This window comes from Pyrococcus yayanosii CH1, assembly GCF_000215995.1.
Classification (GTDB): domain Archaea; phylum Methanobacteriota_B; class Thermococci; order Thermococcales; family Thermococcaceae; genus Pyrococcus; species Pyrococcus yayanosii.
This window is the reverse complement of record NC_015680.1, coordinates 652615-767957: the sequence shown is the minus strand read 5'-3', so window position 1 is coordinate 767957 and position 115343 is coordinate 652615. Positions and strand designations below refer to the sequence as shown.

General features: G+C 49.2%; 111 protein-coding genes, 1 tRNA gene, 2 pseudogenes and 1 CRISPR repeat array (2 of these 115 only partly in view). Of the genes and pseudogenes, 65 read left to right on the top strand and 49 right to left on the bottom strand.

What is annotated here, in order from left to right:
• The 4 genes and pseudogenes from PYCH_RS04255 to PYCH_RS10155 all read left to right on the top strand — a co-directional run.
• Positions 1 to 120 (top strand): annotated as a pseudogene (locus tag PYCH_RS04255) (class I SAM-dependent methyltransferase); it begins 494 nt to the left of the window's first position.
• Positions 121 to 258: 138 nt separating this feature from the next.
• Positions 259 to 1428 (top strand): PLP-dependent cysteine synthase family protein, encoded by a 1170-nt coding sequence (locus tag PYCH_RS04250; RefSeq protein WP_013905611.1) that lies wholly within the window; start codon positions 259 to 261, stop codon positions 1426 to 1428.
• Complete coding sequence (locus PYCH_RS04245; RefSeq protein WP_013905610.1) at positions 1425 to 2588, top strand: cystathionine gamma-synthase; 1164 nt, start codon at positions 1425 to 1427, stop codon at positions 2586 to 2588. Before PYCH_RS04250 ends, PYCH_RS04245 begins: the two co-directional genes overlap by 4 nt.
• Entirely contained in the window at positions 2579 to 3235 is a 657-nt protein-coding gene (locus PYCH_RS10155) for a class I SAM-dependent methyltransferase (protein WP_308700750.1), read from the top strand. Before PYCH_RS04245 ends, PYCH_RS10155 begins: the two co-directional genes overlap by 10 nt.
• A gap of 70 nt (positions 3236 to 3305) precedes the next feature.
• Here the strand turns inward: PYCH_RS10155 and PYCH_RS04235 are convergent, their stop codons facing one another.
• Positions 3306 to 3527 carry an SHOCT domain-containing protein gene (locus tag PYCH_RS04235; RefSeq protein ID WP_237698692.1) on the bottom strand — a complete coding sequence of 74 codons (222 nt, stop codon included), beginning with the start codon at positions 3525 to 3527 and terminating at the stop codon, positions 3306 to 3308.
• A gap of 249 nt (positions 3528 to 3776) precedes the next feature.
• Between PYCH_RS04235 and PYCH_RS04230 the strand changes: the two genes are divergently transcribed.
• The 5 genes from PYCH_RS04230 to PYCH_RS10020 all read left to right on the top strand — a co-directional run bounded on the left by PYCH_RS04230 (position 3777) and on the right by PYCH_RS10020 (position 7526).
• Positions 3777 to 4568 (top strand): sulfide-dependent adenosine diphosphate thiazole synthase, encoded by a 792-nt coding sequence (locus tag PYCH_RS04230; RefSeq protein ID WP_013905607.1) that lies wholly within the window; start codon positions 3777 to 3779, stop codon positions 4566 to 4568.
• Positions 4568 to 5221: a DUF6775 family putative metallopeptidase gene (locus PYCH_RS04225; protein WP_013905606.1), complete on the top strand. Its 654-nt coding sequence runs from the start codon at positions 4568 to 4570 to the stop codon at positions 5219 to 5221. The genes PYCH_RS04230 and PYCH_RS04225 overlap by 1 nt, the downstream gene beginning before the upstream one ends.
• A gap of 480 nt (positions 5222 to 5701) precedes the next feature.
• Entirely contained in the window at positions 5702 to 5851 is a 150-nt protein-coding gene (locus PYCH_RS09780; RefSeq protein WP_013905605.1) for an N-acetyltransferase, read from the top strand.
• Positions 5852 to 5991: 140 nt separating this feature from the next.
• A complete protein-coding gene (locus PYCH_RS10025) occupies positions 5992 to 6837 on the top strand; it encodes a hypothetical protein (protein ID WP_013905604.1) in 846 nt (281 codons plus the stop codon).
• Positions 6834 to 7526: a hypothetical protein gene (locus PYCH_RS10020; RefSeq protein WP_193383891.1), complete on the top strand. Its 693-nt coding sequence runs from the start codon at positions 6834 to 6836 to the stop codon at positions 7524 to 7526. The genes PYCH_RS10025 and PYCH_RS10020 overlap by 4 nt, the downstream gene beginning before the upstream one ends.
• 77 nt (positions 7527 to 7603) lie before the next feature.
• Here the strand turns inward: PYCH_RS10020 and PYCH_RS04210 are convergent, their stop codons facing one another.
• From PYCH_RS04210 to PYCH_RS04185, 6 genes are all read right to left on the bottom strand, one after another.
• On the bottom strand, positions 7604 to 7846 hold the full coding sequence (locus PYCH_RS04210; RefSeq protein WP_013905603.1) for a hypothetical protein: 243 nt from the start codon (positions 7844 to 7846) through the stop codon (positions 7604 to 7606).
• Positions 7847 to 7893: 47 nt separating this feature from the next.
• On the bottom strand, positions 7894 to 8676 hold the full coding sequence (locus PYCH_RS04205) for a hypothetical protein (protein ID WP_148236192.1): 783 nt from the start codon (positions 8674 to 8676) through the stop codon (positions 7894 to 7896).
• Positions 8616 to 10571: a heavy metal translocating P-type ATPase gene (locus tag PYCH_RS04200; RefSeq protein WP_013905601.1), complete on the bottom strand. Its 1956-nt coding sequence runs from the start codon at positions 10569 to 10571 to the stop codon at positions 8616 to 8618. Before PYCH_RS04200 ends, PYCH_RS04205 begins: the two co-directional genes overlap by 61 nt.
• A gap of 2 nt (positions 10572 to 10573) precedes the next feature.
• On the bottom strand, positions 10574 to 10921 hold the full coding sequence (locus tag PYCH_RS04195) for an ArsR/SmtB family transcription factor (RefSeq protein WP_013905600.1): 348 nt from the start codon (positions 10919 to 10921) through the stop codon (positions 10574 to 10576).
• Positions 10922 to 11231: 310 nt separating this feature from the next.
• On the bottom strand, positions 11232 to 12437 hold the full coding sequence (locus PYCH_RS04190; RefSeq protein WP_013905599.1) for an RNA-guided endonuclease InsQ/TnpB family protein: 1206 nt from the start codon (positions 12435 to 12437) through the stop codon (positions 11232 to 11234).
• Positions 12438 to 12509: 72 nt separating this feature from the next.
• Positions 12510 to 13118 (bottom strand): IS607 family transposase, encoded by a 609-nt coding sequence (locus tag PYCH_RS04185; RefSeq protein ID WP_048058365.1) that lies wholly within the window; start codon positions 13116 to 13118, stop codon positions 12510 to 12512.
• 789 nt (positions 13119 to 13907) lie between these two features.
• On the opposite strand from PYCH_RS04185, the gene PYCH_RS04180 reads away from it, so the two are divergent.
• Genes PYCH_RS04180 through snatA form a run of 5 tightly spaced genes read left to right on the top strand, consistent with a single transcriptional unit; the run spans position 13908 to position 20411 of the window.
• Positions 13908 to 14864 (top strand): MBL fold metallo-hydrolase, encoded by a 957-nt coding sequence (locus PYCH_RS04180; protein ID WP_013905597.1) that lies wholly within the window; start codon positions 13908 to 13910, stop codon positions 14862 to 14864.
• Positions 14839 to 17448: a DEAD/DEAH box helicase gene (locus PYCH_RS04175; RefSeq protein ID WP_048058198.1), complete on the top strand. Its 2610-nt coding sequence runs from the start codon at positions 14839 to 14841 to the stop codon at positions 17446 to 17448. Before PYCH_RS04180 ends, PYCH_RS04175 begins: the two co-directional genes overlap by 26 nt.
• Positions 17449 to 17493: 45 nt before the next feature.
• Positions 17494 to 18942 (top strand): ATP-binding protein, encoded by a 1449-nt coding sequence (locus tag PYCH_RS04170; RefSeq protein WP_013905595.1) that lies wholly within the window; start codon positions 17494 to 17496, stop codon positions 18940 to 18942.
• A complete protein-coding gene (locus tag PYCH_RS04165; protein ID WP_013905594.1) occupies positions 18939 to 19739 on the top strand; it encodes an SPL family radical SAM protein in 801 nt (266 codons plus the stop codon). Before PYCH_RS04170 ends, PYCH_RS04165 begins: the two co-directional genes overlap by 4 nt.
• 57 nt (positions 19740 to 19796) lie before the next feature.
• Positions 19797 to 20411 (top strand): neutral amino acid NAAT transporter SnatA, encoded by a 615-nt coding sequence (gene snatA, locus PYCH_RS04160; RefSeq protein ID WP_013905593.1) that lies wholly within the window; start codon positions 19797 to 19799, stop codon positions 20409 to 20411.
• On the opposite strand, the gene PYCH_RS04155 is transcribed toward snatA, so the two are convergent.
• Positions 20408 to 20611: a transcriptional regulator gene (locus PYCH_RS04155; RefSeq protein ID WP_013905591.1), complete on the bottom strand. Its 204-nt coding sequence runs from the start codon at positions 20609 to 20611 to the stop codon at positions 20408 to 20410. The two genes, snatA and PYCH_RS04155, sit on opposite strands and share 4 nt — an antisense overlap.
• A gap of 66 nt (positions 20612 to 20677) precedes the next feature.
• Here PYCH_RS04155 and rlmD point away from each other — a divergent pair, with 66 nt between their 5' ends.
• Entirely contained in the window at positions 20678 to 21934 is a 1257-nt protein-coding gene (gene rlmD, locus PYCH_RS04150) for a 23S rRNA (uracil(1939)-C(5))-methyltransferase RlmD (RefSeq protein ID WP_013905592.1), read from the top strand.
• Here rlmD and PYCH_RS04145 read toward each other — a convergent pair.
• Both PYCH_RS04145 and PYCH_RS04140 read right to left on the bottom strand, forming a co-directional pair.
• Positions 21897 to 22394, bottom strand: coding sequence for a thioredoxin family protein (locus tag PYCH_RS04145; RefSeq protein WP_013905590.1), 498 nt, complete (start codon positions 22392 to 22394; stop codon positions 21897 to 21899). The genes rlmD and PYCH_RS04145 overlap by 38 nt on opposite strands.
• Positions 22395 to 22517: 123 nt before the next feature.
• On the bottom strand, positions 22518 to 23996 hold the full coding sequence (locus PYCH_RS04140) for a sodium/proline symporter (protein ID WP_013905589.1): 1479 nt from the start codon (positions 23994 to 23996) through the stop codon (positions 22518 to 22520).
• 276 nt (positions 23997 to 24272) lie between these two features.
• Between PYCH_RS04140 and PYCH_RS04135 the strand changes: the two genes are divergently transcribed.
• Positions 24273 to 24755, top strand: coding sequence for an SWIM zinc finger family protein (locus PYCH_RS04135; protein ID WP_013905587.1), 483 nt, complete (start codon positions 24273 to 24275; stop codon positions 24753 to 24755).
• Here PYCH_RS04135 and PYCH_RS04130 read toward each other — a convergent pair.
• Positions 24709 to 25092 (bottom strand): hypothetical protein, encoded by a 384-nt coding sequence (locus PYCH_RS04130; protein ID WP_013905586.1) that lies wholly within the window; start codon positions 25090 to 25092, stop codon positions 24709 to 24711. The two genes, PYCH_RS04135 and PYCH_RS04130, sit on opposite strands and share 47 nt — an antisense overlap.
• A 57-nt stretch (positions 25093 to 25149) precedes the next feature.
• Between PYCH_RS04130 and PYCH_RS04125 the strand changes: the two genes are divergently transcribed.
• Together PYCH_RS04125 and PYCH_RS04120 are read left to right on the top strand one after the other, a co-directional pair.
• Complete coding sequence (locus PYCH_RS04125; RefSeq protein ID WP_013905585.1) at positions 25150 to 26202, top strand: M20/M25/M40 family metallo-hydrolase; 1053 nt, start codon at positions 25150 to 25152, stop codon at positions 26200 to 26202.
• A gap of 2 nt (positions 26203 to 26204) precedes the next feature.
• Positions 26205 to 27344 (top strand): DUF763 domain-containing protein, encoded by a 1140-nt coding sequence (locus PYCH_RS04120; RefSeq protein ID WP_013905584.1) that lies wholly within the window; start codon positions 26205 to 26207, stop codon positions 27342 to 27344.
• Here the strand turns inward: PYCH_RS04120 and PYCH_RS04115 are convergent.
• Positions 27334 to 28122: a DODA-type extradiol aromatic ring-opening family dioxygenase gene (locus tag PYCH_RS04115; protein ID WP_013905583.1), complete on the bottom strand. Its 789-nt coding sequence runs from the start codon at positions 28120 to 28122 to the stop codon at positions 27334 to 27336. The two genes, PYCH_RS04120 and PYCH_RS04115, sit on opposite strands and share 11 nt — an antisense overlap.
• A gap of 513 nt (positions 28123 to 28635) precedes the next feature.
• Between PYCH_RS04115 and hydB the strand changes: the two genes are divergently transcribed.
• From hydB to hydA, 4 genes are read left to right on the top strand one after another with little or no spacing between them, the layout of a single operon-like run.
• Positions 28636 to 29739, top strand: coding sequence for an NADPH-dependent hydrogenase/sulfhydrogenase 1 subunit beta (gene hydB / locus PYCH_RS04110; RefSeq protein WP_013905582.1), 1104 nt, complete (start codon positions 28636 to 28638; stop codon positions 29737 to 29739).
• Positions 29736 to 30614 carry an NADPH-dependent hydrogenase/sulfhydrogenase 1 subunit gamma gene (gene hydG, locus PYCH_RS04105; protein WP_013905581.1) on the top strand — a complete coding sequence of 293 codons (879 nt, stop codon included), beginning with the start codon at positions 29736 to 29738 and terminating at the stop codon, positions 30612 to 30614. Before hydB ends, hydG begins: the two co-directional genes overlap by 4 nt.
• Before the next feature lie 10 nt (positions 30615 to 30624).
• A complete protein-coding gene (hydD, locus tag PYCH_RS04100; protein WP_013905580.1) occupies positions 30625 to 31416 on the top strand; it encodes an NADPH-dependent hydrogenase/sulfhydrogenase 1 subunit delta in 792 nt (263 codons plus the stop codon).
• Complete coding sequence (hydA, locus tag PYCH_RS04095) at positions 31413 to 32702, top strand: NADPH-dependent hydrogenase/sulfhydrogenase 1 subunit alpha (protein WP_013905579.1); 1290 nt, start codon at positions 31413 to 31415, stop codon at positions 32700 to 32702. The genes hydD and hydA overlap by 4 nt, the downstream gene beginning before the upstream one ends.
• A 180-nt stretch (positions 32703 to 32882) precedes the next feature.
• Here hydA and PYCH_RS04090 read toward each other — a convergent pair whose 3' ends face one another.
• From PYCH_RS04090 to PYCH_RS04065, 5 genes are all read right to left on the bottom strand, one after another.
• Positions 32883 to 33332, bottom strand: a complete 450-nt coding sequence (locus PYCH_RS04090) for an ABC transporter ATP-binding protein (protein WP_013905578.1) — start codon at positions 33330 to 33332, stop codon at positions 32883 to 32885.
• On the bottom strand, positions 33329 to 33730 hold the full coding sequence (locus PYCH_RS04085; protein ID WP_237698691.1) for a hypothetical protein: 402 nt from the start codon (positions 33728 to 33730) through the stop codon (positions 33329 to 33331). Before PYCH_RS04085 ends, PYCH_RS04090 begins: the two co-directional genes overlap by 4 nt.
• A gap of 22 nt (positions 33731 to 33752) precedes the next feature.
• The gene (locus tag PYCH_RS04080) at positions 33753 to 34898 is read right to left on the bottom strand and encodes a hypothetical protein (protein WP_013905576.1); all 1146 of its coding nucleotides are present in this window, start codon (positions 34896 to 34898) and stop codon (positions 33753 to 33755) included.
• Positions 34899 to 35611: 713 nt separating this feature from the next.
• The gene (gltA, locus tag PYCH_RS04070) at positions 35612 to 37030 is read right to left on the bottom strand and encodes an NADPH-dependent glutamate synthase (RefSeq protein WP_013905575.1); all 1419 of its coding nucleotides are present in this window, start codon (positions 37028 to 37030) and stop codon (positions 35612 to 35614) included.
• On the bottom strand, positions 37031 to 37900 hold the full coding sequence (locus PYCH_RS04065; protein WP_013905574.1) for a sulfide/dihydroorotate dehydrogenase-like FAD/NAD-binding protein: 870 nt from the start codon (positions 37898 to 37900) through the stop codon (positions 37031 to 37033).
• 138 nt (positions 37901 to 38038) lie between these two features.
• Between PYCH_RS04065 and PYCH_RS04060 the strand changes: the two genes are divergently transcribed.
• Genes PYCH_RS04060 through PYCH_RS04045 form a run of 4 tightly spaced genes read left to right on the top strand, consistent with a single transcriptional unit; the run spans position 38039 to position 41683 of the window.
• Positions 38039 to 39325 carry a tRNA (N(6)-L-threonylcarbamoyladenosine(37)-C(2))-methylthiotransferase gene (locus PYCH_RS04060; protein ID WP_013905573.1) on the top strand — a complete coding sequence of 429 codons (1287 nt, stop codon included), beginning with the start codon at positions 38039 to 38041 and terminating at the stop codon, positions 39323 to 39325.
• Between the two features lie 33 nt (positions 39326 to 39358).
• A complete protein-coding gene (locus PYCH_RS04055) occupies positions 39359 to 39826 on the top strand; it encodes an RNA-binding protein (protein ID WP_013905572.1) in 468 nt (155 codons plus the stop codon).
• The gene (locus PYCH_RS04050; protein WP_013905571.1) at positions 39813 to 40448 is read left to right on the top strand and encodes a Ribonuclease P protein component 3; all 636 of its coding nucleotides are present in this window, start codon (positions 39813 to 39815) and stop codon (positions 40446 to 40448) included. The genes PYCH_RS04055 and PYCH_RS04050 overlap by 14 nt, the downstream gene beginning before the upstream one ends.
• Before the next feature lie 38 nt (positions 40449 to 40486).
• The gene (locus PYCH_RS04045; protein WP_237698690.1) at positions 40487 to 41683 is read left to right on the top strand and encodes a soluble NSF attachment family protein; all 1197 of its coding nucleotides are present in this window, start codon (positions 40487 to 40489) and stop codon (positions 41681 to 41683) included.
• Here PYCH_RS04045 and PYCH_RS04040 read toward each other — a convergent pair.
• The 4 genes from PYCH_RS04040 to PYCH_RS04025 form a co-directional block, all read right to left on the bottom strand.
• Positions 41653 to 41886: a helix-turn-helix domain-containing protein gene (locus PYCH_RS04040; RefSeq protein WP_013905569.1), complete on the bottom strand. Its 234-nt coding sequence runs from the start codon at positions 41884 to 41886 to the stop codon at positions 41653 to 41655. The two genes, PYCH_RS04045 and PYCH_RS04040, sit on opposite strands and share 31 nt — an antisense overlap.
• A 67-nt stretch (positions 41887 to 41953) precedes the next feature.
• Positions 41954 to 42031, bottom strand: a tRNA-Val gene (locus tag PYCH_RS04035).
• A gap of 107 nt (positions 42032 to 42138) precedes the next feature.
• Entirely contained in the window at positions 42139 to 42900 is a 762-nt protein-coding gene (locus PYCH_RS04030) for a tRNA (adenine-N1)-methyltransferase (RefSeq protein WP_013905568.1), read from the bottom strand.
• 3 nt (positions 42901 to 42903) lie between these two features.
• Positions 42904 to 43518, bottom strand: a complete 615-nt coding sequence (locus PYCH_RS04025; protein ID WP_048058196.1) for a DUF257 family protein — start codon at positions 43516 to 43518, stop codon at positions 42904 to 42906.
• A gap of 56 nt (positions 43519 to 43574) precedes the next feature.
• On the opposite strand from PYCH_RS04025, the gene PYCH_RS04020 reads away from it, so the two are divergent.
• Positions 43575 to 43898, top strand: coding sequence for a signal recognition particle protein Srp19 (locus PYCH_RS04020; protein ID WP_013905566.1), 324 nt, complete (start codon positions 43575 to 43577; stop codon positions 43896 to 43898).
• On the opposite strand, the gene PYCH_RS04015 is transcribed toward PYCH_RS04020, so the two are convergent.
• Positions 43899 to 44138: an Lrp/AsnC family transcriptional regulator gene (locus tag PYCH_RS04015; protein ID WP_013905565.1), complete on the bottom strand. Its 240-nt coding sequence runs from the start codon at positions 44136 to 44138 to the stop codon at positions 43899 to 43901.
• A gap of 105 nt (positions 44139 to 44243) precedes the next feature.
• Between PYCH_RS04015 and PYCH_RS04010 the strand changes: the two genes are divergently transcribed.
• The 12 genes from PYCH_RS04010 (at position 44244) to PYCH_RS03965 (ending at position 52803) form a co-directional block, all read left to right on the top strand.
• Positions 44244 to 45476 carry an Nre family DNA repair protein gene (locus PYCH_RS04010; RefSeq protein ID WP_013905564.1) on the top strand — a complete coding sequence of 411 codons (1233 nt, stop codon included), beginning with the start codon at positions 44244 to 44246 and terminating at the stop codon, positions 45474 to 45476.
• Positions 45473 to 46000 (top strand): CBS domain-containing protein, encoded by a 528-nt coding sequence (locus PYCH_RS04005; protein WP_013905563.1) that lies wholly within the window; start codon positions 45473 to 45475, stop codon positions 45998 to 46000. Before PYCH_RS04010 ends, PYCH_RS04005 begins: the two co-directional genes overlap by 4 nt.
• An 11-nt stretch (positions 46001 to 46011) precedes the next feature.
• A complete protein-coding gene (locus PYCH_RS04000; RefSeq protein WP_013905562.1) occupies positions 46012 to 47154 on the top strand; it encodes a cation:proton antiporter in 1143 nt (380 codons plus the stop codon).
• Positions 47155 to 47186: 32 nt separating this feature from the next.
• Entirely contained in the window at positions 47187 to 47459 is a 273-nt protein-coding gene (locus PYCH_RS03995) for a cation:proton antiporter (RefSeq protein ID WP_013905561.1), read from the top strand.
• 73 nt (positions 47460 to 47532) lie between these two features.
• On the top strand, positions 47533 to 47778 hold the full coding sequence (locus tag PYCH_RS09940; protein WP_158306786.1) for a hypothetical protein: 246 nt from the start codon (positions 47533 to 47535) through the stop codon (positions 47776 to 47778).
• The gene (locus PYCH_RS10360; protein WP_449417948.1) at positions 47661 to 47945 is read left to right on the top strand and encodes an IS1/IS1595 family N-terminal zinc-binding domain-containing protein; all 285 of its coding nucleotides are present in this window, start codon (positions 47661 to 47663) and stop codon (positions 47943 to 47945) included. The genes PYCH_RS09940 and PYCH_RS10360 overlap by 118 nt, the downstream gene beginning before the upstream one ends.
• 280 nt (positions 47946 to 48225) lie before the next feature.
• Entirely contained in the window at positions 48226 to 48876 is a 651-nt protein-coding gene (locus PYCH_RS03985; RefSeq protein WP_013905560.1) for a DUF257 family protein, read from the top strand.
• Between the two features lies 1 nt (position 48877).
• Positions 48878 to 50080, top strand: a complete 1203-nt coding sequence (locus PYCH_RS03980) for a methyl-accepting chemotaxis protein (RefSeq protein WP_013905559.1) — start codon at positions 48878 to 48880, stop codon at positions 50078 to 50080.
• 59 nt (positions 50081 to 50139) lie between these two features.
• Positions 50140 to 50295 carry a hypothetical protein gene (locus PYCH_RS10015; protein WP_013905558.1) on the top strand — a complete coding sequence of 52 codons (156 nt, stop codon included), beginning with the start codon at positions 50140 to 50142 and terminating at the stop codon, positions 50293 to 50295.
• A complete protein-coding gene (locus PYCH_RS03975) occupies positions 50292 to 51590 on the top strand; it encodes an RNA-guided endonuclease InsQ/TnpB family protein (RefSeq protein ID WP_013905557.1) in 1299 nt (432 codons plus the stop codon). Before PYCH_RS10015 ends, PYCH_RS03975 begins: the two co-directional genes overlap by 4 nt.
• Before the next feature lie 53 nt (positions 51591 to 51643).
• Positions 51644 to 52009 (top strand): methyl-accepting chemotaxis protein, encoded by a 366-nt coding sequence (locus tag PYCH_RS03970; RefSeq protein WP_013905556.1) that lies wholly within the window; start codon positions 51644 to 51646, stop codon positions 52007 to 52009.
• Positions 52010 to 52020: 11 nt separating this feature from the next.
• Positions 52021 to 52803, top strand: a complete 783-nt coding sequence (locus tag PYCH_RS03965) for an RAD55 family ATPase (protein ID WP_013905555.1) — start codon at positions 52021 to 52023, stop codon at positions 52801 to 52803.
• Here PYCH_RS03965 and PYCH_RS03960 read toward each other — a convergent pair.
• The 14 genes and pseudogenes from PYCH_RS03960 to cmr1 form a co-directional block, all read right to left on the bottom strand.
• Positions 52797 to 53381 carry a ferritin-like domain-containing protein gene (locus PYCH_RS03960; protein WP_013905554.1) on the bottom strand — a complete coding sequence of 195 codons (585 nt, stop codon included), beginning with the start codon at positions 53379 to 53381 and terminating at the stop codon, positions 52797 to 52799. The two genes, PYCH_RS03965 and PYCH_RS03960, sit on opposite strands and share 7 nt — an antisense overlap.
• A 169-nt stretch (positions 53382 to 53550) precedes the next feature.
• A complete protein-coding gene (locus PYCH_RS03955; RefSeq protein ID WP_013905553.1) occupies positions 53551 to 56205 on the bottom strand; it encodes a valine--tRNA ligase in 2655 nt (884 codons plus the stop codon).
• Between the two features lie 258 nt (positions 56206 to 56463).
• On the bottom strand, positions 56464 to 57573 hold the full coding sequence (locus tag PYCH_RS03950; protein WP_013905552.1) for an MFS transporter: 1110 nt from the start codon (positions 57571 to 57573) through the stop codon (positions 56464 to 56466).
• A 53-nt stretch (positions 57574 to 57626) separates the two neighbouring features.
• Positions 57627 to 58362, bottom strand: a pseudogene (locus PYCH_RS03945) (class I SAM-dependent methyltransferase).
• Between the two features lie 21 nt (positions 58363 to 58383).
• Positions 58384 to 59355, bottom strand: a complete 972-nt coding sequence (locus PYCH_RS03940; RefSeq protein ID WP_013905550.1) for an aminotransferase class I/II-fold pyridoxal phosphate-dependent enzyme — start codon at positions 59353 to 59355, stop codon at positions 58384 to 58386.
• 2 nt (positions 59356 to 59357) lie between these two features.
• The gene (gene cbiB / locus PYCH_RS03935) at positions 59358 to 60224 is read right to left on the bottom strand and encodes an adenosylcobinamide-phosphate synthase CbiB (RefSeq protein WP_013905549.1); all 867 of its coding nucleotides are present in this window, start codon (positions 60222 to 60224) and stop codon (positions 59358 to 59360) included.
• A 73-nt stretch (positions 60225 to 60297) separates the two neighbouring features.
• Positions 60298 to 61311: a nicotinate mononucleotide-dependent phosphoribosyltransferase CobT gene (gene cobT, locus PYCH_RS03930; RefSeq protein ID WP_013905548.1), complete on the bottom strand. Its 1014-nt coding sequence runs from the start codon at positions 61309 to 61311 to the stop codon at positions 60298 to 60300.
• Positions 61312 to 61421: 110 nt separating this feature from the next.
• The gene (gene cmr6 / locus PYCH_RS03925) at positions 61422 to 62456 is read right to left on the bottom strand and encodes a type III-B CRISPR module RAMP protein Cmr6 (protein WP_013905547.1); all 1035 of its coding nucleotides are present in this window, start codon (positions 62454 to 62456) and stop codon (positions 61422 to 61424) included.
• Between the two features lie 2 nt (positions 62457 to 62458).
• Positions 62459 to 62929 (bottom strand): type III-B CRISPR module-associated protein Cmr5, encoded by a 471-nt coding sequence (gene cmr5 / locus PYCH_RS03920; protein WP_013905546.1) that lies wholly within the window; start codon positions 62927 to 62929, stop codon positions 62459 to 62461.
• Complete coding sequence (gene cmr4, locus PYCH_RS03915) at positions 62910 to 63815, bottom strand: type III-B CRISPR module RAMP protein Cmr4 (protein WP_013905545.1); 906 nt, start codon at positions 63813 to 63815, stop codon at positions 62910 to 62912. Before cmr4 ends, cmr5 begins: the two co-directional genes overlap by 20 nt.
• On the bottom strand, positions 63808 to 64119 hold the full coding sequence (gene crn3, locus PYCH_RS03910; protein ID WP_013905544.1) for a CRISPR-associated ring nuclease Crn3/Csx3: 312 nt from the start codon (positions 64117 to 64119) through the stop codon (positions 63808 to 63810). The genes cmr4 and crn3 overlap by 8 nt, the downstream gene beginning before the upstream one ends.
• A gap of 59 nt (positions 64120 to 64178) precedes the next feature.
• Positions 64179 to 65243, bottom strand: a complete 1065-nt coding sequence (gene cmr3, locus PYCH_RS03905; RefSeq protein ID WP_237698703.1) for a type III-B CRISPR module-associated protein Cmr3 — start codon at positions 65241 to 65243, stop codon at positions 64179 to 64181.
• A gap of 2 nt (positions 65244 to 65245) precedes the next feature.
• Entirely contained in the window at positions 65246 to 68128 is a 2883-nt protein-coding gene (cas10, locus tag PYCH_RS03900) for a type III-B CRISPR-associated protein Cas10/Cmr2 (protein ID WP_013905542.1), read from the bottom strand.
• The gene (cmr1, locus tag PYCH_RS03895; RefSeq protein WP_013905541.1) at positions 68125 to 69204 is read right to left on the bottom strand and encodes a type III-B CRISPR module RAMP protein Cmr1; all 1080 of its coding nucleotides are present in this window, start codon (positions 69202 to 69204) and stop codon (positions 68125 to 68127) included. Before cmr1 ends, cas10 begins: the two co-directional genes overlap by 4 nt.
• A 365-nt stretch (positions 69205 to 69569) precedes the next feature.
• Between cmr1 and csx2 the strand changes: the two genes are divergently transcribed.
• The 5 genes from csx2 to arcC all read left to right on the top strand — a co-directional run bounded on the left by csx2 (position 69570) and on the right by arcC (position 79747).
• Positions 69570 to 70763, top strand: a complete 1194-nt coding sequence (csx2, locus tag PYCH_RS09470; RefSeq protein WP_013905540.1) for a TIGR02221 family CRISPR-associated protein — start codon at positions 69570 to 69572, stop codon at positions 70761 to 70763.
• Positions 70760 to 72244, top strand: a complete 1485-nt coding sequence (locus PYCH_RS03885) for a hypothetical protein (RefSeq protein ID WP_013905539.1) — start codon at positions 70760 to 70762, stop codon at positions 72242 to 72244. The genes csx2 and PYCH_RS03885 overlap by 4 nt, the downstream gene beginning before the upstream one ends.
• Before the next feature lie 618 nt (positions 72245 to 72862).
• Positions 72863 to 74849: a CRISPR direct-repeat array (repeat unit 30 nt; unit sequence CTTTCAATTCTCTTTGAGTCTTATTGGAAC).
• Between the two features lie 527 nt (positions 74850 to 75376).
• Positions 75377 to 76501, top strand: coding sequence for a tRNA (guanine(9)-/adenine(9)-N1)-methyltransferase (gene trm10 / locus PYCH_RS03880; protein WP_048058193.1), 1125 nt, complete (start codon positions 75377 to 75379; stop codon positions 76499 to 76501).
• A 9-nt stretch (positions 76502 to 76510) separates the two neighbouring features.
• Positions 76511 to 78649, top strand: a complete 2139-nt coding sequence (locus tag PYCH_RS03875) for an ATP-dependent DNA helicase (protein ID WP_013905535.1) — start codon at positions 76511 to 76513, stop codon at positions 78647 to 78649.
• 153 nt (positions 78650 to 78802) lie between these two features.
• On the top strand, positions 78803 to 79747 hold the full coding sequence (gene arcC / locus PYCH_RS03870) for a carbamate kinase (RefSeq protein WP_013905534.1): 945 nt from the start codon (positions 78803 to 78805) through the stop codon (positions 79745 to 79747).
• A gap of 21 nt (positions 79748 to 79768) precedes the next feature.
• Here arcC and PYCH_RS03865 read toward each other — a convergent pair whose 3' ends face one another.
• From PYCH_RS03865 to PYCH_RS03850, 4 genes are all read right to left on the bottom strand, one after another.
• Positions 79769 to 80020, bottom strand: a complete 252-nt coding sequence (locus PYCH_RS03865) for a hypothetical protein (RefSeq protein ID WP_013905533.1) — start codon at positions 80018 to 80020, stop codon at positions 79769 to 79771.
• 48 nt (positions 80021 to 80068) lie between these two features.
• Positions 80069 to 82510: a tRNA(Met) cytidine acetyltransferase TmcA gene (locus tag PYCH_RS03860; protein WP_013905532.1), complete on the bottom strand. Its 2442-nt coding sequence runs from the start codon at positions 82508 to 82510 to the stop codon at positions 80069 to 80071.
• 94 nt (positions 82511 to 82604) lie between these two features.
• Positions 82605 to 83933, bottom strand: a complete 1329-nt coding sequence (cdr, locus tag PYCH_RS03855; RefSeq protein ID WP_013905531.1) for a CoA-disulfide reductase — start codon at positions 83931 to 83933, stop codon at positions 82605 to 82607.
• Between the two features lie 64 nt (positions 83934 to 83997).
• Complete coding sequence (locus tag PYCH_RS03850; protein ID WP_013905530.1) at positions 83998 to 85065, bottom strand: DUF1464 family protein; 1068 nt, start codon at positions 85063 to 85065, stop codon at positions 83998 to 84000.
• Positions 85066 to 85161: 96 nt separating this feature from the next.
• Between PYCH_RS03850 and pyk the strand changes: the two genes are divergently transcribed.
• Positions 85162 to 86592, top strand: coding sequence for a pyruvate kinase (pyk, locus tag PYCH_RS03845; RefSeq protein WP_013905529.1), 1431 nt, complete (start codon positions 85162 to 85164; stop codon positions 86590 to 86592).
• Positions 86593 to 87076: 484 nt separating this feature from the next.
• Here the strand turns inward: pyk and PYCH_RS03840 are convergent, their stop codons facing one another.
• Positions 87077 to 87526, bottom strand: a complete 450-nt coding sequence (locus PYCH_RS03840; RefSeq protein ID WP_013905528.1) for a DUF365 domain-containing protein — start codon at positions 87524 to 87526, stop codon at positions 87077 to 87079.
• 97 nt (positions 87527 to 87623) lie between these two features.
• Here PYCH_RS03840 and PYCH_RS03835 point away from each other — a divergent pair, with 97 nt between their 5' ends.
• The 10 genes from PYCH_RS03835 to PYCH_RS10145 all read left to right on the top strand — a co-directional run bounded on the left by PYCH_RS03835 (position 87624) and on the right by PYCH_RS10145 (position 100907).
• Complete coding sequence (locus PYCH_RS03835; protein WP_013905527.1) at positions 87624 to 91481, top strand: Eco57I restriction-modification methylase domain-containing protein; 3858 nt, start codon at positions 87624 to 87626, stop codon at positions 91479 to 91481.
• 5 nt (positions 91482 to 91486) lie between these two features.
• Complete coding sequence (locus PYCH_RS03830) at positions 91487 to 92020, top strand: hypothetical protein (RefSeq protein WP_013905526.1); 534 nt, start codon at positions 91487 to 91489, stop codon at positions 92018 to 92020.
• The gene (locus PYCH_RS03825; protein WP_013905525.1) at positions 92017 to 93048 is read left to right on the top strand and encodes a hypothetical protein; all 1032 of its coding nucleotides are present in this window, start codon (positions 92017 to 92019) and stop codon (positions 93046 to 93048) included. Before PYCH_RS03830 ends, PYCH_RS03825 begins: the two co-directional genes overlap by 4 nt.
• A gap of 5 nt (positions 93049 to 93053) precedes the next feature.
• Positions 93054 to 93773 (top strand): BAR domain-containing protein, encoded by a 720-nt coding sequence (locus tag PYCH_RS03820; RefSeq protein WP_013905524.1) that lies wholly within the window; start codon positions 93054 to 93056, stop codon positions 93771 to 93773.
• A gap of 198 nt (positions 93774 to 93971) precedes the next feature.
• Positions 93972 to 94214 carry a hypothetical protein gene (locus PYCH_RS03815; RefSeq protein ID WP_013905522.1) on the top strand — a complete coding sequence of 81 codons (243 nt, stop codon included), beginning with the start codon at positions 93972 to 93974 and terminating at the stop codon, positions 94212 to 94214.
• Positions 94214 to 94417 (top strand): hypothetical protein, encoded by a 204-nt coding sequence (locus PYCH_RS03810; protein ID WP_013905521.1) that lies wholly within the window; start codon positions 94214 to 94216, stop codon positions 94415 to 94417. The genes PYCH_RS03815 and PYCH_RS03810 overlap by 1 nt, the downstream gene beginning before the upstream one ends.
• A 761-nt stretch (positions 94418 to 95178) precedes the next feature.
• Complete coding sequence (locus PYCH_RS03805; protein WP_013905518.1) at positions 95179 to 98598, top strand: helicase-related protein; 3420 nt, start codon at positions 95179 to 95181, stop codon at positions 98596 to 98598.
• A 5-nt stretch (positions 98599 to 98603) separates the two neighbouring features.
• Complete coding sequence (locus tag PYCH_RS03800) at positions 98604 to 99806, top strand: molybdenum cofactor synthesis domain-containing protein (protein WP_013905517.1); 1203 nt, start codon at positions 98604 to 98606, stop codon at positions 99804 to 99806.
• 235 nt (positions 99807 to 100041) lie between these two features.
• Positions 100042 to 100470: a GNAT family N-acetyltransferase gene (locus PYCH_RS10150; RefSeq protein WP_237698689.1), complete on the top strand. Its 429-nt coding sequence runs from the start codon at positions 100042 to 100044 to the stop codon at positions 100468 to 100470.
• A 104-nt stretch (positions 100471 to 100574) separates the two neighbouring features.
• On the top strand, positions 100575 to 100907 hold the full coding sequence (locus PYCH_RS10145) for a hypothetical protein (protein WP_052296526.1): 333 nt from the start codon (positions 100575 to 100577) through the stop codon (positions 100905 to 100907).
• A 42-nt stretch (positions 100908 to 100949) separates the two neighbouring features.
• Here PYCH_RS10145 and gcvT read toward each other — a convergent pair whose 3' ends face one another.
• On the bottom strand, positions 100950 to 102146 hold the full coding sequence (gene gcvT, locus PYCH_RS03790) for a glycine cleavage system aminomethyltransferase GcvT (RefSeq protein ID WP_048058192.1): 1197 nt from the start codon (positions 102144 to 102146) through the stop codon (positions 100950 to 100952).
• 87 nt (positions 102147 to 102233) lie between these two features.
• Here gcvT and PYCH_RS03785 point away from each other — a divergent pair, with 87 nt between their 5' ends.
• A complete protein-coding gene (locus PYCH_RS03785; protein ID WP_013905515.1) occupies positions 102234 to 102794 on the top strand; it encodes a hypothetical protein in 561 nt (186 codons plus the stop codon).
• On the opposite strand, the gene pepQ is transcribed toward PYCH_RS03785, so the two are convergent.
• Complete coding sequence (pepQ, locus tag PYCH_RS03780) at positions 102766 to 103812, bottom strand: Xaa-Pro dipeptidase PepQ (protein ID WP_013905514.1); 1047 nt, start codon at positions 103810 to 103812, stop codon at positions 102766 to 102768. The two genes, PYCH_RS03785 and pepQ, sit on opposite strands and share 29 nt — an antisense overlap.
• Before the next feature lie 94 nt (positions 103813 to 103906).
• Here pepQ and PYCH_RS03775 point away from each other — a divergent pair, with 94 nt between their 5' ends.
• The 3 genes from PYCH_RS03775 to PYCH_RS03765 are packed head-to-tail and all read left to right on the top strand — an operon-like array spanning position 103907 to position 106194.
• Positions 103907 to 104617 carry a maleate cis-trans isomerase family protein gene (locus tag PYCH_RS03775; protein WP_013905513.1) on the top strand — a complete coding sequence of 237 codons (711 nt, stop codon included), beginning with the start codon at positions 103907 to 103909 and terminating at the stop codon, positions 104615 to 104617.
• A gap of 1 nt (position 104618) precedes the next feature.
• Positions 104619 to 105518: a ribonuclease Z gene (gene rnz / locus PYCH_RS03770; RefSeq protein WP_013905512.1), complete on the top strand. Its 900-nt coding sequence runs from the start codon at positions 104619 to 104621 to the stop codon at positions 105516 to 105518.
• Between the two features lies 1 nt (position 105519).
• Positions 105520 to 106194, top strand: a complete 675-nt coding sequence (locus PYCH_RS03765; protein WP_013905511.1) for a TraB domain-containing protein — start codon at positions 105520 to 105522, stop codon at positions 106192 to 106194.
• On the opposite strand, the gene PYCH_RS03760 is transcribed toward PYCH_RS03765, so the two are convergent.
• From PYCH_RS03760 to PYCH_RS03745, 4 genes are all read right to left on the bottom strand, one after another.
• Positions 106158 to 106427: a hypothetical protein gene (locus tag PYCH_RS03760; RefSeq protein ID WP_013905510.1), complete on the bottom strand. Its 270-nt coding sequence runs from the start codon at positions 106425 to 106427 to the stop codon at positions 106158 to 106160. The two genes, PYCH_RS03765 and PYCH_RS03760, sit on opposite strands and share 37 nt — an antisense overlap.
• Positions 106428 to 106592: 165 nt before the next feature.
• Positions 106593 to 106802, bottom strand: a complete 210-nt coding sequence (locus PYCH_RS03755) for a hypothetical protein (RefSeq protein ID WP_013905509.1) — start codon at positions 106800 to 106802, stop codon at positions 106593 to 106595.
• A 135-nt stretch (positions 106803 to 106937) separates the two neighbouring features.
• Entirely contained in the window at positions 106938 to 108788 is a 1851-nt protein-coding gene (locus PYCH_RS03750; protein ID WP_013905508.1) for a prolyl oligopeptidase family serine peptidase, read from the bottom strand.
• Positions 108789 to 108895: 107 nt separating this feature from the next.
• On the bottom strand, positions 108896 to 109351 hold the full coding sequence (locus PYCH_RS03745) for an Lrp/AsnC family transcriptional regulator (RefSeq protein WP_013905507.1): 456 nt from the start codon (positions 109349 to 109351) through the stop codon (positions 108896 to 108898).
• Between the two features lie 124 nt (positions 109352 to 109475).
• Between PYCH_RS03745 and PYCH_RS03740 the strand changes: the two genes are divergently transcribed.
• Both PYCH_RS03740 and PYCH_RS03735 read left to right on the top strand, forming a co-directional pair.
• Positions 109476 to 109700, top strand: coding sequence for an LSm family protein (locus PYCH_RS03740; protein ID WP_048058191.1), 225 nt, complete (start codon positions 109476 to 109478; stop codon positions 109698 to 109700).
• Between the two features lie 11 nt (positions 109701 to 109711).
• Positions 109712 to 109900: a 50S ribosomal protein L37e gene (locus tag PYCH_RS03735; protein WP_013905505.1), complete on the top strand. Its 189-nt coding sequence runs from the start codon at positions 109712 to 109714 to the stop codon at positions 109898 to 109900.
• Between the two features lie 6 nt (positions 109901 to 109906).
• On the opposite strand, the gene acdAI is transcribed toward PYCH_RS03735, so the two are convergent.
• Both acdAI and PYCH_RS03725 read right to left on the bottom strand, forming a co-directional pair.
• Positions 109907 to 111289: an acetate--CoA ligase II subunit alpha gene (gene acdAI, locus PYCH_RS03730; protein WP_013905504.1), complete on the bottom strand. Its 1383-nt coding sequence runs from the start codon at positions 111287 to 111289 to the stop codon at positions 109907 to 109909.
• Positions 111290 to 111389: 100 nt separating this feature from the next.
• The gene (locus PYCH_RS03725; protein ID WP_013905503.1) at positions 111390 to 112286 is read right to left on the bottom strand and encodes a dihydroorotate dehydrogenase; all 897 of its coding nucleotides are present in this window, start codon (positions 112284 to 112286) and stop codon (positions 111390 to 111392) included.
• A gap of 113 nt (positions 112287 to 112399) precedes the next feature.
• Here PYCH_RS03725 and PYCH_RS03720 point away from each other — a divergent pair, with 113 nt between their 5' ends.
• The 4 genes in view from PYCH_RS03720 to malP are tightly spaced (at most 52 nt apart) and all read left to right on the top strand, a layout consistent with a single transcriptional unit that may run on beyond the window.
• Complete coding sequence (locus PYCH_RS03720) at positions 112400 to 113665, top strand: amidohydrolase family protein (protein ID WP_048058359.1); 1266 nt, start codon at positions 112400 to 112402, stop codon at positions 113663 to 113665.
• The gene (locus tag PYCH_RS03715; protein WP_013905501.1) at positions 113665 to 114621 is read left to right on the top strand and encodes a DUF835 domain-containing protein; all 957 of its coding nucleotides are present in this window, start codon (positions 113665 to 113667) and stop codon (positions 114619 to 114621) included. The genes PYCH_RS03720 and PYCH_RS03715 overlap by 1 nt, the downstream gene beginning before the upstream one ends.
• A complete protein-coding gene (locus PYCH_RS03710) occupies positions 114618 to 115154 on the top strand; it encodes a [protein ADP-ribosylglutamate] hydrolase (protein WP_013905500.1) in 537 nt (178 codons plus the stop codon). Before PYCH_RS03715 ends, PYCH_RS03710 begins: the two co-directional genes overlap by 4 nt.
• A 52-nt stretch (positions 115155 to 115206) precedes the next feature.
• Positions 115207 to 115343, top strand: partial view of a maltodextrin phosphorylase gene (gene malP / locus PYCH_RS03705; protein ID WP_013905499.1) — the 5' portion only. The gene runs 2374 nt beyond the window's last position; the window shows 137 of its 2511 coding nt (coding positions 1–137); it begins with the start codon at positions 115207 to 115209; its stop codon lies off the right edge, out of view.

The following is a 115343-nucleotide window of genomic DNA, read 5'->3' as shown; positions in this document are numbered from 1 at the left end:
CACTTCAATGGTAGGGAAACTCAAAAGAACATTGAAAAGGCGGGTTTCAAGATAGAGAGGGTTGAAAATATATTCTTTGACATTGTGAGGCTAATAATTGCCACGAAAGAAACTACGTGATAGTGTGGAGTGAGCAAAAAAGTACAGTTATACGGCATTCAAACTTATTCTGATCGGCTACATTTTCGGAGGGATTTTGCCGTAATCGAAAGATATATATGCACATTTTTACTCACTTTTGAGTAGGTGAGGCGCCAGATGGCAGGAAATTACACAAAAATGGGTATCTACGATAATATAACACAAACTATCGGAAGGACACCATTGGTAAGGCTCAAGAGAATAGAGAGCTACTTTAATGTCAAAAATGAGCTCTACGCCAAAGTAGAGTTCTTTAACCCCGGCGGCAGCATAAAGGACAGGATAGCCAAGTACATGATCGAAGGTGCTAAAAAAGAGGGAAAGATAGCTGAAGGAGCCGTTATAATTGAACCTACCTCCGGGAACACGGGAGTCGGTTTGGCGTTAGTTGCGGCGGTCGAGGGGTACAAAACAGTGTTCACGATGCCGACTAAAATGAGCCCGGAGAAGGAGCTCCTCCTCAAAGCCCTAGGCGCCTTTGTAATCAGAACCCCAACAGCCGTTGCTCCAAGTGACCCCAATTCGTACTACAAAGTCGCTGAGGTCGTGAGGAACTTAATCTGGAAAAAGAAAAAGCCAGTGAGCAGGGGGGAACTTAAGGAGATAGTCGACTATGTGCAGAGGCTCGTTGATGAGGGAAGGCTTGAGGAGTTAAAGGCCATTCTTGAAGAGGAAGTTGAGGAAACACCCTATGCTTACATCCCCAACCAGTATTTCAACAGATACAACCCAATAGCCCACTATGAAACAACAGCTAAAGAAATCTGGGAGCAGACTGGGGGAGATTTGGACTACCTTTTTGCCGGAATAGGTACTGGAGGGACGATAACGGGAATTGGACGCTATCTAAAGAAGAAGAGAGACGTTAAGATAGTAGGCGTTGATCCGGTTGGCTCGATATACCACCTTATAAAGAAAGGAATGAGACTGGAAGAGGCCCTTAAAAAAGCCCATCCCTACTTAGTTGAAGGAATTGGGGAGGATTTGCTCCCGGAGATCGTTGACTTGAGCTTGATTGATGACATAGTTGTCGTCAACGACCAGGAGGCTTTTGCAATGACGCGTCTTCTGGCAAAAAGGGAAGGAATACTTGCGGGAGGCTCTTCGGGGGCGGCCCTTTATGGGGCAATAAAGTACCTCAAGGAGAATGGGATAGAAGGAAAGAAAGTCGTCATAATATTCCCGGACACTGGGAGGAACTATCTGACGAAAATTTTCAACGATAACTGGCTTCTTGAGAACGGCTTTGAAATATATGATGAAAAAATTCTGGAGGGATTGAGATGAGGTTCTCAACTAAAGCTATTCACGTTGGCGAAAATCCAAGAGAAATGCAGTACGGAGATGTTGTCTCTCCGATTCACCTCTCGACAACTTTTGCAAAGAAGAGCGTGAGGGAAGTTGAGAAGGGCTACGTTTACTCAAGGACCGGCAATCCCACAAGGGACAGCCTTGAGAAAAAGCTGGCGGCACTTGAAAACGCCAAGTATGGGTTAGCATTTTCCTCGGGGTTGGCGGCTGAGTCAACAATACTCTTGGCTCTGCTCAAAAAAGGAGACCACGTGGTTGCTTTTGACGATCTCTATGGCGGAACCAAGAGGCTGTTCAATCAAGTTATGGAGCGCTTTGGGATTGATTTCACCTACGTGGACGCAAGAGATCCTGAGAACGTTAGAAAGGCGATAAAAGAGAACACAAAGATGATCTGGCTCGAAACTCCCACAAATCCCCTCTTAAAGCTGGCTGACATTAAGGCAATATCCGAGATTGCACATGAGAGGAATATAATCGTGGTAGTGGATAATACATTTGCGAGTCCATACTTCCAGAATCCCCTTGACTTAGGTGCAGATATAGTCCTCCATAGTGTTACCAAGTATCTCAGCGGGCACTCCGACGTTGTGGGTGGAGCGGTTATGCTAAACGACGATGAGCTTTATGAAAAGCTAAAGTTCCACCAGAACGCAGTGGGTGCAATTTTGTCACCCTTTGACTCTTGGCTCGTTATGAGGGGGATTAAGACACTCGCCGTCAGGATGGAGAGGCACGAGAAAAACGCTATGAGAATTGCAGAGTATCTAGAAGAGCATCCGCTGGTTGAGAAAGTTTACTATCCTGGTTTACCGTCGCATCCACAGCATGAACTCGCAAAGAGGCAGATGCGTGGCTTTGGTGGAATGCTCTCATTCGAACTCAAAGGGGGGCTGAAGGAGGCAGTGAAATTCGTGGAGAGCCTCGAAATCTTTGCGCTGGCTGAAAGCCTCGGTGGGGTGGAATCCCTAATCGAGCTCCCGGCTTTGATGACCCATGCATCACTTCCAAAAGAGGAGAGGGAGAAAGTTGGCATAAAGGACTCCCTTATCAGGGTCTCAGTTGGAATAGAAGATGTTGAGGATCTAATTGAGGACCTGGAGAGAGGCTTTGAGGCGGTGAGAAGATTATACTGAGCGTTGATGATGTCAGAGACTTCTTAAAAAAGCTTGGGTTCGATGAGGGCTCAGCTAATGAGCTTATAAAACAGATAGAGTACTTTGAAAGAGAAGCACCACGAAGAGATGACATCGTAAGAGACTACCTCAGTGAGGAGTGCATAGAGACGATAGTTGAGGAGATAGTCGAGGAAATCCTAAAGCTGAACAAGGAAAGCATCAGGCTCCTGGACGTCGCCGCCGGGTCTGGATTTTTCACAGAAAGGATTAAGAGAAAGCTTGTGGAGAGAGGAGTCAAAGCGGACGTGTATGCTCTGGACATAACCCCAGGCATGCTCAAGAGGCTTGATGAGAAGGGAATAACCCCAATCTGGGGAGTTGCCGAGAAAATCAGGGAATCCATCGAGATTGCCAATGAGCACTGCGGCATAAATGCTCCAAGAGAGTTTGACGTTGTTTTATCGACTTTAGCCTTCCATCACTTTTTAAATCCTGAGGAAGTCTTAAAGAGCATGAAAAGCGTTTTAACAGAAAATGGCAGGGTAATAATAATCGATGTCCTCAAACATGAGCATGAGGAGTTTAAAGAAACCTTAAAGGACACCCATCTTGGATTTTCACTGGAAGACATAAAAGAAATAGGCTCAAAGATCTTCAAAAATTAGAAGCCCACTATATGGATGTGTACTGTGAGGTAGGTGACATAATAATCGGGCTGTACAAAGCGGTGTTTGCTTAACTCTCTAAGAGCTTTCTCTTTCTTCTCTCATATTCTTCGTCGTTTATTTCTCCCCTCGCATACTTCTCGTCGAGTATCTCAAGTGCTCGATTTCTTGATGTGCCGCTCGAGCCCTGTTCGATTATCCACTTAATGAGCAACGCCACGGCAACTATTATTGCGATCCAAAAGAGAAGCATGAATATCGCTCCTAGGATTCCAAAGTAGCCAAATCCCATCACGTCGTGTCACACCCATTCTGCTTCTCCGGCGTGGGCAAAAACCTCCAAGCGTCAATACTTTTGAACATCATTTACTTGCCTCCTTAGATTGTTTATTTGTAAAGGGTTATCTGATTTATCGTTGCCAAAATTGAAAAGTAAGTTAAATTGGTTTTTCAAAATGTGTGGCAACTGCCGAAAAAGACTCTCAATCTGCATGAGCAACGTTTAAAATCAAGTTATTGAAATCAATAACTTGGTGATACCATGACGGCAAAAATACTGGCAAAGGTTAGTGAAAAGGATGTGACCTCAGCAATAGTGGACACCTTCTACCATATGCTGAAGGAATACACGGAGTCGGACGTTATAGTTGTGGGCGCTGGACCAAGTGGTCTAATGGCGGCAAAAGAGCTTGCAAAGGTAGGCAAAAAGGTCTTGGTTATAGAGAGAAACAACTACCTTGGCGGTGGCTTCTGGATAGGTGGTTTCCTAATGAACAAGATTACTGTGAGAGCACCCGCCCAGGAAATACTCGACGAGCTCGGCGTCCCCTATGAGAAGTACAGGGAGGGTCTCTACGTTGCCGATGGTCCGCATGCATGCTCCAAACTCATCGCGGCTGCCTGTGATGCTGGGGTGAAGTTCCTCAACATGACGAGCTTCGATGATGTTGTTATAAGAGACAGGAGAGTCGCAGGTGTTGTAGTTAACTGGACCCCTGTCTCAGCTTTACCAAGACAGATAACATGTGTTGACCCAATAGCTCTCGAATCAAAGATAGTTATAGACGCCACCGGACACGATGCTGTTGTTGCTAAGAAGCTTGAGGAAAAAGGACTAATAAAGACCAGAGGACATGGTTCAATGTGGGTAGAGGAGAGCGAAGACGCCGTGATAAACCACACGAGCGAAGTCTATCCTGGGCTTATAGTCACGGGAATGGCCGTCTCCACGGTCTTCGGTCTCCCAAGGATGGGACCAACCTTCGGAGGGATGCTCCTCAGCGGGAAGAGAGCAGCGGAGGTTGCCCTGGAAAAGCTCAAGGAACTTGAGTGATGGGCATGAAGGTTTACATCGAAGACCGCATCTGGGATTCGTTCCAATTTTTTGATGAGATAAGAAGCCTTTTCAAGTTCCCAGTAGAGTTTAAGCCCTACATGTTTAAAGACCCACGCTTTTTGGCCTACATAAGGGTCAGAAGCCCAGATAAGAGGGAGTTCTACGAGCCCTTTCCAGTAGAGGTTGACAACGAGAGGAAGGGTCTCATAAAGGGAGTCATCTACGACGGCGTTGAGCTGCTCAAGCACTTCTGCCTCGATGTTGACGTCTCCAAACCGACAGTTCTCATTACGGACAGACTTATTGCCACGTTTGACGAGGATGGAAGATACCACCTCAGAATGATTGTTATGGGGCCGGCGGCGATAATCTCACTCAAGGGTATACTCTACGCCCCTGCGAAGCCGCCTCAATATTATATAAAGCTCTCCTTTGGTTTTGAAGATGTCATTGACATCGATGTCGGCAAAGTTCTCAAGATGCTTCTCCTCCAGTTCTACGCGTATTTCAAGCATGAAGAAGTCTTCTGCGAAGACAATAAGTGCATGCTCCACAATTGCCACACGACGGAGGAGATAAAAAGGGTAAAGGGGCTCTGCGAGAGACATGGGAAGATGCTTGAAGACTGTCTGACTTCCTCCCCGCCCTGAAGGGCGAAGCTTTCGGAAGGTACCCTGGTTTCCATCATATCATGGCTTGTGGGTGAATGTACTCTTACGAGCATTTCTTAAAGGAGGAACACTATCAAAAAAGCCAGATCTCAAGCTGGTGAGAACTAGAGTGGAAGGTAAATCTGAACGCTCCAGCGCAAAGGATTAATACCTCTCAGCCATAGTAAACAACAGGAATGGTGGGATAATAATGACAGCCGGTTCGCTGGTGCCCATTTTAATAGTGTTGACACCTATCCTTGGGACAGTAACGTTTGTGCCAATAATGATAAAGCGCTATCTGGATAACTACATTCCCTTAAAGGTCATAGTAAGACACAAAGGGGATAGAACTGAGTTAATCATACGGACGAAAAGAAAAACCACGCATATTATCATTGGGAACTTCAGAATCAAGGAGGCTCGAGAAGTACTTAGACGGAGAGTCAATGGACTTGGATTTGGGCCATAGCCGAAAGAATGGCACTCGACGTGGAAAAGGACAACGAGATAGCGATAGCGGTCTACAAAAAGCTCGGATACTCCATTGAGAGGGAGCACGGCGTTGAGCTCGAAGGGAAAACTTACAGGTTCTACAGGATGGTGAAGAGTATTATCCACAACAAATGACTCCCGATGAACATAATATTCCACAGAATTACGCCCAGACTGTATGGATTAAAGACGGCCGTTTATTATCTACTTTCGATAGTAAATTTTATATATAATAATTCCTAAACTAAATTGACGAACTTTGTGAGGTGTAAGACATGAAAACAAAAGTTGTGTTTGTATTGTTACTTACTATAATAGCAACCACAACTCTTGGAACGGCCGCTTCTGAGTTTCTGAGTGTGGAGAGAGTGTACATTCAAGGAAGTGGTAAGGCGTTTATATTCCAACCATCATCGGACGGAGAAATTAAACTCCTGAAACAGGGGGTTGTTGGGGGAATTGTTACATTCAAAAGCAAGAGCAGGAAATGGAAGAGTCTGAAAACCGAGAATCTACATTCAGCTCCAACTCCAGTGATGGTGTACTTCACAAAGGACGGCAAAATCGGTGTTAAGAGCCTCGTTCCAGGTAGGAAAATTGCTCTCAGAGGAATGTTCCCAATTGAGGATGTTACCCGACCATCAAAGCGTCCCTCCCTTAATATTCCCATAACGTCCAAGATAAGATATAAAGTTCGTTCGTTGTTTGGGACTTCAACATGTCCATGGGGTTATGAAGAGCTAAATGCCAGATATTGCATTATTGAAAACTGGGAATATCTGAAAGACTCATATTATTCAGAGTCCCGAACATTTGTTGAATGGGTTCCCTTTGTGGGACTTAAAGTTCGAACCCATGGAATCAAGAAGATTAACAAAGTAGGAGCATCATGGGGATTGCAATTAACAACTTCAACGAGGGCCATGTGGAGCTTCAGCGTCGATGGAATTCCAGTTATTGATTTTGGTTCCTCATACTCTGGTTCGATGCTAAAGGTCAGCTACTCACCCGAGCCCGATGTCCAGACAGATAACGGTTATCTTGACAGATATCTCAACCTCCCGTTGAAGTACATTGTTGTGATATATATGTATATGACAAATGGAAAAAGCAGTATGTGAGCATTCCGATATCAGGGGTATACCCAATTGAAGTCATGATGAGCGGCTTCTATGAAGTAAAGGAGGGAGATCTAAACAGAGGCAAGCTCCTTACAGATCACCTTGTAAGCTCACATTTCCCCACACAAAATACTGGATCAAAGGTAAAAGTCTTCAGGACAACAGGCTATGGAACGTATGATAATATAGTCTTCCAGTTCCAAGGAAGTTCGAGCTATAGATTTTATTCAGTGCCACTTGGAGGTTCTGCCGCCAGCTGGCTATGGAGTAAGTTACCGGGCATTGGTTCGCTTTCCATATCCTTCAGCTATTCAAAAACCTCTCAGTCAGTTGTGACCTATGGGATAAGAGTTATGAATGCCCCACCGAATCAACTGTGCTATGCTACCATATTAAAATTAAAAAGGGATATTAAAGCAACTGGCGACAACATCGAGCTTGCGATGTACTTTACAACCATAGATGACGGAACAGGCTCAATGCCACCATGTTTTGGGAACGTGTGTCCCACCTCTACAAACGGAGGGAGTAAAAAAATAAAAATTAGCTCCTCTTTTTTATTCTCAAGAAGGCAAGTACTGCCACCAGCACAGCTCCAAACAAGAGGATCCCATAGGACTCCATCGAATCCCCTTTGGGAGCGGACTGGCAGGCCGGCAGTTTATCGAGACGTGGGTGCAGGGGCATAGCTCATCTCTGATTTCCTCGGGAGGGATGATGTTCTTCAATATGCACGGCCCTTTCGAGTCTACGGCCCTCCCGTCGCTCAGATACCATAGGCCTTCGTGGAAAGTATAAAAAGCTCCTCCGCCCCCTGCATCCCCGGGCCAAGGGCATCCCATGAGAGCATTATTATCGCGTCGTCTTCCTCGGCTTTGATGAAGGGATAAAATGTGCAGTATTCTGTGGGGGCAAGAACTGGATTGGGGCCGCAGAGGGATCTGGTGGCCGAGACGAAGGATAGCAACGAAAGCGACAATAGAAAAAGAACAAGCTCTACCTTCCACATGCATTTACACATATAGGGCTCTCCTTTTCAATTCTGCTTAAATTGATCTAGACATGCCTCCTAATCCCCCAGTAAACCAGTATAAACATTAGGATGGCTCCAGTAAGAACAACTAAAGACTTGGGGAGGGTTAATCTTCGGGAAAAATTGCTCCTATCTCCACATTCTGGAGGCTCCTGTACGCTACCCACATGCATTTTTAGGTGAATTAGCTTTTTCCCGTCATAAAAGAACAGAAGCGGTAACTCTGAAGCGGAGCTCCCATCATTAACTTTAACATCTCCTGGGTAATAGATGAGAATTCCCTCACTGACAGGTAGTGCATGAAGGGTTGAGAGTACATTGAGCGTTTTGTTTCCAAAGAAGCCCGATACATATTCCTCAAATTCAGTCACTAGAATCCCATAAGTTAAATTTGCAAGTCTAAAGACTATGAAACCGTTCTCAATGACTCCCTTGACACCTGATGGACTTTTCTGTGGGGTGTTGGCGAAGTAGCTCAGAATCTCGGTTCTATTACATTTTGTGCGCTCTGTCCCGTTCTGAAATTCAAGTATTGTGCAGTTCCATATGAGAGATGCACAACCATCGAAGCGATAAACTCTCATTTCGGTTTTTTTAGCGGTGAATGTAAAGTTCTTTGCCTCCCCGTTGACTGCCATGGTGACGGTTTTGTAGGGAACTACCCTCTGCTTGCGCTGGAGAATGTAGAAGGTTCCGTTAATCTCAGTCACTACTGATGGTTCGCCGAGTAGAGGATTACTTCTCCCTAAAAACAGCAAGTCGCTTCCATTGAAAAGATAGTAAAGGTTGTACTCTCCATTGGGCATGTTACGCCTAAGTGTTTCTTCCCCCGCAATCTCGCCAGCTTATCATCCATTATCACCACATCGGCGGTCTCTATCGCCGCGTCGCTTCCCAAGGCGCCCATGGCCACGCCGATGTCGGCCACCGCTAGCACAGGTGCGTCGTTTATGCCGTCCCCAACGAAGACTATCTTCTCGTTAGGTGCTTTACCTTTCTCCAGTTCCTTTATGACTTTAACTTTGTCCTCGGGCAGGAGCTCGGCATAGAAGCCATCTAAGTTGAGATGCCTCGCTATCTCGGCCGCAACATCTTTGTTGTCTCCTGTAACCATTATAATCTTCTTAACTCCCAGTTTCTTGAGCTCCTTGATAGTCTCGAGTGCATCTTCCTTTATCTCGTCCGAGATCACTATGTAGCCCGCGTACTTTCCGTTGACGACGACGTGGGCGACCGTTCCTTTAACGTGGCAGGTGTCGTGCTCCACGCTGAACTTGTGCAGTAACCTGTCGTTGCCCACCATCACCTCAATACCGTCTATCTTCGCCCTTACGCCATGTCCAGCTATCTCTTCATGCTCTTTTACCTGAGTTTCGTTGATTTCCTTCCCATAAGCCTCTCTTATCGCCTTTGCTATAGGATGGTTTGAGTGGACCTCCGCCAAGGCGGCGAACTTGAGGATTTCCTCCTCGGTAAAGCCATTCCTCGTTTCTATCCTCGTGACCTTGAAGACTCCCTTTGTCAGCGTTTCAGTCTTGTCAAAGGCAACTATTGAAGCACTGCTCAAGGCATCGAGGAAGTTGGAGCCCTTGATGAGTATTCCATCCCTCGCTGCTCTTCCAATACCCCCGAAGTAGCCGAGGGGTATTGAGAGCACAAGCGCACATGGACATGATATGACGAGGAGTACCAAAGCTCTATAAACCCACTTCGAGAAGGGCTCGCCGAAGACAAGCGGTGGAATTAAAGCTATAAGCATCGCAAGTCCGACGACAGCTGGCGTATAGTAGTGGGCGAAGCGTGTTATGAACTTCTCCGTCTTAGCTTTTCTCGCGCTTGCGTTCTCCACAAGCTCAAGAATCCTCGAAATAGTTGATTCCTTAAGCTCTTTCGTAACCTTAACCGTCAAAAGACCGCTCAGGTTCACCATTCCCGAGAGGATTTCCTCCCCTTCCTTTACAGTCCTGGGAACGCTTTCCCCGGTTAAGGCGGAGGTATCAACGCTTGAGCTTCCCTCGAGGATAACTCCATCAACGGGAACCCTCTCACCGGGCTTTATGACAATTATGTCTCCCACTTTAAGTTCTTCGGGCTTGACTCTTACTATCTTATCGCCCACCTTGAGGTTTGCGTACTCCGCCTTTAATGCCAGTAACGCCTTAATAGAGCGCCTCGACCTGTTGACGGCTAAGTCCTGGAAGAACTCACCCACGATGTAGAAGAGCATAACTGCAACCGCTTCGGGATATTCATGAATGGCAAAGGCCCCCAGCGTAGCTATGGTTATGAGGAAGTTCTCGTCGAAGACGTTTCCACGAATGGAGTTTATGATGGCGTTCCTCAAAACCTTCCAGCCAACGAGGAGGTAGCTCACCACAAATATCCCGAACACAAAGGGGTTGTCGTAGTTGTAGTAGTACCTGAGGACGATTCCGATGGCGAACAGCAGGAGCGAGGGGATTATGAAGTAGAGCATCCTCTTCGGGTCGTCGTGTTCATGTTCCTCCTTTTCGATAATCTTAACCCCCGGCTCAACCTTCTTTATTATCTCCTTTGCCTTCTCGATGTCCCCCTCTATTATGGCTTCTTTGGTGGTGAAGTTGACCAGAGCAAACTCGAAGCCCTCCTTCTTTAAAGCCTCCTCTATTTCATAAGCACAGCTTGCGCAGTCGAGCCCTTCCAGTTTAAGCTTCTTCGGCATGATTATTCCTCCATATGCTTTAACACGACCTTCAAAATCTCCCTTATATGCTCGTCATCCAGCCTATAAAAGACGCTCTTCCCGTCCTTCCTGTATTTGACGATTTTTCTATCCTTCAGAATCCTGAGCTGGTGAGATATAGCTGAGACTGAAAGGCCTGTGATGTTGGAAAGATCGCATGTGCAGAGCTCCCCCTCCAGCAGAGCAAAGAGAATCTTAAGCCTTGTGGGATTACCTAAAGCGTCAAAGAAGTCGGAAGCCTCAAGTATTGTTTCGTCATCTGGTAGATTCCTCTTGGCTTTTTCAATCTTGTCTAGATGCTCCTCGTGAACCTTGCACACCTCTACCATCCAGCATCACCTTTACATTTGAGCAATTGTGCAAATGTTTTATAAAGGTTATTGAACACCCTAAAACGGCTCCCTTGGTATTTAAGGGGCCCATTAAGGAGGAAGTTTGGGGAAATTGGGGCCTCAATTCATCTTAATGCATTCTGTGCGCGTGATTAGTTCCCTCGTCATTGACGTACTTCTCGGGACTTGCCTCAAACTGGGCTTTGCAGTGTGGAGAGCGAAAGTAGTTTTCAATTGTACTCTACTTTGAATTCAGTTTCTTCACTAACTTCCATTCCGCAAACCGGATCTAAGGCATTTTGAAGTCTTAACATCCCTCGTCGCCAATCTCGACTTCATAGCCATACTTCTCAATTGTCTCAATGACCTCGTTGAGGGAAACCTCCTCCGGGTCAAAATCCTCTCGCCGATGAGCAGGAACCGTTCTGGTTAGCCGTAACTTGTGTGAAGTGTGTAAAACGTCGTTACGGCTAACCTTCCAGCCTCGGCTCATTGGGTGGCTTTTGGGGGGAACGGTGACTCCCCACATCTTCAAGGCTCTTAAGCGAATATTCCAACTCCCAACAACATCTCTATCAGCCTCAAACCCACACTTGCAACTCAAAACCCTGTGCCCATTCGGGCTTAACTTACCCCCACATACCGGGCACAGGGAGGAAGTATGAGCAGGATCCACAAAAACAACTTTAATCCCTCTCAGCTTGGCCTTGTATTCGATAATGCTCTGAAGCTTCCTAAAACTCCAGCGGTGAAGTCTTCCATTCATCTCGGCAGAATACCTGATTGACTCCCTGATTTCTGTTAAATCCTCCAAGGCGAGGCCACCGTATTTTTCCGCCAGCTCGACGATTTTATTGGCCAATTTGTGGTAAAGGTCGTTAAGCCTGTTCCTCTCCCTCCGCCCATACTTTTCGAGGAGTTCTTTCCTTTTCTTTCCGCCCCGGATTTTCCTCTGGATTCTTCTCCTCTTCACGAAGTAGCCAGTTCTAATCTCCCGCTCGTGGGTGATGATTTGAACGAACTCCCCATTTGGGAGGGAAAGCGTTACGTTATTCTCGTTCAAGTCCACGCCGACAAAAGTTGTTGGTTCTCTAATCTCAACCTCCTTTGAGAAGACAACGTTTAGAAAAGCTCCCTTCGGTGTTCTCACTAACCAAGCCTGCCCAACCTTCCAGCCCTTAAACTTCTCGTGGTACCTTGCAGGATAAAACTCTAACTGGATTCTCCCCTTCAGAGTGGAGAGTTTTACGGTTTTGTTTTCTAAATCGAGTTTGAACAAGTGATCATCCAACATTATGACTTCTTTTTTGAAAACAGGCTTCCCCTTAGCTTTCCCCTTCTTTCTCCGCTTTCTGAAACTTTTGAATATTGCCGTCGCCATCTGGCAGGCCGTGTAAAGGTAATGGCTTGGAAGCTCTGGATACTCCTTGCGTAAGCCTTTGTAAGTCTCCTTCTTCAACCGGTAAAAGCTCGTAACGTTGTTCTCAAAAGCATGAGTGATGAGAAAGTTCACGATTTCCCGATAAGTTTGGAAAAGCTCATCTAACTCTTCAGGTGTTCCTTCAACTTGAATTTTGCCGTGAGTTTAATTGTCTCTGAGGGCATTCTTTACCGCCTCGACGAGGCGTTTTTTCCTGTGAGAACGCATTCCATAAAGCTTTCCAGCGAAGGAAGTTACTATTGCCAGCAAGTCCTCAACAAGTTCCTTTTCTGGCGTTTTCCCCTCATCGTCGAAGATTACTTCAATCTCAACGCCGTGGGAGTTAAAGTATTGTTCGAGGTACTTGAAGCCAAAGCGAGTGAGCCTATCCCGGTAAGTTATGACGACTTTGGTAACTTCTCCGCTCTCAACTAATGTGAAGAGCTGTTTTAAGCCCCTCCTATTCTCGTTCAGGCCGGAGGAAATGTCGGTGAGGATTTTAGCCACTTGGTAACCTTTTGAGGAGCAGTAGTTTTTTAGGTATTCAACCTGTCTCTCCAAGTCCTCTTTTTGGTCTCGGCTTGAAACTCTGGCGTAAATAACAACTTTGTCAGGAAGTTTGCCCTCAAGAATTCTCTTGATTTCGCTTTCTGGAATGCGGTATTCTCTTCCAACACGATACGCTCTAATCTCACCAGATTTAATCTTTCTAATTAGTGTTGGTTTACTGATACCCAAGAGCTGTGAGGCTTTCCCCGTCCGATAGAGCCTCATACAGCACTCCGAGAAGGTAGTGGTTAAAGGCCTCCTTTCTGAGGCATGCGAGGCAGTATTCATTCCGAAATCTGCCGAGAGAAGTACGATCTTCGAGTTATTGAGAGCATCTGGACAGCAAAGGTAGAATAGCAGCCTTATCGTCTCATTGGGAAAGATGTAGGCGTAGCCAGTGTAATTTGGTAGAAGGCAGGAGATGTTAGTTCTGATTGTTATCGTTGGGGCCTTTGGAGTTTCGGTTGTGGTCTTTGTCAAGAGGAAGCTCGAGTTCACGTCCTCCTAGTTATGAGAAGTCATGGTATGAAAGGTCATCGCCACCAGCGCTAAGGATAGTGCAAGAACTAGCACAGCGACAGCGCCCTTCCAGTTTTCAAGAGCCCTCACCCCTCGGTGTGGTGCACCTCACATCTACATCGGGGGACATCAGAAAACCAGATAATGCAAATATAAAGAATTCAACTTTCTCCAGCTTTCAAACTTCATCGAATACTGCATACTGCGGCAGTATTGGCTGGTCGTGACTAGAGGAGTTGTTCCGAGTATCAACTCAACTTTATAAATTCTTCTTCTTGCTTTATGCAATTTTATTTTTTCTTTCCTGTTTAGTTAGTAAATTTTTCAAATTTTAGTTTTGCCACCCAATTTAGTAAAAAGAAAGCATGGTGAAGCAGTGAGTAGAAAAGTTCAGACCTTATCCTCGTCGACGACGGTCATACCTACGCGAGAGCAAGGTCTTTCGGGCGGTATGCTTAAATTTATCTCCCATGACACTCATGCAGGGGGAGCGAGATGAAAATAGTTCCACTGGCTTCTGAAAGTCTCGGGGTAAGGAGCTTGGTTACCTACGTTAAGGCTGGGGGCCTTGGAATCCTAATAGACCCGGGCGCCGCTCTGGGCCCCAAAAGGTACTCACTCCCGCCGGCAAAGGCGGAGTTCGATGCCCTGAGGAGGGCAAGGGAGCTCATTCAGGCCTACGCCAGGGAGGCGACTATCATAACTATATCCCACTATCACTATGACCACCACACCCCATTCTTCGAAGGAATTTACGAGAGCTCATCGGCCAAAATTGCTAAAGAGCTCTACGCCGGAAAGCTTGTCTTCACGAAACATCCGACCGAGAACATAAACAACAGTCAGAGGAAGAGGGCTCGAGAGTTCCTTAGGAACGTCGAACCGATAGCCAGAAAAGTTGAGTTCTCGGACGGGAAGAGCTTCGACCTTGAAGGCGTGACCTTAGAGTTCTCACAGCCCGTCCCCCACGGGAGGGAGGGCTCGAAGCTTGGCTTTATTGTCATGGTGATGGTGGACGACGGGAAGAGGAGAATCGTTCACGCCAGCGATAGCCAGCTCATAAACGAGGCGGCCGTGAAATGGATAATCGAGAAGAACCCTGACCTACTGATAGCGGGCGGACCTCCTACCTACCTGAGCTACAGGGTGGGCAACGTCAGAGAGCTTGCCCTCCGGAACATAAACAGGATAATAAAGGAGACGAACGCCGAGCTAGTCATAGACCACCACGTCGTGAGGGACAAAAACCATCAGGCCTTCTTTGAGGCTCTGGACAAAAAGCCCAAAACTTTTGCGGAGTTCCTCGGGAGGGAGGAGGCTCCCTTGGAGGCCTATAGGAGGGAGCTCCACAAGATGGAGAGAGGGGAGGAGCAGGAGATTCCTGAGGGTATCCTGAAGTTTATCAAAGAGCTCCGCGGGGAAGGGCATGCTGGACGTGTTCAGGGGACTTGAAAGCGAAATCGTGAGGTACGCGGAGCTGCCGCCAAGGGAGGGAGAATACGGGAAGTTCTCCTTCAGAAACCGCGAAGTTAATGAGCTCGTTCAGAGGCTTGGCTTCAGACTCTATAGCCACCAAGTGAGGGCTCTCGAGAAGCTCTACGCGGGCAAGAATGTTGTCGTGGCCACGCCGACGGCGAGCGGTAAGAGCGAGATCTTCAGGCTGGCGATATTCGATGGCATCCTCTCGGACCCAGAGGGTCGCTATCTACTCATCTATCCCACACGGGCTCTGATAAATAACCAGTGGGAGAAGTTCCAAAGGGAGAACGAGCTATTCAGGGAGATATCGGGGAGACTCGTCAAGGCTAGGATACTCACGGGGGACGTTGGTTGGACCGAAAGGAGGGCCCTCCTAAGGGAGAAGCCTCACGTCATCTTCACGACTCCAGATATGCTCCACCACAACATATTGCCAAGGTGGCGAGACTATGGCTGGCTCCTTCGCAACCTCAGGCTTATCGTCGTTGACGAGCTCCACGTTTATAGGGGCGTCTTCGGGACGAACGTCGCCTACGTTTTCAGAAGGCTCTTTCTGAGGCTGGCTCGACTCTCTGCAAGACCCCAAATACTTGCTCTCTCCGCCACGCTGAGGAACCCGAAGGAGTTCGCCGAGAGGTTTTTCGGCCTTGAATTTGAGGAGATAACGGAGGGTGGCAATCCCTTTCCTCGCAGGCACATAATTCTCTTCGAGCCCCGCCGCCTCACGGGAGAACAACTGCTCAGGGTAATCGTGGAGAGGCTCACCGAGAGGGGAATAAAGACGCTCGTCTTTTTCGACTCGAGGAAGGGGACCGAAAGGGTAATGAGGCTTCTCCTGGCCTCTCCGGCTTTTGACGTGACGACCACCTATAAGGGGACTCTGCCCAAGCCCATTCGCTGGGAAATCGAGAGGGCCTTCAGGGAGGGGAGGCTTCTCGCCCTTCTCACGACCAACGCCTTGGAGCTCGGGATAGATATAGGGGACCTCGACGCCGTGGTTAATTACGGCATACCACCTGATGGGCTCTTCTCCCTTATCCAGCGATTTGGAAGGGCCGGGAGAGACCCTAAGAGGGAGGCCATAAACGCCATAGTTCTGAGGAGGAACGGCCTCGACTACTACTATAGAGAGCACTTCGAGGAGCTTGTCGAAGGAATCGAGAAGGGCCTCGTGGAGCATACACCCGTAAACCTTGACAACGAGCGGATAGCGGAGAAGCACCTCCACTATGCTCTTAACGAGCTAGGCGTCCTTGATTTGGAAGGACTCCCAGGAGCTTGGAGAAAGGCGGCGGAGAAGCTGGCGGCCCGAGGTCTAGCCATCCTTCGGCGCAACCCCCTCACGGGAATGGAAGAGCTGAGGCTGAGAGTTCCCCCAACGAGCTATTCCTCCATAAGGTCGGCGGGGGAGGACTCCTACATCATCGTCCTCGATGAACCCTGGGTGAGGGCAGCCCTGAAGGGCAGAGAGGGTGGAGAGCTGCTTCGCTTCTTGAACTGGCTCAAAATAAAAGGACTGGTCGTGGAGGAGGCTGACAAGCTGGAGTTCTACAGAAGCCTGCTCCCCGGCATGGTTTACCCATCAAGGGGACATCTCTATATGGTCCTTGACGAGGTGAGGGTTGGCAGGTTCCATTTCATCTTCGCAAAGCCCATAGAGGCCAAGGATCTGGAAACCTCAGTGAGCAAGGTCGAGTCCATAGAAATCCTTGACGTAGCGGGGGAAAAGAAGCATGGGCGGGTTAAGGTCTATTGGGGCAAGCTGAGGGTGAGACACGAGTACACGGGCTACGCCGTTAGGGGTAAGGACACGCCCACCCACGTTGAGAGGCTCACGAAGCTTAGGGAGGAGGGCGTGCTGAAGGGAGATGTTGTTGCCATAGCAGGCTGGGGAGACTGGGATGTCTTTGCCCGCGTTACCTTTCACGAACCCTACGTTTACGAGTTCGAGACGGAGGGTCTGTGGCTCGTCTTTCCCGAGGACGTGAGAGAAGTTCCCGAGGAAGAGTTCAGGCACTTCTTTGGAATGGCCGCCGAAAAGGACTCGGAGCTCGCTCTCTTTCTCTTCAACAGGCTCGACAGGAGGAAGCTGTTCCCAACGCTGCTCGGGGCCACGACCCACTACATCAGGAGGGCCATCCAGGAGACCTTGAGGGAGGCGGGGCTTGACGACCCGGAGCTCGCCTTCGCGATTAAGAAGATGGTTGACAGTAGGGATGGCGTGGGTTCCGCACTGCACGCCATAGAGCACAACTTAATAAAGATTGCCCCGGCCTTTACCCACATAGATTCCAGGGAGCTCGGAGGATACAGCTACGACAATTTTCTGGGCCTTGGACCGACAGTCTTCATATACGACGCTAACGAGGGCGGGACTGGTATCATCAGGACCCTCTTCGAGAGGATAGGAGAGCTGATGGAAAGGAGCTATGAGCACCTGAGGTCATGCGAATGTCCAGATGGATGCCCAATCTGCGTCCTTTCCCCGAGATGCGGAACATTCAACGAATTCTTGGACAAGTGGGCCGCGATAAAGGTCTGGGAGAGGGTGCTTTAGCCGCGCCAGAAAGCCTTAAATAGTTGAAGCACGAGTATTATACTCATGAGTAGACAAATATTCGTGGACAGAGAGAGGGAGCTCGAGTTCTTAGAAAGGAGGTACTCCAGCGAAAAGGCCGAGCTGATAATAATTTATGGCAGAAGGCGAATAGGAAAGACTGAACTGCTTCTTCACTTCGCAAAAGATAAGCCTTATGTTTATTTCCTTGCAACGGAAAAGCCCTATCACGAGAATATTAGGGACCTCCAAAGGCTCATGGCCGAATTTTTGGGTGACCCACTGTTCTCGAGAATTAGCTTTGGGAACATCGACGAGCTCCTCATGGCATTCGCTGAGAAGATTGGAGATGAAAGAGTTGTTCTTATCATCGACGAGTTTCCAGTCCTCATAGAAAATTATCGACCCGTTCTCTCCCTCCTCCAGCGGGCGTGGGACTTAAAGCTGTCAAAGACAAAGCTTATGTTAATTCTCTGCGGTTCAAGTGTCTCCACGATGGAAACCGAGGTTCTTGGCTATAAAAGTCCCCTCTACGGCAGGAGAACAGGTCAGTGGAAGGTTGACGAGATTCCCTTCTTTAATATCAGTGAATTCCTTCCAAGTTACAGCGTTGAGAACCTCATAAAGGTTTACGGCGTCGTTGGTGGAATTCCCGCATACTTGCTCCAGTTCGACCCGGAGAAAAGCTTTAAGGAAAACGTTGTTGAGAATGTCCTGTCAAAGGGGAGTTACCTGTACGAAGAGGCTGAAATACTCCTGAGGGAAGAGCTCCGGGAGCCGGCCAACTACTTCGCGATACTTGAAGCCATAGCAAGCGGCAGGACAAGATTCGGGGAGATAGTGAGCGCAACGGGTCTTGATAAGAGTCTCGTCTCCAAGTATCTCACAGTCCTTCAAAGGCTCGGAATAGTAGAGAGAGAAGTCCCCATAACGGCCACGCACAAGGAGGCGAGCAAAAGGGGCCTCTACTCTATATCAGACAACTACTTTGCCTTCTGGTTCCGGTATGTCCTGCCCAACAGGAGCCACCTTGAGGCCGGCCTTGCGGAAGAGGTCTGGGAACGCTCGCGGGAAGACTTCGATGCATATATGGGGACCGTTTTCGAGAGTTTGGTGAGAAAGCCCGGAGTTTTTCTTAGGCTGACGGGTTTCCGCTTTACGAAGCTCGGAAGATGGTGGCATAAAAACGAAGAGATAGACGTCGTCGCCTTAGATGGGGAAGAGGAAAGAGCCCTGCTTGTTGAGGTTAAGTGGAAGGACCTAACGGCAAGGGAGGCGCGCGGAATCTTAAAGGACTTAGAGAGAAAAGCGGAGCTCCTCAGACTCGACAGCTGGGAAAAGCGTTATGGGCTCGTGGCAAAGAGCTTAAAGGGAAAGGAAAGACTCAGGGTAAAGGGCTGGCTGGTGTGGGATTTAAGTGATTTCGAAAGCCTCCTCAGCCGCTCGATATCAAAGAACAGCCTTTTAAGCTCTGGCACGAACTTGGGCCTATGAAGCTTGGGGTCATGGAGAAGAAGGTAAGAAGCCTATACATCCGCTCGAGGATTCCGGGTGTTGAGTGGGCCGTGAACCAGTACGTAGGCTGTGCTTTCGCCTGCAAATACTGCTACGCCAAGTTCCTCTGTCGCTGGCGGGATTACGGACCTTGGGGAACCTGGGTAGAGGTGAAGATAAATGCGGCTGAGCTCGCGAGAAGGCGTGTGAAGGGGAGCATCGTCATGTCCACCGTGAGCGACCCTTATCAACCCATCGAAGCAAGGCTCAAGCTCACGAGGCGGGTTCTACGTTACATGGACAAGAGGAACGAGCTCTCAATACTAACGAAGTCTCCCCTCGTTGTCCGGGACGTGGATCTCTTCAAGGAGTTCCGCTCTATTGAGGTCGGTCTGACGATTAACAGCTTCGAGGGGAGGGAGAAGAGACTCTTCGAACCACTAGCACCTGTCCAAGGGACCAGAATAACGGCGCTTCAGAGGCTCTATGAGGAAGGCATAAGAACCTACGTCTTTGTAAGCCCGATAATACCCGGGATTACGGACGTGGGGGCAATCGTGGAGGAGACTCGGGATTTCACCGATTACTACTTCTTCGAGGTGCTTAATCTCTGGGCCGCGGGAAGGGAGTTTCGGGAGCTGCTCCGGGAGAGCTATCCGGGGAGTTACTCTGTGCTGAAGGATGATGAGAAGTTTGAGACCTTCTTAAAGGGCCTTAGGGAGGAAATAAGGAGGCTTGGGATTAGAGTGGAGGGAATAGAGACTCACAAGCACGGATGGGAGCTCGTTTCTCCCTGAGCCGTCACCATGAACAACTTTAATAACCCCCTCCTTCTCAGATCATTGGGTGGTGGTATGATAGAGGCCCTTAGGACCTTTATCCTCCTTTACGGAGGCCTATTCGCGATAACAAATCCCATAGGCGCCGTCCCCGTCTTTATGAGTGTCACGAGGGACTTATCGGCCAAAGGTAGAAGGGAGATAGCGAAGAAGACTGCACTAACGGCTACCATTACTCTTATAGTCTTCGCTCTCGTCGGCCAGTGGATATTCAAGTTCTTTGGCTCTAGCGTGGATGCCTTCGCGATAGCCGGAGGAATACTGCTCTTCAGAATGGGTATGGAGATGCTCTCCGGAAAGCTGTCTTCTGTGAAGATAGACGAAGAGAGCGAAGAAGCCGTCACCCTCGAGGAGGTCGCCGTGATACCCTTGGCGATACCCCTGATATCGGGGCCGGGTGCAATAACGACCGTGATGCTCTACATGGCGAGGGAACCAGCCCCTCTCGTAGTGGTTGTAATATTGAGCATTGGCCTGACCATCTGGGCAATCCTCAGCTCCGACAACAGGGTGAGCCAAAAATTGGGGAGAGTGGGGATAAAGGTCATGATAAGGATGATGGGTCTGATACTGACATCGATGGCTGTTCAGATGGTAATAAATGGGATAAAGGGAGCGTTCGAGATTTAGTCGGCGTAATCTCCAAGGGTCTTCGCCCTTACCTTTATTTCACTTCCAAAGGATATTTCAACGAGCCCTTCGCTCTCGAGCTTCTTAAGGGTCTGGAGAAGCGCCGGCATGGGAGTGTCAAGCTCGGAGCTCAGCTTTTTGAGAGAAGTTGCCCTCTTCTTCGTCGCCAAAACCTTATAAACGATCTCCCGAGGATGCATAGAAGACACCAATATACTCTTCACGAGAATCCTATTAAGCTTTTGTGGACAGATGTGGTGATGCTCATGGAGATCAGGATAGAGGAGCTGAGCGAGGACGGCATGGGCGTTGCGAGGATCGGGAGGAAAACCGTTTACGTCCCCTTCACGGCCCCGGGTGACGTGGTTCTGCTTAGGAGCTGGCACAGGGAGAGGAAGAGGTTGGTGGCCCACGATTACGAAGTTCTTAAGGCATCTGAGATAAGGGTGGAGCCAGGATGCAAGCATTTCGGATTCTGCGGCGGCTGTGCCTTCCAGCACATTGAGTATAAGGCTCAGTTGGAGTTCAAGGAGGAGAAGCTGAGGAAATTCCTCGGCCTCGACGTAGAAGTTCTTCCTTCGCCGGCTATATATGGCCACAGGAACAGGATAGACATCGCCGTCACCACGAGTGGTATTGGCTTCAGGAGGAGGGGCAGGTGGTGGGACATCGTAGATATCGAGGCCTGCGAGGTCTTCGGTCCCTCATCGAAGAAGGCCCTTGAGGCCTTGAGGGCACTAATCGACGAGCTCAGGCTTGAGCCCTGGAACCTGAAAGAGGGCAGAGGTTTCTTAAGGTATATGGTGCTCAGGGAGGGAAAATTCACGGGAGAGCTAATGATTAACCTCGTCACGGCCGAAGGCCATCTGGGTGACGTTTCTGGCTATTTTCCCTTCGCCACCTCCCTCTATTGGAGCGTGAACAGGACGCCCAGTGATGTATCCTACGGTGAGCCGATGCGTTACTGGGGAAGGGAGTTCATCAGAGAGGAGCTTGATGGGATAACGTATCTCATTCATCCGAACAGCTTCTTCCAGACGAACAGCTATCAGGCTGTGAACCTCGTGAGAAAGGTTGCCGAGTTCGTTGATGGGAGTAAGGTTCTTGATTTGTATTCCGGCGTCGGAACCTTCGGCGTTTATTTAGCTAAGAAGGGCTTTGAGGTGGAAGGAGTGGAGATAAACCCCTTCGCCGTTGAGATGGCCAACAGAAACGCCAAAATAAACGATGCCCAAGCGAAGTTCAGGGTGGGAGATGCGGCGGAGGCGTTTGCGATGAGCTATGACACAGTAATAGTTGACCCGCCGAGGGCCGGCCTCCATCCAAAGCTCGTGAAGAGATTGATAAGCGACGGACCCCCCACAATAGTCTACGTCTCCTGCAACCCGAAGACCTTCGCCCAGAACCTTCGCGGGCTGAAGAAGGTATATAAATTAGAGGAGATAGTGGGACTCGACATGTTTCCTCACACGCCCCACGTCGAGCTCATTGGGAAGCTTGTCCGCTTAGGAACAGCTCCGTGAGCTTCTGGACAATGTCCGTCTCGTTGAAAGGTATCAGATACGCTCGGCTGGATAGAACTATGATGCCTTCCCTGTCCATGGCCTCTTTTACTATCTCTGGAATCTTAGAGGGGTCTATTTCGCCCTCGATGATGGCGTAGAGCTTTCCATCATAGAACACCCCTATGAGGGGCACTCCCCTAACGCCCAGCTCCTTGGAGAACTCCATAAATATTTTGGTGTTGTGCTCGTTGTTGATGAGCTCATAATATGTCAGACTATCTTCACCGAAGAACTTGGGAAGTTCCCTTTTCATGTTCTGGCAGTGGGGGCATGTGGCCATGCCGTATAGATAGAAGTGGAACTTCGACTTATCGAGTTGTAGTTTAGGAGGAGAGGTGGTGGGAGTTGAAGTTTCCCCAAGGCATCCAAGGGCCGCCACGGCGAGGATGATGATAAGTAAGATGCTTAACTCCTTCATTCAATCACCCCTCTTGGGCATTCTTTTTCTTACAAATCAAATAAAGGTTTCCGTTAGGTTATCAGTTTCCTTACAGAGCTGTAAAAAGAAGAGGGGCAAAAGTTCCACGCACAATTTACCAGCTTATTCCATAGCTTTCATGAGCTCCTCCACGTTCTCTGGAGGCTTGGTGGCGAGGCTCACAACTATAGTGGCTATGAGGGCAAATATGAACGCTGGCACCAGTTCATAAAGCCCCGTAATCTGCTTTAAATAAAGCTTCCAAACGATAGTTGTTACAGTTCCCACGACCATCCCTGCTATTACTCCCCATTTTGTTGTTCTCTTCCAGTACAGGGAAAGTATTAACGTTGGCCCTATAGACGCCCCCAGTCCACCCCATGCAAATAGCACGAACCAGAATATTATGTCTTTCGCATAGTAGGCCATTATGGCCGCTAGGAATCCTATTACAAATACCGTGATCCTACTCAATCTCAATGCCGTTTTATCATCTATTGGGTGGCCCTTTTTGATGACTTCCTGATAGAAGTCTTTGACAACGGTTGAAGACACAACGAGCAGCTGAGAGTCCGCCGTTGATAATATTGCCGCAAATATTCCACCCATGAGAATACCATAGAGCACTGGGCCGAAGAATTCTGCACTCAACAGTGGATACACCATTTCTGCACTCTCATTCGGTAGCATTTTTACATCAGGAAACAGCGCCCTGCCTGCTAATCCTACGAAAATGGCACCCCACGCAAGGACAACATTCCAAAAAGTTCCTATAACAGTTGATTGCCTGAGTCTATTGGGGTTGTCTATAGACATGTAACGAACTATTATGTGAGGCTGTCCGGGAGATCCAAGCCCAATTCCTATGAAACCAATCACAACCCCCGCTCCAAATGCCCAGGGATCAATGTACTTGGGGTTTAGCTGGTGGAGGATCTCCAACAGTGCCCCAATACCCCCGACTTTAGCTATGGCAACGGCTGGAAGAACCGTCAGGCCTATAATCATTATTACGGCCCTTATGACATCGTTGTACGCTACTGCTATGAAGCCTCCCAGAATCATATATATTACGATCATGAGCACGGCAACTAGGAGTGCCTCTAGCATTCCCATGCCAAGGGCAGCACTGAGTGTTTTTGCGCCGGCATTAAACTGGGCCCCAACATATGACGTCAGAAATATGACTATTATTATCGAAACCACAAGCCTAACGATTTTTGTATTGTCCCTAAACCTGGCTTCAAAATAGTCCGGAACCGTTATGGCTTTGAATTTCTCAGAGAACTTTCTTAGCCTTATGCCCATGTACACGAACTGTAGCATTTCCGCCGTTATATATCCAACCGCCGCCCAGACCGCCGTAACACCCATTTTATAAGCCATTCCGCTAAGACCCAGCACGAGCCAGCTAGACCTTCCTGAAGATACGGCGGAAAGTGCCACCGTTATTTTGTCCATAGCTCTTCCGCCAAGGAAAAAGTCTTCTTCTGTCTTGGTTCTTTTCATAACGAAGAATCCTACAAGAATTGGAAGTAGCAGTGTAAATAAAAACGCCGCAAATGCGGCCGGATTCTTGAGCATTTCATACGCTGTTTCCATTTCCCTCACCTCCTATTGCCCGAGATGTAATAAATTGCTATGGATACTAAAACTATAAGTGTTGGCAATACAAACAACACAAATTTTGCCCATCCATACATTATGGCACCTCCTTGGCCGTTTATCAGCACTGTAGTATATTAGAATCCATATATAAGCCTTATGGGTCAGAATAAGTAATGTCCCTGTTTCTGGAAATAATTACCCCCAACCTTAGACAGAGGAAAGGGACCAAAAGCCTTATATACTGATTGTCCACAATTATCTGTGGTAAAAATGGCCCGAGTTTCTTGGGTAGTTAAATCGGGGAAGAGGCTCTACGGCAGGGTGCTTGGCACCTACGCATACCTCGTCGTCATTGATTTAGGGACAGGCCAAGGGATGTGCACGTGTCCGAGGGGTGGAAACTGTAAGCACGTAATGGCCGTCCTCTGGGAATACGAGAGAGGAAACTACATAGAGGCAGACGCCAATCTTATCACCGCCGAAGCTGAAGTCTGGAGGTTTGCCGCTGAGAACAGAGAGTTTGGCAAAGAGATTATACTAAGGGAAATAGGCCACGCTCTGAAGACAGACGAAAGTGGAAGTAGAGTTGGAGAGCTTTTCCTCAAGGCCCTTGAGATGCTCGATGGCGATGAAACATTCAGACTTCGACTTTCAATGCTCTTCGAGGAGTTTGAGAGAATTTTCTATGACCACGCCATCACTGGGATCATCGCTTCGAGGCTAAGAGGAAGTCCAGAAGGTTCTTCGCCCTGAGCTTTCTCTTCAGCCCCAGATAGGCATCGGAGCCGTCACACTCCTGTTTGAACTCGACACAGGCCTCTTCGAGGAGAAACCTCATTATGCCAAACGCGTAAACCGCCTTCTTTCCCTCCATCTCAACTGCAACGAAGGGCCTCTCCCTGACGCCCACTATGATGTCGAAGTTTATGCCACCGCATACATCGATGTCGATAAAGCTCACCTTCTCCCCCGTCTTCGTCTTCCTCACGAGGACGTTTGGAAAACGCTCCTTGAGCATCTCCAAAGTTTTTAGAACTCTCTCGTAAGCCTCTTCGTCCAATTCTTCCCTGAGCCTTATCCTCTCTATCATCCGGGCACCTCCCAACCTTTATAAATAATTAGGATGAGCTAATTCGAGGTGGGAAAAGTGAAGGCCGAACGCGCAAAGGAGATACTCATCCAGCTCTTAAAGATTCCCTCACCCTCAGGCCACGAGGACAGGCTTGCCCTGCACATAATGGAGTTCCTCCACAGGCTTGATTACGATGTTCACATAGAGAGTGACGGCGAGATAATCGACCTAATCGTCAACCCGAAGGCGGAGCTCTTCTTCGAGGTTCATATGGACACGATAGACGTGAGAGTAGAACCCTTCGTCAGGGGCAACATAGTTTACGGAACAGGTGCGAGCGACATAAAGGGAGGTATAGCGGCCATCCTTCTCATGCTGGAGCAACTGAGGAAGGAAGGAAAAGACCTAAACGTCGGAATAGTCTTCGTCAGCGACGAGGAGAAGGGTGGCCGTGGCAGTGCCCTCTTCATGGAGAGATACAGGCCCAAGATGGCCATCGTCCTTGAGCCGACAGATCTTGAGATTCACATAGCCCACGCCGGAAACATTGAAGCTTATTTTGAGGTGGATGGAAAGGAAGCCCATGGTGCATGCCCCGAGAGCGGTTTGAACGCCATAGAGCAGGCCTTTAGGATGCTAGAGGAGCTGAAGAAGCTAGAGCCCTTTAGGGCCAAGGGGAAGTACTTTGACCCCCATATCGGCATTCAAGAGCTCGTCTGCGAGAACCCCCACTACTTAATCCCCGCCCTCTGCCGTGGTCGCCTTGAGGCGAGGCTCTTGCCGGAGCAGGAGGTTGAGGACGTTCTCGATTTGATGGACCCGATACTTGATGAATACACCCTTCGCTACGAGTACACGGAGATATGGGACGGATATGAGTTGGGCGAGGAGGAAGAGATAGTCCAGATAGCCAAGAAGGCCATGGAGATTACGGGCCTAAGCGAGTTCGGCGGCATGAGAAGCTGGACCGATGCAATAAACTTCATGTACAATGGCACGAAAACGATAGTGTTCGGGCCCGGCAACCTCGATATATCCCACACCCGGCATGAGAGGATTGACGTCAGGGACGTTGTCAAAGCGAGCGAGTTCCTAATGGCGGTAAACGACGTCTACGGGAAGGGATAGCCATGAGAGGAGTTGCCGAGCTCCCTCTTCACACGGGCCACGTCCCTCCATGGCTCGCCAGCAGGATGAGGAAGCTCGCCGCCCTCGTCCTGAAACTTCTCGTGGATGAGTATGGAACGAAGGGCACGCTAGAGCGCCTTTCGGATCCAGTATGGTTTCAGGCCTTCAACAACCTCATAGGCATGGACTGGGACTCTTCGGGGAGTACGACTGTGACGACCGGGATAATAAAGGAGGTCCTCGCGAGGGAAGAGCTTGGTCTTAAGGTGGCCGGTGGGAAGGGGAAGAGGAGCAGGGAAACGCCAAAGGAGCTTATGGAGATAGCAGATAAGTTCGGTCTTGAAGGGGAGAAGTACGTCAGGATATCGAGGCTCGTAGCTAAGGTCGACACCGTGGCCCTACAGACCGGCTACCAGCTCTATCACCATACCTTTTTCCTGGACGAGGAGGGGAACTGGGCCGTCGTCCAGCAGGGGATGAACCCAGAGAAGAAACTGGCCCGCAGGTACCACTGGTTCAATGCCGAGGCCTTCACGATAGACCCCCACAAGGCCGTGGCGGGCTTCAAGTGCCTGTATGCCCTCAACACCGTCGCCCTTGAGTCTAAGACCTTTCAGAGAACCCTTCTTGAAATCGCGGCCGAGGGGCCAGGGGGGCTGAAGAGAGACTTAGAGACCATAAAGGCTATGGTAAGGGGTTATGCGGTCTTCTACAAGCCAAGGGACGTGGACGTCCGAGCCGTGATGAGGAGGTACGAGAGCTTGGGGAGATTGGAACTAAACGAAAGGGTTCTGGAGTTCCTAAAGGAAGGAGGTATCAAAAACTACGAGGAGTTCCTTCTGATAAGGGGGCTCGGGCCGGGAACACTCAGGGCCTTAGCGCTCGTGGCAGAGCTCGTCTACGATGTCCATCCTTCCTGGAAGGACCCAGTAACGCATCCGATAGACCCCTTCAAGTTCGCCTATGCCGTCGGCGGCAAGGACAGGGTTCCCTTCCGAATCGAGCGAGGAACCTACGATGAGCTCATAAGATTCCTAGAGGATGTCGTGGCCCGGAAAGGAGACAGGGAGCTCCTGAAGAACATGGCAAAGATAACAAAGGGATGGAGGCCACCCGAAGATGACAAGATCCCTACTCCCTGAGGTAGAGGGCGGCACCCATCCCGAAGTACGTTGGGCAGGCGTAGGCAGTGGCCCGGAGGGTCATCGGGACATTCCTCAGAGCTCCAAGCATTATGAGGAGCTGCCAGTAGCTGTCGGGCTTGGCTCTCTCTATGAAGCCTTCGTCGAGATTTAGAAGCTCCCCGAGGCGGTTCTCCCTTATGAGCTGCATTATCAGGGCGTCGTACTCCTTCGACTCAGGGGCGTAGCCGTATGGACCGTTGGGATCATGGGCATGTCCATGGTCGGCGCTTATTATCAATCCAACTTTCTTTGGGTAACTCTCCACGACCTCCGCTATGACCTCACCGAAGCGGACAAGCGTGTCTCTTGACACCTTCCTCGCTGGCGTAACGACGACGAGAGGCCTCTTTTCGAGGAAGTGGAGGGGGATGAGCTCGCCCCAGCTGAGGGGAAAGCGGGAGTACTCGCCGCTCAGGGAGGCGAAATTTATGTCAACGACTGGCAGCCCTGCCTTCCTAGCCTCCTCGTAAATCAGCCGGGCGAGCTCTCTATCGGTCTCATACTCGCCGGGAAGCTCGACGCCGGCGAAGCCAAGCCATGAAACGAGGTGCTTAGCGAAGATGACGCCGAGGTGGTCGCTCATCCTCACGTTGTGGGGCGTTGCGAGGACGTAGGCGTCAAAGGTTCTGAAGACTTCCCCAATACTCCTAAGTACCTCGGCCAGATACCTCGTCTCATCATCCTTCGGGGCCAGGACGTCGTTTCCGTGAGGCATCATGGCGATTCCAGCCAGCATGGGACATCACCTCGGCTAAAGGTTCTCCAACAATTCCTTTATAACATAACTCCTGTTTCTCAACGACCGCTACAGACAGGGCCTTTCAGGTAGAATGGTAGCTTAGACTTGACTAGCCCCGCTCCCGCGGAGTCTAGTTCCCCTGGGTGAGGCAGTATGTAGAGTGCTAAATCTGCTAGGATCCCTAACCTTGTTGATCTATAGCGAGGCTCTCTAACTCTAATTAAATCATGCTGCATGGCATAGATTATGGACATCATAGTACAATCTAGAGCTTTGATAGGATTAAAAGTCCAATATAGTCATGTTTCTATCCTTCAACGTCTCGGGAGCGGACAGCATTGAAACAATAATTTTTGTTATTCTTAGCCTTTTTAGGTAAACAAAGCTACTTTAACCTTTGGTTGCCAACTAGGGGCTTTAAAAACGCTTTTTTTGGGATTGGAGTAGGATTGCCGAGGCTGAACAAAAACGTGCACATGCATAAATTGTGCTCATTAGGGGTGATGGAGGATGAGATACGTTAAGCTCCCCAAGGAGAACACCTATGAATTCCTTGAGCGATTGAAGGAGCTGGGTAAACTTTACGCCCCAGTCAAGATTTCCGACAAGTTCTACGACTTTAGGGAGATTGACGACGTCAGGAAGGTTGAGTTCCACTATACAAGGACGATAATGCCGCCCAAGAAGTTCTTCTTCCTGCCAAGAGAGAAGCTATTCGAGTTCAGCATCTCGAAGGCGGAGTACAGGGAGGTAATCGAGAACGTCGAACCATTCGTTCTCTTCGGTGTCCACGCCTGTGACATCTATGGCCTTAAGATACTCGACACGATTTATCTGGACGAGTTCCCGGACAAGTACTACAAGGCTCGCAGGGAGAAGGGAATAATCATCGGCATAAGTTGCATGCCGGACGAGTACTGCTTCTGCAACCTTCGTGAGACGGACTTTGCCGACGACGGCTTCGACCTCTTCCTCCACGAGCTTCCTGACGGCTGGCTCGTCCGCGTGGGAACTCCAAGGGGCCACAGGATAGTGGACAAGAACATCAAGCTCTTCGAGGCCGTCACGGCGGAGGATATCTGCGCCTTCAGGGAGTTCGAGAGGAGGAGGCACGAGGCCTTTAAGTACCACGAGGACTGGGGCAACCTCCGCTACCTCCTCGAGCTCGAGATGGAGCACCCAATGTGGGACGAGCAGAGCGATCTCTGCCTCGCCTGTGGCATCTGCAACACGACCTGCCCGACCTGCCGCTGCTATGAAGTTCAAGACATCGTTAACTTCGACGGCGACACGGGATACAGGGAGAGGCGGTGGGACTCCTGCCAGTTCAGGAGCCATGGGCTTGTGGCGGGCGGTCACAACTTCAGACCCACAAAGAAGGCCCGTTTCATGAACAGGTACATGTGCAAGAATGCCTATAACGAAAAGCTCGGCATAAGCTACTGCGTCGGCTGCGGCCGCTGTACGGCCTTCTGCCCGGCCGGCATAAACTTCGTGAGAAATCTGCGCACGATTCTCGGTCTTGAGGAGAAGTCCTGTCCTCCCGAGGTTACAGAGGAGATTCCGAAGAGGGGATTCGCTTACTCTACCTCGATAAGAGGTGATGGGCTATGATGCTCCCCAAGGATGTTATGACGCCGAACGACAACCCCTACGCTCTCCACAGGGCAAAGGTGCTAAAGGTCTACCCGCTTACGGAGAGGGAGAAGCTCTTCCTCTTCCGCTTCGAGGATCCGAAGCTTGCCGAGACGTGGACCTTCAAGCCCGGTCAGTTCGTTCAGCTCACGATTCCGGGTGTCGGCGAGGTTCCCATAAGCATATGCTCGTCGCCAATGAGGCGCGGCTTCTTTGAGCTCTGCATAAGGAGAGCCGGAAGGGTCACGACGGTCATCCACAGGCTCAAGCCCGGCGATACAGTCCTCGTCCGCGGTCCCTACGGAAACGGATTCCCGGTTGATGAATGGGAAGGCATGGACTTACTTCTAATCGCCGCGGGCCTTGGAGCAGCTCCGCTGAGAAGTGCCTTCCTCTATGCCATGGACAACCGCTGGAGGTATGGCAACATAACTTTCATCAACACGGCCCGCTATGGAAAGGACTTGCTCTTCTACAAGGAGCTGGAGGCCATGAAGGACCTGGCCGAGGCCGAGAACGTCAAGATAATCCAGAGCGTGACGAGGGACCCAGACTGGCCAGGCCTTCACGGGAGACCTCAGCAGTTCATAGTCGAGGCCAACACCAACCCGAAGAACACGGCCGTCGCTATCTGTGGGCCTCCTAGAATGTACAAGGCCGTCTTTGAATCCTTGATAAACTACGGCTACAGGCCTGAAAACATCTACGTGACGCTAGAGAGGAGAATGAAGTGTGGAATAGGCAAATGTGGCCACTGCAACGTTGGAACGAGCACGAGCTGGAAGTACATCTGCAAGGATGGACCCGTGTTCACGTACTTCGACATAGTATCCACGCCCGGTTTGCTGGACTGAGGTGATGGGAATGGAGGAGAAGATACGCATAGGGTTTTACGCTCTAACATCATGCTACGGCTGTCAGCTCCAGTTCGCGATGATGGACGAGATACTCCATCTCCTTCTGAACGCTGAAATCGTGTGCTGGTACATGCTCGACAGAGACAGCGCCGAGGACGAGCCCGTTGACATAGCCTTCATAGAAGGGAGCGTCTCGACGGAGGAAGAGGTCGAGCTCGTGAAGAAGATACGCGAGAACGCTAAGATAGTGGTGGCCGTTGGGGCCTGCGCCATTCAGGGCGGTGTTCAGAGCTGGGCCAACGACAAGAGCCTTGAGGAGCTCTGGAAGACGGTTTACGGCGATGCAAAGGTAAAGTTCAAACCGAAGATGGCTGAGCCTGTGGAGAAGTACATAAAGGTCGACTACAAGCTCTATGGGTGCCCACCGGAGAAGAAGGACTTCCTCTACGCCCTCGGCACGTTCCTCATCGGCTCGTGGCCGGAGGACATAGACTACCCGGTCTGCCTCGAGTGCCGCCTCAGGGGCAACCCCTGCGTGCTCCTCGAGAGGGGCGAGCCTTGCCTCGGCCCGATAACAAGGGCAGGCTGTAACGCAAGGTGCCCGGCTTATAGTATTGCCTGCGTTGGCTGTAGAGGTGCCATTGGCTACGACGTTGCCTGGTTCGACTCGCTCGCGAGGGTATTCAAGGAGAAGGGACTTACCAAGGAAGAAATACTTAGGCGCATGAAGATATTCAACGCCCACAACCCGAAGCTGGAGGAGATTGTTAACAAGGTCTTTGAGGGGGTGAAAGAATGAAGAACCTCTATCTCCCGATTACCGTCGATCACATCGCACGCGTGGAAGGTAAGGGTGGCGTCGAGATAGTGATAGGAGACGAGGGTGTCAAGGAAGTCAAGCTTAACATCATCGAGGGGCCGCGCTTCTTTGAGGCGATAACGATAGGTAAGAAGCTCGAAGAGGCTTTGGCTGTCTATCCTAGGATATGCTCCTTCTGCTCCGCCGCTCACAAACTCACTGCCCTTGAAGCGGCCGAGAAAGCAGTGGGATTCAAGCCGAGGGAGGAGATTCAGGCCCTTAGGGAGATTCTCTACATTGGCGACATGATAGAGAGCCATGCCCTTCACCTCTACCTTCTCGTCCTGCCAGATTACCTCGGCTACTCAAGCCCGCTCAATATGGTGGAGAAGTACAAGAAAGAAATCGAAATAGCACTCAAGCTCAAGAACCTTGGCTCTTGGATAATGGACGTCCTGGGGAGCAGAGCCATCCACCAGGAGAACGCCATCCTGGGTGGCTTCGGCAAGCTCCCGGACAAGAGCACGCTTGAGAATATGAAGAGGAAGCTGAAGGAGGCCCTGCCTCTGGCGGAATACACCTTCGAGCTGTTCGCCAAGCTGGAGCAGTATAGCGAGGTCGAAGGCCCGATAACTCACATGGCCGTCAAGCCGAGAAACGGGGTTTACGGAATTTACGGCGACACCATAAGCGTCAGCGACGGCTTCGAGTTCCCGGTAGAAGAGTACAAGAAGCACATTGTTGAGCGCGTTGTGGAGCACAGCTTCGCTAAGCACAGCTTATACAACGGCGAGAGCCCCTTCATGGTGGGCGCAATATCGAGGATTGTCAACAACGTCGACCTGCTCTATGGAAGGGCCAAGGAGCTCTACGAGGCCCACAGAGAGCTGCTCAGATCAACCAACCCCTTCGCCAACAACCTCGCCCAGGCCCTTGAGCTTGTGTACTTCACGGAGAGGGCCATTGACCTCGTTGACGAGGTCCTCGTCAAGTGGCCGGTAAGACCGAGGGACGAGGTGGAAATAAGGAACGGCTTCGGCGTCAGCATAACCGAGGCTCCGAGGGGCCTCCTCGTCTACGCCCTGAAGGTGGAAGACGGCAGGATTGCCTACGCGGACATAATAACGCCAACAGCTATGAACCTGGCGATGATGGAGGTCCACGTCAGGATGATGGCGGAGAAACATTACAGAGATGACCCAGAGAGGCTGAAATTCCTGGCGGAGATGGTCGTGAGAGCTTACGATCCATGCATCTCTTGTTCAGTTCATGTGGTCAGGCTTTAGTCTTCTCTTGATTTTTTAAGAAAAAATAATGTAAGGCTGATGGGAAGGATTGTTAGGTTCTTCTAAGTGCTGAATATTTACGAAGATCCTCATTTATATCACAGTAGCGGAGTTTTTCTCTTAAGGATGTATTTTAGCACATTATGTTTTGAATCTTCATCAACAGCAACAACCGGGTCGTCAAGAACGTATTATCTCAGCATTAACTAGCAGAGTCGAAGCCAGTTGAACCCTTCTTATAGTTCCCTGGGAGAGTTCTCCAAGCTTTCTTTTTGGGTTTAGGACTCCAACAGATTCAAGTGCTCTTGTTATTCCATCTTTATCAACATTCGCTCCATAAAGACTTGTGATGGCTTTCAAGTACTCCTCCGCTCTTACCTTGATGGGAACATGGATTTCTTCAGGAAGGAAAAATATTTTGCCTTTAACTTTCTCTATGGGAATTCCATCATATAATATTTCCCCCCTAAGAGGTTTTAGATACGTCGAGATAGTTTTTAAGAGCGTAGTCTTTCCTATCCCATTTGGACCATAGAAATTTATACCCTCTCCTCTTTCTACAACAATTGTTATTCCTTTAAGAATCGGGTCAGTATAGCCGACGCTTAAATTTTTTATTTCAAGCCTCATTTTAATCCCTCCAAAATTCCTACGATTCCAGAAATAGATACCAAAAGGAACGGAATTGCTACGATACCATTTCCCATGCCAAGCAATAATATTCCTATAACAAATGGGGATACAAACCCAAGAATCCAGCCGCATAAACCTCTAATTGAAGAAACTTCTACTGTTGGTTCCCATACAAACATAAACCTTTTGAAGTCCATCTTCACTGTTATGGGGGACATTATGGGGAGATATTGAAAAATTTCATGAACATATATTGCTCCCGCGAGAGGTAGCATTACATTTTTTATTACAAATTTAATGTAGCAATGGGCGTATTTCCCCTTTACTATTGCAACAATAAGGAGACTAATTCCAAATACAAAAGTCATAAGAAATGCCACGTATATACTCACCATCTTTATGAAGTTCAAAAATTGTTTAAGCATTTTTTCTCACCCCTTCTAGTTTGATCCTTACAATGTATGCGAGCGGAGAAAGGGCAATTACTAGGGGAATTGTCCATATACTAATCTGGGTTATGGGCCAAAAGAATGGCATGCTTATTAAAAGAAGATAAATCCACAAGAATCCATTCCTTTCAAAATTCGGCAACGTTAGGGACAATATAAGTCTACTCAAGGCTAATATGAAAACTAGCCGATACAAGCTTTTTAGAAACAACTTTTCGAAAATAGCCAAAGAGTAAAACACTAATGGCACTATCAATGATGTCAAAAAGAGTGTCGTTTCTTTAATTAATCTCCTACGATAATTTTCGGGCCTTAGATAATGAAGGTAAGTTATGTGAGAATCTATGTAGCTATCACCAACAAGGAATAAGGGCCAAATCAACGAAACTCCTATACATAAACCGCCCATTGAACTTGCAAGTTTAGTTATGCTCTCATACCTCTGTGGATCTGACAGTAGAGCTAAGGTTGCTGGAGCCTTAAACGCCCAAAATCCACAAGCAAATGACACCCCTTGCATTTTTAAGTACTCAGCTATGATTATGTAAACTATAGAGAGGACAATAGCGACTCCTCTGACTTCAAAAGAAATCGTGGAAATATAGTTGCCTTTAATTAAATAAACTCCTACCAGCTTATCTTTTAAAATATGGGCGAGTAAGAATGCGATTGCCAGGAGGATGTATCCTATCAAAGTAGCCTTCCGTCCTGCTGTCGCTAAGAGACCGAGGACGAAAGCTGTTCCTTTAATTCTAGGTGATATAGATAAGGGAAGAGATGACAATGCAATGAATGTAGTTAGGTTAGATATCAAGAAACCCGGATAGGCATAGGAAAAACTCAGGATGACTGGTAGGTTTATGGCTATAGATGTGAGTAATGCAACGGCATCTGTATTGGGTTTATAGTTAAATATCATTCCAATTCGCTTTGGATCAAAAGAACGGGAGAAAAGGAATACTAAGATTCCCATAAGGACAAAAATTGTTGGATCTTCAATTATTTTATTTTTGAGGTACACCGCAAAGAACATGCACGGGATAATTCCCGCTAGGTATCTCATATCTCTTAAAACTATCAGCATATGGTACTTTATCATCTCAAGAATTCTCATCCTTATATCCCCCTAAATCTCCTAAGAAGATATACTGAACTCACAAACCCTAAAAGGAAACATAGTGCTACTGAAATAGGCGTCATTTTTACTGAGACGTAATATGGAGCTGTTCTCGCCTCAAATAAGATGCCCTGGCCAGGAGGTACTTTCTCTGTTATCCAAATGAATGTCGCTAGTAGGTAGGGGATTAGAATAATAAATGCCAGGCCAAGAGGTACCGTCGATACCAAAGCTAGAACAATGAAAAGTACTTTCCTAGACGTTACCATACAGACTCACCTCTTATCGCCGTTGGAAGAGAAGGGTCTGTGGGATTATCCGGCATGCACTCGCAGAGGCATCGAATGGTAGCTTCAGGAGGATCTACTCTCGTTAACGGTCCACAGTCAGACATTATACCTCCACCTTCCCTACACATTATTGGGCAATCCTCACGATACTCGTAACATCTATTTGACCAGTATGTGGCTGTTATTAAGGTTGCAAATACTATGAATATAACAATCCACACAACTCCATAATATTTTTGTCTTCCACTCACAAGTTACCACCACATAATTATTGTAGTTATTAATTATAAAATTTTCGGCATGTTTAAAAGGAAATAATGGAATTATCTTTTTAGTACGTGAAGTGTTAAAAATTGTGAGAGCCGATATAGAAGGCAAAAGTAGTTGCCGGAGCCTTGAACGGCGAGATTTGAGAAGAAATCAGGAAGAAAGATATTTGTGGATGGTTTTTGCGGCTTTTTTACCATCGCCCATTGCCAGAATTACTGTCGCTTCTCCTCTAATAGCGTCGCCACCCGCAAAAACGCCCGGAATACTCGTCATGAGATTATCATCCACCACTATCCTGCCCTTTTCATCAACCTTCAGGTTCGGAACCGTCTCGAGGAACGTCCTGTTGGGCGTTTGGCCGATTGCTATTATGGCTGTGTCGAACTCCGCGATGAAGGTCTCGCCCGTCGGGACCGGCTTCCTCCTCCCCGTTTCGTCCGGTTCACCAAGCTCCATCTTTTCCAGCTCTATTGCCTTGAGATTCCCATTCTCGTCCCCTATGAAGCGCTTGGGCGAGACGAGGAACATGAACTTAACGCCCTCCTCCTCGGCGTGCTTTATCTCTTCCTCGCGAGCCGTCATCTCCTTCCTCGTCCTGCGGTAGAGTACCCAGACTTCAGCTCCAGGCCTGAGGGCGGAGCGGGCGGCATCCATGGCTGTATTGCCACCACCTATGACGGCCACCCTCCTCCCAACCTTTATGGGCGTGTCATACTCGGGGAACTTGTAAGCCTTCATAAGATTAATCCTAGTTAAAAACTCGTTGGCCGAATAGATGCCGTTGAGGTTGACGCCCGGCCAGGGGTAAATGCGCGGTGTTCCGGCACCCGTCCCTATGAATATTGCATCGAACTCCTCGCGGAGCTCCTCGAAGGTTATCGTCTTGCCCACGAGGACGTTCGTCTCTATCTTCACCCCAAGCTTCTTTACCTTCTCGAGTTCTTTTTTTACGATCTCTTTTGGTAGTCTGAATTCTGGTATGCCGTAAGTTAGGACGCCTCCGGGTTCGTGGAGGGCTTCGAAGATTGTAACTTCGTAGCCCATTTTGGCGAGTTCAGCGGCGCAAGTTAAGCCTGCAGGCCCAGCACCAACAACCGCAACTTTCTTCCCATTCCCCCTTATATTCGGGACGACCTCCATGAGCAGTTCATCCTCTATTCCATGCTCCCTCGCGTAGTCCGCAACGAAACGCTCCAGCTTTCCAATGTTTATTGGATCCCCAACCTTACCCACTACACACACGCCCTCACACTGCTCCTCTTGCGGACAAACCCTCCCAGTAATTGCGGGCAAAGCGTTGTTAGCCCGGATTATCCCCAAAGCTTCCTTCACAGCCTTGCGCGGGTTCTCCTTGTTCACCCTCAACGCCCTAATAAAGCCAGGTATGTCTATTTGAACTGGGCATCCTTTTATGCACGGCGCATATTCTTTTGGGCATTGTAAGCATCTCTCAGCCTCTTTGAGAGCAAGCTCGAAGGTATAACCAAGATTAACCTCATTAAAATCCCTAACCCTCTCCTCAACAGACCTCTCAGGAGTAGGAACCCTCCCCCTAATGAGCTTCGGCAATTAGACCACCCCCCTAGACATAAGCCCCGCCATGTAAAGCTCCATTGCCTTCCTCTCCATATCGGCGTAGAACCCTACCCTGTGGATGAGTTCATCCCAATCAACCTGATAGGCATCGAATTCTGGTCCGTCCACGCAGGCGAACTTGATCTGACCCCCCACGGTAACACGACAAGCACCACACATACCACTACCATCAACCATTATCGGATGGAGATCAACACGCATGGGAATTCCAAACTCCTTCACGATTCCAAAGACAGCCTTCTGGTCCCCAACGGGACCGACCATGAAGACAAGGTCGTAGTCCTCCTTCTCCAGCATCTCCCTGACCTTCTCGGTGAGCCTTTTCGTGACGTTCCTCATGTTTTCCTTAAGGTCAAGGTTCGGGTCGAGAGGGACGGGCTCCACTATGTGCCTCGAGACGGCCCTCTCCAGGTGGTCCTTGAGGATGATCATTGGCTCGAAGGTTACGTGGAGCGTCGTAACGTCGTTGCCTATCTTTTGCCAAGCACGGGCTATGGGATAGACCTCGACTATCCCGGTGTAGGCCCCTATGGCGAGAACCTTCCCAAACCTCTCCATCGGCGCTGGATTTCCTAGGGGTCCGACGACATCGGGAAGGTAGTCCCCTTCTTTCATTTCCATAGCCATCCTCATCGTTGTCTTGCCCCTGGTGAAAACTATCAAGACTATCCATCCCTCATCCCTGTCCCACATGACTGGAGTTAACGGGATTCTTTCCCCATTCTCGAAAGCCCTTACAATGACGAACTGGCCGGCTTGAACTTTTTTGGCCACGTGAGGTGCATGGATCTTGTACCATGTGTTCCTCATAGCGATTTCCCGTTTCTCGAGGATCTTGTACACGATGAACACCTCCGTCCATACGCCCATTTTTGAACGTGACCATTGGAAATGAACGTTAGGTGTTTATAAACTTATTGTAAACCTTTGGTTTAAGCAAGGGGCAAGACCTTTAAAATGGGTTGAGAACTCCGGTCAGCTATGGCCAAGGTACACATAGAGAACTATGGATGTGCCAGGAACAGGGCAGATGGGGAATTCATGGCTGGAATACTAATGCTCGCAGGACACGAGATAGTGGATACTATCGAGGAGGCTGAGTACGTCGTCGTGAACACTTGCGCCGTCAAGGATCCAACGGAAGTAAAGATGGCCCGCAGGATTAGGGAGCTCCTCGACGCCGGAAAGAAGGTAATAGTGACCGGGTGCCTGCCCCATGTAAACCCCTCCGTCATAGACGAAAGGGCATCTGCCGTTCTCGGAGTCAAAAGCATAGACAGGATAGCCTATGCAATTGAGACGGCAGAGAGGGGGGAGAAGATCATAAGCGTGCCTGACTGGAGGAAGAGAAACCTAGACAAGCTTACCCTTCCCCGGCTCCCTACCTCCGGCATCAGCTTCGTGGTGCCCATAGCCGAAGGATGCCTAAACGCCTGCACCTACTGTGCCACACGTCTCGCCCGCGGCGTTCTCAAGAGCTACAGGCCGGAGCTCATCGTGAATTGGGTCAAGTGGGCCATCGAGAGGGGCTACAGGGAGATATGGTTGTCTGCGGAGGACACCGGGTGCTACGGCTTCGACATAGGCACGAACCTCGCGGAGCTCCTAGACGAGATAACGGCCATAGATGGGGAGTTCAGAATTAGAGTTGGCATGATGAACCCCAACCACGTCATCAAGTTTCTCGATGAGCTCATCGAGGCATATCAGGACGAGAAAATCTACAAATTCCTGCATCTCCCCGTCCAGAGCGGCGACAACGAGATACTCAGACGCATGGGCCGAACCTACACCGTCGAGGAGTTCGAGGAGATAGTTGCTGAGTTCAGGAGGGCCTTCCCTGACCTCAACCTCCACACGGACGTCATAGTGGGATTCCCTGGCGAGGACGAGGAGGCGTTCCAGCGAACCGTGGCCCTAATAGAGAGGATTAGGCCTGACAAGGTTAACGTCTCCCGCTACTCGCCGAGACCCGGGACCGTGGCCGCCAAGTGGAAACAACTACCAGGCTGGATCATTAAAGAGCGCTCCCGCCTTCTCCACCACCTCCGCCTGAGGATAAGCTACGAGATCAACATGGAGTACATCGGGAAAAGACTCAAAGTGCTCGTTCACGGGCCAGGGAAGAAGGGCAACATAGACGCCGTTACGATGAACTACAAGCACATAATCCTGCCGTCAGGGGACGCAGGCGAATTTGCAGACGTAGAGGTCAAGGGGGCAACGGCGACGTATCTCCTTGGCGAACGACTTCACGAAGATTTTTAATCTCCGGTGCGAAGTTTTCTCTGGTGGGTGAGGATGGTTAAGAGGCTCCAAGCTCATAGTGTGAAGATCAGGACGTTCATCCACGCCACCGAGGATCCGGAAAAAGTGCTCGAGGCACTTGAGACGCTGTTTCCCGATGATGTATCACCAAAGGATGTAGAGTTCGAAGTAATAGAGACGGAGGGTTACTTTGGGAACCCCATCCTTGTTGTGGACGCGGAGCTCAGGAGGAGCAAGAACGTTAGAAAGTTCCTCGAGAATCTCAAGAAGCTTCTGAGCGAAGAGGACAAGGCCTATCTGGTAGAGCACGCTGAGGAGAAGGTCGATGAGACAGGCACCTTCTACATCCGCTTCGACAAGCAAAAGGCCTACCTGGGCGAGGTGAAGGTCACGGAAGGAGAAGACGTTATTCACGTGAGGATAAAGGTGAAGGCGTTCCCTATGAAGAAGGAAAGTGTTGTCAAGGCCGTTCGGGAGTGGCTCTCTGATGAAGATGGTTGAAATGGACGTGAGAAGCGAGGATGCCTACGAGCTCGCGAGGAAGTGGTTCGACGAGGTAGTCTTCACGATGGAGCTCTCCCTGAAGGAAGAGCCAGACATTGGCGAGCTGAAAGAAAGGGTTAGAGAGCTCAGGGGGGAATACGGGAAGATTGCTCTTCTTGTAATCACCGAAAGGCCATCCCTGATAAAAACGCTCAGACAACGGATAGGAAAGGTTCTCCTTTACGTTCAAGGGGGCAACCTCCGGGTGGTCAGATATGCCATCGAGACTGGGGTGGACGCCATCATAGGACCCTGGCTGGGGAGAAGAGATCCGGGCTTCGACCACGTCCTCGCGCGGCTGGCGGCCAAGAAAGGTGTTGCGGTGGGCTTTCCCATGGGGCCCCTCCTGAGGGCTTCCCCATACGAGAGAGCCACGATGCTCAAATTTATGGCCCGAGTCTGGAGACTCGTGGACAAGTACGGTGTCCCACGCTTCCTCACGAGCTCCGCCGGGAACAGATGGGAGGTGAGAGGACCCCGGGAGCTTATGAGCCTTGGCATCGCCCTTGGCATGGATCCGGCGCAGGCAAAGGCCTCCCTATCATTTTACCCCCTCAGCCTCCTGGAAAGGCTTAAATAATATTACCTCCCGATAATAACAGGCTAACAACCAGCGGGGTGGAGGGGTTGGACGTAAATCTCCTCATGGCAGACCCGGAGGAACTTGAGAAGGTTGGATACAAGAAGCTTAGCGAGGGTAAAATCAAAGAGGCTGTGAAGCTTTTGCTGAGAGCTGCGAAGGGTTATGAGGACAGAGGATATGTGATAAAGGCGGCGACCATATATAAGGACCTTGGCCTCATACTCAAGGAGAGGCTCGGGCTTGAGGAGAGGGCAAGACCCCTCATGCTGAAGGCGGCATACCTGTATCTTCGCCTGATTGAGGAGGAAATTGACAGGCCAGAAGTCAATTTGGAAAGGCTGGGGGACTTCTGCCTGAACGTCATAGAGGCCTTCACATTTCTTAAGGAAGAGGAGAGCCTGAAAAAGTACACATTTGAATTCGCCCAGATGTACGAAGACCTCGGAGCGAGCTACGTGGAGGCCGGCGACTTTGACTCAGCGATAGCCGCATACGAGTCCGCCTACCGGTATTACGAGCTGATAAACGACCAAGATCACATGAAGGAGGTCGCTAGCAAACTCGTTGATATATACGGAAGGATAGCCGAGGATGCCCTTTCGGAAGGAAATCACGAGGCGGCCGCAGAGGCCTTCCAAAAGGTTGCTAACTACATAAAGAGCATATTTGGCTACGACGAGAGATTCAGGGAGCTCGTGGAGACGGCAGGCCAGCACTACGAAAAGGCTAGCAAGCTCGCCTACGCGGAGGGAGACCTAGATGGGATGACGACCCTCCTCCTGAAGGCCCAGTATGCCTACCTACTAGCCGGAAACTTGAATAGGGCAAACCTCATAGGGATAAACCTCATAAAGATGCTTAATCAAATCATTGGAGACTACAGAAGCCAGGGCAAGTTTGAGCTCGTGGGGGAGAAGTTAATGCAGCTCGCTGAAGCCTTAGTAGCCCTGGGCAAGCTTGAGGATGGTTTGAGGATCTACAGACAGGCTCTAGAGGAGAGCGGCGGAAGGGTTGACTTCAGGGCCAGGATAAGAATGAGCATAATCCGATACTTCGCAGCAAAGAACTATGATCTCCGCCTTTTGAAGGCCCTTGACGCCATAGACTTTCTAGTAAGGCATGCGAAGTTCATTGAAGCCATCGAGACCGCCGAAAAAGTTATCAAAAGCAAAGAAGAGGGAGATAAAATTCTCCAGGCAATCTATGAGGCAGAGGGCATATCTGCGGAATGAAGAGCTCTCACGTAAACCCTTCTCCTCGTGTCTCCGAGCAGAAAGACCTCCCTGACGAGCCCAGAGCCTTTCAGAATCTTTAGAGCATGTCTGACGGTTCTCTCGGAGAGGTTTGTCAGCTGAGCTATCTCTCTAGAAGACCTGGGCCTATCAAGGACCTGAAGAACCTCTCTGGCTGACCGTGGGAGCTTGGCAAACTCCATCCCCCCTCATGAGAAACACCCGGGGAGGGTACATAGGGGGCACTAAAAAATCTTTCCATAGCGGCAATGGTGGGCCCGCGGGGATTCGAACCCCGGACCTCCGCCTTGTAAGGGCGGCGTCATAACCAGTCTAGACCACGGGCCCCCTTTCGTTGGGAGGGGGTGAAAATTATAAATCTTTCGGGAAACTCCGGTTGGGATGATGAGCTTCACGGTACCCTGAGATGTGATGAGCCCCCTCTCGCCTGACCGCTACAGCTTCCTCACGAAGGTTATGTAGCCCGTATGGGCCAACATCGTAGTCTTCGGCCTCATACACTCCCTCTTGACCTCCTGCTCCCTCACGAGAACCTCTATCGTCCTGGCCCTAGAGAATCTATCCTTGAACTCTTCCAACTTTTCGTAGAGCCTCATGACTTGATTCATACACGGTGTATAGGCCACGAAGAACCCACCGGGCTTCAGGGCCTCAAGGGCGTGCTCCAGCACCCTCTCAGGCTGGGGTAGGTCCAAAACGAGATGGTCCACATCTCTCTCATCTATTCCCTTGTAGATGTCCTTTAGCTTAATCGTGACGCGGTCGTCAAAACCTGCCCATCGGACGTTCTCCCAGGCCAGCTTCGCGAAGTCCTCCCGTATCTCATAGCTCACTATTCTGCCCTCCGGACCAACGACGTTGGCCAAGAAGAGCGTCAGGGCCCCGCTACCTACCCCCGCCTCCACTATGAAGTCCCCGGGGGATATTCCGGCATAAGCAACTATGAGGGCGGCATCCTTTGGATGAACTATCTGGGGCCCACGTCTCATTTTCTCTATAAAGTCATTTATCCTTGGCCTCAGAACCCTGAACTCGGCTCCCTTATGGCTCCTAATCACGTCCCCGAACTCCTTGCCGATTAGCTCGTTAAGCTTGAGAACGCCGAGGTCGGTGTGGAACTCGCGAGGCCTAACTGTAATCAGGTACTTCTTTCCCCTCGGATCAACGAGAAGAACCTTGTCCCCTTCTTTTATCATGGCTCACCCCTTCTTGATAACCACCTTGCCGGAGGGCTCGGAAGATATTATAAGGGGGCTTATCTCCTCGAGGGCCGCTAAGGCCTGGGCCGGGACCAGGGACGTGTTAAGCAGATAGATTGACGTCCAGTCCTCTATGGGAAGGCTGCTACGGCTGAAGAGAATCGTCTGGAGGGCTTTATCACCCCCAAAGTATAGGTACTCGGAAAGGCCCACAGTTATGAAGACAACTTTCTTCGAGGCCTTCGAGATGACCTTCCTTATACTCGGGTAGTAGAGCTTTATGAACTCGGAGACATCGTAGGTAAGGGGAATTTCCTCGACCAGCCGACCATAGCTGACCTTTCCGGGCCCTATCTTGACAACCTTAACGCTCCCAACGATGTCCATTATCTTCTTGTACTCTTCGGCCGTTATCCTCCTGATATAAGCCCTGAACAGTAAGTCTCCGACTCCGAAGAAATCGTCTATGACGATGTCAAATCCTTCGGCGAGCTCGGGAATAAGGGTCTCCCATAAGAGCCTATGGCTTGGAAACGTACTCGGGTACTCGATTAGGACAACGTCCCCGTTCCTAATTTTATCCATGATTATTTTACCAACCTGTCCAGGGAGCATCACACCCACCAAAGGATTTTTAATTTTTATTCTTTTAAGCTTTGTCAGGTGGGACCGTGGCAAGGTTCATCGTGTGGGCTAGCGAGATCGATGCTCGGCTTTCGAAAAAGTACGGTAGGGTTGTGCCAAAGTCAGTGGCCGTTGAATCACCTCAGATATCCGAGATCGTTGAGGCTGCGGAGGCGTTAGGCTTCAAGGTGCTGAAGGTAGAGGAGGACAAGCTGAACCCAAGACTCTCGGGACTTGATGAGGACCTCAGGGCTCCGGGCAGGGCGATCATTGAAAGCCCCCACGGAAAGGGCAAGACCTTAAAACTAATAGCCCAGAAGGTTCGAGAGTTCAGGAAGAGGAGCTACAGGGGCGGGAAGAGAAGGAGGTAGTCACTCTTCGAGCTCCACCACTATGGCAGTTGTCGTGTCGATAACGCCATCGATGTTGTGGATGTCGTGAAGTATTTTCCTCGTGAGCTCTCCGAGGTCAGTAGCCTCTATGTGGACTATGGCGTCGTAGGGACCCGTCACGGCGTCGGCCTTTATAACGCCGGGTATCTTCTTTATCTCCCCTATGACTTTCTCAACTTTTCCTATCTCAACCGTCAGTAAAACGTAGGCCCTAACCATTTTCCATCACCAGCTGGGAGCTTTCCCTTTAGAGCTACCCTTTGGATGATTTAAGCTTTTCGTAACAACCGAAAGGCTGATAACGAGGGGTTGGAAGATTTTAGGATGATGAGGTTCAACTCGAAGCTCTGTGCCCTCTGCAAGGGGAGAAAGCTACTCTGCGGCAGGCCTACATGCCCAATACTCGAAAGGTTCATGGCTGCTCAGAAGGTTGCTAAATTCGTGGACAGAACCGACATCTTCGGTTCGTCACCACCAAGTGTCTTCGTCGGCGAATTCGGCTATCCTAGGGTTAAAATAGGCCCTCTCGTTCCGCCGGTAGAGGGAAACACGAGGCACCTTGACGACCCCCTTCGATGGGAGGGCAGGAGCGTAAGGGATATCCTCTACTATCGTTCCCTCCTCGTTATGGGAGAGATGCGAGCCGATGTGGACGTGAGGAAGAGCGGCAGAGTGCTGGGGGAAATTCAAGAGCTCGCAATGTCTATCAAACCAGTTGACAGCGAAGTGTTGCTGAAGAGAAGGCCCATCTTGAAGGTGCTCCCGAGTGAATTCGCGCCTCCCCTTGGCCCCCGGGCCGAGATGCTAAGATTCGAGCTCGCTGAAAATCCCAAAATACCTAGGAAGACCGACAGGGTGGTTGAAGACGAGCTGAAGGCCTCGGATGCAATCCTGCGCCTCTACGAATGGGGTTTTGATGAGTACTACATAGTCCGCCTCCTTTCGGTCGGCCTCCTCGGACTCAGGCCAAGGCTTGTACCAACGAGATGGAGCATAACGGCCGTTCAGGACACCATAGGGAACTTCCTAAGGAGGAAAGTTCTCGATTATCCTGAAATCTCCCATTATGAGCTCTATTTCGCCGAGTTTCTGGGCAACAGGTACGCTGTCCTTCTGATACCCGGTCGGTACTCCTTTGAGCTACTCGAGGTGTGGCTTAAGGGGTCCCTCTTCGGGAGCGCTGAACCGGAGGTACTCCACGACTACGAGAACTTCCGCGGGATTAAGGGCTACGCTGAGGAGACTACCGGTGCCTACTATGCGGCCCGTCTAAGCGTTCTCGAGGCCCTTGATAAAAGGAAGAGGCAGGCAAAAATCCTCGTGTTCAGGGAGATTACCCCCGCCTACTACGCCCCCGTCGGAGTATGGCAGATTAGGGTCGGGATAAGAAAGGCCCTCGAGAATCCGGTTGGAAGGTTTGAGACCCTTAATGAAGCCCTGAGGGAGGTTGGGAGGTTCTTAGAGCACCCTCTCGAGCGTTATCTCGCCAAGAGCTGGCTCCTGAAGCAGAGGGCCCAGAGGAGGCTTGATGAGTTCTTCGGGGGAGCCCGGTCATGAGGGGAAAGGGGGTTAAGGCAAAGATTATTATGGGAAAGAGGAAGCTTGTCCTACTAGCAAGAAAGGAAGACCTCAGCCATAATATCCGCTACATATCCAAGGTGCCTGTCAGGATAGTCATGGATAAGGAATTCCTAAAGGTAAGGCCCGAAACACCCCTATTCGAGCTCATAGGGAAGTTCACCAGTGAGGAGACATCGGCGGTCGTTGTGGACGATAGGGGACGGCTGGTGGGATTCATAACGATGAAAGACCTCCTCCACTACTTCACTCCACCGAGAAGATACTCGATCGTAGGGCTCGGCTTCCTCAAGAAGTATTCCCTAACAAGAGCCTCGCGTGTCGAGGATATAATGGTTAAGAAGCCCATAACAGTCCACGTGGACGATAACTTAGGTTACGCCATAAAGGTTATGATAGAGACCGGGAAACATCATTTGCCCGTAGTAGATGATAGGGGACTCGTCCATGGGCTTCTCGAGGTCAAGGACATTATCAGGCTGATACGCATAGTGGCCCTCTGAGGGTGTCAGGTATGGATGTATTCCTAGAGCTCGCCCTGATCCTTATAGTCGCCAAAGTGTTCGGCTACATCTCCGTCCGCTTCGGATTTCCTGCGGCGTTGGGCCAGCTCATGGGTGGTATCGTCATTGGCCCTTCAATCCTCAACCTAGTATCCTACGACGAAGAGGTAAGACTGCTCGCCGACCTTGGCGTGGTCATACTTTTATTCCTTGCCGGGCTTGAAACTGACATCGATGAGTTCAAGCATGTGGGAATTCCAGCCTTCTTCGTGGCTGTCTTAGGGGTCTTGATACCTTTCACTTTCGGATACCTCGGGGCCCTAGCCTGGGGGTATCCCAGAGTCCAAGCTCTTTTCTTAGGTGGCATTCTCACGGCCACAAGCGTTGGCCTCACCACCAGCATCCTCATGGAAATGAAGAAGCTCAGGACGCGGGTAGGGACAACGATCCTTGCGGCGGCAGTTGTTGATGATGTTCTGGGCATTATCGTCCTCACTATTCTCGTTGGCATAAACACTAGGGGAACCGTTTACATGGAGGATTTGATTCTTATAATAGTTGAAGCGGCTCTATTCTTCCTCCTGGGCCTTCTCCTCGGAACGCCGGCCGTAAGAAGGATTTTAGAAGCTTCCAAGAGAATAACGCTTCCAGAAACTGTTACGGCTATGGCCGTGGCCATAATGTTGATATTCGCTTCCATAGCCGAGCACTTTAAGATAGCCGGGATAACGGGAGCGTACCTTGCAGGCATCCTAATTGGAGCTTCCGGAGAAGCCCGGAAGATAACCGACAAGATGGTAACCATAGGTTATTCTCTCTTTATCCCCATATTTCTCGTCAGCATAGGGATCGAGAGCGACGTAAGGGTGCTTACCCATGCCGGAACCTTCGCCATCCTCTACGCTTTCCTCGGGATAGCCGGAAAGGTTGTCGGCTGTGGAATTGGAGCTCTAGCAATGAAGTTCACGCCTATCGAAGCCCTTCAAATTGGTATGGGGATGATACCAAGGATGGAAGTCGCCCTGATAATGGCCAATGTTGCCCTCAGGGAAGGAGCGTTTGATAGGGGGACGTTCGCAATTCCCGTGACGATGGTCATCATTACAACTATTGTTACGCCATTCCTCCTTAAATGTGTGTTCACGAGGGAGTAGCAGAGGACTCTATCAACACACTCGGTTACTCGTTGTTTATCTCTCTGCTCTTCGTGGAAGTCGGGATGGGAATTGAGCTGGACTACATGCACAGCGCTGGGTTGTTTGCTCTAATCTATTCTGTCGCCGCCATACTCAGCTTCTCTGGGGATAGGAATTGGCATGAGAATGGGTGTGGAATTATACCGGCCATAGCGATGAGGAATGGAGTTGTAGGCCCTAATGCACTGGCGATCTTGATATCCATGGTGTTCGTGACGACGATAATAACGCCGCCGTTGCTGAAGAAAGATAGGTCTACATAAGGGGATTAGTTAGGACATTAGGTATCATTTGTGGACGTTAAATCTTTAAATTGATTTGGATAATTACCCGATATTGAAGCCAACTATGAAGTCAGTAATTGATGAAATAAGAGAGCTATTAGCCCTTTCGGAGGAGGATGTGTTAGAGGCCGTAAGAATATTGGGGGGGGCAGGTGTCCCTATTGCCATTCAACAGAAGTTATCAGAATTGGGTACCTTAAGCGGGATGAACTTAAGGTTCGAAGATTTAAGTGTAAGAGGTGCGGAAGGACATTCACAGAACTCGAGGGGACACCACTTAAAGGTGTTCATAGCCTAAAGAATGCAGTTCTCGTTGCCTATTTCAAGCTCGAACTCAAGGTAAGTGATAGCCTCACAGCCAAGGTTTTGGAAATTCCACAGTCAACTATTAAGAGACTATCAAAGAATATACATCAACATAAAAAATTCTTCAAAACTCTGCTGAGGATATTACTAGATGAATAATATTAACATTTTATTTCCAAAAAATGAGTATGTTAACAGTCTGACAATTTTGATTTGAATTTATAATGATTAATTACAGGCATTATGGCATAAGTTTGTGCAATTTAAGTTGACTCAATTTCTCCTCTTGAGACCCCCATACACAGTTTTTGATTATTTCCGGAAATTTGTTGCGTTCTCAGAATTTTTTATAACAAAAAGTCCGAGCGTTTATGACTATAATTGAACAGAAAAACTTAAATTAATTAAAGGGTTTAGTGCTAAAAGAGGTGACATATGCATGACTATCTTGGATGTACTTGAGAAGAAACGAATTAGCATACTGGTAGAGCACACATCCGAAGATATACTTGGCCCGACGATATTCGACATCATAAAAAAGGTAAAGGATAAGTACGGGGACTCTATAGGGATAATAATCACGGACTTCCTTGACACCCTCGCCATTTACAAGTATCAGGCTGAACTCCTTGACCTTGACACGAGTATAATCGAGAATGCTGCCATAATTAAGGTGGGAGGAAAGATAAACGTCGGAAACGTTCTTCACAAGATTCCTGTATCCGCGTATCCCGTTTATAAGACCCTCTATGAGGAAGCGCTTGGAAAGGTCCTCACGACACTACCAAAAGGCACGTTCTCAATAAACATCCAGCTTGGCATTGAGAACATAATGAACATCTTCGACAAGAAAGAGCTCATCGAGCAGGTTCATGACATAGGAGAATATATCGTTACTAAAGAGATAGACATCAGGGACATCGTGTTTCTCAACGTTGATGCGATAAAGAAGGTATCCGTCGAAGTTCTCTCAATGCTTAGGATGATATTTCCCGTGGTCATCAGGGTTATCGATGATGGGCACTCCTTTGTCGTGAAGAAGAGCGTTTTCCCGGAGCTGAAGGGTGCAAGGGGGAAGGTGATAGAATAATATGGAATTTAAGAGGAAGCTGACATTGGCAATTGCAATTCCCCTAATTCTCGTTGTCTTGAGTGCAATACTGGTGCAGCAGATAGCTACGCACAACCTGGCTTCTGACCTTGAAAAGACAATACAGGCCGTTAAAACGGAGACCAGCGCGAGCGGAACCGTGACGCTCGAGGAGCATCTTGCCAGTGCACTTTCCAAGCTTAGGCGGACCTTATGGATAAGTATAGGCGTCATGGCAATAACGGCGGCTGTGTCCGGAGGTGTCGCTTACTGGCTCATGAAATCGGCCCTTGGCCCAGTCATCCAGATGACAAGGGTGGCCGAGACGATAGCGGAAGGAAGACTGAAGGAGGCGGAGAACCTCATAAGTAGGATAAAGTACTTCGAGAGAGATGAAATAGGAAAGCTTCTCGAGGCCTTTAAGACGATATCCACCGACGTTTTGCAGACACTGGAAGTTATCACTGAGAGGATGGAGAAGATAGCAAAGGGAGACATCGCGGAGGAGCTCACTCTCCATGCAAGGGGTGACTTCGAGACAATCCTGAACGCGATGAGGAAAACCATAGGACAGCTCAGGTCTCTCATGAAGACCGTGAAGGACCTTGCCCTAACCCTGGAGAAGAGGGCCGACGAGCTCACGAGGATAGCAACCGAGATCACTGAGGCCGTGAATCAAGTTGCAGAGGCTATTCAACAAGTCAGCACTGAGGCTCAGAGGCAGCAGGAAAGCATAACGATGGTGATGGAGGGCATGAATACGACGGCAGAGGTTAGCCAAAAGACCGTTGAGGCCATGGAAGAGTTCAGCAATGTGGTTGAAAATGTCATAGGTATAGCGAGAGAGGGCAAGGAGAAGGGAGAGAGGGCCATATCCCAGGTGGGAGAAATACAAGATGCTATGAAAGTCATAATGGATGCTGTCCTTGAAGTTGCGGAAATGAGTAAGAAAATCAACGAGATAACGAACGCAATAGCAAATATAGCTGAGCAGACAAATCTTCTTGCCTTGAACGCCGCTATAGAAGCGGCTAGGGCAGGAGAACTTGGCAGGGGCTTTGCTGTCGTTGCCCAAGAGGTTAGGAACCTTGCCGAAGAGAGTAAAAATGCAGCTGACAACATTAAGAGAATAGTCAATGACATTTTTTCTTTTCAAGCCTCGCCCTTTAGGGCGGGGTACAGTGTTCGAGAATTTGGCTCTTGAGCAGGAAAGCAAAAGAAAGGCTTAAATACTTGTATGTATTAATACTTAATGGTGGGAGCATGGGAGTCATAACTGTTTCCGTTGATGATGGGGTTGAGGAGAGGTTCAGAAAGCTCGTGGCAAAGAAGTATGGGCGGATTAGGGGGGCATTAGGAGTTGCAGTTACTGAGGCTATGAAGCTCTGGATTGAAAAAGTTGAGCGGGAAGAAAAATGAAGCGTTCAGTAACGGTAAAACTACAGCCCTCAAAAGAGCAAGAGAAAATCCTCTTCGAGTTAGCTCAAGCTACAGCCATAATCTGGAACAAAATTAACTACGAGAGGTTGAAGCAATTCAAAGAGTTTGGCAAGATAGACTTTAATGGGACGGAAAAAGAAGCCTATTACTACTTTAAGGATTGGATTGGCGGTTCAACAGTCCAGCAATTAGCAAGAAAGAACGCTGAAGCTTGGAGAAGCTTCTTCTCCCTGAACAAGAAGAAAAAAGCTGGAGAATTACTAGAGTGGTTCAAGCCAAAACCTCCAAAGTTCATTAAAGAAGAGAAGCGCTTCATCATTCCACTGAGGAATGACCAGTACCGGATTGATGGGAACGTTATCGAGCTGAGGAGGCTCGGAAAATTTGGTAGACTGAGGATTCAATTCAAGGGTAGAATTCACTGGAAGGGCAAGCAGGGAAGACTTGAAATTGTTTACGACGATGTGAAGCGAAAATGGTACGCCCACATCAGCTACACGGTGGAAGAGAAATTTTGGAAAGAATGGGTTAGAGTTCCGAGACAACCTTTAGGAAGTTTAACTGCGGGAATTGACTTGGGCGTGAACAATCTAATGGCTGTTTATGTCGAGAACGGCAAATCATTTCTGGTTAATGGAAGACCATTAAAAAGTATCGCCTTTTACTGGCAAAAGCAGATTGCTGATTATCAGTCTAAGCTCAACAAGAGTAGTGCTAAAAAGAGCAGAAAACTTAAGAGAATGTATCAAAAAGCCAAACTTCAAGCTAAACACTACATTAACACTGCAGTTAGGCAGACAGTTGAAAAACTCTATCAATTAGGCGTTAGCAGAATTGTGGTTGGTTACCCAAAAGAAATTGCAAGAAATTCAGACAAGGGTAGAAAGCAAAACTTCTTGCTTTCCCACGTTTGGCGTTTCAATTACGTCATCAAACGACTCAAGGAGGTTGCCGAAGAGTATGGTATTAAAGTTGTTATAGTTGATGAGGCTTTCACTTCAAAGACTTGCCCTCTCTGTGGCCAACGCCACCCTAATGGTAGGTTCGTTAGAGGTTTGTTTAAGTGCCACAGAGAGGGCGTTGTTATGAATGCGGACTTGGTTGGAGCGTTTAATATCTTGAAGAAAGTTGTTAGAACGATAACCCCGAGCCTGCCGGGTTTAACGGCAGGTAGGGGTAACGGGGGCAAGGCCGTCCCCGAGGGGTTCAGGGAACCCTTGAAAGGGTTCCTGATGGAGACCCCTCAAACCTCCCCGTCAATGGCGAGGGGTTAACTCGTTGGAACCCTCGCCCTTCAGGGCGGGGAGGAGGTCAGATCCAAGAAAAGGTGCAGAGAGCCGTCGAGGAAACTAGGAAAGGGGTTCGGGTCGTGGATGATTCCGTTGACTTCCTAAGGGAGACCGTTGGGTACCTTATGACTATAGGAGAGCTACTCGACGATGTGGAGGAGAAGCTTAAGGAAATTAAGGATGAAGTCTTAATGACCCAAGAGAAGGTCGAGGAGTCTAAAAAGGCCCTTGAGAACCTTGCCGCCTCCGCGGAGGAAATGACGGCCAGCGCGGAGGAAGTCAGTGCAAGTGCAGAGGAACAGGCCTCAGCCCTTGAGGAGGTCAAGAGGAATATAGCCGAGCTTAGGAATATAGTTAGGAACCTCAGACAATCCGTTGAGTTCATAAAGGTGGAAACGTCGTGAGGTGAGGAAGTGTGGACTTTTTTGCGACCTTACCCCTTGACATTGAAGTTCTAGATAAAGCCCTTGGGGGAGGACTAGAGAGATGTTCCATTATATCCATCCTTTACGACGCTTTCTCCCTAGGATGGGCCCTCGGTTTCGAGATGTTTAAGAACCTCGTCAATAGGGATTCCTTTGGAGTTATTCACAACTACTCGCTACCGGCAATCAAAGTTCTCTCACGAGCGTCCTTCGTTGGCCTTAACCTCCAGAGATTGGCCACCAACAATAATGTTAAGATTATCGATATATTCGGGTCAAAATACTCGATACCTCCATTCGCCGACTACGTGATACAGGTGGAGAATCCAACCGAAGAGACTCTCACACCAAAGATTGAGCATGTTTACGAGACTGAGGTATATCCCACGGCGGGCAATAGGAGGATAGTGAAGCTCGTTTACACTCTCGACGGCGTGGTTACAATGTTTGGAGAGCATGTCACCATAAAGCTCCTTAACGCTGAGGTTGCATATCTGGCAAAGATGTACAATCGCAAGAATATAATAACGATATTCCTCCTGAACACAGATGTCGTTTCGAAGAGGTTCGTAGCGTGGGTTTCGAGCATTTCAGATACACTGATAGCGTTTACCTCCAACCTATCGCGGGATGGAGAGCTTGTGGAGAAGATGACAATTCTCAAAGCCCTTACTCCTGAGTTTGAACCTATGAGCTACGAGTTCAAAGTCAAGTCCACAGGAGAAGGTTCCTCTCACAGCCTAACCTTTACCAAAAAGAGTAAAGGTCATTGAGATTTTTTGTCCCTCATCAGCTCCTTCACGAGCTCTTTTAGGCTCATTTCAGCTTCAATTTTTGAGCATAGTTCATATTCTTTCTTTATGAATTCGTAGTGTTCTCTTTCATCTTGGGCAAGTTCAAGCATGATTCTCTTATGGGCTGGATCCTCGAGGCGTTCTTCAAGGAACTGATAAACCTTCTCCGCAAGAATCTCGGAGTCCATGGCTATCTTCAATATGTCTAGGTAATCCTTCACGGTATTTAGCCGAAAGTCCTTCTCAGCAAATATTTCCGTCCAGCTCTTGAAGGGAACCTTTGGAGGCTCTTCTCCCGGGAAGAGTGAGTTGAATATGCTCATAACCTTCCTATCATGAGACGCCTCCATCTCAACGAACTTTTTGAAGGTCTCTTTGGCGTAGTCCATAGGGATCTTTTGATAGAGGTAGTTGTACATCGACGTTGCGTCCTTCTCGCTCATTATAACGTAGCTTAGGATTTCTTTTATGGGCCTATTCAAAACTTCACGTAACGTTTTCCTAACTTCTTCCTCCACGCTTACCCTTTCCATAAAAAGCTCTAATGCCCTGCCCATATGTCATCCCCCATAAGACTTTAGTGTGTTTATTCGAAAAATCTTTTCGGATATCTTGTTCAAGACAAAACTTGAAGGAGGGACATAGCGATGTCTTAAATATCACTTCAATCGACCAGCGTGGCAGAATTTTGAGAAAGGTTGATAGTGGAAAAAATGAAGAGAACCTTCAGAAGAAGAGAATGACGGCATCCCCTACGACGGCCGTTTCTACCTCTTTACCCTCGCTGAAGACTGCCTTCCTGAGCACGACGTCGTCCTTGCCAAGTTCGACCCTCTGGTTGTCTATCTCAAACTCGATCTTGCCTCTCTCCTTGAGAGCCTTTGCAACCTCGTCGGCGTGCTCCTTTAGGTAGCCGATTATCTTCGGCACGAGCTTGCCGTACTTCGGCCCAACGGTCCTGAAGTTAGGCTTTATCTCGATGACTCTCTCTTCAAGCTCTGGCTCACCCCTGATTATCTCCAGCTTCTCAATGTTCATTGTACCGGCTATGTCCTTCTCTATGGCTTTAAGCATCTCGTAGCTGTCGGTGGCGTATATGGCCACGTGCTTCAGCTTTGCGTTGAGTGCTAAGCCATGGGAGTTCTTGTAGCGCCTCATGGCACCGACTATCTCCCTCGCAAGTTCACCGAGCTTCTCAGCTTCCCCATCTATCCTGCCCTCATCGTGGGTGGGCCAGCTAAGGAGGTGCACGCTCTTGGCCCCAACGCGCTTCTTGAATATGGCGTGGTAGAGCTCCTCCGTGATGTGTGGCACGAACGGTGCGAGGAGGAGCATTGTGTTGTAGAGCAACTCGTAGAGGGCGACCTTAGCTTTGAGCTTGCTCTCTCCGTCATCGCCGTAGAGCCTGTGCTTTATCATCTCGATGTAGTCATCCGCCACTTCATGCCAGATGAAGGTTATGAGCTCTCTGGTAAGGAGGTTGAAGCGGTAGCGCTCCATCTCCTCGGTAGCGAATTTGATGAGCCTGTGGAGTCTTGAGAGTATCCACCGGTCGAGGGGTTCGAGCTCGATGTCCTTGTACTTCTCGTAGTCAAAGTCCATCAGGTGAGGCTCGGCGAAGCGGTAGATGTTCCAGAGCTTCTGGAGGAAGCGGTAATTATAATCCACGGTTTCCCATTTGAAGGGGTGGTCTTCGCCGGGTGGTGCAAGGGCTGTCCAGAGCCTCAAGGCGTCGGCGCCGTACTTTGGTATGACCTCGTCCGGCGCAACCACGTTGCCGTAGCTCTTGCTCATCTTTCTGCCGTCTGGGCCGGCGACCATTCCGTTGATGAGGATGTCATTCCAGGGCTTCTCGCCGGTGAGGATGTAAGTGCGGAATATCGTGTAGAAGGCCCAGGTCCTTATGATGTCGGTTCCTTGTGGCCTGAGGGCTGTTGGGAAGTTGTGCTTGAACCACCTCTCGTCTTTACTCCACTTTGTTATGACGAGCGGTGTTATGCTCGAATCGACCCAGCAGTCAAGGACGTCAGTTACAGGCTCGAGTTCTGCTCCACAAACGGGACACTTCTCAACGGGAGGCTCCTCAAAGCGCGGGTCAACCGGCAGGTCCTCTTCTTTTGCTGGGATTATGTGGCCGTTCTTGCAGACCCAGAACGGGATGGGCGTTCCAAAGACCCTCTGGCGACTTATGACCCAGTCCCAGTCCATGCTCTCGGCCCAGTCCTTGAGGCGGAGGAACATGTCGCTTGGATACCAGTTAATTTCCTTTGCGACCTTGACGATTTCATCCGTAAAGTCCTTTACCTTAATGAACCACTGCTTTTTGGGGAGCAACTCGATGGGAGCCATACAGGAGCTCCTCTCCGTGTGTCTCAAAACCCTGTGTTTAATCTTCTCCTTCTTGTAGAGGAGGCCCATCTTCTCGAGATCCTTGGCGATTGCCTTCCTTGCCTCCTCGACCTTCATGCCCTTGTACGGCCCAGCCTTCTCATTGAAGGTGCCGTCCTCGTTGATGACTATTATGACGGGCAGGTTGTAGCGCTTCTGCCAGACTATGTCCTGCTCATCGCCGTAGGTACAGTTGTAGACTGCACCTGTTCCAAAGCTTGGATCAACGTCTTCATCCGCGAGGATGGGTACTTCCCTGTCGTATATCGGAAGCCTCACCTTTTTGCCCACGAGGTGCTTGTAGCGCTCATCTTCTGGATGCACGAACACGGCAACACAGGCGGGCATGAGCTCTGGCCTCGTCGTGGCTATGGGTATGTAGCCGGAACCATCGGCTAGGGGAAGCTTTATGTAGTAGAGGTAGCCTTCTTCCTCAACGTAACCTACCTCGGCCTTTGCGAGACTTGTTCTACATCTCGGGCACCAGTAGACAGGGTGCTCCGCTTGGTAGAGTAGGCCTTTTTTGTAGAACTCAAGAAGTGTCTTCTGGACGAGGGCCTTGTAATCATCGTCCATCGTGTGGTACTCCAAATCCCAGTCAGCCGAATATCCTATGCGAATGAACTGGTTGCGCATAGCCTCGATGGCCTGCCAGGTCCACTCGATACACTTCTGGAGGAACTTCTCCGGCTCGTCCTTGCTGATTTTAAACTCCTTCTCGACCTTGAGTTCCGTTGGAAGGCCGTGGTTGTCAAAGCCTTGGGGAAACAACACGTTGTAGCCCCTCATCCTCTTGTATCTCGCCACTATATCAATCCACGTGTGGCTAAGGACGTGGCCCAAATGCAGTGTTCCGCTCGTGAACGGGGGCGGGGTGTCGATGGCGTAGCTGGGCTTGCTCTCATCCAGATCATACTTGTATATCTTTTCCTCGAGCCAGAACTTCTGCCATTTCGGTTCAATCTCGTTGGGGTCGTAGTTCTTCGGGAGCATGGGGATCACCCTTTCGGTTTTTTAATGATAGGTTATCCTCAGAAAGAGCTTTTAAAAATCTTGGCAATGGCGGTGCCGGAGTAAGGGCTAACCAAGAAGCGTGGAAATTCTCAGACGTCGAAATCGGCGTTACGGTGGACGATAGGCACCACCAAGGTATGGAGATGAGCTCGAGGTTTAAAAAGTTTGGGGTTAAAAAATGAAAGAACCTTCATTCTTGGTCGAATTCCGAGAGCAACAGCAGTGGAATGGCAGATGCTAGTGCAAGGATCCGGCTGTTTCATACGCTGTTTCCAGGCCAAAGGAAGAGGCCAGTGCTCCAACGAAGATGTTTGCGGCGGCCATGAAGCCACTCGCCATCGTGCTCATCGCGGAGTTAACGGTCGAACGGGCTTCGGATGGGATGAATCTGTTCCTGACAACGGCCATCACCGGAAATCTGGCTCCCAGCGTGATTTCAATGACAAAAAGCAGCAGAATACTGGGTGCAAGGCCCTCCACAAGGCCGAGGAGGAGTATCTCAAGTCCCCACAGTGCCGTTAATGCGGCGAGTGTCCTTGGTGTGGGACTGATTTTCTTTGCAATCAGCGCTCCCCCGGAGGTGGACAGCACCATCAGTGCAAAGAGCAGACCCATGTACGTCTCTGGAAGTTCCCTGCCCGAAAGCAGTATCATCCAGAAAGTGAAAAACGCCCTGGCGGAGAAGCTGAGGAGGAATGAAGCAGCCAGAAGGAAGTGAACTGCCCGGTTGTGCCTGAGCTCGTGCAGACCCTCCTTGAGCACCTCAACGTAGCTCTTTTTCCGCGTCCCGTAGTTGTCCGGCAGCAGGAGGTACGCCGTGAGGGCCGATGCGATCGAGAGCAGTCCCGCGGCTAACACGGGCAGATTCGGTGCGAGTGATGCCAGATAACCCGCGGAAAGACCACCAGCAAATCGAACCGGCCCTGAGAGCGCCTTGACCCTGCTGAGGACGTCTTTGACCCTGTTGCCGTCGCCAAGGGAATCGTACAGCCAAGGTATCATCGTCCCGCTGACCAGCGCCGCCCCAAATCCAGTCATTGCCGAACCCAGGAGAATCATAGGAAGGCCGCTGGAGAGCGCTATCATCAGGAGTCCGGTGCCGAAGAGAGCACTCCCCGCTGCGTACGTTTTCACCCTGCCGTACCTATCCGCAAAACCGCCCGTTGGAAAGTCCGTTAGGAGCTGGACGATCTCAGAAACGCCCTGAACCAGGCCAATCTCCGAAAAACTGAGGCCCACCGTTTTAAGCCACAGGCTCAGGTAAGGGCCCAGTACCGCCGAGCCCAGCGAACTCAGCAGTGCCGCCGCTGTGTAGCGCCATTCCAGACCGCGCTTTCCTCCTTCCATGAACGATAGGCATCATCCCTGCACAGAAGTGATGGGGGTTTAAAAATTTTGGGCTACTTCACTGCCACCAGCCAGTACCTTCTGTCGTTGGGCCTCAGCTCGCGCAGGTTTCCGTAGATTTTGACCTTCCTGAAGTGCTTCTCGGCCAAAAGCCTAATCTCCCTTGGGGTGTAGATGTTGAGCTCATCGTCCACCATGAAGGCCCTAACGCTCCCGTCGGGCTTCACTATCTGCACGAGCCTCTTGAAGTGGAGTTTCTGGAAGGCGGGTTCAACAACTCGCCAGTCGGTTAGGATTAACCGCTCATCGCCCTTCCGCTCGTCCCATACTATCGGGCCGTCCCTTCCGCCGTAGTACCAGCACGGGAAGTCGGCGATGAAAATCCCGCCCGGCCTGAGAGCCCATTTTACAGAATTAAATAATACCTGAATTGTAGAATCATCGAAATACATGATTGAAGAGAAAAACATCGTTATCGCGTCGAACTCTTCCTCAAAATCTATCTCAAGCGCGTTTCCCTGAATGAACTCGACGCTAAGCTCTTCCCTTTCGGCCTTTCTTCTCGCGACGGTCAGCATCTCTTCGTGGAGGTCGAGGCCTGTAACATGGTATCCCCTCCTCGCGAGTTCGAGCGTTGGAATTCCGGTTCCACAGGCAAGGTCTAGGATTCGCCGTACTTCCCTTTCCGCATCCTCTCTAAAGAGTCCCTCCACGAAGTTTATCTCGTCCTTAACGCGCTCGGCCCTTCTCCGCGTAGTACTCCGATAAAATAGTATAAAGTTCGTGCATGCTACCACCGGGTAGTTCACCTTAAAACCGTTGCGAGAGCCCAAGCTTTCGAAAAGCTTCGATAAGCTTCTCGTTTTCCTCTGGCTTTCTGACGCCGAACCGCACGTGCCGAGGTAGTCCAAAGCTCGTGCAGTCCCTCACGAGGATTCCCCTGCGCTTAAGGGTCTCGACGGTTTCTTTGGCGTCACCTACGTCCTTTATGAAGAAGTTCGCGTCGCTCTTGACGTTTAAAGCCCTCTCAAGCCTTTCCTTCTCCCGCCAGATTAGGGGCATCGTCTTCCTCAGATGCTCGAAGCCGTCCTTGATTACGAACTCAAGGAAGGCCAGGCCAAGGGAACCTATGCTCCATGGCATCCGGACGCTCCTGAAGTACTCGGTGAAGCCGAGAACGTAGCCCACCCTTATCCCGGGAAGGCCATAACTCTTGGTGAACGTCCTTAGCTTTATGACGTTCTCACCTTCCGGACTTTTAGCGTCTTTCACGAAGTCTATGAAGGCCTCATCGAGGACGAGAAGAGCCCCTTTATCCTCGACGGCGTCGATGAGGGGTCTTAGCTCCTTTGGCCGGTAGAATCTTCCGTCGGGGTTGTTGGGGTTGCAGAAGAAGACGACACTTTCCTTTTCCACAAATGCGGCCAGCTTCTCGGGCTCGTTGGGGCCCTTCACGACCCTTGCACCGAAAATTCTGGCGACGCGCTCGTACTCCTCGTAGGTGTGCTTTGGGATTATGATTTTTTTCTTTCCCAGTGCAGGTCCGAGGAGGTAGAGGGCCTCGGTTATGCCCGCCGTCACCGTTGCGGGCTTACCTATTAAGACCGAAAGCTCCTCTTCCAGGCGTTCCCAGTAAGGATAGTGGCCGCTTAGACTCTTGGCCCGTTCAAACATCTCGTCGAGCCACTCGGGCAGATACGGGTTTACGGAGGCTGAGAAGTCGAGCAAACCTTCTTCCCTAGCGCCGCCGTGCTTGGCTTTAAAGGCTATTGGCCTTAGCATGATCACACCCCAGGGGTGAGTAGAAGTAGACATGTTAAAATCCACTCTCCCACCACAATCCAGTAAACCTTCAGCGCCCTCCTTACGTCCTCCAGCGTTGGTTCTCTGCCTTCAAACCGATAAACCCCTTCTTTCTCAAGCCAGACACCGAGAACTGCACTCATGGCCGCTATAGGCTTGTCTGAGTTTATCTTGAACCTGGCTTTTCGCCAGTGGGAGAGCACCTTCCTAGGGTTGAGGGGCAGGAAGAGGAGCACCGTAATCCGAGCCGGTATGAAGTTGAGGGCGTCGTCAAGCCTCGCCGCAAACTTGCCGAAGTACTCGTGCCTCTCGTCCCTATAGCCTATCATTGCGTCGAGCGTGTTCACCGCCCGGTAAACGAGCGCCCCGGGGAGGCCAAATAGCAGGAAGTATAGCAGCGGAGCTAACACGCTGTCGTTGGTGTTCTCGGCAAGGCTCTCTATCGCGGCTGAGTTTAGGTGGGCCCTGTCGAGCCCCGAGACATCTCTGCTGACTATCATGGCGACGAAATGCCTCTGTTCTTCGATGTCTTCCTTTATCGTGTTCTTCACGTGCTCGGCAAGACTCCTTATGGCGAAGGAGCTCTTCAGAAGATAGACCGGCAGGACAAGGCTGGGCAATTTTGGAAGAAATCTTGGGAGGGTAGAAAGGACCAAGGCAAATGCGACGACGAGAAGGGACGAAAGGGTGCCAGCGAGGAAATCAACTTTTGGATTTCTTCGCCTATAGTGCTCGTCAAGGAATCCAATTAACCTTCCAAACCAGACGGTGGGGTGGATCAACGTGGGGGGCTCGCCGAGGGATAGGTCCCAGAGGACAGCGAGCAGGAGAGTTATGGCGTCCCACATTGGCCTGCCCTCTTTATCCTTGACGGTCGCTGGGCTTTCGAGGTGTGGAAAATTAAAAAATTGTGAAAATCCATTAAGGAGAAGCGGCCTTAAGGTTCATGAGTTGCTTGTAGAGCTCCTCAACTTTCCTGCTCACATCCTCGGGCGAAAATCCGGCTTTAACTGCCAGCCACGTTGCCCCTCCAGCCCCAACGCCTTCCTTAACGTAGCCTTTCTCGTAATCTCTAAGGCCCTTGAATTCACTCCTCGAGAAGTCAAGGTCGGCAGCGTAGCTCATTATCCCTATCTCCTTCGCCGTCTCGATGAAGGTGGCACTCCTGTCGTTGACGACCCACTTCGTGGTAGCTATCATGAACCTGTCAAGGCTTTCACCAAGGGCTTTGAGGAGGGCGGCGACGGCCAGCATCTGAGTCCCGCCGGCGAGGACGACCTTTTTTCTGAAGCCAAGTGATATCCCAATCACGGTTGCCATCATAGGATCGCCAAACTGCCTGAGAGCCTCAATGGGTTCATCGCTAAGTTCGCCAAACCTTATTCCGGCCCTCTCGAAGCCGGCCTTTATGACCTGCTCTTTAAGGGCCTGCGGGTTGTTCGGTGAAGCAGAGGAGGTTTTGGCCTCATAGCCGAGGGTCCACAGGACAGCTTGGGCGGTTGTCGTTCCACCTGGCGTTGATTCGCCTATGACAAGCTCCTCGATTGGCTCTTTGTTTAATTCTTCGCCGAAAAGTCTTGCCGTCTCGATTATGTCTTCAACCTCCGGAAGGGCCGGCTCCTTTCTGAAGTCTCTGCCGACGACATCGCTTATGTGAACATGGGGAACCTTTGGGGCTAAGTATGTCCCGCCTCTGATCACTATAATGGGGAATCTTGCCAGCTCCCTAGCGGCTTTCGTTATTATGGCTGGCGTCGGATGACCCTCTGGTGTTACTGGAATGGCGTCTATTATCTTGGGCTTCTCGTAGAAGATGTACTCTGCATCGGCTGGTGGGGTAAGTTTCGTTAGCTCTGGCGTTGCTCCAGCGACGCTTATTCCTGGCACGGTGCTTATCTCGGTGTTGCCTAGGACGAGTAGGAAGAGACTCTCCATTCTAATCACCGCTGGAGTTTTTATCCAAAGATTTATATGCGCTTTGGTGGGGTGAGGGGAGAAGCTGGAGAGGATAAATAAATTGACTATAAAAGAAAATTTTGAAAAAACTATTCAAATCTCCCATAGCCGAGCGCAGTCTTCGCTCCCACGCCGTGCTCTCTTAACGCTTCCTTGAGAAGTTTCCATGCTTTCTCCACAAGCTTTCTGTCATTGCAGGTCTTGGATGGTCCAACTGCAAAGACGAATGGAGTATCTTTTTTCACTGTGAGGAAAAATATTGGGGTCGGGCTGTACCAGTCGCCTGGCGGTTTTCCTTCCTGATAGTACGGTTGATAGTGCGGGTTCATTATGTCAAGCTCAAGAACATCCTCCTTAAAAATATCTTTGAGGGAGGATCTGAGCTGTTCTAAATTTGCGGGAGGATCTCTCACAGGGGACGGCAGGGCGTCAAAGAAAACGACCTTCCCCTCACTGTTAAGTGTTCCGAAGATATCCACCAGCTCCTCAACGGTTGTTTTTGTGCCGTCCTTTAGTGTTATCGCAAGGTTGAGCTCCTTGAGCTTCTTCAAACTATTATCATCCTTCTCAAAGGCATTCTGGAGAAAGCCTATGGCTCCATAAACGTCCCTCTCTAGCTTCAGCCTCTTGAATTTATTCTGGAACTTCTCAACAAGAAGCTCCCAGTGGACATCCGCAAGGAGTTCGAAGGCATAGTGCTTAGCAATACCCTTTAGCGCTGATCCCGGAATGTAAGGAACCCCATAGTTCCTGAGTAGCCTTATGCTGGTTTCGTAAACGCTTTCGTCGCCCAGACCAACTACAAGTCTCGACTTTAGGCGTAGCACTGCTTTCGTGTTAATACCCCCAAGCATTTCGAGGTATATGGCTAAGTAGTGGGAATATGCCTCAATAATTTCATCGGAAATTCCTGGAGCTTTGAGCTCTGCTTTGTATGTATTATTTTTCTCTTTCTCAAATATGTAGGGTACGTACTTCATCAGTAGAAGGCTAACGTTGCTGATATTTCTCCATGGGTTCTCTTCAAGTGCTTTGAGTGTGTCTGCGGGAACTATGAATTTAACTTTTTTATCGTTGTGACGATTCCTTTCTGAGAGCTTATGACTTCTCCTGAAGTTGGCCATGTTCACTCACCGCTATCCTTGTCTTTCTTCAGCATTGCATCGGCAAAGCGCTTCAGCCAGTTGAGAAGGAAAAGTGCTTCTTCGGTTAGAAGCATCACGTCGAGACTGGTTGAGTTCTGGCTAATTATGTATTTTAGGGGATCGGTACCGTTTGTTAGACTTTTGTGGCACCCTATGTCCTCGGCAAGCCATCTTGCGATGTGCTTGTAAAGGTAGGCGTATGCCTTTTTATCACCACCTCCCTCGATGCTTTTGGGGTCTATTGACTTGTAGTCCACTTCGTCAATGTTCTTACCTATCTTGGCCAAGTAGAACGCCAGCGTTTGCCCGAGTCCGTTTGTCAGTATGAGGACTGGGGCGCTCTTGACGTAGGCTGCGTATCTTCCTTGGGTCTTCTCGTCCTCCTCCTTAACCTCTTTCACACACTCGTAAGCGTAGGCTGCTCGCTCCTGCTCAAGGCTTCTGAGGTTCATTGCCGTTCACCTCTACCAGCTTGACCTTAACGAAGCCCTTTCCTACAGTCTCATCGCCGCCTATTTGGAGAAACCTATTGTTAAAAACTTCAATCAGCTTGCGAGCTATTCCCTTAGGGGAGTTGACTTCTTTTGGTGGGTTTTTGACCCTTGGGTTTGCAATAGCTATCATGGAGTACATTACTGTGTCGCTTGGGAGGAACTCCTCATACCAGAGGCCACCTTCGGCAACTGTTCCCGTCCTGGCGTCAATCCTTATCCTTGCCACAATCTCTGTTGCCATTTTCACGAAAGATGAAAACACGTCGTCGCTCACTATTGCAATTCTTTTTGCGTCTATTGGAATTGGCAAAATGTTGTTAATTGCCTTGACTATTGGACTGATGTCTTCTTTCTTCACCTTTAGAATGACCTCTTCAAGGACGATTTTATCCTCACCGCCTGTGCTGACAACAAGTGAAGAATCCTCACTTACTATTGCTTCCGCTTCTCCAACATCCTGTATTTTAAAGCCAGCACTCCCTCCTGCAAGCTCTATGTCTCTCTTGAATCTCTCCAAGATGAGAGGACATGTGATGTAGGCAAAGACTCCTTTGGCACTCCTTACCGGGAAGAGCAGGATTTTTGCATCTCCGACACTTATTGCACCGGCGTGTTCGTGGGCTCTATCGGTTGGGGGACCAAAAATAACGGTTTTCGTTGGGTCGTTATCTTCTCCTGGAAACTCGCTTCTGAGAACTCCTTTCAGGCTCTGTCCCCATATCACGGGAAAGCCCGTGTGCCTTTCTCTCTGTATTGGCAGGTCAATTACGCTTATCTCAGCTCCGCTCCCAGCATGTACGGGCGTTGTGGTGTATATTCCCAAAATAAGGATTTTTTCAAACATTTCTAAGCACCTCCTCAAGATTTAGCTTAACAACATCACCTGGGTGAACTCCGGGCCAGTGAGACTCAATGATTACGGCCCCGCCGAGGCGGGGGTCGTAAGTGGCCACCCAGCGGGTATAGTGGTAAAAATGAACAAGAAAGCCGTAGAGCCATATCGGTCCTCTACCGCTTAACACAACGCCTTTCGTGCCTTTAACCTCTGGTGGATTGAGGTTCCTTAAAATTGATGGTCTAATTTCTTCGTTAAGCTCAAAATGCACGACAGTGAAGCCTCCAAGCTCCTTAACTCTGAACTTAATCAAAGCTTGCCACCTCCGGGGAACTTAGGTTAGATAAGTGATAAATGCCCATTATCACCACCTCAGCCGTATTTACCTGCAAAAACAAGTCCATAGCCTAATTCTACCATCATTCCAAGCCGGTAGAAAGGTTTTAACGTCAAATCTTCCTGGGCTTTAAGGATGTAAACACTGCCTGGTGGAACTGCGTAGAGGGTCTCTTTGGGACGTCTCTTAACCAAGTCCCAGCCGGTTATCTTTTCTGGTCTGTCCATGAAGACCTTAACAATTTTGGCGTTGATGTGTTCTGGCAGAACTTCTGCTATGTTCCAGCTCTGTCCATCTACGATTAGGGGAGTTGCAAGGTAGAGCTTGAATAGGGCATTCTTTTTAACGCTGATCTCTTCGAGCTCCTCCAAGGGATCTTCATCTATAATCTCATAGTGGGCAAATCTTCCCTCTCCGCCGAGCTTCAGAGTACCCTTCTTACCGAGCGTCTTCTTTACTTCATCAAGATTTTTCTTGCTAAGAACTATCCCAATTGCCGTGTCTTTTTCCAGCCTGAGCATCCTTGTTCTGTAGAACATTCCTTCGACAGTGGTTTTTGAGGAGTTTAGGCCTATACCTACCCTGTTTTCCCATTTGTAAAGTGAGCTGTTTTTGGTTATTTCCTCGGAGAGATCATTTTTGCTGTAATATTCACCGTTTAGATAGCTCTTGAGTTTTTCAAAGCTTAGGAATCCACTAACTGGAGAGAAGTGGAGAGGACTTTCACCTTCAGCGAAAACTGTTGTAAAGCTTTGCCCTCCAATCTGCACTTCCTTAAGCTTTGCCATGGTGATGATGCTCCTTCCGTCTGCTTTCGCACTCACGATGTCCTTTGGAACGGGGAAGTAGAGCTCATTTTTCTTCATAAAAAATGTTCCGATGATTTCAAAATTTGGCTTCCAATTCTCTGGCTTTCTGAACTTTCCCTCCTTGAGCTCCAGGTTCAGTAAGTCATAGCGTCCCTTGACGAACATTACCGCCATTAATGCACCGGCAATTGTGTGTGGGAGAGGGAGGAGAGATTCCGCGAGGTGGCTATCTCCAGCGGTAAAGTCTCTGCTCTCTCTGAAGAACAACACATCGTTGGGGGTTATTTTCACGATCAAGCTCCCACCCCCATTTCACGAAGTATTTTGATAAGAATTGCCGCTCCTTTAACCTGCCTCTTAAGCACAAGGGCACTTATTCTTCTTGCGGAATCCTTGGAAATTCCCTTTTTCTCGAGTTTTCTTGTGATGGCATTAAACCACAGATTCTCCAGCTTGTCAGTGTCTTGGATTATGCTGTCAGGGGTATCTGATGGTTCTTCCTTTTCTGGATCATCAACTATTACTTCCTCGATAGCAGAGCTTATCGTTTTTGCATCGGCATTTTCAATTTTCAACGAGCTTAAATCTTCTCTGCTCAACTTGATCCTAACGTTCCTTGCAATCCACAGGATTTCAGCAAGTTTTTTCCTGATGATTTCCTCCGAAAGGTTTGAATGTCTCATTAGCTCATAGCGGAGAAGCTGAATGATGGCATCGGGTTCATTGGGCCATTTATCAACACCGTTGAGAATCTCATAAAGGAAGCGAGTGCTTATCTTTTCCTTCATGTTTTCTCTTTCATTAGTAAATGACCTCAATAGGTCATAAACTACATCATTACCGAAAATCCTCCAGTTCACGATTACCACATAGTAGTTTCCGCTGTGTGTGAGGTAGCCTATTGCCAAGGCATTTCTTCCGCTCTCCTTTGCCAAGTGCTCAAGCTCATTGACCTTCCTAATAGCACTGTAAAGAGGCTCCTTGTAATAAATTGCCAAGATTCCGGCACTCATGCTTCTCGTGCTTCCCTGGAGGTAATCAAATCCTTCCCAGTCTTTTCTGAATTCTTTTTGAAGCTCGTATGCAAGCGGAATGGCTTGGTCAGTTGGTACGAGGGCAAAAACATCATCTCCTCCTGCATAAATAAGCTCAGCATGATGTTCCTTAGATAGCTTGGGAACTTTCTCAACGGCAAACTTTGAGAGTGAGCGGGTTATGGCTATGTGGGCGGTTGGAGTTATTGGTCTGTGAACATCCGGAGCGTCTCCGGTGAGTGAGTATTCCTTTAGCGGTTTTACAGCTTTAGTCCCGCTGATAACCTTGCCCATATTATCGCCATCCATCTTTAGGAGTGCATAATATTTCGGAGGTTCACCAATTGACTCTTCAAGATTCCGGATTGCCTCTAGGATATTTGTTCTTACCTCGTCATCTATGCCCCTCTCCATCAGCTCATTGGAGTTCAGCCCGTAAATCTTTGCTAGGGAATCCAAGGTTCTCAAGTTTTCTTTGTAGAGAACTTCGATGTTTGGCGAAAGTTTCTTGAATAGAGGGAGAACTGCGGTTCTAAGCTTCATAAGGGTTTCTAGGAAGGAATCTGCAGACGTCCCTTCAGGTTTTAAAACGGCTCCGCCGTATTCGGAACGGGTGGGTTCAAGAAGATCTATGAAGATATCATACCATGTGATGGGACGTTTTAAAGAGCCGTCACTTACATAAAGCTTGCTTTCCCTCCACAGCTTAACGGCTTTCCTCGTAAGTTTTTTCATAGCAACCTCACTCACGGATTCAAAGCTCTTGACGTTCAAAATTTTATCTTCAAAGTATTCTTTGGCTTTTCTCCCCAACTGCTCGTCGCAAGCGCTTTTTACATCTTCTGCCTTCCACAAGGCATAAAATCTTGGATAGAAGCGCTTTGCCAGACAAAGCGGACAAAGGCGTTCCCCGGATTTAATATCATAGATGCCTCTTGAATTCAGATTTTTTCTCAAATCTTCCCATTTCATCCTAAGTTCGGAATACTCGAGAACATCTCCGCCTATTGCAACGTGTTCTCCGCAGAGGATGCACTTGAACCCTTCCGGTTGCTTTACTTTTTCAAATTCTCTTGAGCGGAAGTCGGTCAGCTGGTCGAGTATCGTGAATAGCTCAGAGTAATAGGTGCTCATGGAGGCTTTTTGCCCTAATGTCGTTAGATAATCCTTAAGGAGCTTTCCAAAGACTGGTTTTACTTCCTCAAACGGAATCAGTTCAATTGTAATTGTGAAGTATTTCTCTACTGTCTTTTCGTAGATATTTTTCTTTTCGAAGTTGATCTCATAGAAATCCCATGCTGCATTAAAAATACCTTTGAGCTCCCGGATTATTCTACTCTCAATTCTTCCCTTAAGCTCTTCAAGACTTTCTCCTTCCCAGACCGGGATAATGGCAAGCACCTTATTGGGTATGTTGGCTATCTCCAGCTCATCCTTGTCCTCCAACAGCCCAATTTCAAACTCAAAGAATGGCTGACCACGGAGATGAGGAAATATTACAGCCTGAGGACCGTATTCATGCCATATTTCGCTGATTGCCTGATACGTCAAGTAGCCCAGCATGTGGCTTCCAGCCCAGAGATCTCTTTCCGTTCTTGCGTTGCCTATGAATCCCTGAACTGGGGATATTTTAAAGCGGAGAAGATACAGCTTTGCTCCCGTCTTTTCAGCAGCTTTTATGGTTGCATAGATGTCGAGCCTGCTCAGCCAGTCGTGGTCTGGCATAAGGGGATCAGCGGGGAAGTGAACAAGCTCTTGGGCAAGGGTGTCGGAATCAATGCTGGCATCGAGTTTTCCTTCCTTCTTTAGGTTCTCAATCCTACCTCTGTAAAATTCCTGGAGTTTCTCAGGAAGTTCATTCCAGAACCTGGCAAACTCCTCAATGCTTTGAGCTGAAAGACTAAAGTCACTCACTATTTTCTTGATTATGTCCGTTTTTCCTTCGGCAAGGATGTGGGTGGTTTCAGTCAACTCCTTCTCTTTCGAGCTTATGGGGTGTTTGAGCACTACCTTCGTTGGCTCACCCTCAAGGGGAAAGCTTGAGAGAGCTTTCCATTCATCCGGCACTTGTCCGGAGAGTATCTCTGAGGGGTTGATTTCAAGATATGCCTCAAGAAGAGCATTAAGGTACTCGGACCTCATTGGAACACCTCCAGTGAGCCGTAAGCGGGTTTCTCCTGAAATTTCTCATCAAACTCTTTCAAGAGGCTCCAGTCCACAACACTGTTTATAATTTCTTGAGTGTTCCTTTCCTCCCGCCTGGTGACCATGTAGAATGGCTCCGTTCGGAACTTCACTATCACTAATGCATATCCGGTTTCGATTGGCTTAACGCTGACCATCATGGGAGATGCCCTCCTCGACTTCTTGGCGGCCCACCTAATCCTTCCAAGGTTGCCTTTGACGATCGGAAGACCGAAGACAATCCTGTGAATCTTGTTCCCGGGCTTTCTTCTGAAGCCCGAGTAAACCCTTTGAAACTGCCTTAGGGCATTTTTCGGATCATCAAACTCAATCAGGGCAACATAACTTGTTTTTTCATTGAGAACAGGATAGCTGAGAGGACTAAGTATTACCTCCTGTTCCTTTCCGAAAGCTGAGCCTATGAGAGTTATGGCTCGTTTTATTCCATTTCTGAGAGCTTTTGGCGAGTCAATGATGGTTGGAAGTCCGATATTCTCGAACTCCTTCACCCTGCCCTTGAACCAGAGACTTCCCGCACCTCTCCTTGAGCGAAAGCCAAAACCCCCGAGGACAACTGCCGCCCATAGGGAAGCTAGGGAGGCCACATAAGAGGAACGATCTCGTGAGGAGATGGAGACCCTAAAGACTGAACCGGGCGGGTAGAACAGGGAATTCCGTATGCTCTTAGCTGTCATTTTTATGGAGAAAAAAAGATACGGAAGGTCGCTCACCCACGACTCCCTGTCAAAGACCTTGGGGGGCTTGAAAAAGATATTTTTGGGCTTCGAGAGGGATTCCACAACTACCCCAACTCTGCTCCTCCTTGCCCCTCCACTACCTGCAGAGCCGAAGATTCTCCCTTCAGCCTCCCTAAGCCCGGCAATGTCGTTTCCAAAGTAGTTTCCAGCCAGAGCCCTGAACCACCACCTCATCACACCTTTGATTGATGGTGCCCTGAATTCGGCTTTGCTTTGATAAGCTCCCCTCATGAAAACAGGCGTTATTGCTTCAAGCTCAAATGTTGCCTCATACATACCAACACCTCACAAAACGTTTTCGACATTATTCAATCTCCTCATGAGCTCAGCGAGTTTAGAGTCGCTTTTAATTAGTTCTCCAGGAAAATCAAGGAATTACTCTCCAATTCACCATCCTGAGTCATGACGATAAGATACTTCATCGCGGATCCCTAGTATTGTCTATGCAAAGTTGTTGATAAAAATATTTCGCATGCTCATATACTAAAAGAAGCCTTTTATAAGGAAACCCTACATTCAACTATGAGTTTCTGAAATGTTATTTTGCGGTGTGGGTCATGCCATTATCCTTCAAAAAAGCACCTCTTTGCAAAAGAAAACTTTAAGTCCCGGAAGGATATTACAATACATGGTGGTGTGTAGTGAAGTTGTTGAGCTTTATCGGATCTAGCGAATACAAAGAAACTATATATTTCTATGAGGATAAAACTGTGAGGACAGAATACATTCAAGAAGCATTGACAAAAATATTTCAGCCCTCCGAGGTCATAATCTTCGCGACAAAAGAAGCTTACAAAAAGCATGGGGAAAAGCTAAGAGAGAGAATAGAAAACGTTCAATTCGTTGAGATAGAAACGCCAAAAACTCAAGAAGACATCTGGAGCCTGTTTGAGAAAATCGTTGACAGCGTTGATTACAATGATGAAATAATTCTCGACATAACTCACGCCTTCAGACACATACCCTTCATGTCATTCCCCATCATACTTTACCTCCAAGAGGTCAAAAACGTCAAGATTGTGGGAATCTACTATGGAGCCTTTGAGGCAAAGACTGAAAAAGGTGCACCAATCTTTGACCTCAGTGGAATCCTCGACTTAGCTGATTGGCTCTATGGAGTGAGAGATCTGAAAAAGTATGGCAGAGGGGAGGGCATTTACAATTCAATCAAAAACATGAACGCAAGGTTTTACAAAACCAACGCTCCAAAGAAACCAAAAACTTTGTCGGGCTATGCTGATCTAATCCTTATCCTACTCAAGAACCTCCAGCTAAATCAAATTCCAGAATTCATGGAACTATCAGCAAAAGCCAAGAAAGGTTATGAAGAGTTCAAAGCTGAGGCAATTGAATTCCTTCCACCGATAAGGTACACGCTTAACGAGATTGAACGCCTAACTGAATTCGGGTGCAAGGAATTTGGCAAGGAAAGTTTAGAAAAGCAACTCGGAATAATTGAATACCTACTTGAAAAAGGCATGACGGCAAATGCCCTAGAACTTATGAGGGAATGGATTATCAACGCTGTGATTTTCTTAGCTGGTGAAAAGAAGTGGCTGAGCAAAGATGTTAGAATTAAAGCAGAAAAAACAATAGGCTGGTTCTCAGCGAAGATTAGAGGGAACACGAATGGAATTGAAAAAACGGAATGGGTAGAGAAGCTTGAAAAGAATGAAAAAATAGCTAAACTTGCCAAGGTTTGGCTCAAAGTTTACGAAATCAGGAATGCGATAGCCCACGCTGGGATGAAGGAGAAAAAAGACCGACCCAAAGTGAATGTTATTGAGAAAAGATCTCATGAAATACTCAAATTACTAAAGGAGGCTTTGCCATGAGAGTATGGATTACCACTGTTGGTACATCTCCCTTTGCCGTATTCAACTCTCTCTGGATGGCAATCGCCAGAGACTCCTACTACCCAGACAAGATTTACCTCCTCTGGAACGACAAAGTGAAAAGAAACATGGAAAAAATTAAGAGTTACATTGAAGCGCTTGCAAAGGCTTATGGAAGAACAATAGCGATTGACGACACTCACAAGGTTGACGAAGAAGATTTTAGAACATTCACAAAGACACTGGCAGAAATAATAAAGAGAGAAAAGCTCGAGGGCAACGAAATCGCAATAGACATGACGCCAGGAAGAAAGTTCATGAGCGCATTTTCAATGTACGCAGGAATCGAAGGCGTTGAAGGCGGAAAGTTTAAAGCTGATAAGATTTACTACCTCCACCTGAGAGACTTAAGCTACATAAACCTCCCCCTCTACCTAATCCCCTTCTCTATCCAAGAGCTATTGGAAATGAAGAGCGAGCTGAGCGGAAAAGAAAGAACAAAAGAACCCTTAAGGCTTGAAGGAGAAAAAGAGGAGATAAAGATAACGAGAGAAGAACTTATGGCTGTAATCAACCAGGAGTTTCTACTCGGCAGAGAACTACTCAAGATTAAAGTTTCTGGAAAAGATATTGCCACAATCTCGCTCAGAGAAAATGAAAATCTCGCAAAAGTTTCAGTAGTTAAAAACTTAAGCCTGCCAAGCTACGTTGGCGACTATGGATTATTCAGCAGTGTCCTGAACGCTTCTGGAATCAGAGAGCTCAAGGCAACACTTGACGGTGAGAAGTGGATGAATGAAGAAGAACTATACCGCTGGCTTTTGAACAAAATCAAGGAAAAGGAAACTAGGTACATAACATTTGACACAAATTCCCTAATTTTCGGTATTCCACGAAGGTTTCTCGAGTTCCTCGACAGGCAGAAAGACAAAGCGTACTCCCTTAACCTTGCCATTTCAAGAATCGTTGAAACCGAATTAACCAAAGAAAAAGCGAAAATTCTAAGGGATGGCAGATTTTTCGACGAGTACGTTCTTGATAGCGATTACTGGAACCAGCCATCACCCAAGGACAGGCTCTTCAAACTCGGACAACTACAACTCAAGCTCCTCAACGAAAGGAACGCCATTCTCATCGAACCAACAAGAGAAGGTACAGGCGATGATGTTATCCTTGAGAGCTTTGTAGAATTTTTAAGGAAAAACGAAGGCGAATTGATAGTCTTCACTTCAGACAAGAACTTCTTTGCAAACCTGAAACACCTCAGAAATATTGAGCCCATCTATGTGGGATTTGGAGAAATAAAGGAATATGTAACGTGGGAGAACGTCAGAGACTTTATATTCGCCTCAGCCATTGTTTTTGGAAAAGTAAACGTTTCCGGAATTGGAGAAGTTAAGGCAGTGTGGAGAGGCAAGAATCCCTGGGAGTGGGACAAGGTTAAAGTCTCACTTAAACCAGAGACAAAAAAAAGCCATTGAAATCCTCCGAACACTGAACTCCGCCTCACCGTAAATGACACAGCTTTCAAAGAAAAAGTAAAAACTTAACGTCCACTTTTAACTTATCTTCGTCTGTTTTCAAAAAATTACTTGTTCTCGACGTAGCTACATATTTTTTTCTTTTTCTTTTCCATTTTAGTATTGCTCTGATAGTTTGCGTTAGTTTTTTACGCAAAGTGTTGAAGTGGAACGCAGTATATTTTTTTATTTTCTTATTTTGCGCGCACTAGAAAAATTCAAGAAAAAAATCGTGAGGGAGGGTGAAATCTTAACACTCCCCGGTTAACGAATCCAAGTAGTAATTCCTAGGCTGGTTTGTTATGACATTAGTCAGCATGCGGGTCTTGAAAATTTTGCCGGCCCGCGTCCTAACTCTCGACACGATTTTCCACACCCGCCCTTCAAGGGTGAAGTGCATGGGTATCGTGCGTTCGTACGAATGCTTTTCTCCCACTTAGCACCGCGGGTAGAACTCGTAATTACCATGATCGATCAGACGGATAGCCAAAATAATAACCCAACCAAACCAACGAGTAACAAAAATAATAACAAAAACAATCAGAGGATTGCAATGATCACGGCCGCAATTAGGGTAAACTTTCAATTCTCTTAGAGTCTTATTGGAACAGGGACGAGCGGGGCAACTCAACGTGGAAGCCTTTCCCTTTCAATTCTCTTTGAGTCTTATTGGAACTTGAGTTGTTAACTGAATTCGTAGGCATTCCGGGGTCCTTTCAATTCTCTTTGAGTCTTATTGGAACCCTAGGAATGGACTCCAGGAGGATCTCGCTAACTACATCACTTTCAATTCTCTTTGAGTCTTATTGGAACCGGATTCCCCGCCGGCTCAGGCCCCGAACCCCCGAAACTTTCAATTCTCTTTGAGTCTTATTGGAACGCAACTAAAAGAGCTTTACCAGCAGTTAGAACAAGTGACTTTCAATTCTCTTTGAGTCTTATTGGAACGGAGGTAGAGATAATAGACATCTACGAAGACGACGCTTTCAATTCTCTTTGAGTCTTATTGGAACGGGGACTCCCCCGGGCCCGGAACACTCCTCTGGGGCTCCCTTTCAATTCTCTTTGAGTCTTATTGGAACTTGCGCTGACGTATCGAGTGTACCTACAGTATCCATACTTTCAATTCTCTTTGAGTCTTATTGGAACCAGTCCGTAAAGGCCTAGCTTCTCCAAGCTTTTTTGCCCTTTCAATTCTCTTTGAGTCTTATTGGAACAGGCTCTGTTTCGGCTCGCAGATGAACTGCTAAAAAGGCTTTCAATTCTCTTTGAGTCTTATTGGAACATGGGAAGAGGTCAAGAAACTGTCAACTTTCTTTACAGCTTTCAATTCTCTTTGAGTCTTATTGGAACTTCGCTACAAGCCAGTAAATCCAATTCCCTTGAATGCTTTCAATTCTCTTTGAGTCTTATTGGAACAGAGACCAGCGCTGGCAGTTGTTACTTTGGGAGAGAGTCTTTCAATTCTCTTTGAGTCTTATTGGAACTGCTCAAGGCCGGCTTCGAGGATCCAGAGATTATCAACTTTCAATTCTCTTTGAGTCTTATTGGAACGCAGTGGGGCGGTTGAGATGAGGACGAGGGAGGGCGGCTTTCAATTCTCTTTGAGTCTTATTGGAACCTGATGCTATGAAGAAACCTAGCCTTCTCGCCTCCCCCTTTCAATTCTCTTTGAGTCTTATTGGAACGGCGTGGAGCCCAAAGAAGCAGGCCCTCCTCGCCTGGTTCCGCTTTCAATTCTCTTTGAGTCTTATTGGAACAGCCTCCCCCTTCTCGAGACCGTCGATGATCTCGTCAACTTTCAATTCTCTTTGAGTCTTATTGGAACCCACTTGATCCTACCGCCGACGCCCCACATTCCAGCACTTTCAATTCTCTTTGAGTCTTATTGGAACCCGAAGAACAGGGCGGGCGAGGTTGTTGCCGTCATCCTTTCAATTCTCTTTGAGTCTTATTGGAACGAAGAAGGCTTGGGGGTGGTGGAAGTGAAGGCAGAGCTTTCAATTCTCTTTGAGTCTTATTGGAACACGATCCAGGAACTCCAAAAGTACTCCAGAAAATCCCTTTCAATTCTCTTTGAGTCTTATTGGAACAGGTTACTAGTGATCCAGAAGAATTCAGAGAGATCCAGCTTTCAATTCTCTTTGAGTCTTATTGGAACCCCCGCGGGGGCGGATTTCCCGCCGGCTCGCGCCCCGCTTTCAATTCTCTTTGAGTCTTATTGGAACATAGGTGTAATGACATAGATAATAATGAAGAAAACGACTTTCAATTCTCTTTGAGTCTTATTGGAACATGACGACGAAGACGTCGTACTCGTGATTATTAGAACTTTCAATTCTCTTTGAGTCTTATTGGAACCTTAGCCGGCCCTCCTGGCGCGGTCGTGGGTGCAGTTGTTTGCTTTCAATTCTCTTTGAGTCTTATTGGAACAGGCCGGCGGGGCGGATCCCGCCCGCATCAGGCCCCGCTTTCAATTCTCTTTGAGTCTTATTGGAACTTTCTTAACTATGTCATACCTATCGCCGACTAAGTTCTTTCAATTCTCTTTGAGTCTTATTGGAACAGGTGGGTTTTTTGCTTGTTTTCTTCTATGCTTTTCTTGGGAGTCTTGGATTTTATAAATCTTTTGGCGAGGGGGTCTTAACGAGGCCTTGAGAGGGCTTGAAATGCAGTCTTGAGGAGTCAAAACTTTTGGTAAAAAGCTTCTAAAAAACCCCATAATTTCAATGATCGAAAGTGATCATAAGGCTTCCAACGGTTTCTCAACCAATTAAATCAAAAATCAAGACTTTTTATGTTAGAGATTTGGAAAAAATACGATTCTAGTAGGGTTTGGGGTGAAAGGAGTGCCCTCCTTGCCCCACTCCAAATTCCGAAAAAAATTTCGTTACAAAACACGCGAGAAAACACAACAAAATGCCATATACTAACAAAAAATTACTAAAGACTTCCAATGGGATTTCAGAGCTCTGGCGGTCAAAAACTCCACTACAAGCCAGTAAAATGAAAAAAGAAAGTATGAAGACTGGAATCGAAAATTTTTCTGCCAAAGCCTAAAAGCTTAAAAGCCCGCCTTCCTCCTTCCAAGCGATGCCGGTGAATGGGCCTGGAGATGTTCTTAGGGAGCTGCTGAGGGAAAAGGGCATCGAGGCTGTTGGTAGCTTATCAAAGAAATGGCCTAGCAAAGGTCAGGTTGATATCTTCCAGGAACTTGCTTTGATGATTCTGGAGGGGGAAGGTGCTATAGTCGAGTTGCCCGAGGAGACTGGCATTGCGTGGAGCCTTGGTGGAAAGAGAGTAGCTGGTTCTAGGTTCGCTTTCGTTAGGCCGTGCATGTTTAACCACTATCCCCTCGTCGTATCGAGGGAAAATCTCCTCGCGAGGCTTCCGGAGTATCCCTTCATAATCATTGATCTCATGCTTTGGGACATCCACATCCCGAAGGAGAAGGGAAAGGTTGCCCTCCAGGTGAGGGAGACCTACTCGGTTGTGAGGCGCTACCTCTGGAACAGGATGCTTGCGGTAACGTGGTTGAACGGAGAGTTCGAAAGGCTCGCAAGCTTTCCTCTTAACAGGGTGAAGGCTTATTCCGGTCCGACGGCCGACTTCCTAAGGGAGAAGGGAATAGATGAGGTAGTCCTCCTGGACCCTAACGCCGAGAAAGACTTGAGTCCAGATGATCTTTCGGCGAGAGCCTTCATAATAGGTGGCATAGTTGACATGAAGGGGGACAAGAAGGGTACGACAGCTAGAATCGGCGAGGCCATCGAGGAGGCTGGGATAAGGGTCAGGCGAAGGAGAATAAGCCTTAGGGGAGATGTCGTGGGTGTTCCGGACAGGATAAACCACATAGCCGAGATACTCCTGAGAATGCTCGTCCTCGGTGAGGATATGGAGAGGGCCATTCTTGCCGTTCAGTCGCCCCTGCACGCCCGCTGGAGGCTCAGGAAGGAGATACCAAAGAGGAAGATTCGCTTCCTCGTTGATGGAAAGCTCTACCTAGTCGTGGAGAGGGAGCTCTATGACGAGCTCTCTCAGTGGCTGAACATCAGGTGGGAGGACTTCGTCAAGGTTTTAAGGGAGACGGGGATCGTGGCCTTGGAGAGAAGGCGCATTCACCATCTCAAGAAGATATCGCTCTTCAAGCCAGACGGCAAGGGCGGAAAGTGGGTTTTACTTTTAAAGAGGGCCGCCCTCCTCTGCTACAACTGCTGAGGGATTTCCATGAAGGTAGATGAGCTTCCTGTGGACGAGAAGATTAAGGCCGTGCTGAAGGGGAGGGGTATAGAAGAGCTGTATCCCCCGCAGGCAGAGGCCCTCAGATCAGAAGTTCTCGATGGAAAGAACCTCCTCCTCGCCATACCGACGGCCAGTGGCAAGACCCTCGTCGCCGAGATAGTCATGGTGGAGAGGATACTCAGAGGGGCCGGAAAGGCCGTTTACATAGTGCCGCTGAAGGCTCTGGCCGAGGAGAAGTACAGAGAGTTCAAGGTCTGGGAAGCCCTTGGCCTGAGGGTGGCCGTTACGACGGGAGACTATGATAGGAAAGAGGAGTGGCTTGGAAGGTATGACATAATCGTGGCGACGGCCGAGAAGTTCGACTCCCTTCTCAGACACGGGCCGGGATGGTTGAGGGAAGTTGGACTCCTCGTCGCCGATGAGATACACCTCATAGGCTCACCCGATAGGGGAACCACGCTCGAGATGATACTCACTCACATGCTTGGAAAGGCTCAGATAATAGGCCTCTCCGCGACCGTTGGCAATCCTGAAGAGCTGGCCGAGTGGCTAGGTGCGAGGCTCGTGGTGAGCGATTGGAGGCCTGTGAGACTCAGGAAGGGTGTGTTCTACGATGGAATCGTGAGGTGGGAGGACGGGGGCGTCGAGAAGTATCCTACGGGATGGGAGTCCCTTACCGTGGACGCCGTCAAGAAGGGGAAGGGAGCCCTAGTCTTCGTGAACACGCGGAGAAGTGCCGAAAGGGTTGCGGTGGAGCTATCGAAGAAGATGAAACGGCTGTTAACGAAGCCCGAGCTTAGGGAGCTGGAGAAGCTTGCGGGGGAGCTGGAGGATAACCCCACAAACAAAAGGCTGAGAGAGGCTCTGCGCGGGGGAGTCGCGTTCCACCACGCGGGCCTTGGTCGCGAGGAAAGGCTCCTTGTGGAAGACGCCTTCAGGGCTGGCCGGATAAAGGTCGTCGTCGCGACACCAACGCTTTCTGCTGGAGTAAATATGCCTGCTTTCCGCGTGGTAATCAGGGATACGAAGCGCTACTCTGACTTCGGCTGGACGGACATTCCCGTTCTCGAAATCCAGCAGATGATGGGTAGGGCTGGCAGGCCGAAGTATGATGAGAGGGGCGAAGCTATAATAGTGGCGAAGGATGAGGATCCCGAGGCTCTTATGAAAAGGTACATCTTCGGGAAGCCTGAGAAGCTCTTTTCGATGCTCTCGAACGAGTCCACCTTCAGGGGCCAGGTGTTAGCTCTCATAGTGAGCTTCAACGTGAGGAGCTTCCGCTCTCTCATGGAGTTCCTTGAGAGAACCTTCTACTACCATCAGCGGAGAAGCTTAGAGGCCTTGGAGGAGAGGGCGAAGGGTGTCGTCTACTTCCTTCTCGAGAACGAGTTCATAGAGATGAATCTGGAGGGGGGTTTCACGCCTCTGCCCCTTGGCATTAGAACCGCACAGCTCTACGTTGATCCCCTGACGGCCAAACTCTTCAAGGATCATCTGGAGGACATAGAGAAGGGGCCGAACCCCCTTGGTGTCTTTCACCTGCTGGCATTAACCCCTGATATGCCTCCCCTGCCTGTAAGGAGGAAGGAGTTCTCCGACTGGGTAGATTACGCCTATGAAATGGAGGAGTACCTATACGTGGAAATCCCCTGGGACGGGTATGAAATGGAGAAGTTCCTAAGGGCCCTTAAGACGGCAAAGCTCCTCCTCGACTGGATAAACGAGGTGCCCGAGGCCAAGATTATGGAGAATTACGGCATAGAGCCGGGCGACCTCCACAGGCTCGTCGAGCTCGCCGATTGGCTGGTTTATTCGATGGCGGAAGTTGCCAGGGTGCTCGGGATGGAGAATAGCGCCAAATACCTCAGGGACCTCCAGCTGAGGGTTAGACATGGCGTTAGGGAGGAGCTCCTGCCTCTTGTCAAGCTACCCATGATTGGCAGGAAGAGAGCGAGGGCCCTCTACAATGCAGGCTTCAAGACACTGGAAGACATAGCAAAGGCAAGACCAGAAGATATCAAGAAAGTTGAGGGCATAGGACCCAAAGTTCTGGAGGCGCTGTACTCCGGGCTGGGCGTTAAAGTCAGAATAAGGAAGGGGACGCTCGACGACTTTCTTAAATAATTTTGTAATTGCATAATTATGTAATTCACCCGGAAGGCACCTTTCCCTACGTCTCGATGATGTCCAAGGTTTGTGGAATTTTTTCGAAAAAAATTATTTCACGGCTAACAAAGGCTTTTATGTTTAGGCCCACAAATTCTCAGGGGTGGTCCAATGAAGAGGGTAGTGATAGCACTTGGCGGCAATGCCCTTCAGCAGCGTGGTCAAAAGGGGAGCCACGAGGAGATGATGGCCAATGTTATGAAGACGGCGAAGCAGATTGCGGATATAATCGAAAAGGGTTATGATGTTGTGATAACCCACGGAAACGGGCCGCAGGTTGGAGCCCTGCTCCTCCACATGGACGCGGGCCAGCAGCTCCACGGCATCCCTGCCCAGCCTATGGACGTGGCAGGTGCAATGACGCAGGGGTGGATAGGATACCTCATCCAGCAGGCCCTCGGCAACGAGCTCAGGGGGAGGGGCATTGAAAAACCCATCGCGACGATAGTGACCCAGACGCTTGTGGATAGGAACGACCCTGCCTTCAAGAACCCCACGAAGCCAGTGGGGCCGTTCTACGATGAAGCCACGGCGAAAAGACTTGCCCAAGAAAAGGGCTGGGTTGTGAAGGAGGACGCGGGCAGGGGATGGAGAAGAGTAGTTCCCAGCCCTGACCCGAAGAGGATAGTGGAAGCCCCTATAATTAGGGATCTCGTTGAGAAGGGCTTCATAGTCATAGCGAGTGGCGGAGGTGGAGTTCCGGTCATAGAGGAGGACGGAAAGCTTAGGGGAGTTGAGGCCGTGATAGACAAGGATTTGGCTGGAGAGAGGCTGGCCGAGGAAGTGGGTGCGGACATATTCATGATACTGACCGACGTGAACGGTGCCGCCCTCTATTACGGCACCGAGAGGGAAAGGTGGCTCGGAAAGGTAACCGTCGAAGAGCTCAGGCGCTACTACGAGGAAGGCCACTTCAAGGCGGGTAGCATGGGACCAAAGGTTTTGGCCGCCATAAGATTCGTCGAATGGGGTGGCGAGAGAGCAGTAATAGCCCATCTCGAGAAGGCCGTCGAGGCCCTTGAGGGGAAGACGGGAACGCAGGTCGTGAGGGGGTAGCCCCTTTTCTGAATTTTTTGCTCACGGCTTCTTGCCAAAGTTTTTGTCGTAGAAGTACTTGCCCATGGCCTCACCGTATGACTGCCATAACTTTCTTCTGAAGGCGGCCGTGACTAAGATGAAGACCATGAGGCCAAGGGCGAGTTCGGGGCTGTCCCTGATGAAATGCCAGAGCACATAGATGGGAAATCCTACCACAACCACTATAAGGGCTACGAAGAGGAGGGCCAGCAGTTTATAGCCATACCGCTCCATGAAGAGCGCGAAATCCATCGGATCACCGGGTAGAAATTACAAAGGGAGGACATAAATGTTTTTCGATTACCCGATGATACGCTTGTAATAGTACCAGAGACCCCTTATGACGTCCCTCAGCTCTATCATTGTGTAGAGCTCCGTCCTGTCTATCACCTTTGCGGTCTCCTTCCAGTCGTGGGCCTGCAGGACACGGTGGATGAGGAGGATTATCTGCCTCTCGTCGAGATATGGCCTCATCCAGCCGTCGAGGAAGTAGAGCTTCACTATGGGCTTCACGGCATCGACAACGGTGTCGTAGGTAAGGATCTTGTTCACGAAGAGCTCAAGGCGCCTCTTCTGAACCTTCGTCAAGTGTATTGGGTAATCAACGGCCTCACCGAAAGGTGTCTCGAAGAGCCACCTCGCAATCTCAGGCTCCAAATCCCTATGAGTATCGCCTAGCCACTCCGTGAGCCTTATGCGGAACTCGTCGTTGGCCTTCTTTACTATTTCCCTGGCCCTCTCGCTGATGGGCTTGATGACTATCGCGGTGTATTCGCCGCTCACTGGGTTCCTGCTTGGGCTGAGATGGACGGTAGCAAAGCCGTTCCTAACCCAGAACCTTATGAGCTCTTCACTGGCCCCGAAGCCGGAGCCCACCCAGTCGAGACCCTTCCTTTTGGCTTCTTCGATGAGAAGTTCGAGGGCCTTGCTCCCAAGGCCAAGGTCCATGGCGTCCGGATGGGTGGCTATCCTCACAACTCTATACCCTTTGAGCTTTGCGAACTCCTTGGCATAGTGGTGCTTAACCATCATATCCGGGATTATGTTGCCGGGCGGCTTGTATCCCTTGGCCATCCTCTCTATGACGCCCTTAGGAATTCCTCCTTCCTTCGCTATCTGTATTGCCGTGACTATCTTGCCGTTTCTAAGCCGAAGAACCCTCGCTTCGTGGTGGGGGGCATCCGCCAAAAGGGCCACATCGCTTGGCCTGTTGCGATAATGGGCGAGGACGTAGATGCCGACGAAGTGTCTCAAGTCTTCCCTGTCGTTCTCGAACCAGTCGTCAAGGTCAGGCTCCTCAAGGTAGACCTCCTTCCTCCTTATGAGCTCGTAGTCCTCTTCCGTAAGCTCCACCGGCTCGGCATCAAGCAGTAAGACATCGAGGAGCCACCTCTCTATTGGGTCGCCCTCAGCGTATCTAATCGGCACGGAAAGGTGGACCTCCCTGAACTGCCGCTTCTCCTTAGCTTTCTTCAGGAACTTGACAGAGAAGCCCCGTCCCGCTCCCTCATAACCGTGTATCGTGGAGGAGTAAACCACCCTGTCCTTTTCAAGGTAGCGATATAGTATCGGGACATGTATTCCAGCGGCCTCATCCACCACGTAAATGTCAGCCTTCTGCCTGTATCCTTTCGTGGGCGGATAATAGCGGAGGGCTATTCTTTTAGCGTATAGTTCTTTTATAAGGCCTTCCTCCCTGACGGTCTTCACCTTATAGCCAAGCCTCTCAAGGCTTTTCTTGGCAAAGCGGAAGAGGCTCTGGACGTTCTCGAGCTCTGGAGATGTTATAACTGCTCTGAACTTCTTCTTCCCACTCGAGACCGCCAGCCCTATTATGCCGATGCCGACGGAGACGCTTTTGCCACGGCCTCTGTCAGCGGTGAGGACTATCATGCCCTCATCTTCCACAAGAGCCTCAAAGGCCCTGAGAACCTCCACCTGGCCCCTCGTGAGGCAGAGCTCATAAAGCTCCCTCGGAAAGATTATCTCTTTAGGAATCTCAATCTTTTCCCTTTCCGGGAGTTTTGCTTGGCTCCTGTGCTTCCCAGGCCTGCGCTCGATTCTCTTTCTGTCGGCATTGATGATGTATATCCCCCTGTGCTCCCTGAACTTCCTTATCAGCCTTCTGTTAAAGCGCTTCTTGACGTCATCAATCGTGTAGGGAGGGGTTACCAAGCTCTTGTGAAAGCCCGTCCACATGTCCTTCCACTTCTCAAAGGGTGGCGTCAGGACAAAAATTAATCCGCCCCCGCGAACCGTCTCAATTATCCTTCCAAGGTCGTTGGGTGAGAAATCATAGCTTAAATCGAGAATGAGAACGTCGAAGGTCCTGCCGAGAATTTCCCTGCTGTGCTTGAATGTTACGGCGGTTAATTTGGCAAGATCTCCGGCAAGCACGTCAAAGTGCTTCCTGAACTCCTCGTACCTCTTGCGTCCATAGGTGTCCTCCCCGAGCGCGTCAGTTGCATAGAGAACTTCTATTTTATCCTCGCTCTTATCTCTAAGCTTCCTTTCCATGAGCTCAGGAATAAGCCCCGAAAGAACCCTAACGGCACCGGCTGAGAGGATACCAGCGAGTTTAGCCTTTTCAAGTGTGTCCCCTTGGAGGAGGACCATCCTGCGGTGAAAGTTCGAAATTGCCTCAGCAAGGGCTGTCTCGGTGAGCCTAATAAAGGACTCCTTAACCTTCTCCCCCCTTGCGTACTCTCGCAGGTCCTTGGGAAATCTCACTTTGACCGTCATTTCCACACCCCACGAGAATTTGGGGATTGACTTATAAAGGCATGCCATCCACACCCTCGAGCCCTAGAATTATGGGGGAGGGCCATGGCAAAAACTAAAACTTGAGGACCCTAGCCAAGACGACCAGCGGGTCCCAGACTGGAGCAAAGGGCGGGGCATAAGCGAGGTCCGTGAAGAAGACGTCCTTCGTTGTGAAGCCCGCCATTAACATAGCCGCGGCTGTATCTATCCTTGGGAGTACCTCTGCGCCAACTGCCTGTACACCGAGCAGCTTGTTAGTCTCGTTGTCAACCACTCCCTTCAGCCATATTTCTTTGGAACCGGGGTAGTAGTGAGGTTTCGTCTTGGCCTTTATAAAGGCCGTCCTGACGTCGAAGCCCTCATTTACAGCCTCGGACTCCGTTAGGCCGGTCTTCCCTATCTCGAGGTCGAGAAACTTGGTCACGCTTGTGCCGAGGACACCCGGGAAGTGCATCTCCTTTCCGGCGATGTTGCTTCCGGCAACGTAGCCCATTTTATTGCCGGCCGGCGCGAGCGGGTTCCAGACACGCCTGCCCGTGATTATGTGCCTCGTCTCCGCAACGTCCCCGGCGGCGTAGACGTTCTCGACGCTCGTCTGCATCTTATCGTTGGTCCATATCGCCCCAGTCTCCCCTATCTTCACGCCCAACTCCCTCGCCAGCTCGACGTTGGGCTTTATGCCAGTCGCAATGACCACGAGATCGGCCGGGTATTCGTCCGCGTCGGTGACGACCTTTTCTACCTTTCCCTGGCCTTCAATCCTCAGCGTCATCTCTTCCAAGCGGAGGTTGAGACTTTCTTTTAGCTTCTCCTCAACGATGTCCGTTACCTCCTTGTCGAAGGTCTTTCTTAGAATCCTCTCACTCCTCCCGATGAGCGTTACACTTTTACCTTGAGCAACGAAGGCTTCCGCCATCTCTATCGCTATGTAGCCCGTTCCAATGACGACGACGTTCCTAACGTTGTTCTTCTCCATGTACTCCCTTATCGCAAGGGCATCGGGTGGAAGATCCGCTGTGAAGACGCCGGGCAAGTCGATACCCTCAATCGGTGGAACCTGCGGGGAGGCACCGTTGGCGAATACAAGATAGTCCCACTCGTAAGTGTGCTCGCCATCACTTTCCCTAACGCGAACGTGGCCCGTATCAACCTCCATGACTTCAGCCTTCATGTGAAGGTCAATTCCACGCTTCTTTATGAAGACCTCCGGTGGATAGTGCATTAGCTTCTCCATTGGCGAGATGCCCTCGACGACGTAGGGAATGCCGCAGGGGGCGTGGCTCACCCATTCGGTCGCCTCGAAAACCTTGACGTCCCATTCAGGCTTTAGTCTCTTGATGCGCGAAGCCGCGCTCATTCCAGCCGCTCCTCCACCGATGACAACGACCGTTTTCTTCCCCATGGGGCGCCACCAATAAGGGTTCAAAACCTTTGGTTAAAAAGTTTGGTGGGCAGAAGAAGGAAGTTCAGAGCTTGAGCGGAAGCTTCACCCAGTCAAGAACGCTTCCTCTGGCCTTTTTTATCTCGACGTGCTCGACTAAATCTCTAAATTGGCCCCCTGCAAGGCCATCCCCGATTATCGCGCTTCCCTGGGCGGCCTCCTTTGCTTTGCCCTCCAGGCCACGTAGCTTGACGACGGGAAGACCGAAGACGTCCTCAAAGGTGTCCTGCACATCCTTTCTGAGCTCGTCGATGCGCATCAGCCTGCCGGAGAGGATTATCTCCTTCGCCTTACCAACAACTGCCAGCTCGCTGGCAACGGCCTTGATGAAGCCATCCTTCATGGCCTCCCATGCCCTCGCGAAGGGCTCTTCATCAAGCCTCCTAGCGAACTCCTCCGGTGGAAGTATCTTCTCGGCCGCTATTATCGAGGCTCCTCCCCAGAAGAGATGCCACTTCTTGAGCTTTCCGATTAGGTAAGCAATTTCCCCATCAAGGGCGCCGCTGTTCACATAAGCCGGTCCGGGGAAAATCGTTCCACCAATACCATCGACGATTTTTCCACCCTTCACAGCTCCCGCATAATTGTAGCCGAAGCCGACCTCAAGGAGGACGAACGAGACCTCCGGATATTCGATGCCGAGTCTCTTGGCCTGATCGTAGATTCCAAGAACTGTTATGGCCATTTTATCGGCGGTTCCCATATCGATCTTGTTATACTTCCTCCATTCGGGGACGGTCGGGAGATGAATGACGCCAGGTATGAACCACACGTTCATACCCTTCTCGGCCATCCCATCGACGATCTTCTGTAGGCCGATGAGGACGGGTATCTCCTTCATCTCCTCCTCTCTCACGAGGGTCATTTCGAAACGGTCTCTCTCGGTCAGCTCGCTTATGTGCTTGAGCGGGAGGCCGTAACCGCTCGGCCCGACGATCAATTCAGCATTAAACCTCTCAATGTCCCTAACTATTCTCTCAGGCTCCTCCGCGACGACCTCGCTCGGGTAGCTGAGGTCAAGTTTTACCTTCCCATCTTCGAGACCTATGACGTCGAAGCTCCTGGTCCCGGGATCTACACCTATGACCCTCACCACAATCACCAGCGGGTAGTGAAAAGGGTAGTGATATAAACCTGTTGGGAACAAATGCTTAAAGCCTCCCGGAAAATTATTTCGAGGGGAATCCCCATGAAGCTTCCTCCCCAGAAGACGAAAATTGTGGCGACGATAGGGCCCGCAACGAAATCGAAGAGGATGATTGAGAAGCTCATAAAAGCCGGCATGAGCGTTGCCCGCATAAACTTCTCCCACGGGACCTTCGAGGAGCACGCCAAGGTGATAGAGGCCGTGAGGGAAGCTTCGCAGAAGCTCGACAGGAGGGTGGCAATCCTTGCCGATCTTCCCGGCCTCAAGATACGGGTTGGGGAGATAAAGGGCAGCTACGTGGAGCTGAGGAGGGGGGATAAGGTAATCCTCACAACGAGGGACGTTGAAGGGGACGGAATGGTAATCCCAGTCGAGTACAAGGATTTTCCGAGGCTGGTATCCAAGGGCGACACGATATACCTCAGCGACGGCTACATAGTCTTAAAGGTTGAGGAGGTAAGGGACACGGATGTCGAAGCCCTCGTTATCTCGGGTGGGAAGCTCTTCTCAAGGAAGGGCATAAACATTCCAAAGGCCCATCTCCCGGTAGAGGCCGTTACTCCGAGAGACATGGAGATAATAGAGTTCGCGATAGAGCACGGCGTGGACGCAATTGGCATAAGCTTCGTGGGAAGCGTCTACGATGTCCTTAAGGTCAAGAGATTCCTTGAGAAGAAGGGTGCCGGGAACGTCTTCGTCGTGGCCAAAATCGAGAGGCCTGACGCGGTCAGAAACTTTGACGAGATACTCAACGCGGCCGACGCCATAATGATAGCTCGCGGCGATTTAGGCGTTGAGATGCCCATAGAGAGGCTCCCAATCCTTCAGAAGCAACTGATAAGGAAGGCCAACGTGCAGGGCAAGCCAGTGATAACCGCCACTCAGATGCTCGTCTCCATGACGACGGAGAAAGTTCCCACGAGGGCGGAGGTTACGGATGTAGCAAACGCCATCCTTGATGGAACGGACGCGGTCATGCTTTCCGAGGAGACGGCCGTCGGAAAGTTCCCGGTCGAGGCCGTTGAGATGATGGTGAAGATAGCCAAGGTAACCGAGGAGTACAGGGAAAGCTTCGGAATGGTCCGGATGAGAGAGTTCATGGAAATCACGCCGCAGAAGGGGGCGATAAAGGAGGCGATCACAAGGAGCATAGTAGATGCACTCTGCACCGTGAACATAAAGTACATCCTCACGCCGACGAGGACGGGAAGAACTCCCCGCCTTATTTCCAGGTTCAAGCCAAAGCAGTGGATTCTTGCCTTTTCCACGGATGAGAGGGTCTGCAACAACCTCATGTTCAGCTACGGCGTCTACCCCTTCTGCATGGAAGAAGACTTCGACGAGAGGGACATAGTGAGGCTAATCAAAGGGCTCGGGCTCGTTCAGAGCGATGACATCGTCCTCATGACGGAAGGGAAGCCCATAGAGAAGACCGTCGGCACGAACTCCATCAAGATCTTCACGATAGCCTGAACTTGGCACTGGGATGGAGCGCGTAATTGCTCCGATAACCCGAATCAACTAAGTCGCCTTGGGGTGACTCTCCCACCCTTCCCTCTCTCCGGGGACTGGACGACCATAAGGAATATGTCACTTCAAAAGTTTTGTCTTAGCATTTTCCTTTGAAGGTTTATGAAGGGCTGGTTTTTTGGCCATTCCGATCACCCCCTCGAATACTATATGGTACACACTGTGGTTTACTATACGTTTACCATTTTACTGTATAGTTTACCATACATGGAATTGATAATATTTTCTCTCTCATATGTATCCACTCCCATATGCTTAGGGATAAGTTGGGTTATCTAACAATTTGCGTGAAAAACTCACGCAACTCAATGATGATACCTCTTTCAAAATACTCCAAAAACAGCAAGAAACAAGGATTGGTCCTGTAGTAAACAAGTAGTGAACTATACGCAAATGGGAACTCCAAGTTCAGCAATGGTGCCGCTTTCTACTTGAAACCCACCTTGGCGAGAATTTCTTGATACTCGCTCTCTCTGATGTATCTTCCGGAGACCGCGATGAAGCGCTTGGGCTTTACTATCCTTGGGTACCTTCTGATGCCTTTAAGTTTAAGCACCATCCATGGCCTGGGCCTTTTCCCGCGTGAATGCCACCTCCGTCTGTCTCTCTCATATTTCCTGAGCTCTTCTGGTGTTAGGAAGAGCTCGTTCCTATACTCTTTAATGATCTCTTCGATGTTTTTGAAATGCCTAACGCTTTCAACTTCTGCCTCTCCGTGGAATCCCTGATTCTCTCGGGAAGCATAGAAAACGATTTTCATTCCAGGCTTTACTCTAAGCGTTGAGGGCTTCACAAAAACTGTTTTGCCTTCTTTTAGGATCCTATCTAACAGGGGCTTTGGCACTGGAAATGTTACTCCCACTATTTCCTCTTCCATATATCTCACCACCTAGACACTTTCAACCGATAACCCTAAAAACTCCTTATTACTTTAGTTTTATGTCTTTGGGTTTAGAACTAGTGGGGAGATAATAATGACTCCCACTCAAATTGAAGAGAGGTATTTTAGCAGACTCAAGAATAATATAAGCTCATCTGAAGCGATTGATGTGTTTAGGAGAATTTTCGTCGATGTGTGGGGTTTTAAGTATAGTGATGAAGACATCCCAGTAGAGAGCTTCAGAAAGTTTGTTTCGGAAAATACTGAATTCGCAAAGATAATTGCAAGATCTCCCTCAAAGGATGGCTCATTCTACATAATCTACGTCAAGGGAAAGGGTAAAAGTGACACAGTGAGGTACAGGCAAGGGATTATAAAAGATCTCGTTGAGTTCACGGGCTCTATAAACTTGGAATTTGCAAACTTCCTGACCATAATTGAACATGGGGGATACTGGAAGCTTTTAGTTCCCGTGTACAGGCGTGAAACTGATGTAGCGAAGGCGAATATTTACGTGATAGATCCAAGCTACGGAAAATTCAGAACACTAATTGAGGGCATTTTAAAGGTCGGAGAAGAAATTAAAAAGCTCAAAGAGTATCCTCCGGCTTCTCAGATAAAAGTGTTCATTGACGAATATATGCACGTTAGACCGCTCACGGAGGAATTCTTCCAAGATTACAAGAAGTACCACTACAAGCTCAAGGGGGTAATAAAGAAGCTCTACGGGAAAAAGCTCGAAGAAGTTTACACGGGGGAATTGCCAAAAGACATATTCGTTGAAAGAGCTGCTAAGACATTTGCTCACACTTTCTTCAACAGATTGATGTTTGTTTATTTCCTACAGAAAAAAGGATGGATCATAAACGATAAAGTGAAAATTAAGTATCCAGTTGATGAGATAGTAACAAATAAGAAAAGATTTGTTAGCTGGCTCTGGGAAATGTACCAAGAGTACAAGAAAAAAGATGGCTACGATGATTTGGAATTCTACAGGGACTTTCTCAGAAACCTATTTGTAAATGTAATGAATAAACCAGCTCAAGATAGACATTTCAACAAAAGGTTACCAGATCCAGTATTTTACGCATTTAGAATGGTTCCCTACTTCAACGGCGGTCTTTTCAACCACATTAAAGTTGGAGGCGTTGATTTAGATGAAATAATTACATCACTTCCAGATGAGCTATTAAAGGAGCTAATATTCGATTTCTTTGAAGAGTACAACTTTACCGTAACCGAAGAGACGCCTTATGAGGTTGAGGTTGCAGTTGATCCAGCAATGCTTGGAAAGATTTACGAGTCTTTGATTGCTGAGGAAGAGAAAGCTTTGGAGGAAGAAGAACGAAGGGTTTCGGGAATCTTCTACACGCCGAGAGCAGAGGTAGACTTCATGTGTAGGATGGCGATTTATGAGTATCTAAGGAGAAACACAAAGGTTGAGGACGAGCTTTTGAGGGAGTTTGTATTTACGCCGCTTCATGAGTGGGAGAAAAGACCGCTACCAAGGGGGTTAATTAGTGCTCTTGAAGATGTTAAAATAGTCGATCCAGCGGCTGGGAGTGGGGCATTTCTTGTGGGAATGTTCCATCTTCTTATGGAACTCTACGAGAAGGCAAGGGTAAAAGTGGATTACGAAAGAAAGCTCGCCATAATCAGGGATAACATTTACGGAGTTGACATTAAGGAATGGGCGGTACGGGTAGCCAAACTGAGACTTTGGTTAGCACTAATTGAAAAAGAGGAAGAAATCCCAAATGAGCCAATTCTTCCAAACCTCGAGACTAAGCTAGCTGTTGGTGACTCCTTAGCGCCACCTTACTTTGTCCTTAAAATAAACGGGAAGAAAAAGATAATCGAGATACCCCTCGCTAAGTTCCGTGAGAGCCTTAGATTACTATGGGCAAAAAAAGGAGCAAGCGAGGCCATAGTCGCATACAAGAATCTAGTGAAAGCATATTACATGGGGGAGAAGATAAATGGGAAACCTGTAACGCTCAGGGACATTGAGAGAGCCAAGTGGGGTGCTCTTCAAGAGTTTCTTGAGAATGCCCTCAAGGAAGAGCTGAAGGCTAAGGAAAAGGAAGATGTCAAGCTACTCCTTGAGGCTGTCAAAAAGGAGGACTTCTCAGCCCTTGAGAAGCCGCCCTTCATCTGGGAGCTGGACTTTCCAGACGTGATGCTCGAAAAGAGGGGTTTTGATATAGTGATAGCCAATCCACCGTATGTAAGGCAGGAAAAAATCTACCCGGAGTATTACGATTTAGCGGAGTTCCAGATGCTCCCCAAAAAGGAGCAGGAGAGACTCAAGAAGGAGTACAAGAAGAAGATAATTGAACATATGGAAACCATAATCAAGGAGAAGTTTAAGTACGAGATGAAGCTCCCAGCTAGAAGTGACCTCTATGCATACTTTTTCATCCAGGGTGTCAACCTGCTCAATCCTAAGGGTGCGCTGGTTTTCATTACATCCAACTCATGGCTTGACGTTGATTACGGAACCGCTTTACAGGAGTTCTTCTTGAGATTCACCCACTTAAGGGCGGTGATTGACTACACGACGAGGAGCTTCGAGCAGGCCGACGTCAACACAGTGATTACAGTTTTGACGAGAAAGCCCGAGGAGCTTTTCAACACGGTTGGAGAGGAGTGCGTGAACTTCGTTTTGCTGAAGAGGAACTTTGACGGGCTGAGCCGCGGGATAATAGACAGGCTCCTTGAGTGCTACGCGGGGAAGGTTAAGGGCGTTGAGGTCTTTGGAGGGGAAGTTTACAGCTACGAGGACGATGAACTGAGGGTGAGGAGCGTTAAAGCGGTGGAGCTTGCAAAGATGGGCGGCCTTAAGGTCGGAAAGAAGAACCAACTCCTCGGAACCTACAACATCTCCGGCGAGTACAAGGGCATGAAGTGGGGCGGAATACTGATTAGAGCGCCAAGGATATTCTACGTGATTCTGGATAAAGGAAAAGGAAAGCTGGTGAGGCTTGGGGAGATTGCTGAGGTAAGATTTGGGATTAAAACAGGAGCGAATGAGTTCTTCTATTTGGAACCAATTAAGAATCCAATAAAGTGGCCAATATGTAAGATTTGTGGTAGAGTCCACAAGCCCGAGGAAGGATTAATTGCGGTGAGGAATAAAGCGGGCTGGGAGGGCTATATCGAGGAGGAGTTTTTGAGGCCCGTTGTTAAGAGTCCACAGGAGATAAAGACCTATCGGATTAGACTTGAAGACCTGAAGTTCAAGGTGTTCCTCTGCAATCTCTCCAAGGAAGAATTAGAGAACAGAGACAAAATACACGCACTGCATTACATTGAATGGGGAGAGAACAAGGAATATCAAAACAAACCAACATGTAGAACAAGAAATCCATGGTGGGCGTTAGGGGACAGAAAAATCGGAAGTTTGGCCTCCATGATGAGTTACAACATCAGGTTTCCTTTCTGGTTAAATGATATTGCTCTATGTGATGCGCGGCTTTATGACATCTACAAAAAACTGGATATCTCATCAGAGCTTTTAGCCAGTGTATTAAATACAACTCTAGTTCCAATAATCATTGAACTTACAGGAAGAGCTAATTTAGGAGAAGGTGCTTTGGACTTCAAAGTTTATGAGACTGCTGAAATTCTTGTTGTGAATCCGAAAATATTCTCACAGAGTCAAATTCAACGCCTCCTCCACGCCTTCAACCGCATGGCAAACCGCGAAATCAAGTCCATCTTCGAGGAGCTTGGCCTTCCGAAGCCCAACCGTGATCTCAGTAACATCAATCCAGACGACGTTAGCTTGGACAAGGTAATGCCTGACCGCCGTGAGCTTGACAGGATTATCTTTGAAGTTCTTGGCTTAACTGAAGAAGAGCAGCTTGAGGTTTACAGGGCCGTTGTGGAGCTTGTAAAGCAAAGGCTTGCTAAAGCAAAGACTTTCTCAAATAAGAAAAAGAAGAGGTGAGGCATTTGCTCACATCTTGGGCAAAAATTATCCTTGGGTCATTAGCTTACTTTCCTCTTTTTGTGGTACTTCTCATAAAGAACCTCCCGCTGAAGTGGGGACTCTTTGCTGGGACGATCTTATTTGCTTTTATTTTGTTGCTGTCTTGGTCAGTGCTCTGTTCAATACGAAAGTTCTCGGGAAAGCCAATAAAGGTCAAAATTGACAGAGACCTTAATGATCAGTATGTGGGGTTCATAGTCACGTACATAGTTCCGTTCATAGGAGCAGTAAAAACTGTAAACGACATTATCTCCATGGCTATTCTCCTCTTAGTGATATTTTCTCTGTATCTTTCAACCTCCCTGTTTGCTGTTAATCCACTACTCAAGTTAATTTTCGGCTACAATCTCTACCTATGTACTATTAATAATAAAGATGGGATACTACTTTCTAAAGAAAACCTTAAGAGAAACGAAGAATTATTCTTAACAGCATATTGTATTGATGAGAACTCTAACATATTTATCCAACACAAGAATGAGGGTGAAACAACATGAGCCAAAGAGTTAATGTTCAGTTTCCCGAAATAGAAGGAACCCCGCAAATGCTTATTATTAAACGATATCCCCTACGTAAGCAAAGTGAAGATAGTGAAAGCACTAATAAAAGATACCGGTACTTGTTTTACCCTGCCGAAATAACCGATGACGTCGCTGAAAATCTCAAGGAAATATTATCAAATTACATTTCTATGACTTTGAACACTCAGGGGGAGAATAACTTACCTTCCTACCATCCAGACATTGATGAACTTCCTTGTTATGTAGAACTAACATCCGAGAATTTTCCGTATTGGCAAGATTTCGTAGAAGTTCTTAAGTTAGATTCAGACTCTAGACAAGAAAGAGCCCCCAAAACCTTAGAAACAAATCTTTGGGGTTATCTTTTCTATCTTCGCTCAGAAAACTATGCAATTGGATATGCGAAGAAATTGTCTAAATCGAAAGTTCTAAAAAAGAAGAAATTGCTTAAAGGAGGACTAGTTCACAGAGGCATATTATTCAACTCTGTTGAAGAAATAGAAGGTATCGAGTTGGATATCTCTACCGATTTTATTTTTGTTGTTAAATTTGATCAGGAAGACAATCCCACACAATCTTGGGGAATAATCTGGAACAAGTCCAATTTTGAGGCACTTTTGGACGTCTATGAATACCAGAAAGAAAAAGCTATGGGGATATTGGGACAATGTCGCACATTACCTCAATTATTATCTGAGGAAGACTTAGCGAATCTCAAGGCTACGGTTGAGGGAAATAGGCAGCTACATAAAATGTTGTTGAACCCCGTGACTGCTAAATACATGAACGAAGTTACTATCAATGACTTCAAAGAAGTAAAGAAGAAGTTTAGGGATGTCTCTTTTGATATTGATGAGAATAATCAAAAGGTACTACTACCTTCTCCTAACAGTGAAGAATACATCAAAGCTGTTAGGGAAGTCCTTAGTATTATTGGTGCCAGATTTGGAAAGACAATGAATAACCAGCACATATTCAAAGGAAAGCCCGAGGAAATAAGATAGCCAGTGTGAATGGGGGTGATGTTATTTCCTCGAACCTTCCTCTTTCGGACATCCAAACTGGCATTTCCTTTATTAGCCAATTCGTCACTCTACTCAAACTCCTAAAAGATGCAAGGGAAAAGAAAAAGCTCAAAGACATCCTCTGGAGACTCATTGAAGATGACGTAAAAAGAGCCGAAACAGCCGTTGACAGGCTTTCAGATGCTGTAATCCTAGCATTTGGGGCGAACTTCTTCTATTCACTCCTTTTTGAGCCTCTCGATCCGGATGCAAAGGCCAAACAGCTAATTGAGAACATTTCCAGAAACTACCATGAACTCCTTGAGAGCATTAGGTCACTCTCCAAAACAATACTCACTTATCAAGACGAGTTCAAAGAGCTCTTTTCGCCCGCTGAGTGGGTTTACATTAAGGGAATTCTAAGCGCTGTTAAAGAAAAGAAAATAGACACCGAGTTACTCTCAAGGCAGGTTAAGGTGTGGCCAATATTCCACCAGACGAAGAATCAATTGCACTTTCAACAGAAATTTTCAGAGTATCTCAATGAATTCAACAAGCAGACTGGACTTGATGAGTTAAACCACCGCATTGGATTAAAGGACAAGGAATACAGGGAATTTGTTGCTAAATTTTTAGAGAGATGTCTCAAAGAGTTCTTTGCCGAGTCTAAGAAGTTTAAATCAAAACAAAAGAGCGCTTCTCAGAAATCTAAAGAAACAATTTGACTTTACTCCCCTACTGGACTCGTTGCGATGAATACATCCTCGGAATCAATCGGCGGTACAAACAGTGCTTCAAAAAGCCGCCAGAAATGGGCTTAAAGAGTTCTCTCAAAAGTTTAATGAATGCCGTTTTAAGGTGGCTCTCCGAAATGTTAAAAAGAATAAAAGCAAAGCTGAGTACCCTTCGAGGGTGAGAGCTTAATGAAGATTTCTATCAAAAACTTGGACCCATTAAAAGATGCCGAACTAGAGCTTGGAGATATAACCGTGCTACTTGGCCCTCCAAACTCTGGAAACTCATACACCCTCAAGTCACTGTACACCCAGCTTGTGATGCTTGACGAAATTGCACGAGATTATATCATTAGAGATGTTAACTATTTCATAAGGACTGTGGCCCCTAGAACTCTAATTCTAAGAATGATGAATTTACAGCACTTGTAGTGGAACTCAAGAAGATCAATGATGCAGCTAAGAAAAACATTCGTGAAAGCCTCCAGGGCAAGTTTCCTCAAACTCTGAGAATTTTGAAAAAAGAACTGATGCCCGTTTTTGGTTTAGAAAGTGAAAAGAAAGTAAGATACTGTGCCGTTTTGGTAGTTCCCGGGGAAGTTATTGATAAAATAAATACGGTTAGAGCGATTTAAGGCATTTAGTTACTCTTATGTGCTTATTGAAGCCTTAAAAGAGGGTGACAATATTCTGGGACATAGTTCAAAGCCATCTTAATGACCTCAAAGCTCATGTTGCTGTGGTCAATGATGCGGTAGATGACGAGGTTTATCCAAAAATTAGTTTTGGATTACGGATTGCGTCCGTTCTGGTTAGCCGTAACTTGTGTAAAGTTCGTAAGGCTCGTTACGGCTGACCTTCCAGCCTCCCATCTTCATTGGAGGGCTTTCGGGGGGAACGGTAACTCCCCACATCTTCCATTTTCCAGTCCCCATTCGGGCTTAAAACCCCACATACCGGAGACTGCCATGACACCTTAAAACAAACTCCAAACTATTTAAAAATTACATGCCAAATTTCACACTTAAATTATCTAAGAAACAGCCCATGATGCCATCTTACTGACTACGACAATTAGGAATGGATGTAGTTGGTTTATAACAAATGATTATGGAAATAATTCAACTGAACAAACAAAAGCAGAAGAGCAAAAACGAGAGAAAGGAAAAGTCCCCTTATCTGAACTCTTTAATATCGTGCCCGATTCCCCCTCAAAACTCCCTGAGAGAAACTAAAGATGAAACTGAAACATGAAACTGGTAGAGAGAATCAAAAGCACAAAATTGAGAAAGTCTTGACTGCTCATAAACAGTGTGTTAATACTACGTCTTCCGTTTAGGTTTTCATTCCAGAAAATTAATATCCACATGCCAGACTTAATACTGAGGTGATCCTAATGTCTGAGTCCGCGATTGGCATATTAACCAAGTATGGTATTGTCGATAACCGCAATGTTACCCTGCTTGATGTTCTCAAAGAGGCCCTTACCTCTGGCGACTACCGGCAGATAGACATTGCCGTTGGTTATCTATACATAAGTGGCCTCGGGGAACTGCAAGATGAACTGGACGATTTCTTCTCCAAGGGTGGTAGGATGAGAATACTAATTGGGAGCCAGACCAATAGAGAAACGTATGAGCAGCTCCTTATGGCGTATCATTCCTTGGAGGCCTTAAGAAAAAGAAAGGCTAGCCTAGATAAATCCAAGTCCAACCTTGAAAAGCAATCAGAGACTCTTGAAAAAGCGACCAACTTTATGGAGCACACAAAAGACAATGAGATTCTCTTGACCAGACTTGTGAAGTGGTTGGAAAGTGGCAGTCTTGAAATAAGGATCTATGCTAAGGAGTACATGCACGCAAAGGCGTACCTCTTCCACCCAAGCAGAGGTAGCATCGCTGGAATTGGACTCGTTGGTTCAAGTAATTTTACAATCCACGGGCTTTCTGCTAATACCGAACTGAACGCCCCATTATTCTCAGTTCATTTTGAAACATTGAAACAATGGTTCGAGGACTTATGGAAGAAGGCAGAGGAGTTTAATCCCTATATAATGAAGGTGATAAACGATAGTTGGGTCGGCCAAAAGCCTGGTACATTCCCTAATCCTTATGAAGTCTTCATAAGAGGGCTTTACGAACTTTACAAAGACGTTCTCGAAAGTGAAACGGGCTTCCTAATCAGGACACTCGGGGATGTCTTATATGATTTCCAGCTTGACGCGGTCAAAAGGGCAATCGCGATAGTGAACAAGTACGATGGAGTTCTCATAAGCGATGTTGTTGGACTGGGAAAGAGCTATATCGGACTGGCAATATTGGAGCACTTTTCCCTTTTGAACTTACTCCAAGGGCGCCCTAATAAAGTAGCCGTGATAGCACCTCCAGAGCTAGTTAAGTATTGGGAAGAGTTACTTAAGGCTTTCAACATAGAGGGAAGAGTATTCTCATCGGGCCTTTTGCCTAGAAGAGAGTTGTCACCCGAGAATTACAAGGATATGGAAGAATACATCAGGAATCTGGTGGGGATAGTGCTCGTCGATGAATCACATCACTACACTAACCCTTCCACAAAGTCATATCGGAATCTCCAAGAGCTACTAATGGGCAAGAAGGTAGTATTATTGACAGCAACACCATACCGGAAGAGATATAGAGACATAATCAACCAAATACGCCTGTTTAGGCCTGAAAAGAGGCATCCATTTCCAATAGCTCCTCAAACATGGGATGATCTAATACGGGCAATTGAAAACGGCGAGTTGGACCCCTCATACGTCCTTAGGGAAATTATGATTAGAAGAACTAGGCATGACATACTTAAGCTCTATGGAGGAAAGGGCAACTGCATAAAAATACGAAACAAAAAGATATGCTTTCCAGAAAGGAAGTTGAATGTTGCGGAATATAGAATTTCCGATGTATATCAGATAGAGAACGTGCCAAAGGATCTTATAGATATAATTGCCCAAGATTCTGAAATTTACCCAACGGACATATATACTCTGCTCTTGGCTGGAATAAGCTCAATGAAATATGCTAGATTTGATCTCTATCGTTATGTTAAGCCTCAATTTAGAGATAAGAGTCCCTATTCAGAATTATCTGCCGCAGGAAGAGCTTTACGAGGTATAGAAAAGATCCTCTATCTTAAACGCCTCGAAAGCTCATGGTATTCAATGTATCAAACCCTCAAGAGGGATATTATCAAAACGGAAAACTTCCTGAGGTTTGTAAAGCACAACTTCATACCTGCAGGTGATGAGTTTGATGACATTCTCCTTGGTGTTAGGGACGGCAAAGAGCCTCACGTGCTAAGCGAGGAGGAAGTGATAGCCTACATTGAAGAACTGAAAGAAAAGAAAGTCTCCGAATATAGGCCAGGTGCCTTCAGATTGGCAGAGCTAATATCTGACCTAGAATATGACCTGAAAAAATTAAAGGCCATGGAGAAAGTGTTAAGGCCATTAAAGGAGGAGATCGAGATAGATCCAAGGAAAGATCCCAAGTTGATGAAGCTTGCTTCGATAATCGACGAGAACTTCAAGGAAGGCAGGAAGAAAATTCTGATATTCAGCGAATTCGAAGAAACCGTCCAATGGATATATAGGGGATTGAAGAAGCTCGGCTATACTGAGAAGTATAAAATCGAGATGGTTAGTTCCAAAACAAAAGGAATTAGTGATAAAATAAAACGCTTTGCCCCGATAGCAAATGGAATCTCAATAGAAAAAAATGAAGAAATAGATATCCTAATTTCAACGGATATCCTCAGTGAGGGACTTAACCTTCAGGATGCAAATGTCGTTGTGAACTATGACCTGCACTGGACACCGATAAAACTAATTCAAAGAATCGGAAGGGTGGACAGGATAGGGACTGAGCACGATGTGATTTTTGTGTATAACTTCTTCCCCGAAATGGCACTAGAAGAGAACCTAGGTTTACTAGAAAAAGTCAGAAAGAGGATAAGGGAATTTAATATGGCACTTGGGGCCGATGGCAAGATACTTGAAGAGAGTGAAGAATGGAACCCATCTGCCCTTGAGGCAATTTACAAGGGAGATATAGAAAGTCTAGAAAAAGCGAGCGACATTTTTTCAATTACAACCCTAGCAGAGAAGTTGGTCAGGGAATTTAGCGAAAAACATAAGGAGCTATTTGAGAGATTAAAGAAGAAATACTCAATGAGGAGCGTGGCTAAATACGAGGGAGAGGACTATTTGGCGTTCTTTGTTTGTAGTGATGGAATTATTTCACAGTACTTCATCTACAGAAAACAAAATGAAACATGGGTCCAAGAAAGTATGTCACTGGAGGAATTTCTAGAGGCCACAGAACTGAATGAAGATACAAGGCCATTTAATGCCTTTAAAGACATGGATATTTACTACAGCGCAGCCAATAAAGCGTTAGAAAACTTCAAGAAACTCAAGGAGATTAAAGAGAGCTCTCTAATATTGGGGAAAGCTAGGAGACCAAAGAGCAGAAATGTCGAAAGAATCTTGAACAAGCTCTATAGGAAACTCCACACATCAAAAAGTGAAGCAGAAAGAGCATACTTATCCAAGCTATTGGAGCTAATCAAATGGGGATACACCCATCATGAACCCTTTGCGAGAGCCCTCAAAGAAATAAGCCCCAATGCTAGAACCGAGGATATAATCAAAGCTTGTGAGGTACTAATCGAAAAGTATAACATTCCAGGATGGAAAAAGAGAGTAGAAACTAGAGGAGAGCCCGGAATTGAAGGTGTTAATCCCCATATAGTGGCCGGATTAATATTTGTTCCCAAAAATGAAGACTCGAAGAGGTGACTACCATGGCGTTCCTGAAGGTCGTTCCGTTGGAGAAGGCCCTTGATGTTGTGAACGCTCTGCCCCTTAAGCCAAAAACCGAGGATGTTCCACTGGAGGAGGCCCTTGGTAGGACACTCGCGGAGGACGTAATAAGCCCGATGGACGTTCCGCCCTTTGACAGGGCCACCGTCGACGGATACGCCGTCAGGGCTGAGGACACTTTCATGGCGAGCGAGGCCAATCCGGTTAGGCTGAGGGTCGTTGGTGAGGTACATGCGGGCGAAGCCCCTTCAATTACCGTGGGAGAAGGGGAGAGCGTTTACATATCAACGGGTGCACCCCTGCCCAAGGGGGCCGACGCAGTGATACAGTTCGAGGACGTGGAGCGGGTGGGGAATGAGATAATAGTCGCGAAGCCCGCCTATCCCGGCATGGGCGTCATGAAAAAGGGTGCCGATATACCCAAGGGAAAGCTCCTCCTGAAAAAGGGAACCGTGCTCGGATTCAAGGAGACGGCTCTGCTCTCTGCCGTGGGGATTGCCAGGGTGAGGGTCTTCAGAAGACCAAGGGTGGCCGTCATAAGCACTGGGAACGAAATAGTCTTACCCGGCCAGCCCCTCAATGCCGGTCAGATTTATGACATAAACGGAAGGGCCGTGGCGGACGCCGTGAGGGAAATGGGCGGTGAAGCGAGGTTTCTGGGTATCGCAAGGGACGACCTGGAGAGCCTAAAGGCACTCATCCTTGAGGCCGTTGAGTGGGCCGACATCGTGGTTCTCAGCGGGGGAGCGAGCGGTGGGATGAGAGATTTGACTGCCTCCATTATTTCGGAGCTTGGAGAGGTCCTCATCCACGGCATAGCGATCCAGCCAGGAAAGCCGACCATCATAGGGGTTGTGAAGGGCAAGCCCGTGTTCGGACTGCCTGGCTACCCGACAAGCTGCCTGACGAACTTCACACTGCTTGTGGCCCCGCTCCTGAGGAGACTTCTCGGAAGAGAAGGACAGGTGAGGAAAGTCAGGGCAAGACTGAAGCATAAGGTATTCTCCGTCAAAGGGAGGAGGCAGTTCCTACCCGTAAAGCTTGAGAGAGACGTGGCAGTCCCGATACTGAAGGGAAGCGGGGCAGTCACGAGCTTTATTGATGCTGACGGCTTCATAGAGATTCCCGAGAACGTCGAGAGCCTCGATGAAGGAGAGGTGGTTGAGGTGACACTTTTCGGTTAATTAACGAGTTTGGAGAAAAGCGATAGCCGGGGAGAGGACATGGAGCGAGATTAAGGAGGCACTTGAAGAAGGTGAGAAGAGGGAAATTAAAGACCCAATCATAGCGAGAATCCTCAGAGCGATCCTCGATGCCTCTTTCATTGAGAAGATTGAGGAGCGGAGTAGCCCAAATATTTTCGGGCAGGCGTTGGGGGTGATATTATGACTTCTACCCTAAACGTGAGGATTGCGACGCTTGAAGACGTTGCTGGACCACCGATCCGGAATTGAGCGGTGGCTTAAACGAGAAGGCGGAAGGGTTAGGAAGGCTCGCTATGAGGAGCTGAGCGTAAGGGAGCGCTATCTCCACGGCGGCCCCTGGATGAGCATCGAGAGCTGTGCGGTTCACCTAAACAACCTTCTTCTTGAAGGGCAGATTGCAGTGGTGGCTGAAGTAGATGGGAGGATCGGTGACGAGGCCGAACTTCTGATAAGCGAAGAACCCGTGCGTGGGGAGATTACTAAAATAGCGCACCTGGATGTTATCGAAGTTCACAGGGAATTCAGGGGACGTGGAGTTGGACGGGCAATAGTGGAGTTCTTGGAGGAACTCGCTCTGGAGAAGGGTGCGGACTTTTCACACCAACTCCCGATCCAAATGCCGCCGGATTCTACAAGAAAATAGGCATTTCGGAGATCGTCTATAGGGCCAGCATCGTCGAGTTCGATACTTCAAAGTTTCCTGAACCTCCGAAAGATTCTGAAACATTCGAGTTCTCTTGGGACAACGTGAAGGCCCTCGAAATGGTTGCGGGAAGGTTCCAGAGCTCATACCACCACTGGTTCGTTTCCTTCAGGGACAGGATAGCCGGTGTGAACGACGTTATACCTTTTGATAGCGGAATGCTCGGTGAGTCCTACTACGTGCTCAGGGGATTGCCTTCTGGCGATGGGGGCATACTGTTCCTGTGGGGCAGGCGGGAGGACATCCCCATTGCCCTAAGACGGGCAAGGGAGATCAGGTTCAAAAAGGTTCGCACCGTCGTTGACGAAACCGTTCTGAGGGAACACGAGCCCAAGGTTCTCGGCGAAAACGTGATACTCGGCAAATACCTCCAATAGATCCTTCCGTCTTTAAGTGGAAAACAAGGGGGAGAAAAGAAATCAGCCCTCCCTGAAGAGGCCATACTTCTTGGGGTCGTAGAAGGGCGGCACCACCGTTACTGCCTTCTTCCTCTGCCCCCTAATCTCCACCTCAATCTCAAGGCCAGGCTTCGCGTATTCACTCTTTACCATGGCAATACCTATTCCGATGCCGAGGAGCGGCGAGAGCGTTCCGCTGGTAACCTCACCTATTGGTTCACCGTTTGCATAGACCTTGTAACCCTCCCTCGGGATGCCCTTGTCAACCATTTTGAAGTGGACCAGCTTCCTTCTAAGGCCCCTCTCCTTCTGCTTGAGCAGGGCCTCCTTACCTATGAACTCCTTGTCCCAGAATATCGCGAACTCGAGGTTGGCCTGGAGCGGCGTGACCTCATCGATGTCCGTGCTGAGGAGTTGCAGTTCTTTTGTCTCGTTGCCGTAGAGGGTGTATCCAGCCTCAAGCCTGAGCGTGTCCCTCGCTCCAAGGCCAGCGGGCTTTATACCGTATTTTTGGCCAGCCTCAAGGATAGCCTCCCAGACGTGCAAAGCTTTCTCGGGCTTGCCCCTCTTGCTCTCGTCCGGGTGGTAGGGGTTCGCATCTTCAATGTAGAGCTCGAAGCCGTTCTCGCCGGTGTAGCCGCTCCTCGAGAGGAGCATCTTAATACCGTCGAGCTCGACCCACCTTGCCTGGAACCACCACATTTCGTTGATATCGATGCCGAAGAGGTCCATGGCAAGATCCCTTGCTTTTGGACCCTGAACGGCAAACATGGCAATATCGTAAGTCTTCAGCTCTATCTGGAGGTCGAGCTTCGTGAACTGCTCGATCATGGCCTTAAGCGACGTGAACCAGGCATAAAGCTTCTCGAAGGCGTCGCTGTCACAGACCATCATGTAGGTGTCGTCTCCCATATTGAAAACGAGGGTTTCATCTTTAATGGCGCCACGCTCATTGAGAACGAGCGTGTAGGTGCCACTTATCGCCGGGGGCTTGCTGATGTCGTTAGTCGTTGCGAACTGGAGGAACTTGAGAGCGTCCTTGCCCCTGAAGAATATCTCGCCCATGTGAGAAACATCGAAAAGACCGACGGCGTTCCTAACTGCGAGGTGCTCCTCCTTTATGCTGGAATACCACATGGGCATTTCCCAGCCCGCGAACTCCTCTATCTTCTTAGCGTGCTCCTTGTGCCAGTCGAAGATGTGGACTCTCTTGGCCACGACCATCACCGGCGAACCTATTTTACGGAGGTGATATAATCTTTATGGTCCGAAAACGCCTTAACCCCTGAGGACAAAGGCCCTTCGATGCCGGTCATCAGAGTTCCCTACGTGCTCTTCAGAACGGCCTCCGGAATTTACGGCATAGATGCCTACACATCTCTCCGCGTCGAGAGGCCCGAAAGGGCGGCGACACTTATCAGGAGGGCGGAAGGGCTAAGGCCCGTTCAAGAGAAACCAGAGAACGCACTGCTAAGTCTCGAGGAGGTTGAGGCATTTCTTACTAATCTCTTGGAGCTAGTGAAGGAGCACTCGGGTAGCATAATGAAAGAGAGGGTCAGCAAGATGCGGAGATGGAACATATTCAGGCTCTTAGGAATTCCAACGGGCCATTCAAGGCATATAGCCGAGGAGGAGAGGCTGGCAAAGGAGAATAGAGAGGCATTGCTCGCTTTAAGCCTTCTGGAGAACGTGCTCAGGGGCAGGGTCAAGCCTCTCGGATACGCCATTTTGGAGCTGGAGGTTCGCGGTCGGGAGGTTATGGTGGGGGGAAGGAGGGATGGGGTTTACACGGAGCTTACAAAAATAGATATGAGAGCTGCGATGGCACTGGCCGAGCTCATATCAGCTCCCGCTCGGTCTTTGTGAGCCTCCTTCCACCGTTCTTTGTCACGAGGACGGTGTCCTCTATCCTGACGCCGCCAAATTTGGGCATGTATATCCCCGGCTCTATCGTTATCACCATGCCCTCCCTGAGGACAGTCTCGTCGTGCTGGCTTATCCGTGGCCATTCATGTATCTCAAGGCCGACACCGTGGCCAAGGCTGTGGATAAAGTATTCGCCGTAGCCATACTCCGCTATTATATTCCTTGCCACCGAGTCGAGCTCTTTAGCCTTCATTCCCGGCCTTACAGCCTCGATTGCCTTCCGCTGGGCCTCGAGGACTATTTCATAAATCTCTCTCTGCTTCTCATTGGGGCTCCCTACCACTATGGTCCTCGTTATGTCGGAGTTGTAGTGCCTGTAGAGGGCCCCTAAATCCATAACGACGAGGTCGCCCTTCTCGATCCTCTTATCGCTGGCCACGCCATGGGGAAGGGCGGAGCGGTGTCCACTCGCTATTATGGTTTCGAAGGCAGGCTTCTCAGCCCCGTTCATCTTCATGACATATTCCACCTTCGCGGCGATGTCCCTCTCCTTTTTTCCTTCCGTAACATCCTCTATGGCCGCCATGACGGCCCTGTCGGCGATTTCACAGGCCCTCTCAATGATCTCGATCTCCTCCTTGGTCTTGATAATCCTCAGCTCCTTTATAGCATCGTCAACAACCTTGAAGTCCTTCACGTCCGCCTTCTCCCTGAGGGCGTTGATCATGGAAAGTGTCATCGAGCCCTCGACGCCTAGCGTCTTAATGCCCTTGAGAGTCGAGTAAAAGTCGTCAATCTTCTTGAACTTCTCCACGGGAAGGAAGCTCTCCTCCTTAGCCATCTCGTATTCGAGCTCTGGGACGTAGAGGATGGCCTCATCTCCCCTGATTAAAAGATAGCCCCCCGCGAGAGGTGAAGCGCCGGTGAAGTAGAAAACGTTTGAGCTCTTTGCAATAAGTATTCCGTCGAGCCCGTTTTCATTGGCGAAATCGATGAGCCTTTTAATTCTATCTTTCACAGGCACCACCGGGGAGCGTTGGGCGAGGTGAATAAAAAACTTTTGGAACCGGTGGTTTAATAAAGGGCTTTCTTATTCCCAATTTGGTGAGTCTATGTACGGATGGAGGGGCAGAATAGGCCTCGTGGTTCCGTCCTCGAACACGACCATGGAGATGGAACTACATTCCCACCTCCCCGAGGGGGTCTCCCTACACACCTCGCGAATGCCGCTGAAGAGCATCACGGAGGAAGAGCTCCTCAGGATGAATGCCCTCGCCGTGGAGGCCGCGAGGCTTCTGACGGACGCTGGCGTAGGGGTCATGATCTTCGGGTGTACTAGCGGCTCGTTCATCGGAGGAGCAGACTTCGAGAAGAACCTCGAGATGAAAATAGAGGAGGAGGTTAACGTTCCTGTCTTCACGACGAGCACCGCCGTTATAGAAGCCCTTAGGACTCTCGATGCCCAGTCTCTCCTCGTCGTGACCCCCTACACGGACGCAATAAACGAAAGGGAGAGGGAGTTCCTTGAGGCCAATGGCTTCGAGGTTCTAGACATAAGGGGCCTAGGCATTGAGGACAACCTAGAGGTGGGCAGGCTGGAGCCCCGCGTTGCTTATCAGCTTGCAAAAGCTACCTTCGTGGAGGAGGCTGATGCGGTATTCATAAGCTGCACGAACCTCAGGACCTTTGAGATAATCGAACCCCTCGAGAGGGATCTCGGTGTCCCCGTGGTTACGAGCAACCAAGCCTCCCTCTGGTTCGCCCTCAGAGAACTCGACGTGAATGACAAGCTCCCCCTTGGAAAACTCTTAAGGGAATACTGACATGGTAACGGTGGTATTCCTGGGAACGGGAGGCATAATGCCAACAAAGGAAAGAAACGTGCCTGCCATAGCCATTAGGTACAAGGGTGAGATAGTGCTCTTTGACGCCGGGGAGGGGACGATAAGGCAGATGAACACTGCCAGCTTGAGCCCGATGAAGGTTGACAAGATTTTCATAACGCACTTCCATGGTGACCACTACCTTGGTCTCGCCGCACTAATTCAAACGATGAATCTCTGGAACAGGACGAAACCCCTACATATCTACGGTCCAGAAGGAAGTGCCGAGTTCGTGAAGAACCTCCTCAGGAGCGGCTACTTTAAGCCAGCCTTTGACGTGGTCATTCACGAAATAGGGGAGGTTAGGCTGAGGTTCGGGGAATACGAGATCTGGAGCTTTGAAGTCGAGCATGGAATTCCGGCCCTCGGCTATGTCTTCAAAGAAAGGGACAGGAGGGGCCACTTCGACCTCGAGAAGATAAGGAAGCTTGGCCTTAAGCCAGGTCCCTGGATGAAAGTGCTTGAGGAGAGGGGTGAAGTTGAGGTCAGCGGGATGAGGATACGGCTTGAGGATGTGACAGGGCCCAAGAGGAGGGGCATCAAGATAGTCTACAGCGGAGACACGGAGCCCTGCGAGAGGCTGAAGCTCTTCGCTAGGAGGGCCGATCTTCTTATACACGAGGCCACGTATATAAGGGAAGAGCACAGGAGAGACAGCTACCACACGACCGTAGAAGAGGCGTGTGCCATCGCCCAAGAGGCTAAGGCAAGGCTCCTCGCCCTATTCCACAGAGCTCCCCGCTACCCCTACGACGAATACGTCGCCTTCGCCAGGAAAGTTTGCCAGATCCCCTTCATTGTGCCCCGAGACCTCGACATACTGACCGTCGGAGGGGAGTAGCTTGAGTTACCTACGCTACGTTAAGGTCGTCGGAACCATGCACGTGTCCCCGAAGAGCAGGGAAGAGGTCGTAAGAACAATCCTCGCGGAGAGGCCCGATGCCGTCGCCGTGGAGCTCGACCCCGGTAGGATGGCTTCCCTCTTCTCGGAGCGGTCGGTAGGACTTGGTGATGCCCTTAAGCTCGGCCCAAAGGGGCTTTTGGCATACTTTCTGCAGAAGATTGAAGAGGAATTGGGAGAGGACTTCGGGATGAGGCCAGGGGAGGAAATGAAGGCCGCCGTCGAGGTTGCCTTGTCCCTGGGAATACCAATCTACCCGGTTGACCAGCCCCTCTGGACAACGATTTCTAAGATGCTGAAGGCCCCAACGAGGGAGAAGATTCTTATGGTCCTCGAGATACTCTCATTCTTCCTGCCGCTTTCGGGGGAAGTTGAAGTCGACGACTACAGGACCCTTGTCCTCAGGTTTAAGACCCGCTATCCCTACCTCTACAGGGTCTTAGTTGATGAGAGGAACGAAGTCATCGCAAAGAACATAATGGCGATAGTGGATGATCTACTGAGAAAGAAGGAAAAACCAAAGGTCGTAGCGGTCGTTGGACTCGGCCATAAGGCTGGCGTCGAGAGGATACTCAACGCTCATAAGCCGAGAAGGCTCACAAGCATCTCAAAATAGAATTTCAGTCTTCTGAGCTCCCTTTCTCCAACGCTTTCCATTCTGCTTACTTCCTCATAGAACAGCTCTATTTCCCGGAGGAGCTCATCGACAAGCTCTTGGGAGCCGGCGGAGAGCGCCCGAAGCTTTCCCCTCAGGAAGGGCATTACCTCCTTGGGCCTGCCGAGATACGCCCAGTAGAGGCCCTCCATTAGGACACTCTTCAGTATCTCCTTCCTGCTAAGTTTCTCCACCCCTCCTTGCCATGGTGCCCACCTTTTCCCAATCAAGTTACCATTTATTTAAAACTTTTCATGAGAATTCTGTCATTTTGACAAATGGGTTAGGCTTCAAGCCCATCCTATCGCCTGCGAAATTCTCCTCAGAAGGCAGGTATGTGAAGAAGATAGGAGAAAGAGTCAGCTGATGCTGTCGTAAACTACGCCAGCGAGCTCTCCGTCATCCAAAGTCACGAAGCTCACCTTGAGTTTCTTCCCGGTCTTCGGATCAACCACCACAAAGTCGGGGCTCTTGAGGTACTCGCTGCCAGGAATCCTCATGACGACATCATAGTGCTTCTTCAGCTCCCTCAAAAACCTCATGGGGTCCCTCTTAATTGTGGTGACCATCTCCATCACCTCCCTTATTGTGTACAACCTTTAAGTATAAAAACCTTTCCATAGCCATTTGTTAAAAATTGAATAGACGATTGTCGAAGATGTTGTGAAAACATCCCCGGGGTAGAGGGAAGGAAGCAAAAAAGCCTAAACTCCTAACGTCTTCACAACGAACGCCAGCAGGTCAGCCAGTTCCTTCGCCCTCGTCTCAGGCGAAGCGCCCATGTGGCCGCTCTTCGTTTCGACGCGCAGATAAACCGGTGCACCGACTTCCTTCAGCCTCATGAAAAATTTGAGGGCGTGGGCAGGATGGACGCGGTCGTCATACAAGCCTGTGTAGATCAACGTTGGTGGATATTTCTGGGGCTTCACATTGTGATAGGGACTGTACTTCAGCAGGAACTCCCTATCTTTCGGGTCATCCGGGTTGCCGTATTCTGGAATCCAGACGCTTCCAATGTAAAGCTTGTGGAAGCGCATCATATCTATGACGGGGTAGCCTATCAAGGCCGAATCCATGACCTCGGGCCTCTGAACGAGGGTCGCCGAGACCAGAAGTCCACCGTTGCTCCTCCCCCAAGCGGCTACCCTGTAGCCCTTGCCCTTAAGCTTCTCTAGAACCGCTATGAAGTCGTCGAAGACGTTCTGCTTGTTTTCCCTCATGCCTGCCCTGTGCCACTCCTCGCCGTACTCAGAACCACCACGGAGGTTTGCCATGACAAAAGCACCCCCGCGCCTTATGAACGGAATCACTTGGGGGAAGAACCTCGGAGTTAAGGCAATGTTGAAGCCGCCGTATCCGAAGACCCAGGCTTTCTTTTCCTCCCTCTCACCTTTGACGATGAAATAGTGTATCCTCGTGCCATCCTTCGAGACTGCGAAATCCTCTTCGACCTTAAAGTTTCCCCCAATTTTAAGCTCGTCAATCAGCTTAAGCTCGCCGTCGAACTCGTAGAGCCTGTAAGGGACGGTAAAGCTCTCGTATCTAAGAAGAGCCTTACCGGCGTGAATGTCGAGGGGGTAGACGCTACCCGGGAGGTCAAAGGTTACTTCATCGAGCTTCTCCCCGCCAAGCGAGTAAACTTCGAGCCTGTGGCTCGCATGGACGAGCCTGCCAGCCAGGATTTTATCATCAACGATGACGGCCCACTCAAGCGGAAACTCGCCCTCGGGAATTATCTCCTCGACCTCACCGCCTTTTATAGCCACGACCTTCCCGAGACCCCTTCCTTCCCTCGTCAGAATGTAGAGCTTTCCATTGACAACATCTATCGGCTCCGCCGGGACGCCTGCCGAATAGACCTTCTCCCACTTCTCGGGTTCCTCAATCGGGCCGATGTATACCTCCGCACTGTTCCAGCCGAAGGTAACAGTCAGCATGGCACACTTTCCGTCGGTGCTCTTCCTCAGCGAGATGAAGTAACCTGAGCCAAGACCCTTGCCGAATACCATCCTCTCCCCTTTCTCGTCCCTGAAGAAGAGCCTCACCGCTGGAGCCTTAACCCCATCGGGCGTCTTTTCCCTGCGATAGAAGCGGACGTAGTAGTAGCCGTTCTCCAGGAAGGTTATCCCCCAGACTGAGGGCCTGAGCTCCTCTATGAGTTCTCCGCTTTCGAGGTCTGTTATCCGAGTTATTCCCTCGTCCGCCCCGCCGATGGAGAAGCTGTAAGCCAGCTTCCTGCCCTCTCTGTCCGCGGTGAAGCCCTGGAGGAGAACTTCATCTCCGAACTCTTCCTCAAGCTTTTTCGAATCTACGAGAATCTCTCCGTCGAACCACCTTATCATCTGCTTCCCTGCCCCGTTCACCATAACAAGGGTCCCCTTTTTGGTCAGCCTAGCCATTCTCACGATAGGTAGGAAGTAAAGCTCTTTCACTTCGGGATAGAGCTCGTCGCTTAGCCGTGCAACGAGGGCCCTGAAGCGCCCGTTCTCATCCTCAACCAGCTTAAGAACACGCTCGTCGCTGAGATTCTCCATCCAGAGGTAGGGGTCCTCCACGGGGATCACCAAAGGTATATCGAAGAGGTCCGTTATAACAGTACCGTAGAGATAACCAGAGGAAGGCGTGGAAGGCCGGAGAATCCGTGGGGCCTTCAGAGAAATTATCACCTAACGGGAAGCTCTGTCGTCTCTTTATGAACCTTAAGAACAACCATTGTGTGAGTTCCTTCAACCCCATCGATGTTCCCTATGATATCTAGGAACATGTTTAGGTCTTCGCTGTTTCGAGTTCTTATCTTTACGACCATGTCGTAATCGCCCGTTGTTTCATAAACCTCGGTGATCTCCGGATACTTAACGAGCTCTTCGGCGACGCTGGCATATTTACCCGCCTTGGCCTTTATTAGGATGAATGCAAGCATCGTAAAGCCGAGCGCCTCTGGATCGACGATGGCCGTGAACTTCTTAATCACCCCACTCTCCCTGAGCCTCTTTATCCTCTCGTGAATAGTGGACTCGGCGAGGCCCGTCTTTTTCGATATCTCCCTGAGGGGAACCTTTCCGTCCCTTTGCAGTATTTCGATAATTTTCTTGTCAACCTCGTCAAGGGTACCTCTCACGAAGACCACCGCGAAAGTTTTTTTCGAAGATCGTTATAAACCTGTTGGAAAAGCCTCACGAGAAGAGAAAGAGTTATAAATGCACCTCCCGGTTATGTGTGTGAAGTCTAAGGGGGGAAGGAGAATGGCGGAAAGACCTTTGGATGTTATTCACAGGTCGCTTGATAAGGATGTCCTCGTGATACTGAAGAAGGGTTTTGAGTTCAGGGGCAAGCTCATTGGCTACGACATACACCTCAACGTCGTCCTCGCCGACGCCGAGATGATTCAGGATGGGGAGGTCGTGAAGAAGTACGGGAAGATCGTGATCAGGGGAGACAATGTTCTCGCTATATCTCCCACCGAGTAGGGGGGGTGTGAATGGGCAGCGGAACCGCAACCTTCGGTAAGAGGAACAAGACTCCCACTCACATAAAGTGCAGGCGCTGTGGCAGGAAGGCATACAACATCAAGAAGGGTTACTGCGCCGCCTGCGGCTTTGGCAGAAGCAGGAGGCTTAGGAAGTACCGCTGGAGCAAGAAGTGGAAGAAGAAAAAGAACGTCCACTGATTCTCTTTACTTCTGCTTCTTCTTCCATCTGCTCCACTTGTAGAGCGCGGCTAAGGCCTTTATAGCTCTCTCTGGCTCAGGATATGCTGGTATACCATTCTCGTTAAGGAGGTCTATGGCTTCCTTGGCCTCTATACCACCCACGATGGCCACAACAAGAGGCTTCTTCCTTCCGCTCTCGTTGTACTCGCGGATGATTATCTCGGCGAGTTCTCTCGGATCGAGGACGGCCGTCTGGCAGTAAAGGATTACTATACTGTGCATGTTCGGATTGGCGAGAGCATCTCTTATCGCACCCTCGTAGCTCTTGGCGTCCGCCATGCCCGTAAGGTCAACGGGGTTCTTGTAGGAGCCGAAGGGAGGCATGTGGTTGGCGAAGATCTTGAGCTCCTCGAGGTCGTCGTAGAGGTGGAGGCCCTCTTCCTCGGCGGCATCGGTTGCCATGACACCAATTCCGCCACCGTTGGTAATTATGACGACATTCTCCCCTACTGGTTCAGGCAGGTTGCTGAGGGCTCTAGCCCAGTCAAAGGCCTCGCCGATGGTTAAAGCTCTGAGAACACCGCTCTGCTTGAAGGCGGCCGTGTAAATGGTGTCGCTTCCGGCCAGAGAACCGGTGTGCGAAGCGGCAGCTTTGGCTCCACGCTCGCTCCTTCCGGCCTTGATGACGATTATTGGCTTCTTCTTGCTGACCTCCTTGGCAACTTCCATGAAGCGCCTGCCGTCCTTGACGCCTTCCATGTAGATGAGGATGGCCTTGGTGTTCTTGTCGTCCTTGAAAAACTCAAGCAAATCGGCGTCATCTATATCAGCTTTATTACCAACGCTGACGATCGCTGAAAGGCCTATCTTCTCAAGTATCGTCCATCCCATGAGAGCTATACCGAGAGCACCGCTCTGACTGATGAGGGCCAGCGGACCTGGTAGAACGTCTGTCGGGCCAAAGGTGGCGTTCATTTTAGCTGGCGTATATACGACACCGAAGATGTTCGGGCCGAGAATCCTCATGCCGTACTTCTTGGCGATCTCAACGAGCTGCATCTCGACCTTCTTACCCTCCTCACCGAGCTCGCCAAAGCCGGAGCTTATTATCGGAACGACCTTAACACCCTTCTGGCCGCACTCCTCAAGAACCTGGGGGACGAATTTGGCCGGGACGACTATGACAGCCATATCAACCTCGTCCGGTATCTCCAAGACGCTCTTGTAAACCTTGAATTTTCTCCCAGCAATCTCAATTTCTCCACCTTTGATGTTCACGGGGTATATTTTGCCCTCGTAGCCGTACTCGATGAGGTTCTTCATAATTGCGTAGCCGATTTTGCCCGGTTTTGCAGAAGCGCCTATCACAGCGATGCTCTTTGGATTAAAAAGGGCCTCCAGACTCATCTTCTTCACCCCTGAGGGAGTTTACATCCTTCGCTCTCCGACGAATGTTATAACTTTTCTCTTCCCAATTTGACGAAAAGGAAATCGACGGATGCCAAAATCATTCAAGTGCCAAGCCTACAATGTCCCTCACGCTGGAGAAGCCCTCCTCCTCCAAGTACCTTTTTATACCGTCAGATATCTCCCTGAAGACGGAGAAACCCTTCAGGGCAACGCCCGTACCTATCTGGAGGGCGCTCGCCCCGGCCAGAAGGAATTCAACGGCGTCCTGCCACGTCGTTATGCCGCCGATGCCTATAACGGGGATGTCCAGAGCCTTTGCGAGGTCGTAAACGGCCCTCAGGGCGACGGGCTTGATACCTGGCCCAGAGTAACCACCCACTCGGTTGCTCAATATGGGCTTCCTCGCATAGATATCTATGGCCGTGGCCTTCAACGTGTTTATCGCCGAAACCCCGTCCGCCTCCGCCTTCTCGGCGGCTAGACCCAGCTTAGTTATGTCGGCCACATTGGGTGTCAACTTAGCTATGACTGGTTTATCGGTTGCGTCCTTCACGGCCTTGACGACCTCGTAAACCATCTCATCCTTCTGCCCGATTTCCATGCCATATCCCTTAGCGTGAGGGCAGCTGAGGTTCAGCTCAAAGGCATCGGCAACCTCGCTCAGCTTTTCGGCTAAAAAGGCGAACTCCTCGGGAGTCCCGCCGAATATGGACACTATAACGGGGAAGTCAAACTTCTCCCCCCCGAACTCCTCAAGGAAGGCCTCCCAGCCAGGATTGGGCAGACCCATGGCGTTTATCAGGCCGTAGGGGAGCTCCACGATGGTGGGATTCTCATAACCCTTTCTCGGCTCTTTTCCGATGGACTTCGTTACGACGCCGCCCGCCCCCTCCCTATGGGCTCTCCTAAGGAGCTCGGGAGTCATGTCAACGACTCCAGAGGCTAGGATGAGTGGGTTCTCGAATCTCAAGCCGAATAGCTCAACTTCTAGCATCGCGCACACCCGAGGCATGAGGGAAGCTGGGATTAAAAACCTTATTAAAACCTTGTTCGGGAAAGGCATTTATATCTGAAGCGGAAAAAGCGTGGGGGGAATTGAACGTGAGCATCCTGCTCCGTGGGGGCCTAGTGATTTATGGGGAGGGGTTCGAGCCCGTGAGGGCAGACGTGCTGATAGAGGGAGACAGGATAGTAAGGGTTGCTAGGGGAATATCCGCAGAGGCCGACGAGGTCATAGATGCGAGCGGCCGGGTAATAATCCCCGGCCTCATCAACGCCCACACTCACTCCCCAATGACGCTCCTCAGGGGCCTTGCCGACGATCTACCGCTCATGGAGTGGCTCCAGAACTACATCTGGCCTGCCGAGAGGAAGCTTGGCAGGAGGGAGGTTTACTGGGGGGCTCTTCTCGGCCTTATAGAAATGGCGAAGTCTGGGACAACGACCTTCGTGGACATGTACTTCCACATGGACGCCGTCGCGGAGGCAGTCATGAAGGTTGGTCTCAGGGCCTTCCTCGGCTATGGAATGGTGGACCTTGGGAATGAGGAGAAGAGGAAGGCCGAGATAAGGGAGACGGAGAGGTTCATGAAGTTCATCGAGGAGCTCGGCGATAGGAGGATTAACTTCATCCTCGCCCCCCATGCCCCCTACACATGCTCTCCAGAATGCCTCAGGTGGGTGGCTGAGAGGGCTAGGGAGGGCATTCTCGTGACTATTCATCTTGCCGAGACGAGGGAGGAGGTTAAGGAGATTAAGGAGCGCTATGGGATGACGCCCGTCCAGCTCCTTGACTCTCTTGGCCTGCTAACCCCGGGGACGATAGCCGCCCATGGTGTTTGGCTCGATGAGAGGGACGCGAAGATACTGGCTACCAGAGAAGTCACGATTGTTCATTGCCCAGCAAGCAACATGAAGCTCGCCAGCGGAGTCATGCCGCTTAAAATGCTCCTGAAGGCTGGGGTCAACGTGGCCCTCGGAACGGATGGAGCTGCAAGCAACAACAACCTGGACATGCTTGAGGAAATGAAGCTGGTTGCCCTCCTCCACAAGGTTCACACCCTCGACCCGACGGTCGCCGATGCGAAGATGGTCCTCAGGATGGCCACCGTGCACGGGGCGAGAGCCCTCGGGCTTAAGGCTGGCATCATAAAGGAGGGATATCTGGCGGACTTGGCCGTTATCGACTTCAGGAGACCCCACCTAAGGCCCTTAAACGACCCCGTGAGCCACCTTGTTTATTCAGCCAGAGGTGGGGATGTGGAAGACCTCATAGTGGCGGGCAAGATTGTTATGCTCGACGGAGAGGTTCTTGGCGTTGACGAGGAAAAAGTTCTTGATAAAGTCGAAAATATTAGGGAGGTGGTGATTTAATGGTTGTGGGAATGGTCCTCGGGGTTGCCCTCCTTGTGACCTACGCGGTCATGTTCTACGAGCATCACCTAAGTAGCAGAACGTCCGTTCTTTATTACTCCCTCGCGTTCCTATCTCTTGGGATAGCCAATCTCCTCCCGAACACGACTTTTCTGAGTGGATTTGCTGTGTTCTCAGCCTTCTTCTGGCTTGGAACCGTGACGCTGTCCGAAGAGCTTATGGGGAGATTACCCTATTCGAAGGAGCTGAAGTACGTGGCTGCAACCCCTCTCGCCGCCCTCCTATTTTTTTCGCCCATAAACACGCTTCTCTCAGCAATTATCATTGCAATTCCCCTCCTCCTATCGTCCGCGATACTCTGGGACCTCAAATATAGAGAGCTTAGGCTTACATCATTGGTGCTCCTAATCTGGACAATCTTGGCCGTTGCTTTCCCCTTCAGCGAGGAGCTCTACATCCCTCAGGGAATACTGTCGATAGTTTTGGCGTACCTGATAATCTCGGCGACCGCCCACACCTCCTTCTTGGGAACGTTCTCCAAAAAGGTCCCCGAAGAAGTATCGAGGGAGCTCAAGCCCGGTGTTATTTTCATGGAGGCCGTGCCCAAGGAGATTTTGAAGAACGCACTCGTGTTCTCAAGACGACCGGGAGAGGATGAGACGTGGTTCTGGATGACGAAGGTTAGGACAGAGGGAAAGAAAACCATTGAGCCCACTAACCTCCCAAAGATGCTCGATATGGCCGTCAAGTTCATGAAGGGAGGTGGAGTTGTAGTAATAGACGGGATTGACTACCTGATCCTTGAGAACGGACTTGATACTGTTCTTAAGTTCCTTGCCCACCTGAGGGATCACGCCCTGGTAAGCGGTTCTACCGTCGTGCTTGTAGGCAACCTCTCATCGCTCGGAGAGAGGGAGAGGATCGTTTTAAAGAGGATCCTGGGTGAGGAACCATGATTGAGATCGTTAGGGGAGACATAACGAAGTTCCCGGCAGAGGCCATAGTTAACGCCGCCAACCGCTACCTTGAGCACGGGGGCGGCGTCGCCTATGCCATAGCCAAGGCGGCCGCCGGAGACGTTCGGGAATATATAAGAATTAGTAAGGCGGCCATAAGGGAGCAACTTGGCAAAGACTGGATAGACCACGGCGAGGTTGTTGTCACGCCGGCCATGAACCTTGAGAGGCACGGCGTCAAGTATGTTATCCACACGGTCGGTCCCTACTGCGGCGGTCGGTGGGATGCCGAGAAGAGAGAGAAGCTAAGGAAGGCCGTGCTTGGTGCCCTAAGGAAGGCTGAAGAGTTAGGGGTTAGAACGGTTGCATTCCCGGCCATAAGCGCCGGTATATTCGGATGTCCCCTCGAGGAGGTCGTTAGGACGTTCAAGAAAGTTATGGAAGAATTCATGAAGGAAGCGAAAAACGTGGAGAAGGTTTACCTTGTATTGTATTCAGAAGAAGACTACAGGAGAGCCCTCGAGGTTCTCTGAGAAAGGCTTTTAATGTATCACCCTAGATGATAACACCTGCAGGGTGGTGCTTATGGTCACGGTGGACAACAGTATTAAGAAGCTAATTGAGGAGAAGCTACCCGAGAACCTGAGGAGCCTTGCGGAACTAGCCTACAACTACTGGTGGAGCTGGGATCACAAGGCCATGAAGCTCTGGCAGAAGATGGA

Excerpts from the sequence above, each read along its gene's own strand:
- PYCH_RS03885 (WP_013905539.1), top strand. The coding sequence starts at position 70,760 with ATGAGAGTATGGATTACCACTGTTGGTACATCTCCCTTTGCCGTATTC.
- acdAI (WP_013905504.1), bottom strand. The coding sequence starts at position 111,289 with ATGAGTCTGGAGGCCCTTTTTAATCCAAAGAGCATCGCTGTGATAGGC.
- cmr1 (WP_013905541.1), bottom strand. The coding sequence starts at position 69,204 with ATGTATGAGGCAACATTTGAGCTTGAAGCAATAACGCCTGTTTTCATG.
- PYCH_RS04060 (WP_013905573.1), top strand. The coding sequence starts at position 38,039 with ATGGCCAAGGTACACATAGAGAACTATGGATGTGCCAGGAACAGGGCA.
- PYCH_RS04175 (WP_048058198.1), top strand. The coding sequence starts at position 14,839 with ATGCTGGACGTGTTCAGGGGACTTGAAAGCGAAATCGTGAGGTACGCG.
- PYCH_RS03710 (WP_013905500.1), top strand. The coding sequence starts at position 114,618 with ATGATTGAGATCGTTAGGGGAGACATAACGAAGTTCCCGGCAGAGGCC.
- PYCH_RS09780 (WP_013905605.1), top strand. The coding sequence starts at position 5,702 with ATGGCACTCGACGTGGAAAAGGACAACGAGATAGCGATAGCGGTCTAC.
- hydB (WP_013905582.1), top strand. The coding sequence starts at position 28,636 with ATGAGATACGTTAAGCTCCCCAAGGAGAACACCTATGAATTCCTTGAG.
- hydA (WP_013905579.1), top strand. The coding sequence starts at position 31,413 with ATGAAGAACCTCTATCTCCCGATTACCGTCGATCACATCGCACGCGTG.
- hydD (WP_013905580.1), top strand. The coding sequence starts at position 30,625 with ATGGAGGAGAAGATACGCATAGGGTTTTACGCTCTAACATCATGCTAC.
- PYCH_RS03715 (WP_013905501.1), top strand. The coding sequence starts at position 113,665 with ATGGTTGTGGGAATGGTCCTCGGGGTTGCCCTCCTTGTGACCTACGCG.
- PYCH_RS04225 (WP_013905606.1), top strand. The coding sequence starts at position 4,568 with ATGGGCATGAAGGTTTACATCGAAGACCGCATCTGGGATTCGTTCCAA.
- PYCH_RS03985 (WP_013905560.1), top strand. The coding sequence starts at position 48,226 with ATGACTATCTTGGATGTACTTGAGAAGAAACGAATTAGCATACTGGTA.
- PYCH_RS03975 (WP_013905557.1), top strand. The coding sequence starts at position 50,292 with ATGAAGCGTTCAGTAACGGTAAAACTACAGCCCTCAAAAGAGCAAGAG.
- hydG (WP_013905581.1), top strand. The coding sequence starts at position 29,736 with ATGATGCTCCCCAAGGATGTTATGACGCCGAACGACAACCCCTACGCT.
- PYCH_RS03785 (WP_013905515.1), top strand. The coding sequence starts at position 102,234 with ATGCCGGTCATCAGAGTTCCCTACGTGCTCTTCAGAACGGCCTCCGGA.
- PYCH_RS03775 (WP_013905513.1), top strand. The coding sequence starts at position 103,907 with ATGTACGGATGGAGGGGCAGAATAGGCCTCGTGGTTCCGTCCTCGAAC.
- PYCH_RS04200 (WP_013905601.1), bottom strand. The coding sequence starts at position 10,571 with ATGCCGAAGAAGCTTAAACTGGAAGGGCTCGACTGCGCAAGCTGTGCT.
- PYCH_RS03960 (WP_013905554.1), bottom strand. The coding sequence starts at position 53,381 with ATGGGCAGGGCATTAGAGCTTTTTATGGAAAGGGTAAGCGTGGAGGAA.
- PYCH_RS04230 (WP_013905607.1), top strand. The coding sequence starts at position 3,777 with ATGACGGCAAAAATACTGGCAAAGGTTAGTGAAAAGGATGTGACCTCA.
- PYCH_RS04015 (WP_013905565.1), bottom strand. The coding sequence starts at position 44,138 with ATGGTTAGGGCCTACGTTTTACTGACGGTTGAGATAGGAAAAGTTGAG.
- PYCH_RS04205 (WP_148236192.1), bottom strand. The coding sequence starts at position 8,676 with ATGCCCAATGGAGAGTACAACCTTTACTATCTTTTCAATGGAAGCGAC.
- snatA (WP_013905593.1), top strand. The coding sequence starts at position 19,797 with ATGATAGAGGCCCTTAGGACCTTTATCCTCCTTTACGGAGGCCTATTC.
- PYCH_RS03835 (WP_013905527.1), top strand. The coding sequence starts at position 87,624 with ATGACTCCCACTCAAATTGAAGAGAGGTATTTTAGCAGACTCAAGAAT.
- PYCH_RS04250 (WP_013905611.1), top strand. The coding sequence starts at position 259 with ATGGCAGGAAATTACACAAAAATGGGTATCTACGATAATATAACACAA.
- PYCH_RS04120 (WP_013905584.1), top strand. The coding sequence starts at position 26,205 with ATGAGAGGAGTTGCCGAGCTCCCTCTTCACACGGGCCACGTCCCTCCA.
- PYCH_RS04000 (WP_013905562.1), top strand. The coding sequence starts at position 46,012 with ATGGATGTATTCCTAGAGCTCGCCCTGATCCTTATAGTCGCCAAAGTG.
- rnz (WP_013905512.1), top strand. The coding sequence starts at position 104,619 with ATGGTAACGGTGGTATTCCTGGGAACGGGAGGCATAATGCCAACAAAG.
- PYCH_RS10025 (WP_013905604.1), top strand. The coding sequence starts at position 5,992 with ATGAAAACAAAAGTTGTGTTTGTATTGTTACTTACTATAATAGCAACC.
- PYCH_RS04145 (WP_013905590.1), bottom strand. The coding sequence starts at position 22,394 with ATGAAGGAGTTAAGCATCTTACTTATCATCATCCTCGCCGTGGCGGCC.
- PYCH_RS04130 (WP_013905586.1), bottom strand. The coding sequence starts at position 25,092 with ATGATAGAGAGGATAAGGCTCAGGGAAGAATTGGACGAAGAGGCTTAC.
- PYCH_RS03840 (WP_013905528.1), bottom strand. The coding sequence starts at position 87,526 with ATGGAAGAGGAAATAGTGGGAGTAACATTTCCAGTGCCAAAGCCCCTG.
- rlmD (WP_013905592.1), top strand. The coding sequence starts at position 20,678 with ATGGAGATCAGGATAGAGGAGCTGAGCGAGGACGGCATGGGCGTTGCG.
- PYCH_RS03980 (WP_013905559.1), top strand. The coding sequence starts at position 48,878 with ATGGAATTTAAGAGGAAGCTGACATTGGCAATTGCAATTCCCCTAATT.
- PYCH_RS03825 (WP_013905525.1), top strand. The coding sequence starts at position 92,017 with ATGAGCCAAAGAGTTAATGTTCAGTTTCCCGAAATAGAAGGAACCCCG.
- PYCH_RS04090 (WP_013905578.1), bottom strand. The coding sequence starts at position 33,332 with ATGAGGCTTGAAATAAAAAATTTAAGCGTCGGCTATACTGACCCGATT.
- PYCH_RS04195 (WP_013905600.1), bottom strand. The coding sequence starts at position 10,921 with ATGGTAGAGGTGTGCAAGGTTCACGAGGAGCATCTAGACAAGATTGAA.
- PYCH_RS04115 (WP_013905583.1), bottom strand. The coding sequence starts at position 28,122 with ATGCTGGCTGGAATCGCCATGATGCCTCACGGAAACGACGTCCTGGCC.
- cas10 (WP_013905542.1), bottom strand. The coding sequence starts at position 68,128 with ATGAGGTCCGAGTACCTTAATGCTCTTCTTGAGGCATATCTTGAAATC.
- PYCH_RS03805 (WP_013905518.1), top strand. The coding sequence starts at position 95,179 with ATGTCTGAGTCCGCGATTGGCATATTAACCAAGTATGGTATTGTCGAT.
- PYCH_RS04055 (WP_013905572.1), top strand. The coding sequence starts at position 39,359 with ATGGTTAAGAGGCTCCAAGCTCATAGTGTGAAGATCAGGACGTTCATC.
- PYCH_RS04040 (WP_013905569.1), bottom strand. The coding sequence starts at position 41,886 with ATGGAGTTTGCCAAGCTCCCACGGTCAGCCAGAGAGGTTCTTCAGGTC.
- PYCH_RS04235 (WP_237698692.1), bottom strand. The coding sequence starts at position 3,527 with ATGGGATTTGGCTACTTTGGAATCCTAGGAGCGATATTCATGCTTCTC.
- cmr5 (WP_013905546.1), bottom strand. The coding sequence starts at position 62,929 with ATGAACCTCAGAAGCCTTGAGCAGGAGCGAGCAGCCTACGCTTACGAG.
- cobT (WP_013905548.1), bottom strand. The coding sequence starts at position 61,311 with ATGGAGAGTCTCTTCCTACTCGTCCTAGGCAACACCGAGATAAGCACC.
- PYCH_RS03725 (WP_013905503.1), bottom strand. The coding sequence starts at position 112,286 with ATGCTAGAAGTTGAGCTATTCGGCTTGAGATTCGAGAACCCACTCATC.
- arcC (WP_013905534.1), top strand. The coding sequence starts at position 78,803 with ATGAAGAGGGTAGTGATAGCACTTGGCGGCAATGCCCTTCAGCAGCGT.
- PYCH_RS03735 (WP_013905505.1), top strand. The coding sequence starts at position 109,712 with ATGGGCAGCGGAACCGCAACCTTCGGTAAGAGGAACAAGACTCCCACT.
- PYCH_RS04085 (WP_237698691.1), bottom strand. The coding sequence starts at position 33,730 with ATGGTGAGTATATACGTGGCATTTCTTATGACTTTTGTATTTGGAATT.
- PYCH_RS03875 (WP_013905535.1), top strand. The coding sequence starts at position 76,511 with ATGAAGGTAGATGAGCTTCCTGTGGACGAGAAGATTAAGGCCGTGCTG.
- PYCH_RS04165 (WP_013905594.1), top strand. The coding sequence starts at position 18,939 with ATGAAGCTTGGGGTCATGGAGAAGAAGGTAAGAAGCCTATACATCCGC.
- PYCH_RS04180 (WP_013905597.1), top strand. The coding sequence starts at position 13,908 with ATGAAAATAGTTCCACTGGCTTCTGAAAGTCTCGGGGTAAGGAGCTTG.
- cbiB (WP_013905549.1), bottom strand. The coding sequence starts at position 60,224 with ATGTGGGACGCCATAACTCTCCTGCTCGCTGTCCTCTGGGACCTATCC.
- PYCH_RS04245 (WP_013905610.1), top strand. The coding sequence starts at position 1,425 with ATGAGGTTCTCAACTAAAGCTATTCACGTTGGCGAAAATCCAAGAGAA.
- PYCH_RS04140 (WP_013905589.1), bottom strand. The coding sequence starts at position 23,996 with ATGGAAACAGCGTATGAAATGCTCAAGAATCCGGCCGCATTTGCGGCG.
- PYCH_RS03755 (WP_013905509.1), bottom strand. The coding sequence starts at position 106,802 with ATGGTCACCACAATTAAGAGGGACCCCATGAGGTTTTTGAGGGAGCTG.
- PYCH_RS03865 (WP_013905533.1), bottom strand. The coding sequence starts at position 80,020 with ATGGATTTCGCGCTCTTCATGGAGCGGTATGGCTATAAACTGCTGGCC.
- PYCH_RS04010 (WP_013905564.1), top strand. The coding sequence starts at position 44,244 with ATGATGAGGTTCAACTCGAAGCTCTGTGCCCTCTGCAAGGGGAGAAAG.
- PYCH_RS04050 (WP_013905571.1), top strand. The coding sequence starts at position 39,813 with ATGAAGATGGTTGAAATGGACGTGAGAAGCGAGGATGCCTACGAGCTC.
- pyk (WP_013905529.1), top strand. The coding sequence starts at position 85,162 with ATGAAGCTTCCTCCCCAGAAGACGAAAATTGTGGCGACGATAGGGCCC.
- PYCH_RS03815 (WP_013905522.1), top strand. The coding sequence starts at position 93,972 with ATGAAGATTTCTATCAAAAACTTGGACCCATTAAAAGATGCCGAACTA.
- PYCH_RS04025 (WP_048058196.1), bottom strand. The coding sequence starts at position 43,518 with ATGCTCCCTGGACAGGTTGGTAAAATAATCATGGATAAAATTAGGAAC.
- PYCH_RS03740 (WP_048058191.1), top strand. The coding sequence starts at position 109,476 with ATGGCGGAAAGACCTTTGGATGTTATTCACAGGTCGCTTGATAAGGAT.
- PYCH_RS04210 (WP_013905603.1), bottom strand. The coding sequence starts at position 7,846 with ATGTGGAAGGTAGAGCTTGTTCTTTTTCTATTGTCGCTTTCGTTGCTA.
- PYCH_RS04185 (WP_048058365.1), bottom strand. The coding sequence starts at position 13,118 with ATGAGGCTCTATCGGACGGGGAAAGCCTCACAGCTCTTGGGTATCAGT.
- PYCH_RS03940 (WP_013905550.1), bottom strand. The coding sequence starts at position 59,355 with ATGCTAAGGCCAATAGCCTTTAAAGCCAAGCACGGCGGCGCTAGGGAA.
- PYCH_RS03955 (WP_013905553.1), bottom strand. The coding sequence starts at position 56,205 with ATGCTCCCGAAGAACTACGACCCCAACGAGATTGAACCGAAATGGCAG.
- PYCH_RS04080 (WP_013905576.1), bottom strand. The coding sequence starts at position 34,898 with ATGAGAATTCTTGAGATGATAAAGTACCATATGCTGATAGTTTTAAGA.
- cmr6 (WP_013905547.1), bottom strand. The coding sequence starts at position 62,456 with ATGGCCAACTTCAGGAGAAGTCATAAGCTCTCAGAAAGGAATCGTCAC.
- PYCH_RS10015 (WP_013905558.1), top strand. The coding sequence starts at position 50,140 with ATGGGAGTCATAACTGTTTCCGTTGATGATGGGGTTGAGGAGAGGTTC.
- cdr (WP_013905531.1), bottom strand. The coding sequence starts at position 83,933 with ATGGGGAAGAAAACGGTCGTTGTCATCGGTGGAGGAGCGGCTGGAATG.
- cmr4 (WP_013905545.1), bottom strand. The coding sequence starts at position 63,815 with ATGTTTGAAAAAATCCTTATTTTGGGAATATACACCACAACGCCCGTA.
- PYCH_RS04030 (WP_013905568.1), bottom strand. The coding sequence starts at position 42,900 with ATGATAAAAGAAGGGGACAAGGTTCTTCTCGTTGATCCGAGGGGAAAG.
- PYCH_RS03860 (WP_013905532.1), bottom strand. The coding sequence starts at position 82,510 with ATGACGGTCAAAGTGAGATTTCCCAAGGACCTGCGAGAGTACGCAAGG.
- trm10 (WP_048058193.1), top strand. The coding sequence starts at position 75,377 with ATGCCGGTGAATGGGCCTGGAGATGTTCTTAGGGAGCTGCTGAGGGAA.
- PYCH_RS04155 (WP_013905591.1), bottom strand. The coding sequence starts at position 20,611 with ATGCATCCTCGGGAGATCGTTTATAAGGTTTTGGCGACGAAGAAGAGG.
- PYCH_RS04005 (WP_013905563.1), top strand. The coding sequence starts at position 45,473 with ATGAGGGGAAAGGGGGTTAAGGCAAAGATTATTATGGGAAAGAGGAAG.
- PYCH_RS04135 (WP_013905587.1), top strand. The coding sequence starts at position 24,273 with ATGGCCCGAGTTTCTTGGGTAGTTAAATCGGGGAAGAGGCTCTACGGC.
- PYCH_RS03950 (WP_013905552.1), bottom strand. The coding sequence starts at position 57,573 with ATGGAAGGAGGAAAGCGCGGTCTGGAATGGCGCTACACAGCGGCGGCA.
- PYCH_RS03800 (WP_013905517.1), top strand. The coding sequence starts at position 98,604 with ATGGCGTTCCTGAAGGTCGTTCCGTTGGAGAAGGCCCTTGATGTTGTG.
- PYCH_RS04170 (WP_013905595.1), top strand. The coding sequence starts at position 17,494 with ATGAGTAGACAAATATTCGTGGACAGAGAGAGGGAGCTCGAGTTCTTA.